The organism is Pseudomonas sp. PDM27 (assembly GCF_019219205.1).
Classification (GTDB): Bacteria; Pseudomonadota; Gammaproteobacteria; order Pseudomonadales; family Pseudomonadaceae; genus Aquipseudomonas; species Aquipseudomonas laurylsulfatiphila.
The window spans coordinates 113,534-202,103 of sequence record NZ_JAHUWF010000013.1; the positions used below are offsets into that span (position 1 = coordinate 113,534).

The 88,570-nt window shown below is 59.9% G+C and carries 80 protein-coding genes; 49 read left to right on the forward strand and 31 right to left on the reverse strand.

Features of this window, described 5'->3' with window-relative positions:
- Positions 1 to 358: 358 nt before the first annotated feature.
- The 21 genes from rpmH (at position 359) to glmS (ending at position 20,630) form a co-directional block, all read left to right on the forward strand.
- Positions 359 to 493 carry a 50S ribosomal protein L34 gene (rpmH, locus tag KW838_RS23930; RefSeq protein WP_003213577.1) on the forward strand — a complete coding sequence of 45 codons (135 nt, stop codon included), beginning with the start codon at positions 359 to 361 and terminating at the stop codon, positions 491 to 493.
- 16 nt (positions 494 to 509) lie between these two features.
- On the forward strand, positions 510 to 911 hold the full coding sequence (gene rnpA / locus KW838_RS23935; RefSeq protein ID WP_015097448.1) for a ribonuclease P protein component: 402 nt from the start codon (positions 510 to 512) through the stop codon (positions 909 to 911).
- Entirely contained in the window at positions 904 to 1,149 is a 246-nt protein-coding gene (gene yidD / locus KW838_RS23940; RefSeq protein WP_010207715.1) for a membrane protein insertion efficiency factor YidD, read from the forward strand. Before rnpA ends, yidD begins: the two co-directional genes overlap by 8 nt.
- 2 nt (positions 1,150 to 1,151) lie before the next feature.
- Positions 1,152 to 2,831 (forward strand): membrane protein insertase YidC, encoded by a 1,680-nt coding sequence (yidC, locus tag KW838_RS23945; protein WP_102700986.1) that lies wholly within the window; start codon positions 1,152 to 1,154, stop codon positions 2,829 to 2,831.
- A 79-nt stretch (positions 2,832 to 2,910) separates the two neighbouring features.
- Positions 2,911 to 4,281: a tRNA uridine-5-carboxymethylaminomethyl(34) synthesis GTPase MnmE gene (gene mnmE, locus KW838_RS23950; RefSeq protein WP_218503766.1), complete on the forward strand. Its 1,371-nt coding sequence runs from the start codon at positions 2,911 to 2,913 to the stop codon at positions 4,279 to 4,281.
- Positions 4,282 to 4,831: 550 nt separating this feature from the next.
- A complete protein-coding gene (gene mnmG, locus KW838_RS23955) occupies positions 4,832 to 6,730 on the forward strand; it encodes a tRNA uridine-5-carboxymethylaminomethyl(34) synthesis enzyme MnmG (RefSeq protein WP_218503767.1) in 1,899 nt (632 codons plus the stop codon).
- Positions 6,727 to 7,371 (forward strand): 16S rRNA (guanine(527)-N(7))-methyltransferase RsmG, encoded by a 645-nt coding sequence (gene rsmG / locus KW838_RS23960; RefSeq protein WP_007969895.1) that lies wholly within the window; start codon positions 6,727 to 6,729, stop codon positions 7,369 to 7,371. The genes mnmG and rsmG overlap by 4 nt, the downstream gene beginning before the upstream one ends.
- An 18-nt stretch (positions 7,372 to 7,389) precedes the next feature.
- Positions 7,390 to 8,187: a ParA family protein gene (locus KW838_RS23965; protein WP_008002319.1), complete on the forward strand. Its 798-nt coding sequence runs from the start codon at positions 7,390 to 7,392 to the stop codon at positions 8,185 to 8,187.
- A gap of 9 nt (positions 8,188 to 8,196) precedes the next feature.
- Entirely contained in the window at positions 8,197 to 9,069 is an 873-nt protein-coding gene (locus KW838_RS23970; protein ID WP_102700984.1) for a ParB/RepB/Spo0J family partition protein, read from the forward strand.
- A gap of 148 nt (positions 9,070 to 9,217) precedes the next feature.
- The gene (locus KW838_RS23975; RefSeq protein ID WP_007969901.1) at positions 9,218 to 9,625 is read left to right on the forward strand and encodes a F0F1 ATP synthase subunit I; all 408 of its coding nucleotides are present in this window, start codon (positions 9,218 to 9,220) and stop codon (positions 9,623 to 9,625) included.
- A gap of 16 nt (positions 9,626 to 9,641) precedes the next feature.
- On the forward strand, positions 9,642 to 10,511 hold the full coding sequence (gene atpB, locus KW838_RS23980; RefSeq protein ID WP_015097443.1) for a F0F1 ATP synthase subunit A: 870 nt from the start codon (positions 9,642 to 9,644) through the stop codon (positions 10,509 to 10,511).
- 134 nt (positions 10,512 to 10,645) lie between these two features.
- Positions 10,646 to 10,903, forward strand: coding sequence for a F0F1 ATP synthase subunit C (gene atpE, locus KW838_RS23985; protein ID WP_003097235.1), 258 nt, complete (start codon positions 10,646 to 10,648; stop codon positions 10,901 to 10,903).
- A 58-nt stretch (positions 10,904 to 10,961) separates the two neighbouring features.
- Positions 10,962 to 11,432 carry a F0F1 ATP synthase subunit B gene (locus KW838_RS23990; protein WP_102700983.1) on the forward strand — a complete coding sequence of 157 codons (471 nt, stop codon included), beginning with the start codon at positions 10,962 to 10,964 and terminating at the stop codon, positions 11,430 to 11,432.
- A 12-nt stretch (positions 11,433 to 11,444) separates the two neighbouring features.
- Positions 11,445 to 11,981, forward strand: a complete 537-nt coding sequence (locus KW838_RS23995; RefSeq protein WP_008045680.1) for a F0F1 ATP synthase subunit delta — start codon at positions 11,445 to 11,447, stop codon at positions 11,979 to 11,981.
- 21 nt (positions 11,982 to 12,002) lie between these two features.
- Positions 12,003 to 13,547 (forward strand): F0F1 ATP synthase subunit alpha, encoded by a 1,545-nt coding sequence (gene atpA, locus KW838_RS24000; RefSeq protein WP_008045678.1) that lies wholly within the window; start codon positions 12,003 to 12,005, stop codon positions 13,545 to 13,547.
- Positions 13,548 to 13,597: 50 nt separating this feature from the next.
- Positions 13,598 to 14,458 carry a F0F1 ATP synthase subunit gamma gene (atpG, locus tag KW838_RS24005; protein ID WP_008045673.1) on the forward strand — a complete coding sequence of 287 codons (861 nt, stop codon included), beginning with the start codon at positions 13,598 to 13,600 and terminating at the stop codon, positions 14,456 to 14,458.
- Between the two features lie 27 nt (positions 14,459 to 14,485).
- Entirely contained in the window at positions 14,486 to 15,865 is a 1,380-nt protein-coding gene (atpD, locus tag KW838_RS24010; protein WP_008045671.1) for a F0F1 ATP synthase subunit beta, read from the forward strand.
- A gap of 45 nt (positions 15,866 to 15,910) precedes the next feature.
- Complete coding sequence (locus tag KW838_RS24015) at positions 15,911 to 16,336, forward strand: F0F1 ATP synthase subunit epsilon (RefSeq protein ID WP_007969909.1); 426 nt, start codon at positions 15,911 to 15,913, stop codon at positions 16,334 to 16,336.
- A 113-nt stretch (positions 16,337 to 16,449) separates the two neighbouring features.
- The gene (glmU, locus tag KW838_RS24020) at positions 16,450 to 17,817 is read left to right on the forward strand and encodes a bifunctional UDP-N-acetylglucosamine diphosphorylase/glucosamine-1-phosphate N-acetyltransferase GlmU (RefSeq protein WP_218503768.1); all 1,368 of its coding nucleotides are present in this window, start codon (positions 16,450 to 16,452) and stop codon (positions 17,815 to 17,817) included.
- A 202-nt stretch (positions 17,818 to 18,019) separates the two neighbouring features.
- A complete protein-coding gene (locus KW838_RS24025) occupies positions 18,020 to 18,796 on the forward strand; it encodes a DeoR family transcriptional regulator (protein WP_007969913.1) in 777 nt (258 codons plus the stop codon).
- Position 18,797: 1 nt separating this feature from the next.
- Positions 18,798 to 20,630 (forward strand): glutamine--fructose-6-phosphate transaminase (isomerizing), encoded by a 1,833-nt coding sequence (glmS, locus tag KW838_RS24030; protein WP_218503769.1) that lies wholly within the window; start codon positions 18,798 to 18,800, stop codon positions 20,628 to 20,630.
- Between the two features lie 45 nt (positions 20,631 to 20,675).
- Here the strand turns inward: glmS and KW838_RS24035 are convergent, their stop codons facing one another.
- Genes KW838_RS24035 through KW838_RS24050 form a run of 4 tightly spaced genes read right to left on the reverse strand, consistent with a single transcriptional unit; the run spans position 20,676 to position 25,485 of the window.
- Positions 20,676 to 21,701, reverse strand: a complete 1,026-nt coding sequence (locus KW838_RS24035) for a DUF2955 domain-containing protein (RefSeq protein WP_218503770.1) — start codon at positions 21,699 to 21,701, stop codon at positions 20,676 to 20,678.
- Positions 21,691 to 22,809 (reverse strand): HlyD family secretion protein, encoded by a 1,119-nt coding sequence (locus KW838_RS24040; RefSeq protein ID WP_102700973.1) that lies wholly within the window; start codon positions 22,807 to 22,809, stop codon positions 21,691 to 21,693. Before KW838_RS24040 ends, KW838_RS24035 begins: the two co-directional genes overlap by 11 nt.
- Positions 22,802 to 24,313, reverse strand: a complete 1,512-nt coding sequence (locus KW838_RS24045; protein WP_218503771.1) for an efflux transporter outer membrane subunit — start codon at positions 24,311 to 24,313, stop codon at positions 22,802 to 22,804. The genes KW838_RS24040 and KW838_RS24045 overlap by 8 nt, the downstream gene beginning before the upstream one ends.
- Before the next feature lie 14 nt (positions 24,314 to 24,327).
- Positions 24,328 to 25,485, reverse strand: a complete 1,158-nt coding sequence (locus KW838_RS24050) for an AI-2E family transporter (protein ID WP_218503772.1) — start codon at positions 25,483 to 25,485, stop codon at positions 24,328 to 24,330.
- A gap of 575 nt (positions 25,486 to 26,060) precedes the next feature.
- Between KW838_RS24050 and KW838_RS24055 the strand changes: the two genes are divergently transcribed.
- From KW838_RS24055 to KW838_RS24075, 5 genes are all read left to right on the forward strand, one after another.
- Positions 26,061 to 26,963 carry a LysR family transcriptional regulator gene (locus tag KW838_RS24055; protein ID WP_218503773.1) on the forward strand — a complete coding sequence of 301 codons (903 nt, stop codon included), beginning with the start codon at positions 26,061 to 26,063 and terminating at the stop codon, positions 26,961 to 26,963.
- 126 nt (positions 26,964 to 27,089) lie between these two features.
- Positions 27,090 to 27,716, forward strand: a complete 627-nt coding sequence (locus KW838_RS24060) for a glutathione S-transferase family protein (RefSeq protein WP_218503774.1) — start codon at positions 27,090 to 27,092, stop codon at positions 27,714 to 27,716.
- A 63-nt stretch (positions 27,717 to 27,779) separates the two neighbouring features.
- Positions 27,780 to 29,810, forward strand: a complete 2,031-nt coding sequence (locus tag KW838_RS24065; RefSeq protein ID WP_218503775.1) for a pyridoxamine 5'-phosphate oxidase family protein — start codon at positions 27,780 to 27,782, stop codon at positions 29,808 to 29,810.
- A gap of 237 nt (positions 29,811 to 30,047) precedes the next feature.
- Positions 30,048 to 31,244 carry a DUF3142 domain-containing protein gene (locus KW838_RS24070; RefSeq protein ID WP_218503776.1) on the forward strand — a complete coding sequence of 399 codons (1,197 nt, stop codon included), beginning with the start codon at positions 30,048 to 30,050 and terminating at the stop codon, positions 31,242 to 31,244.
- Positions 31,231 to 33,348, forward strand: coding sequence for a hypothetical protein (locus tag KW838_RS24075; protein ID WP_218503777.1), 2,118 nt, complete (start codon positions 31,231 to 31,233; stop codon positions 33,346 to 33,348). Before KW838_RS24070 ends, KW838_RS24075 begins: the two co-directional genes overlap by 14 nt.
- Positions 33,349 to 33,351: 3 nt before the next feature.
- Here KW838_RS24075 and KW838_RS24080 read toward each other — a convergent pair whose 3' ends face one another.
- Complete coding sequence (locus KW838_RS24080; protein WP_126048389.1) at positions 33,352 to 33,981, reverse strand: LysE family translocator; 630 nt, start codon at positions 33,979 to 33,981, stop codon at positions 33,352 to 33,354.
- Positions 33,982 to 34,126: 145 nt separating this feature from the next.
- Here KW838_RS24080 and KW838_RS24085 point away from each other — a divergent pair, with 145 nt between their 5' ends.
- Positions 34,127 to 34,600 carry an Lrp/AsnC family transcriptional regulator gene (locus tag KW838_RS24085; protein WP_007969928.1) on the forward strand — a complete coding sequence of 158 codons (474 nt, stop codon included), beginning with the start codon at positions 34,127 to 34,129 and terminating at the stop codon, positions 34,598 to 34,600.
- Between the two features lie 123 nt (positions 34,601 to 34,723).
- On the opposite strand, the gene lpdA is transcribed toward KW838_RS24085, so the two are convergent.
- Complete coding sequence (lpdA, locus tag KW838_RS24090; RefSeq protein ID WP_218503778.1) at positions 34,724 to 36,124, reverse strand: dihydrolipoyl dehydrogenase; 1,401 nt, start codon at positions 36,122 to 36,124, stop codon at positions 34,724 to 34,726.
- Positions 36,125 to 36,338: 214 nt separating this feature from the next.
- Between lpdA and hflK (KW838_RS24095) the strand changes: the two genes are divergently transcribed.
- The 5 genes from hflK (KW838_RS24095) to cfaB all read left to right on the forward strand — a co-directional run bounded on the left by hflK (KW838_RS24095) (position 36,339) and on the right by cfaB (position 43,703).
- Positions 36,339 to 38,297, forward strand: coding sequence for a protease modulator HflK (hflK, locus tag KW838_RS24095; protein ID WP_218503779.1), 1,959 nt, complete (start codon positions 36,339 to 36,341; stop codon positions 38,295 to 38,297).
- Positions 38,294 to 39,337 carry a protease modulator HflC gene (gene hflC / locus KW838_RS24100; protein ID WP_218503780.1) on the forward strand — a complete coding sequence of 348 codons (1,044 nt, stop codon included), beginning with the start codon at positions 38,294 to 38,296 and terminating at the stop codon, positions 39,335 to 39,337. The genes hflK (KW838_RS24095) and hflC overlap by 4 nt, the downstream gene beginning before the upstream one ends.
- The gene (hflK, locus tag KW838_RS24105) at positions 39,334 to 40,392 is read left to right on the forward strand and encodes a protease modulator HflK (RefSeq protein WP_218503781.1); all 1,059 of its coding nucleotides are present in this window, start codon (positions 39,334 to 39,336) and stop codon (positions 40,390 to 40,392) included. Before hflC ends, hflK (KW838_RS24105) begins: the two co-directional genes overlap by 4 nt.
- Positions 40,389 to 42,299, forward strand: coding sequence for a cation-translocating P-type ATPase (locus tag KW838_RS24110; RefSeq protein ID WP_218503782.1), 1,911 nt, complete (start codon positions 40,389 to 40,391; stop codon positions 42,297 to 42,299). The genes hflK (KW838_RS24105) and KW838_RS24110 overlap by 4 nt, the downstream gene beginning before the upstream one ends.
- Positions 42,300 to 42,518: 219 nt before the next feature.
- On the forward strand, positions 42,519 to 43,703 hold the full coding sequence (gene cfaB, locus KW838_RS24115) for a C17 cyclopropane fatty acid synthase CfaB (protein WP_102701947.1): 1,185 nt from the start codon (positions 42,519 to 42,521) through the stop codon (positions 43,701 to 43,703).
- Here cfaB and cls read toward each other — a convergent pair.
- A complete protein-coding gene (gene cls / locus KW838_RS24120; protein ID WP_102701946.1) occupies positions 43,700 to 45,139 on the reverse strand; it encodes a cardiolipin synthase in 1,440 nt (479 codons plus the stop codon). The genes cfaB and cls overlap by 4 nt on opposite strands.
- A 133-nt stretch (positions 45,140 to 45,272) precedes the next feature.
- On the opposite strand from cls, the gene KW838_RS24125 reads away from it, so the two are divergent.
- Positions 45,273 to 45,794, forward strand: coding sequence for a DUF3617 domain-containing protein (locus tag KW838_RS24125; RefSeq protein ID WP_218503783.1), 522 nt, complete (start codon positions 45,273 to 45,275; stop codon positions 45,792 to 45,794).
- Between the two features lie 97 nt (positions 45,795 to 45,891).
- Here the strand turns inward: KW838_RS24125 and KW838_RS24130 are convergent, their stop codons facing one another.
- The 4 genes from KW838_RS24130 to KW838_RS24145 form a co-directional block, all read right to left on the reverse strand.
- Positions 45,892 to 46,770, reverse strand: a complete 879-nt coding sequence (locus tag KW838_RS24130) for a His/Gly/Thr/Pro-type tRNA ligase C-terminal domain-containing protein (RefSeq protein ID WP_218503784.1) — start codon at positions 46,768 to 46,770, stop codon at positions 45,892 to 45,894.
- Positions 46,771 to 46,919: 149 nt separating this feature from the next.
- Positions 46,920 to 47,480, reverse strand: a complete 561-nt coding sequence (locus tag KW838_RS24135; RefSeq protein WP_102701943.1) for a carbonate dehydratase — start codon at positions 47,478 to 47,480, stop codon at positions 46,920 to 46,922.
- Positions 47,477 to 48,403, reverse strand: coding sequence for a GTP cyclohydrolase FolE2 (folE2, locus tag KW838_RS24140; protein WP_218503785.1), 927 nt, complete (start codon positions 48,401 to 48,403; stop codon positions 47,477 to 47,479). Before folE2 ends, KW838_RS24135 begins: the two co-directional genes overlap by 4 nt.
- Positions 48,404 to 48,584: 181 nt before the next feature.
- The gene (locus KW838_RS24145; protein WP_218503786.1) at positions 48,585 to 48,962 is read right to left on the reverse strand and encodes a glutamine synthetase; all 378 of its coding nucleotides are present in this window, start codon (positions 48,960 to 48,962) and stop codon (positions 48,585 to 48,587) included.
- A gap of 142 nt (positions 48,963 to 49,104) precedes the next feature.
- Here KW838_RS24145 and zigA point away from each other — a divergent pair, with 142 nt between their 5' ends.
- Entirely contained in the window at positions 49,105 to 50,310 is a 1,206-nt protein-coding gene (gene zigA, locus KW838_RS24150) for a zinc metallochaperone GTPase ZigA (protein ID WP_218503787.1), read from the forward strand.
- A 15-nt stretch (positions 50,311 to 50,325) separates the two neighbouring features.
- Here zigA and KW838_RS24155 read toward each other — a convergent pair whose 3' ends face one another.
- Positions 50,326 to 50,682, reverse strand: a complete 357-nt coding sequence (locus KW838_RS24155) for an NADH:ubiquinone oxidoreductase (protein ID WP_218503788.1) — start codon at positions 50,680 to 50,682, stop codon at positions 50,326 to 50,328.
- Between the two features lie 27 nt (positions 50,683 to 50,709).
- Between KW838_RS24155 and KW838_RS24160 the strand changes: the two genes are divergently transcribed.
- Complete coding sequence (locus tag KW838_RS24160; protein ID WP_218503789.1) at positions 50,710 to 51,681, forward strand: GTP-binding protein; 972 nt, start codon at positions 50,710 to 50,712, stop codon at positions 51,679 to 51,681.
- Positions 51,682 to 51,685: 4 nt separating this feature from the next.
- On the opposite strand, the gene KW838_RS24165 is transcribed toward KW838_RS24160, so the two are convergent.
- On the reverse strand, positions 51,686 to 52,099 hold the full coding sequence (locus tag KW838_RS24165) for a DUF3301 domain-containing protein (protein ID WP_007971681.1): 414 nt from the start codon (positions 52,097 to 52,099) through the stop codon (positions 51,686 to 51,688).
- Positions 52,100 to 52,218: 119 nt separating this feature from the next.
- Here KW838_RS24165 and pdxY point away from each other — a divergent pair, with 119 nt between their 5' ends.
- Entirely contained in the window at positions 52,219 to 53,091 is an 873-nt protein-coding gene (gene pdxY / locus KW838_RS24170; RefSeq protein WP_218503790.1) for a pyridoxal kinase PdxY, read from the forward strand.
- 145 nt (positions 53,092 to 53,236) lie between these two features.
- Here the strand turns inward: pdxY and KW838_RS24175 are convergent, their stop codons facing one another.
- Complete coding sequence (locus KW838_RS24175; protein WP_007971685.1) at positions 53,237 to 53,719, reverse strand: acyl-CoA thioesterase; 483 nt, start codon at positions 53,717 to 53,719, stop codon at positions 53,237 to 53,239.
- A 286-nt stretch (positions 53,720 to 54,005) separates the two neighbouring features.
- Here KW838_RS24175 and KW838_RS24180 point away from each other — a divergent pair, with 286 nt between their 5' ends.
- Complete coding sequence (locus KW838_RS24180) at positions 54,006 to 55,769, forward strand: cation:proton antiporter (RefSeq protein ID WP_095964378.1); 1,764 nt, start codon at positions 54,006 to 54,008, stop codon at positions 55,767 to 55,769.
- Between the two features lie 22 nt (positions 55,770 to 55,791).
- Here the strand turns inward: KW838_RS24180 and KW838_RS24185 are convergent, their stop codons facing one another.
- The 4 genes from KW838_RS24185 to uvrD form a co-directional block, all read right to left on the reverse strand.
- Positions 55,792 to 56,199, reverse strand: a complete 408-nt coding sequence (locus tag KW838_RS24185; RefSeq protein WP_003187120.1) for an SMI1/KNR4 family protein — start codon at positions 56,197 to 56,199, stop codon at positions 55,792 to 55,794.
- 138 nt (positions 56,200 to 56,337) lie between these two features.
- Positions 56,338 to 57,216 carry a Tim44 domain-containing protein gene (locus tag KW838_RS24190; RefSeq protein WP_095943446.1) on the reverse strand — a complete coding sequence of 293 codons (879 nt, stop codon included), beginning with the start codon at positions 57,214 to 57,216 and terminating at the stop codon, positions 56,338 to 56,340.
- Positions 57,217 to 57,395: 179 nt separating this feature from the next.
- A complete protein-coding gene (locus tag KW838_RS24195; protein ID WP_102701937.1) occupies positions 57,396 to 57,836 on the reverse strand; it encodes an EamA family transporter in 441 nt (146 codons plus the stop codon).
- Between the two features lie 146 nt (positions 57,837 to 57,982).
- Positions 57,983 to 60,166 (reverse strand): DNA helicase II, encoded by a 2,184-nt coding sequence (gene uvrD, locus KW838_RS24200; protein ID WP_007971693.1) that lies wholly within the window; start codon positions 60,164 to 60,166, stop codon positions 57,983 to 57,985.
- A 257-nt stretch (positions 60,167 to 60,423) separates the two neighbouring features.
- Between uvrD and KW838_RS24205 the strand changes: the two genes are divergently transcribed.
- Entirely contained in the window at positions 60,424 to 63,294 is a 2,871-nt protein-coding gene (locus tag KW838_RS24205) for an EAL domain-containing protein (protein ID WP_102701935.1), read from the forward strand.
- A gap of 60 nt (positions 63,295 to 63,354) precedes the next feature.
- Here the strand turns inward: KW838_RS24205 and KW838_RS24210 are convergent, their stop codons facing one another.
- Positions 63,355 to 63,669 (reverse strand): hypothetical protein, encoded by a 315-nt coding sequence (locus KW838_RS24210; RefSeq protein WP_218503791.1) that lies wholly within the window; start codon positions 63,667 to 63,669, stop codon positions 63,355 to 63,357.
- A gap of 351 nt (positions 63,670 to 64,020) precedes the next feature.
- Here KW838_RS24210 and hexR point away from each other — a divergent pair, with 351 nt between their 5' ends.
- Both hexR and KW838_RS24220 read left to right on the forward strand, forming a co-directional pair.
- Positions 64,021 to 64,887 (forward strand): transcriptional regulator HexR, encoded by an 867-nt coding sequence (gene hexR / locus KW838_RS24215; RefSeq protein ID WP_007954250.1) that lies wholly within the window; start codon positions 64,021 to 64,023, stop codon positions 64,885 to 64,887.
- Positions 64,888 to 65,088: 201 nt separating this feature from the next.
- Complete coding sequence (locus KW838_RS24220) at positions 65,089 to 65,298, forward strand: PA3496 family putative envelope integrity protein (protein WP_007971698.1); 210 nt, start codon at positions 65,089 to 65,091, stop codon at positions 65,296 to 65,298.
- Here the strand turns inward: KW838_RS24220 and KW838_RS24225 are convergent.
- Entirely contained in the window at positions 65,240 to 66,202 is a 963-nt protein-coding gene (locus KW838_RS24225; RefSeq protein ID WP_007971700.1) for a LysR family transcriptional regulator, read from the reverse strand. The two genes, KW838_RS24220 and KW838_RS24225, sit on opposite strands and share 59 nt — an antisense overlap.
- A gap of 192 nt (positions 66,203 to 66,394) precedes the next feature.
- Here KW838_RS24225 and KW838_RS24230 point away from each other — a divergent pair, with 192 nt between their 5' ends.
- Positions 66,395 to 67,810, forward strand: coding sequence for an acetyl-CoA carboxylase biotin carboxylase subunit (locus KW838_RS24230; RefSeq protein WP_007971702.1), 1,416 nt, complete (start codon positions 66,395 to 66,397; stop codon positions 67,808 to 67,810).
- An 11-nt stretch (positions 67,811 to 67,821) separates the two neighbouring features.
- Positions 67,822 to 69,630, forward strand: a complete 1,809-nt coding sequence (oadA, locus tag KW838_RS24235) for a sodium-extruding oxaloacetate decarboxylase subunit alpha (RefSeq protein ID WP_218503792.1) — start codon at positions 67,822 to 67,824, stop codon at positions 69,628 to 69,630.
- 200 nt (positions 69,631 to 69,830) lie between these two features.
- Here the strand turns inward: oadA and KW838_RS24240 are convergent, their stop codons facing one another.
- Genes KW838_RS24240 through KW838_RS24250 form a run of 3 tightly spaced genes read right to left on the reverse strand, consistent with a single transcriptional unit; the run spans position 69,831 to position 71,600 of the window.
- Positions 69,831 to 70,502: a GNAT family N-acetyltransferase gene (locus KW838_RS24240; RefSeq protein WP_015097409.1), complete on the reverse strand. Its 672-nt coding sequence runs from the start codon at positions 70,500 to 70,502 to the stop codon at positions 69,831 to 69,833.
- A 17-nt stretch (positions 70,503 to 70,519) separates the two neighbouring features.
- Positions 70,520 to 70,966: a GNAT family N-acetyltransferase gene (locus tag KW838_RS24245; RefSeq protein ID WP_218503793.1), complete on the reverse strand. Its 447-nt coding sequence runs from the start codon at positions 70,964 to 70,966 to the stop codon at positions 70,520 to 70,522.
- 10 nt (positions 70,967 to 70,976) lie between these two features.
- Positions 70,977 to 71,600 (reverse strand): FMN-binding negative transcriptional regulator, encoded by a 624-nt coding sequence (locus KW838_RS24250; protein ID WP_007971713.1) that lies wholly within the window; start codon positions 71,598 to 71,600, stop codon positions 70,977 to 70,979.
- 92 nt (positions 71,601 to 71,692) lie between these two features.
- Between KW838_RS24250 and KW838_RS24255 the strand changes: the two genes are divergently transcribed.
- Complete coding sequence (locus KW838_RS24255; RefSeq protein ID WP_218503794.1) at positions 71,693 to 73,246, forward strand: PLP-dependent aminotransferase family protein; 1,554 nt, start codon at positions 71,693 to 71,695, stop codon at positions 73,244 to 73,246.
- 63 nt (positions 73,247 to 73,309) lie between these two features.
- Here the strand turns inward: KW838_RS24255 and KW838_RS24260 are convergent, their stop codons facing one another.
- The 6 genes from KW838_RS24260 to aspA all read right to left on the reverse strand — a co-directional run bounded on the left by KW838_RS24260 (position 73,310) and on the right by aspA (position 81,217).
- On the reverse strand, positions 73,310 to 74,410 hold the full coding sequence (locus KW838_RS24260; RefSeq protein WP_102701928.1) for a polyamine ABC transporter substrate-binding protein: 1,101 nt from the start codon (positions 74,408 to 74,410) through the stop codon (positions 73,310 to 73,312).
- Between the two features lie 11 nt (positions 74,411 to 74,421).
- Positions 74,422 to 75,453: a histone deacetylase family protein gene (locus KW838_RS24265; RefSeq protein ID WP_218503795.1), complete on the reverse strand. Its 1,032-nt coding sequence runs from the start codon at positions 75,451 to 75,453 to the stop codon at positions 74,422 to 74,424.
- A gap of 173 nt (positions 75,454 to 75,626) precedes the next feature.
- Entirely contained in the window at positions 75,627 to 76,619 is a 993-nt protein-coding gene (locus KW838_RS24270; protein WP_102701926.1) for an AraC family transcriptional regulator, read from the reverse strand.
- A 162-nt stretch (positions 76,620 to 76,781) separates the two neighbouring features.
- Positions 76,782 to 77,786 (reverse strand): asparaginase, encoded by a 1,005-nt coding sequence (locus KW838_RS24275; RefSeq protein WP_218503796.1) that lies wholly within the window; start codon positions 77,784 to 77,786, stop codon positions 76,782 to 76,784.
- Positions 77,787 to 77,925: 139 nt separating this feature from the next.
- Entirely contained in the window at positions 77,926 to 79,374 is a 1,449-nt protein-coding gene (locus KW838_RS24280; RefSeq protein ID WP_218503797.1) for a sodium:alanine symporter family protein, read from the reverse strand.
- Positions 79,375 to 79,792: 418 nt separating this feature from the next.
- Positions 79,793 to 81,217 carry an aspartate ammonia-lyase gene (aspA, locus tag KW838_RS24285; protein WP_003229645.1) on the reverse strand — a complete coding sequence of 475 codons (1,425 nt, stop codon included), beginning with the start codon at positions 81,215 to 81,217 and terminating at the stop codon, positions 79,793 to 79,795.
- Positions 81,218 to 81,397: 180 nt separating this feature from the next.
- On the opposite strand from aspA, the gene KW838_RS24290 reads away from it, so the two are divergent.
- The 5 genes from KW838_RS24290 to KW838_RS24310 all read left to right on the forward strand — a co-directional run bounded on the left by KW838_RS24290 (position 81,398) and on the right by KW838_RS24310 (position 85,209).
- Positions 81,398 to 82,315 carry a LysR substrate-binding domain-containing protein gene (locus KW838_RS24290; RefSeq protein ID WP_102673733.1) on the forward strand — a complete coding sequence of 306 codons (918 nt, stop codon included), beginning with the start codon at positions 81,398 to 81,400 and terminating at the stop codon, positions 82,313 to 82,315.
- A 332-nt stretch (positions 82,316 to 82,647) separates the two neighbouring features.
- Positions 82,648 to 83,139: a 5-(carboxyamino)imidazole ribonucleotide mutase gene (purE, locus tag KW838_RS24295; protein ID WP_007971731.1), complete on the forward strand. Its 492-nt coding sequence runs from the start codon at positions 82,648 to 82,650 to the stop codon at positions 83,137 to 83,139.
- An 11-nt stretch (positions 83,140 to 83,150) separates the two neighbouring features.
- Positions 83,151 to 84,233: a 5-(carboxyamino)imidazole ribonucleotide synthase gene (locus KW838_RS24300; protein WP_102700126.1), complete on the forward strand. Its 1,083-nt coding sequence runs from the start codon at positions 83,151 to 83,153 to the stop codon at positions 84,231 to 84,233.
- Positions 84,234 to 84,339: 106 nt separating this feature from the next.
- On the forward strand, positions 84,340 to 84,585 hold the full coding sequence (locus tag KW838_RS24305; RefSeq protein ID WP_104450305.1) for a GlsB/YeaQ/YmgE family stress response membrane protein: 246 nt from the start codon (positions 84,340 to 84,342) through the stop codon (positions 84,583 to 84,585).
- 87 nt (positions 84,586 to 84,672) lie between these two features.
- The gene (locus KW838_RS24310; RefSeq protein ID WP_218503798.1) at positions 84,673 to 85,209 is read left to right on the forward strand and encodes a DUF3299 domain-containing protein; all 537 of its coding nucleotides are present in this window, start codon (positions 84,673 to 84,675) and stop codon (positions 85,207 to 85,209) included.
- Between the two features lie 120 nt (positions 85,210 to 85,329).
- Here the strand turns inward: KW838_RS24310 and KW838_RS24315 are convergent, their stop codons facing one another.
- Complete coding sequence (locus KW838_RS24315) at positions 85,330 to 86,229, reverse strand: D-hexose-6-phosphate mutarotase (protein ID WP_102700125.1); 900 nt, start codon at positions 86,227 to 86,229, stop codon at positions 85,330 to 85,332.
- Between the two features lie 68 nt (positions 86,230 to 86,297).
- On the reverse strand, positions 86,298 to 86,702 hold the full coding sequence (locus KW838_RS24320) for an acyl-CoA thioesterase (RefSeq protein WP_007942704.1): 405 nt from the start codon (positions 86,700 to 86,702) through the stop codon (positions 86,298 to 86,300).
- Between the two features lie 364 nt (positions 86,703 to 87,066).
- Between KW838_RS24320 and KW838_RS24325 the strand changes: the two genes are divergently transcribed.
- Positions 87,067 to 88,365, forward strand: a complete 1,299-nt coding sequence (locus KW838_RS24325) for an MFS transporter (protein ID WP_102700124.1) — start codon at positions 87,067 to 87,069, stop codon at positions 88,363 to 88,365.
- Positions 88,366 to 88,570 lie beyond the last annotated feature (205 nt).

An 88,570-nucleotide genomic window follows, 5' to 3' on the forward strand; every position in this document is an offset into this window, starting at 1 on the left:
CCGGCCTGTGGATAAACCGGCATTCCACGCACAGGTTATCCGACAGCGCAGCACAGGCTGAACACGGTTTTCCACCGTAGTTGTCATTCTCTGTACAGCAGGTAAAACAAGGGCTAAAGGTACTTATCCACAGAAGGATGCGAGCCTAGCTTTTATAAGCTTTACAGAAAAGCTTTAAATACTTTCCTTTCTTATTTTTATATTTACCGGCGGTTCGTTCAGCGCAAAACGCCTGGAGATCTATTTATAAGGAAACGCTGGTTGGAAATTGACCTGAAGGCTTGCTTTCTCTAGAATCCCCGGTCTCTTAAAACGGGGGCCATTCCGGCCCGTTGTGGACGAACCAGGTAACACGACAATGAAACGTACTTTCCAACCAAGCACTATCAAACGCGCTCGTACCCACGGTTTCCGTGCTCGCATGGCTACCAAGAACGGTCGTGCCGTACTGTCGCGTCGTCGCGCCAAAGGTCGTGCGCGTCTGGCAGTTTGATAAGCCGGCACTGGAGGTGAGTCAGGACTTCAGTCGGGAAAAGCGTCTGCTTACTCCCCGGCATTTCAAGGCAGTCTTTGACTCCCCTACCGGCAAGGTTCCGGGGAAAAATCTCCTGCTCCTTGCGCGCAACAACGATCTTGATCACCCCCGTCTCGGGTTGGTTATCGGGAAAAAGAGCGTAAAGCTCTCCGTCGAGCGCAATCGCCTCAAACGTCTGATGCGCGAATCGTTTCGCCTGAACCAGGATTCACTGGTCGGTTGGGACATTGTTATCGTCGCGCGCAAAGGTTTGGGTGACGTAGAAAACCCCGAATTGATTCAGCATTTCGGCAAACTCTGGAAACGCCTGGCTCGCAGTTCGCCGGTACCAGCAGTCAAAACCGAAACTGTAGGGGTAGACAGTCCAGATGCGTAAACTGGCACTCGTTCCGATCCAGTTTTATCGCTATGCCATTAGTCCCCTGATGGCCAGTCACTGTCGTTTCTACCCCAGTTGTTCCTGCTACGCGTTAGAAGCCATCGAAAATCATGGCCTTCTTCGCGGTGGCTGGCTGACCTTTCGTCGTTTAGGTCGCTGTCATCCGTGGAATCCCGGTGGTTATGACCCGGTTCCACCTATCCCTACCTCCCGTTCTTCTTCGATGGCCGAGTAATCATGGATATCAAACGCACGATCCTGATCGTCGCCCTGGCAATCGTGTCCTACGTTATGGTTCTTAAATGGAACCAGGACTATGGCCAGGCTGCCCTGCCGACTCAGAATGTTGCCACCAATACGACTGCATCGGGCCTGCCGGATACGGCATCTGGCTCCAACGCTTCCGCCAGTGACGACATTCCACGTGCTGCTAGCGACACCAGCGCACCTGCCGAAACACCGGTGGCTGTGAGCAAGGACCTCATCCAGATCAAAACGGATGTACTGGACCTGGCTATCGACCCACAAGGTGGTGATGTTGCCCAGCTGACCCTGCCGCTGTATCCGCGTCGTCAGGATCACCCGGAAATTCCGTTCCAGCTGTTCGATAACGGCGGCGAACGTACTTATCTGGCCCAAAGCGGTCTGATCGGCACCAACGGTCCGGATGCAAATCCGGCCGGTCGTCCGGTTTATTCCTCGGAGAAGAAGGTTTATCAACTGGCTGACGGTCAGGACCAATTGGTCGTGGACCTGAAGTTCAGCAAGGACGGCGTCAACTACATCAAGCGTTTCACCCTGAAACGCGGCCAGTATGACGTAACCGTTTCCTACCTGATCGACAACCAGAGCGCCCAGCCCTGGACCGGCGCGATGTTCGCCCAGTTGAAGCGTGACGCCAGCGCCGATCCTTCGTCGACCACGGCCACCGGCACCGCGACTTACCTGGGCGCCGCCCTGTGGACAAGTTCGGAGCCGTACAAGAAAGTGTCCATGAAAGATATGGACAAGGCTCCGGTGAAAGAAACCGTCACTGGCGGTTGGGTTGCCTGGTTGCAACACTACTTCGTGACCGCGTGGATTCCGGCCAAGGGCGAAAACAACGTCGTCCAGACCCGTAAAGACAGCAAAGGCAACTACATCATCGGCTACACCGGCCCATCGATGAGTGTTGCCCCGGGCGCCAAGGCCGAGACCAGCGCTGTGCTGTACGCCGGCCCGAAAAGCCAGGCCGTGCTGAAAGAGTTGTCCCCAGGCCTGGAACTGACCGTCGACTACGGCATTCTGTGGTTCATCGCCCAACCGATCTTCTGGTTGCTGCAACACATCCACGCCATTGTGGGTAACTGGGGCTGGTCGATCATATTCCTGACCATGCTGATCAAAGGGATCTTCTTCCCGCTGTCGGCTGCCAGCTACAAATCCATGGCGCGCATGCGTGCAGTGGCACCGAAACTGGCCGCGCTGAAAGAGCAACATGGCGATGACCGGCAGAAAATGTCGCAAGCCATGATGGAGCTGTACAAGAAAGAGAAGATCAATCCGCTGGGTGGTTGCTTGCCAATCCTCGTGCAGATGCCGGTTTTCCTCTCGCTGTACTGGGTTCTGCTGGAAAGCGTTGAAATGCGCCAGGCACCGTTCATGCTGTGGATTACTGACCTGTCAATCAAGGATCCGTTCTTCATTCTGCCGATCATCATGGGTGCAACCATGTTCATCCAGCAGCAGCTGAACCCGACGCCTCCGGATCCGATGCAGGCCAAGGTGATGAAGCTGATGCCAATCATCTTCACCTTCTTCTTCCTGTGGTTCCCGGCGGGTCTGGTGCTGTACTGGGTAGTGAACAACTGCCTGTCGATCGCCCAACAGTGGTACATCACACGTAAGATCGAAGCGGCCGCCAAAGCAGCTGCCTGATTTACACTGTGGATAACCACTCAAGACGCCCCCTAGTGGGGCGTTTTGCTATCTGTCACTTTTGTCTGGATTCCGGTTTATGAGCGTTCCTCGTGAAACCATCGCCGCCGTCGCCACCGCTCAAGGTCGTGGCGGTGTAGGCATCGTGCGTATTTCCGGGCCGTTGGCCAGTGTTGCGGCCAAGGCTTTCAGTGGTCGCGAGCTCAAGCCGCGATTTGCCCACTACGGTCCGTTTTTTGGTGAACACGACGAGGTGCTGGACCAGGGCATCGCGCTGTATTTTCCGGGGCCAAACTCGTTTACCGGCGAGGATGTGCTGGAACTCCAGGGGCATGGTGGCCCGATCGTTCTGGATATGTTGCTCAAGCGCTGCCTGGAACTGGGTTGCCGGCTCGCCCGGCCGGGGGAATTCAGCGAGCGCGCGTTTCTCAACGACAAGCTTGACCTGGCCCAGGCCGAGGCCATTGCCGACCTGATTGAAGCCAGTTCTGCCCAGGCTGCGCGAAACGCGTTGCGCTCCCTGCAGGGTGCTTTCTCGTCACGTGTGCATAATCTCACCGAGCAACTGATCGGCCTGCGCATCTATGTCGAGGCGGCCATCGATTTCCCGGAAGAGGAAATCGACTTCCTCGCCGATGGCCATGTCCTGAGCATGCTCGACAAAGTCCGCGACGAGTTATCCACTGTCATGCGCGAAGCCGGGAAGGGTGCCTTGCTGCGTGACGGCATGACCGTGGTCATTGCCGGTCGTCCGAATGCCGGTAAATCCAGCCTGCTCAATGCACTGGCCGGGCGCGAAGCGGCGATCGTGACCGAAATTGCCGGCACTACCCGTGACGTACTGCGTGAACATATCCACATTGATGGCATGCCGCTGCATGTGGTGGATACCGCCGGTCTGCGCGATACCGATGACCATGTGGAAAAAATCGGCGTCGAACGTGCCCTGAAAGCCATCGGTGAAGCGGATCGGGTACTGCTGGTGGTCGATGCCACGGCACCGGAAGCCCTCGATCCGTTCGCACTATGGCCGGAATTTCTCGAAACCCGTCCCGATCCCGCGAAAGTAACCCTGATCCGCAACAAGGCCGACCTTACGGGCGAAGCCATTGCCCTGGAGATCAGCGACGACGGCCACGTCACCATCAGCCTGAGCGCCAGGTCCGGAGGTGTCGGTCTGGAGCTGCTGCGTGATCACCTCAAGGCCTGCATGGGCTACGAGCAAACGTCCGAAAGCAGCTTCAGTGCTCGCCGGCGCCACTTGGAGGCGCTACGTCATGCCAGTACTGCCCTCGAGCATGGTCGTGCCCAATTGACCCTGGCTGGCGCTGGCGAGTTGTTGGCCGAGGATCTGCGCCAGGCTCAGCAGTCGCTGGGAGAAATCACCGGCGCCTTCAGCTCTGACGACCTGTTGGGGCGAATTTTCTCCAGCTTCTGTATCGGCAAGTAGCCCTCCTGTTATTCACAGACAGGCCGTTCGTGCCTGTCTGCTCTCTCTTTTCCTGAATAAACCCTCCAGTGCCGAGCGGACTTTGTCTGCTTGAGCGAAATTCTCGTGCCTGAATTTCGGGCAAACAACGATTTTCTGTGGATTAAGCCCTGTGAATAACCGCCGCTAAGGTCAGTTGATAACAGGGCCCGAAAACTGAACATAACCGCCTCTGTGGATAACCACCCCTTTCATCCACAGGCTTACACCGGTTATCCAAGGGCCTCATTGGCACATGAACACAGGGTTTTGAATCGCTGTACATATTGAAAATTAAGGGCTGTAGAGATCTATCCACAGAAAGGCAGGTGCATAGAAATAAACATAAAAACAAAGATTTAATAAATTTCTCTCTTTTTAATTTCTATAACTCCGACTTTTCCACAGCTGGTTAAATTTTGTGCAAAGGGTTCTTTAGGAAGGGCGAAGTCCCTATACTTGTCGACCAGGTCCGAAAACCTGAGCTCAAACTATTCCTGAATTACCTACTTAAGCAGGCACGAGGTGCGTGGTGGATTTCCCTTCCCGTTTTGAAGTGATCGTCATCGGCGGCGGTCATGCCGGTACCGAGGCAGCACTGGCCTCAGCACGTATGGGGGTGAAAACCCTGTTGCTGACGCATAACGTGGAAACCCTCGGTGCCATGAGTTGCAACCCGGCCATTGGCGGGATCGGCAAAAGCCACCTGGTCAAGGAAATCGACGCCCTCGGCGGCGCGATGGCCATGGCCACCGATAAAGGCGGCATCCAGTTTCGCGTGTTGAACAGCCGCAAAGGCCCGGCCGTGCGTGCAACCCGTGCACAGGCCGACCGGATTCTGTACAAGGCCGCTGTCCGCGAAATCCTGGAAAACCAGCCGAACCTGTGGATATTTCAACAGGCCGCTGATGACCTGATCGTCGAGCAGGAACAAGTGCGCGGCGTAGTGACCCAGATGGGCCTGCGTTTCCTCGCCGACTCGGTGGTTTTGACCACTGGCACCTTCCTCGGTGGACTTATCCACATTGGATTGCAGAATTTCTCCGGCGGCCGTGCCGGTGATCCACCGTCGATTGCTTTGGCTCACCGTCTACGTGAATTGCCTTTGCGGGTCGGTCGCCTGAAGACCGGTACGCCGCCGCGTATCGACGCCCGTTCCGTGGATTTCTCGGTGATGACCGAGCAGGCCGGCGATACGCCGATCCCGGTGATGTCGTTCATGGGTTCCAAAGAGCAGCATCCACGTCAGATCAGTTGCTGGATTACCCACACCAACGCCCGTACCCACGAAATCATCGCGGCCAACCTCGACCGTTCGCCGATGTATTCCGATGCAGGCGAGATCGAAGGCATCGGCCCGCGTTACTGCCCGTCGATCGAAGACAAGATTCATCGCTTTGCCGACAAGGAAAGCCACCAGGTCTTCATCGAACCGGAAGGTTTGACCACGAACGAGCTGTACCCGAACGGGATATCCACATCCTTGCCGTTCGATGTGCAATTGCAGATCGTGCAATCGATCCGCGGCATGGAAAGCGCACACATCGTGCGCCCGGGCTACGCCATCGAGTACGACTACTTCGATCCGCGCGACCTGAAGTACAGCCTGGAAACCAAAGTGATCGGCGGCCTGTTCTTCGCCGGGCAAATCAACGGCACGACCGGTTACGAAGAAGCCGGCGCCCAGGGTTTGCTCGCCGGAACCAACGCCGCACTGCGCGCGCAAGGCAAAGACGCCTGGTGCCCGCGTCGCGACGAGGCCTATATCGGTGTGTTGGTCGACGACCTGATTACCCTCGGCACCCAAGAGCCGTACCGGATGTTCACCTCCCGCGCCGAATACCGTTTGATCCTGCGCGAAGACAACGCTGACCTGCGCCTGACCGAAAAAGGTCGCGAACTGGGCCTGGTGGACGACGCGCGTTGGGCGGCTTTCTGCAAGAAACGCGAAAGCATCGAACTGGAAGAGCAGCGCCTGAAAAGCACCTGGGTTCGCCCGGGCACTGAACAGGGCGATGCGATTGCCGAAAAATTCGGCACGCCGCTGACCCACGAATACAACCTGCTGAATCTCTTGAGCCGTCCGGAAATCGACTACGCTGGTCTGATCGCCGTGACCGGAGGCGGTGCAGAAGATCCACAAGTCGCCGAACAGGTCGAAATCAAGACCAAGTACGCTGGCTACATCGATCGTCAACAGGATGAAATCGCCCGCCTGCGCGCCAGCGAAGACACCAAACTGCCTGTGGATATCGATTACACGAATATTTCCGGTCTCTCCAAAGAGATCCAGAGCAAGCTCGGTGCGACCCGCCCTGAAACCTTGGGCCAGGCCTCGCGTATCCCGGGCGTAACGCCGGCAGCCATTTCGCTGTTGATGATTCATTTGAAAAAACGCGGCGCGGGCCGTCAGTTGGAGCAAAGCGCTTGAGTTCGTTGGTCACTTCGCAACATGCAGAAGAGTTATCCACAGGTGCCCGCCAGCTTGGCGTCACGCTGACAGAAACCCAGCACGCGCAACTGCTGGGTTATCTGGCCCTGTTGATCAAATGGAACAAGGCTTACAACCTCACCGCCGTGCGTGATCCGGACGAAATGGTCTCCCGTCACCTGCTCGACAGTCTGAGCGTGATGTCATTCATCGAAAACGGACGCTGGCTCGACGTCGGCAGTGGCGGCGGCATGCCCGGCATTCCGCTGGCTATCCTGTTTCCCGAGTCCCAGGTGACTTGCCTGGACAGCAACGGCAAGAAAACCCGCTTCCTGACCCAGGTCAAACTCGAACTCAAACTGGATAACCTGCAAGTTATCCACAGTCGCGTCGAAGCGTTCCAGCCTGCCCAACCCTTCAACGGGATCATTTCCCGGGCGTTCAGCAGCATGGAAAACTTCAGCAACTGGACTCGCCACCTCGGCGATAGCGAAACACGCTGGCTGGCAATGAAGGGCGTTCATCCGGCCGATGAGCTGGTAGCATTGCCGGCAGACTTCCACCTCGATAGCGAACACGCCCTGGCCGTACCTGGTTGCCAAGGCCAACGCCATCTGCTGATACTGCGCCGCACGGCATGATTGGGAACACAAGCAAGAATGGCTAAGGTATTCGCGATAGCGAACCAAAAAGGTGGCGTGGGCAAAACCACCACCTGCATCAACCTCGCAGCATCCCTGGTCGCGACCAAGCGCCGGGTGCTGTTGATCGATCTCGATCCACAGGGCAACGCCACCATGGGTAGCGGTGTGGATAAACATGGCCTGGAAAACTCGGTCTACGACCTGTTGATCGGTGAGTGCGACCTGGCCCAGGCCATGCACTTCTCCGAACACGGTGGTTACCAGCTGTTGCCGGCCAACCGCGACCTGACCGCGGCCGAAGTGGTGCTGCTGGAAATGCAGATGAAGGAAAGCCGTCTGCGCAGTGCGCTGGCGCCGATCCGGGAAAACTACGATTACATCCTGATCGACTGCCCGCCGTCGCTGTCGATGCTGACCTTGAACGCACTGGTTGCCGCCGATGGGGTCATTATCCCCATGCAGTGCGAGTACTTCGCACTCGAAGGCTTGAGCGACCTTGTGGATAACATCAAGCGCATCGCTGAACTGCTCAATCCGAACCTCAAGGTCGAAGGCCTGCTGCGGACGATGTACGACCCGCGCCTGAGCCTGATGAACGATGTCTCCGCGCAGCTCAAGGAACACTTCGGCGAACAGCTCTACGACACCGTCATTCCACGCAACATCCGTCTGGCCGAAGCGCCAAGCTACGGCATGCCGGCGCTGGCGTACGACAAATCGTCGCGAGGCGCCGTTGCCTATCTGGCATTGGCGGGCGAAATGGTTCGTCGTCAACGCAAAAACTCACGCATCGCCGCCGCTCAGGCAACTTAAGGAATCCCCATGGCCGTCAAGAAACGAGGTCTCGGACGTGGACTGGATGCTCTGTTGAGTGGTCCGACTGTCAGCTCGCTGGAAGAACAAGCGGCGCAAGCCGACCAGCGTGAGCTGCAGCACCTTCCCCTGGATCTGCTCCAGCGCGGCAAATACCAGCCGCGTCGTGATATGGACCCGCAGGCGCTGGAAGAATTGGCACAGTCGATCAGGGCCCAGGGCGTCATGCAGCCCATCGTGGTTCGCCCGATCGGCAGCGGTCGTTTTGAAATCATTGCGGGCGAACGTCGCTGGCGCGCCAGCCAGCAGGCCGGGCAGGAAACCATCCCGGCGATGGTTCGCGATGTACCCGATGAAACCGCGATCGCCATCGCCCTGATCGAGAACATCCAGCGCGAAGACCTGAACCCGATTGAAGAGGCGGTGGCCCTGCAGCGTTTGCAGCAGGAGTTCCAGCTGACCCAGCAACAGGTGGCCGAAGCCGTGGGCAAGTCCCGGGTGACCGTGGCCAACTTGTTGCGCCTGATTTCCTTGCCGGAAGTCATCAAGACCATGCTGTCCCACGGCGACCTGGAAATGGGTCATGCCCGTGCTTTGCTCGGTTTGCCTGAAAATCAACAGGTTGAAGGGGCGCGACATGTTGTCGCACGCGGGCTGACCGTGCGCCAGACTGAGGCACTGGTTCGCCAGTGGTTGAGTGGCAAACCGGAGCCTGTGGAACCTGCAAAACCGGACCCGGATATCGCCCGCCTCGAACAGCGCCTGGCCGAGCGCCTAGGCTCTGCGGTGCAGATCCGCCACGGCAAGAAGGGTAAAGGGCAATTGGTGATCGGCTACAACTCCCTGGATGAACTCCAAGGTGTGCTTGCACATATTCGCTGAAACATTTCCTCATGTAGCGCGCAGTCGGAAATCACTACCTGACAGTTGAATAGGGGCAGAACCGCCCCTATACTCTGCGCGCATTTTGTCGGCACAAATTATGCCAAGTTATTGAATTCTGGCAGCCGACCATTGGAGAGCAAAAGTGATGGAAACCCGCACGCCAAACCGCTTGCCCTTCCATCGCCTGGCAGTTTTTCCGGTGTTAATGGCTCAATTTGTCGTTTTGCTCATCGCTGCTTTGGCGCTCTGGCAATGGCGGGGAGTCGTTGCCGGGTACTCGGGACTTTGCGGAGGCCTGATAGCCTTGCTGCCCAATGTTTATTTCGCTCACAGGGCATTTCGGTTTTCCGGCGCCCGAGCAGCCCAGTCCATCGTCCGGTCTTTTTATGCCGGCGAGGCAGGCAAACTGATTTTGACGGCAGTGCTGTTTGCACTGGTGTTTGCAGGTGTGAAGCCATTGGCGCCGATTGCAGTATTCGGTGTCTTCGTGCTGACTCAGTCAGTCAGCTGGTTCGCTCCCCTGCTGATGAGAACAAGACTTTCGAGACCTTAGGGCGTTTGAGGCAACCATGGCAGAAACAACCGCTTCGGGCTATATCCAGCACCACTTGCAGAACCTGACCTTCGGTCAGCACCCAACCGGCGGCTGGGGCTTTGCCCACACCGCAGCAGAAGCCAAGGAAATGGGCTTCTGGGCTTTCCACGTCGATACCCTCGGCTGGTCGGTCGCATTGGGTCTGATCTTCGTTCTTCTTTTCCGCATGGCGGCAAAGAAGGCGACTTCCGGTCAGCCAGGTGCTTTGCAGAACTTCGTTGAAGTATTGGTCGAATTCGTCGATGGCAGCGTGAAAGACAGCTTCCATGGCCGTAGCCCGGTGATTGCACCGCTGGCACTGACCATCTTCGTCTGGGTGTTCCTGATGAACGCCGTCGACTTGGTACCGGTCGACTGGATTCCTCAACTGGCCATCCTGATCTCCGGCGACGCTCACATCCCGTTCCGTGCCGTGTCGACCACTGACCCGAACGCGACCCTGGGCATGGCGTTCTCGGTTTTCGCACTGATCATTTTCTACAGCATCAAGGTCAAGGGCCTCGGCGGCTTCATCGGCGAGCTGACCCTGCACCCGTTCGGCAGCAAGAACATCTTCGTTCAAGCCCTGCTGATCCCGGTGAACTTCCTGCTGGAATTCGTGACCCTGATCGCCAAGCCGATCTCCCTGGCTCTGCGTCTGTTCGGCAACATGTATGCCGGCGAACTGGTCTTCATTCTGATTGCTGTGATGTTCGGCAGCGGTCTGCTCTGGCTCAGCGGCCTGGGCGTCGTTCTGCAGTGGGCGTGGGCTGTGTTCCACATCCTGATCATCACCCTGCAGGCGTTCATCTTCATGATGTTGACCATCGTCTACCTGTCGATGGCGCACGAAGAAAACCATTAAGACCAGTCTCGACTAGTCTGATGTCCTTCCCGGTCAAACGGGAAGGGGCTCTTCACGGGGCCTCTGAAACGATTTGTTTTACCGCTTTAAATTAAAAAAACCTAAACCATACGACGTAAAAGTCGGGAGGAAAGATGGAAACTGTAGTTGGTCTAACCGCTATCGCTGTTGCACTGTTGATCGGCCTGGGCGCACTGGGTACCGCAATTGGTTTCGGCCTGCTGGGCGGCAAGTTCCTGGAAGGCGCAGCGCGTCAGCCAGAAATGGTTCCAATGCTGCAAGTTAAAATGTTCATCGTTGCCGGTCTGCTCGACGCCGTAACCATGATCGGTGTTGGTATCGCTCTGTTCTTCACCTTTGCGAACCCGTTCGTTGGTCAGATCGCTGGCTAATTACTCGGATCTTCCGGGTAATTTGGTGTGATGGACAACGTAACTGCGAGGTGTTGGCGTGAACATTAATGCGACCCTGATTGGCCAGTCCGTTGCGTTCCTAATTTTTGTACTGTTCTGCATGAAGTTCGTATGGCCTCCGGTCATTGCGGCTCTGCACGAACGTCAAAAGAAGATCGCTGATGGTCTGGACGCTGCCAGCCGTGCAGCTCGCGACCTGGAGTTGGCCCAAGAAAAAGCGGGTCACCAACTGCGCGAAGCGAAAGCTCAGGCAGCTGAAATCATCGAGCAAGCCAAGAAACGCGGTAACCAGATTGTTGAAGAGGCTGTTGAAAAAGCCCGTATCGACGCTGACCGTGTGAAGGTTCAGGCTCAGGCCGAGATCGAACAGGAACTGAACAGTGTCAAAGACGCGCTGCGTGCCCAAGTGGGCTTGCTGGCAGTCGGCGGCGCCGAGAAGATCCTGGGTGCCACAATCGATCAAAACGCGCACGCAGAGCTGGTTAACCAACTGGCTGCTGAAATCTAAGCGAGGGCGATCATGGCAGAACTGACCACGTTGGCCCGACCTTACGCTAAGGCGGCCTTCGAGCACGCTCAGGCCCACCAGCAACTGGCCAATTGGTCAGCCATGCTCGGCCTGGCTGCAGCGGTGTCGGAAGACGACACCATGCAGCGCGTGCTCAAGGCCCCGCGACTGACGAGCGCAGAAAAGGCCGCCACGTTCATTGACGTGTGCGGCGACAAGTTTGATGCCAAGGCACAGAACTTCATCCACGTCGTTGCCGAAAACGACCGTCTCCCGCTGTTGCCGGAGATCGCCGCTCTGTTCGACCTGTACAAGGCCGAACAAGAGAAGTCGGTAGACGTTGAAGTGACCAGTGCTTTCGCATTGAACCAAGAACAGCAAGACAAACTCGCCAAGGTTCTCAGTGCACGACTCAACCGGGAAGTGCGCCTGCAAGTTGCGGAGGACGCTGCCCTTATTGGTGGTGTCGTCATCCGCGCCGGCGACCTGGTTATCGATGGCTCGATTCGCGGCAAAATCGCGAAACTTGCCGAAGCATTGAAATCTTGAGTTTGAAGGGGCAGCAGAGCAATGCAGCAACTCAATCCTTCCGAAATAAGTGAAATTATCAAGGGCCGCATCGACAAGCTCGATGTGACCTCCCAAGCCCGTAACGAAGGCACTGTCGTCAGCGTATCTGACGGTATCGTGCGGATTCACGGTCTGGCCGACGTAATGTACGGCGAGATGATCGAGTTTCCGGGCGGCGTCTTCGGTATGGCACTCAACCTGGAGCAAGACTCCGTAGGTGCCGTTGTATTGGGCGCATACCAGTCTCTGGCTGAAGGCATGAGCGCCAAGTGCACCGGCCGTATCCTGGAAGTTCCGGTTGGTAAGGAACTGCTGGGTCGCGTAGTCGACGCACTGGGTAACCCTGTTGACGGCAAAGGTCCACTGGGCAACACCGAGACCGACGCGGTCGAGAAAGTTGCTCCAGGCGTGATCTGGCGTAAGTCGGTAGACCAGCCTGTACAGACTGGCTACAAGGCTGTCGATGCCATGATTCCTGTCGGCCGTGGCCAGCGTGAGCTGATCATCGGTGACCGTCAGATCGGTAAAACCGCTCTGGCGATCGACGCGATCATCAACCAGAAGAACAGCGGCATCTACTGCGTCTACGTAGCGATCGGTCAGAAGCAATCGACCATCGCCAACGTGGTTCGCAAGCTGGAAGAAAACGGCGCCCTGGCCAACACGATCATCGTGGCTGCCAGTGCTTCGGAATCTCCTGCGCTGCAATTCCTGGCACCGTACTCCGGTTGCACCATGGGTGAATTCTTCCGCGACCGCGGTGAAGACGCGCTGATCGTTTATGACGATCTGTCCAAGCAAGCAGTGGCTTATCGCCAGATTTCCCTGCTGCTGCGCCGTCCACCAGGCCGTGAAGCTTACCCAGGCGACGTGTTCTATCTCCACTCCCGTCTGCTGGAGCGCGCATCCCGCGTTTCGGAAGAATACGTAGAGAAGTTCACCAACGGCGCAGTGACCGGCAAAACCGGTTCCCTGACCGCACTGCCGATCATCGAAACCCAGGCTGGCGACGTTTCCGCGTTCGTTCCGACCAACGTGATTTCCATCACCGACGGTCAGATCTTCCTGGAATCGGCCATGTTCAACTCGGGCATCCGCCCTGCAGTGAACGCCGGTGTTTCGGTATCCCGTGTGGGTGGTGCCGCTCAGACCAAGATCATCAAGAAGCTGTCCGGTGGTATCCGTACCGCTCTGGCTCAGTACCGTGAACTGGCGGCATTCGCCCAGTTCGCTTCTGACCTGGACGAAGCGACCCGTAAGCAACTTGAGCATGGTCAGCGCGTTACCGAGCTGATGAAGCAGAAGCAATACGCACCGATGTCGATCGCTGACATGGCGCTGTCGCTGTATGCCGCTGAGCGTGGGTTCCTGACTGACGTTGAAATCGCCAAGATCGGCAGCTTCGAGCAAGCGCTGATTGCTTTCTTCAACCGCGATCACGCCGATTTGATGGCGAAGATCAACGTGAAAGGTGACTTCAATGACGAAATCGACGCTGGCATGAAAGCCGGTATCGAGAAGTTCAAGGCCACCCAAACCTGGTAAGCCGCAGCGGGAGCCGCAAGGCTCCCGCTTGCTAACCTGATAGGTGTTACATGGCAGGCGCAAAAGAGATTCGCAGTAAGATTGCGAGCATCAAAAGCACGCAAAAGATTACCAGCGCCATGGAAAAAGTGGCGGTCAGCAAAATGCGCAAGGCACAAATGCGCATGGCTGCTAGCCGTCCTTATGCGGAGCGTATCCGCCAGGTAATTGGGCATCTGGCCAACGCCAACCCGGAATACCGCCACCCGTTCATGATCGACCGCGAAATCAAGCGTGTCGGTTATGTCGTAGTGAGCAGTGACCGTGGTCTGTGCGGCGGCTTGAACACCAACCTGTTCAAGGCCCTGGTCAAGGACATGGCGGTAAACCGCGAAAACGGCGTCGAGATCGATCTGTGTGTAGTTGGTAGCAAGGGTGCGGCCTTTTTCCGCAACTTCGGCGGTAACGTCGTTGCAGCTATCAGCCACCTGGGTGAAGAGCCGTCGATCAATGATCTGATCGGCAGCGTCAAGGTGATGCTGGATGCCTACCTGGACGGCCGTATTGACCGCCTGTCCGTGGTGTCCAACAAGTTCATCAACACCATGACGCAACAGCCTACCGTGGAGCAGTTGATTCCACTGGTGGCAACCCCGGATCAAGACCTCAAGCACCACTGGGACTATCTCTACGAACCGGATGCCAAGGAGCTGCTGGACGGCTTGATGGTCCGTTACGTGGAGTCGCAGGTCTACCAGGCGGTGGTCGAGAACAACGCGGCTGAACAAGCTGCGCGGATGATCGCGATGAAGAACGCTACCGACAACGCCGGTGATTTGATCAGCGATTTGCAGCTGGTCTACAACAAGGCGCGTCAGGCTGCGATCACCCAAGAGATCTCGGAAATCGTCGGCGGCGCTGCCGCGGTTTAACGGTTCAAATATTCAGAGGATCCAGCTATGAGTAGCGGACGTATCGTTCAAATCATCGGCGCCGTTATCGACGTGGAATTTCCACGCGACAGCGTACCGAGCATCTACAACGCGCTGACTGTACAAAGCGCGGCCGGGACCACCCTGGAAGTTCAGCAGCAGCTGGGCGACGGCGTGGTTCGTACCATTGCGATGGGTTCCACCGAAGGCTTGAAGCGCGGTCTGGACGTTGTCGACTCTGGCGCAGCCATCTCCGTACCGGTCGGTAAAGCGACTCTGGGCCGGATCATGGACGTTCTGGGCAACCCGATCGACGAAGCTGGTCCTATCGCCACCGAAGAGCGTTGGGGCATTCACCGTCCAGCGCCTTCGTTCGCTGAACAGGCAGGCGGCAACGACCTGCTGGAAACCGGCATCAAGGTTATCGACCTGGTTTGCCCGTTCGCCAAAGGCGGTAAAGTCGGTCTGTTCGGTGGTGCCGGTGTAGGCAAGACCGTAAACATGATGGAACTGATCCGTAACATCGCCATCGAGCACAGCGGTTATTCCGTGTTCGCCGGTGTGGGTGAGCGTACTCGTGAGGGTAACGACTTCTACCACGAGATGAAGGACTCCAACGTTCTGGACAAAGTGGCACTGGTTTACGGTCAGATGAACGAGCCGCCGGGAAACCGTCTGCGCGTAGCTCTGACCGGCCTGACCATGGCCGAGAAGTTCCGTGACGAAGGTAACGACGTTCTGCTGTTCGTCGACAACATCTATCGTTACACCCTGGCCGGTACTGAAGTATCCGCACTGCTGGGCCGTATGCCTTCGGCAGTAGGTTACCAGCCGACCCTGGCTGAAGAGATGGGCGTTCTGCAAGAACGTATCACTTCGACCAAGGAAGGTTCGATCACTTCGATCCAAGCGGTATACGTACCTGCGGATGACTTGACCGACCCGTCGCCAGCGACCACCTTCGCCCACTTGGACGCTACCGTCGTTCTGTCCCGTGACATCGCTTCCCTGGGTATCTACCCAGCGGTCGATCCACTCGACTCGACTTCGCGCCAGCTGGACCCGAACGTAATCGGCCAGGACCACTACGACACCGCTCGCGGCGTTCAGTACGTGCTGCAGCGTTACAAAGAACTGAAGGACATCATTGCGATCCTGGGTATGGACGAGCTGTCGGAAGCCGACAAGCAGTTGGTAAACCGTGCTCGTAAGATCCAGCGCTTCTTGTCGCAGCCGTTCTTCGTGGCTGAAGTCTTCACCGGTGCATCGGGTAAATACGTTTCCCTGAAAGACACCATTGCTGGCTTCAAAGGCATCCTCAACGGTGACTACGACCACCTGCCAGAACAAGCGTTCTACATGGTTGGCGGCATCGAAGAAGCGATCGAGAAAGCCAAGAAACTGTAATCCCGGCGCCCGGCAACGGGCGCTAATTTAGGTTGAGGCAATCAGATGGCTATGACAGTCCATTGCGATATCGTCAGCGCGGAAGGGGAAATCTTTTCCGGTCTGGTCGAGATGGTGATTGCGCACGGTGCACTGGGTGATCTTGGTATCGCCCTGGGTCACGCGCCGCTGATCACTAATCTGAAGCCAGGTCCGATCCGCCTGGTCAAGCAGGGCGGGGAAGAGGAGGTGTATTACATCTCCGGTGGTTTCCTCGAGGTTCAGCCGAACATGGTCAAGGTACTTGCCGACACCGTGCAACGTGCTGCCGATCTGGATGAAGCCTCCGCTCAGGAAGCCGTGAAGGCTGCCGAGAAGGCCTTGCATGAACGTGGCGCTGAATTCGATTACGGTTCTGCTGCCGCACGTCTGGCCGAGGCTGCAGCTCAGCTGCGCACCGTCCAGCAGATCCGCAAGAAGTTCGGCCACTAAGGTTGCGCTTGTTGTGCGATTGATTAAAAAGGGTAGCCTCGGCTACCCTTTTTTCTTTTCCGATTTTTACAACCTGGTCGCAGCCGCTGACCACCCAGGATTGGTAGCCAGTCATGTCTCTTGAAATCGTTATTCTCGCTGCTGGCCAAGGCACGCGCATGCGTTCCGCTTTGCCGAAAGTTTTGCACCCGATTGCCGGCAACTCCATGCTCGGCCATGTTATCCACAGCGCCCGGCAACTTGATCCACAGCGCATTCACGTGGTGATCGGCCATGGCGCCGATGCCGTGCGCGAACGCCTGGCGGCGGATGATCTGAACTTCGTCCTGCAGGATAAACAGCTGGGTACCGGTCACGCCGTTGCTCAAGCCGTGCCGTTCATTCAGTCCGACACCGTGCTGGTGCTTTATGGCGATGTGCCGTTGATCGAAGTCGATACCCTGCAACGTCTGCTCAAGCAGGTGGGGCCAGAGCAATTGGGCTTGCTGACTGTCGAGCTGGATGACCCGACCGGTTACGGCCGCATTGTTCGTGATGTGCAGGGCAAGGTCACGGCCATTGTCGAGCAGAAAGATGCCAATGAAGCCGAGCGCAAAATCACCGAAGGCAATACCGGCATTCTGGCGCTGCCTTTTGCCCGTCTCGGCGACTGGATGAGCCGCCTCTCCAATAACAACGCCCAGGGCGAGTACTACCTGACCGACATCATTGCCATGGCCGTGAGCGATGGTCTGGTGGTGGCCACCGAGCAACCCCACGACGCCATGGAAGTGCAGGGCGCCAACGATCGCAAGCAGCTGTCCGAACTGGAACGGCATTATCAATTGCGCGCCGGTCGTCGTTTGATGGCTCAAGGCGTGACGCTGCGCGATCCGGCTCGTTTTGACATTCGCGGTGAAGTCACGGTTGGCCGCGACGTGCTGATCGACATCAACGTGATCCTCGAAGGCAAGGTCGTCATTGAAGACAACGTGGTGATCGGCCCGAACTGCGTGATCAAGGACAGCACCCTGCGCAAAGGCGTGGTCATCAAGGCCAACAGCCATATCGAAGGTGCCATCCTGGGTGAAGGCAGCGATGCCGGTCCGTTCGCTCGTCTGCGTCCAGGTACTGTGCTGGAAGCCCGCGCGCATGTGGGTAACTTCGTCGAGTTGAAAAACGCGCACCTGGGCGAAGGCGCCAAGGCCGGTCACCTGACTTATCTGGGCGATGCCGAGATCGGCGCGCGCACCAATATTGGTGCCGGCACCATCACCTGCAACTACGATGGTGTGAACAAGTGGAAAACCGTGTTGGGTGAAGATGTGTTCATTGGCTCCAACAACTCGTTGGTGGCGCCTGTGGATATCCTCGATGGCGCGACCACAGCGGCTGGTTCGACCATTACGTCGACTGTGGATAAATCCCAGTTGGCCATCGGACGTGCTCGCCAGAAGAACATCGATGGCTGGAAGCGACCGGAAAAGGTCAAGAAGGGCTGAGTTATCCACAGATCGTGGAAATCAAAAGATCGCAGCCTTCGGCAGCTCCTACATGGGGTTTATGTTTTCCCTGTAGGAGCTGCCGCAGGCTGCGATCTTTTTTCATTTATCCACAGATCTTTTCATCACTCCGCGCTTGACGAAGTTTCGCCGATAGGTTTTTATTGCTTCCGTTATCTTTCGAATCGAAACTTACCAAGTCATGTCGAAGCGCAACACACCTCAACGCCGTCACAACATTCTCGCCTTGCTCACCGAGCAGGGCGAAGTCAGTGTGGATGAGTTGGCCAAGCGCTTCGAAACGTCGGAAGTTACGATTCGCAAGGATTTGGCGGCACTTGAAAGCAATGGTCTGTTGCTACGTCGTTACGGCGGGGCGATCACCATGCCTCAGGAACTGGTGGCCGACCTTGGTCAACCGGTTTCCAAGTACAAACAAGCCATCGCTCGCGCCGCCGTCGCGCGGATTCGCGAGCATGCGCGCATCATTATCGACAGTGGCAGTACCACCGCCTCCATGATCCCGGAACTCGGCCAGCAACCCGGCCTGGTGGTGATGACCAACTCGCTGCATGTTGCCAATGCCTTGAGCGAACTCGAGCACGAACCGGTGCTGCTGATGACCGGTGGCACCTGGGACCCGCACTCCGAGTCTTTCCAGGGGCAGGTTGCCGAGCAGGTACTACGCTCCTACGATTTCGACCAGCTGTTTATCGGCGCCGATGGCATCGATCTGGTTCGCGGTACAACCACCTTCAACGAACTGCTCGGACTGAGCCGGGTCATGGCCGAAGTCGCCCGTGAAGTCGTCGTGATGGTGGAGGCCGACAAGATCGGCCGCAAGATTCCCAACCTGGAGCTGCCCTGGAGCAGCGTCCATACCCTTATTACCGATGAACGCCTGCCGCTTGAGGCTCGCGATCAGATTCAGGCCCGCGGCATCAATTTGATATGCGCGGCTGTCAGTCAGGAGAAATAGCATGTGTGGAATTGTCGGCGCAGTCGCAGAACGTAATATCACCGCCATCCTCGTCGAAGGCCTGAAACGCCTCGAATACCGTGGGTATGACAGCGCTGGCGTGGCGGTCTACACCAATGAAGAAAAACTCGAGCGCCTGCGTCGTCCGGGCAAGGTCAGTGAGCTGGAGCAGGCATTGACCACCGAGCCGCTGGTGGGTCGCCTGGGCATCGCCCACACCCGCTGGGCTACCCACGGCGCACCGTGCGAGCGTAATGCCCACCCGCATTTCTCCGGTGACCTGGCGGTGGTGCACAACGGCATCATCGAAAACCACGAAGCCCTGCGCGAACAACTCAAGGCCCTGGGTTATGTGTTCACCTCGGACACCGACACCGAAGTCATCGCCCACCTGCTGAACCACAAACTCAAGGATCTGAGCGACCTGACCGTGGCCCTCAAGGCAACTGTCAAAGAGCTGCACGGTGCTTACGGCCTGGCAGTGATCAGCGCCAAGCAACCTGATCGCCTGGTCGCAGCCCGCAGCGGCAGCCCGCTGGTGATCGGCCTGGGCCTGGGGGAAAACTTCCTGGCGTCCGACCAGTTGGCCCTGCGTCAGGTCACTGACCGCTTCATGTACCTGGAAGAAGGCGATATCGCCGAAATCCGCCGCGACAGCGTGCAGATCTGGGACGTAGACGGCCAGGCTGTCGAGCGCGAAGCCGTGCAGTATCGCGACGGTGCCGAAGCCGCTGAAAAGGGCGAGTTCCGCCACTTCATGCTCAAGGAAATCCACGAGCAACCGTCCGTGGTGCAGCGCACCCTGGAAGGTCGCCTGAGCCAGAACCAGGTACTGGTACAGGCATTCGGCCCACAGGCGGCCGAGCTGTTCGCCAAAGTGCGTAACGTACAGATCGTCGCGTGTGGCACCAGTTACCACGCCGGCATGGTTGCGCGTTACTGGCTCGAAGAGCTGGCCGGCATTCCTTGCCAGGTCGAAGTCGCCAGCGAATTCCGCTACCGCAAGGTGGTGGTGCAGCCGGACACCTTGTTCGTGACCATTTCCCAGTCCGGCGAAACCGCCGACACCCTGGCCGCTCTGCGCAATGCCAAGGAACTGGGCTTCCTCGCCAGCCTGGCGATCTGCAACGTCGGCATCAGCTCGCTGGTGCGTGAGTCCGACCTGACCCTGTTGACCCAGGCCGGCCGCGAAATCGGTGTGGCCTCGACCAAAGCCTTCACCACGCAATTGGTCGGCCTGTTGTTGCTGACGCTTTCCCTGGGTCAGGTTCGTGGCACCTTGGCCAAAGACGTAGAAGCGACCCTGGTCGAAGAACTGCGTCGTTTGCCAACCCGCCTGGGCGAGGCGCTGGCCATGGACAGCACTGTGGAAAAAATCTCCGAGCTGTTCGCCGAGAAAAACCACACGCTGTTCCTCGGTCGCGGCGCGCAGTTCCCGGTAGCGATGGAAGGCGCACTCAAGCTCAAGGAAATCTCCTACATCCACGCCGAAGCCTACCCGGCCGGCGAGCTGAAACACGGCCCGTTGGCGCTTGTGGATAACGACATGCCCGTAGTGACCGTGGCGCCGAACAACGAGCTGCTGGAGAAGTTGAAGTCCAACCTCCAGGAAGTCCGCGCCCGCGGTGGCCAGTTGATCGTCTTCGCTGACGAGAAGGCCGGCATGACCAACGGTGAAGGCACCCACGTGGTGCACATGCCGCACATCCACGACATCCTGTCGCCGATCCTCTACACCATCCCGCTGCAGCTGCTGTCGTACTACGTTGCCGTACTCAAAGGCACCGACGTTGACCAGCCGCGCAACCTGGCGAAGTCGGTGACTGTGGAATAAGTTATCCACAGCGAAAAACCCCCTCTTCAGGGGGTTTTTCTGTTTCTAGGAGAGCGTAATTCGCCGTTGCCGCCGCGTGTCCAGCAAATACACCATCAAACAGGCATACAAAGTCACCAGAATGAACAGCCCCATGCGGATGGCGAAGGCGGTGTAGACGTCCTTGCCCGCTGCGCTGTCCTGTACCGATTGGCCGAGCAGAATGATCAGGGTTGCCATGCTGTTGAGCCAGAAACTCGGTGGTTGTCGGGTTTTGGCCAGGCCGTAGAGTTTTCTGGCCACCAGCAAACCGAACAACAGCATCCACAGAAAGAACATCCACAGATTCACGAACAGGCTCAGCGCGCACCAGAAGAGGATCGCCATCAGGCCGCCGAGCAGGGTCGAGCCGAGCAATTCCTGGCCGGCGTTGCGGGCGCTGGTTGCGCAGCTCTGTTGGCCGAGACTGACGGCTTTCATGATGATCGGCAGATAGCTGGCCGGGTCGATCATGGCCAGCAGGAACGTCGGCAGCACCACCAACGTGGCCCGTAGCGCCAGCCAGCTGCTTTCGGTGGGCGTAAGGTTCGGGCCGGGCTTGGCCGGTGGGGCGCTGGCGGGGTCGGGAAACAGCCAATGGCTGATGGTCAGTGTCGTGACGGCCAGGAACAGTCCCTTGACCAGGGCCACGATCACCTCGAGCGCCAGGGCGAATTCAGCGGTTCCGGCGGCACTGATCAAGGTCAGGCCCACCACCAGGAACGTCGCCACCAGCGGGTTGCCACCGCGCAGGCCGTAACCGAAAGCCAGGAACAGGCACAGTCCGACCAGCAGCACACCGCTGAACGGGTAGTAACGCAGCAGGGGGATCAGCAGCAGGCCGGTCCCGGTGGTCAACATCAGGATCAGGATCAGGCCCAGGCTGGCCTTGAACGGCAACGGCCGGTTCATCGCTGCCAGCATCATCAGCGCCAGCATCGGCGCGAGGAACGGGATGGGCAGGGCCAGGCCGAAGCTCGCCGCCAGGCACAGCGCCGTACCGAAGCCCAGGCGCAGCGCGCGCTGGACCCGGGCCGGGCGCTCAATACGCATAGGACATCCAGCTCATCAGGCGCAGAAACACGCGCCCAAGAACATTCAACGGGTTGCCTTCGCTCGGAAAGGCCATGACTTCGGCCTGTCCGCCGGAGCGGATGCCTTGTGGACCGGTCAACTCACCAGGTTCGAACTCGATGATGACCGGAAAGCGCTGGGCCGGGCGGAGCCAGTCGCGGCTGTTCTCCACTTTCGGCAGGCTGCCCGGCTGGGTGGTCTGGCCGATATCGACGCCATAGCCGACGCTGCGCACATGGCCTTTGTAGATTTTCCCTGGCAGGGCGTCGAGGACGATGGACACCGGCGTCCCGGGCTGGACACTGCCGAGGTTGTTTTCGGTCATGTCGGCGCTGATCCACACGTCGTGGATGGCGATCAGGGTCATCACCGGCGCACCGGCGGCGGCAAACTGGCCGACATCGGTGCGCAGATCGGTGATCAGGCCGGCCGAGCGCGCGTGGACTTTGGTATTGCTCAAGTCCAGCTCGGCTTTTTCGAGGTTACTGGCGGCGCTGAGCAACTGGGCGTTTTCGTCTTCGTTACCGCCCTGTTGTTCCCGCGCCCGTTGCACTTCGGCCTTGGCCGCGGCGACCTGGCTGATGGACTCTTCCAGGGTGGCGCGGGAGATCTCGAGGCGACGCAGCGAGATGGTGCCCGGGTCTTCGCGATACAGCCGCTCAAGCCGCTGGCTATCCTGGCGAGCCTTGAGCTCATTGGCCTGGGACGCGCGCAGGGACGCTAGCTTGGAATCGACGCCAGCGGTGTTGGCGCCCACCTGGCGACGGGTCGACTCAAGGTCGGCGCGGGCGCGATCGACGGCAATCTGGTACTGCTCCGGATTGACTTCAAACAGCAATTCGCCAGCCTTGACGTCCTGGTTGTTGCGTACGTGCACCTTGGTCACCCGGCCGGATACCTCGGCCGCCACCGGCACAATGAAGGCCTGTACCCGTGCCTGTTGCGTGTAGGGCGTGTAACGGTCGGCCATCAGGTACCAGACCAGGCTCAGGATGATCAGCAGTACTACCCAGTTGATGGCTTTTCTGGCCGGGTCGGCGGCGGGTGCCGGGGTGTTCTCGGCGGCCGGTTGTGGGCTGTCATTCATGGGCATTTTCCTTCGGTTCGTCGAGCAGGTCGCCCCAATCGGTCCGTTGTTGCATCTGTTGGCGGGTGGCCGGGTCGATCATCGGCTGGTCGCTGTACCAGCCACCGCCCAGCGCCTTGTACAGGGCGATCAGGCTGTTGACGGCGGTGCCACGGTTGACCAGGTAGATATCCTGCTGGGCAAACAGGGCGCGCTGGGCATCCAGCACGCGCTGGAAATCCGAATAGCCTTCGCGGTACTGGGCATTGGCCAGGGTCACCGAACGTTCGGCGGCCACCGATGCATCGCTGAGGATCCGGTCGCGCTCCAGCGCCTTGATCAAACCGGTCGCGGCATCGTCTGCCTCGCGTGCAGCCTGGCGTACGCTGTCCTGGTAGATAACGATCAACTGCTGCAAGCGCGCATCCTGCACGCGGACGTTGTTGGTGATCCGGCCATGGTCGAAGATGTCCCAGCGCAGGCTGGGGCCGGCCACCATGTCGAGGGTATTGGATGCACCGTTGAGCGAGCTGGCAGACCAGACGATGCTGCCCAGCAGGCTGATGGAGGGGTACAAGTCAGTCTCGGCCACACCGATCAACGCCGACTGCGCCGCCACTTGCAGTTCGGCAGCACGAACATCGGGACGCCGCACCAGCAGATTCGCCGGTACATCCTGCAGCACAGCCGTATCGAGCAATGGCACCACCCCGGTGTAGCGATCCAGGTCAGGGATGGAGCCGGGTGGCTGGCCGATCAGGGTGGACAATGCATTTCGCAAGCTCGCCACCTGGCTCTCGAAATCCGGAATGGTACTCAGGGTGCCCAGGTACTGGGTCTTGGCCTGTTGCAGGTCGAGTTCAGCCTCGGCCCCGCTTTTGAACAGGCGCTCGGTGATCTCGTAGCTGCGTTTTTGCAAGGCGGCGTTACTGCGGGCGATGGCCAGGCGTGCCTCGGCGGTGCGCAAGGCGTAGTAGTTTTGCGCAAGCTGCGCGTGCAACAGCACCAGGGCATTTTCATAGTTGGCTTGAGCGGCAAACCAGGACGCGTCGGCTGACTCGATGGCTCGGCTGAAACGCCCCCAGAAATCCAGCTCCCAGCCGATATCGAAGCCGACACTGTGCTGCCAGAAATGCGTGTCCTGTGGGTTGGCGCCGCCCGATTGTCGACGGTTCAGGTACAGGCTGTCGGCGCTGGCCTGCTGCAATTGCGGGTAGCGTCCACTCAGGGCGATGCCCAATTGCGCTCTCGACTCCATGACCCGCAGGCCAGCGACGTGCAGGTCGGGGTTGTGGGCATCGGCTTCGGCCATCAAGTGGTCCAGCACCGGGTCGTTAAACACGCGCCACCATTGGCGGCTGTCAGGTTGCGCGTGTTGTTGGCCGGCGAGCTCCAGGGCCGGGCTGTTCCAGTGATCGACCCAGGGCTGGGCTGGCGACTGGAAATCCGGGCCCAGTTGCACGCAGCCACCCAGAAAGGCAGTCCCGCAGAGCAGCAGCCGGCTGATGCGAGCAGGACATGGCATCAAGCGCAAACTCCTCAGAGGGGACGCTGATCGTTCATGGCCTCGATGTGCGGTGTCTCGTTCAACGCCTCGATCTCTGGTGTTTCGCTCAGTAGCTCGGCAGACGGTTGGTCCTGGACCCATTGCCAGAACAGTTGGTAGCCCACCGCCAGCGCAACCGGGCCGATGAACAAACCAATGAAACCGCCACTGACCATGCCGCCCAGGGCGCCAATCAGAATCACCGGCATGGGGACATCGACGCCGCGGCCAAGCATCAAGGGTTTGAGGACGTTGTCGGCCATCCCGGCGATAAGGCTATAGATGCCAAACACAACAGTGGCCAGGCTCGTCCCTTCGGTGGCGAAGACATAAGCGATCACCGGAAGGGTCACCAGCAGCACCGGCAATTGCATGATCCCCATCAGCAGCGCAACCATCGCCAGCAGCCCGGCACCGGGGACACCCATGAGCACGAAACCCACACCAACCAGCAACATCTGAATGAACGCGATGCCGACCACGCCCTGGGCCACCGCGCGGATGGTTGCGGTGCAGAGCTCGGTGATACGTGGGCCACGCTCCGGGCCGGAAAGGCGCGAGGTGATGGCCAACGCGCTTCTTTCGCCGTTTTCACCATAGGCCATGAACACGCCGGCAATAATCAGGGCGCCGATGAACAACAGAAAACCCACACCGACGTCGGCCATTTTGCCCAGCAAGGTCAGGCCGATGGACTTGATATAGGGCATCAGCTTCATGAGCACGCTGCTCATGTTGGTGGCGGCCTGCATCCAGTAGTCGTAGAGCGGCTGGCCAATAAGCGGCAGGGACGCGATTTTTTCGCTGGGTAGCGGAATCTGCAGCGAATCGGACTTGAGGATCGCCAGGGTGCCCTGGACCGATTCACTGATCGAGGTGCCCAGCAGGTAGATCGGCACCATCAGCAAGGCCAGGGCGACCACCACGATCAGGGTGGCGGCACGACCGTCCTTGTTGACCACCTTGCGCTTGATCAGCGCATGCAGGGGATACAGGGTGATTGCCAGAATCAGTGCCCAGAGCATGAGGTTGAGGAAGGGGTGGAAGATCTGGAAGCAGAACAGTACCAGCACCGTAATCAGCCCGGCGCGTATCAGTACATCGAGCAAACCACCGGACAGTGCTCTAGCGGAAATGTTAGTGCGCAACATTTTCGAACTCCTTGCGGTGTCACCAGGTTAGCCAGCCAGTTGAAGTTCACTCTTCCCTACCCGTGAATCTTGAACGCAGGATCGATGGTCCGTCGTCCAGGCGTTTACAACTAACGCCTTCTTTCAGGTAGGGAAAATTCAACGAGGTACCTACTAAAACTCAATAGGTAACAGGGTGGCTTGTAGTATAGGAGCAGTCGAATATTCCGCCTGATGACGCAGGCTGGAATTCTGCCGCTGTGGATAGTGTCCGCTGACGAACCCATGCCGGAAGCGAGTGGGGAGTGGGGCCGAAGGCGCTTGTTCCCGGTCTGGCATTAGCCGCTTCAGCGGGCGGGGCCGGATCATTGCGGACAGTCGCATCCGTCGCAAGAAAATAACCCTCATTAATTATCAATAATCCCGGGTCCGCTCTTTGAGGTGTGTGCCACGCTTCGTTTTTACGGTGGAGGCGCTAGAGTGCAGTAGCCCGTTGATTTAGTTGATGGTCGGGTGCCCAACTATGTTGTTGGGCGTTCGCGCTTAACATCCCGGTCTTCGGTTGCGATTTATCTATTTGAAATGAGGACATGCCCATGGACCGCTTCCAGGAAATGCAGGTCTTCGCTGCCGTCGCCCAGGAACAGGGTTTTTCGGCGGCGGCGCGGCGTTTGGGTCTGTCGGCGGCCAGCGTCACCCGAGCGGTGGCGGCGCTGGAGCAGCGTATTGGCACGCAATTGCTCACGCGTACGACGCGCAGCGTGTATTTGAGTGAGGCCGGTCAGCGATATCTGGAGGACTGTCGGAGAATTCTCGCCGAGGTGCAGGAAGCCGAGGACTCGGCGGCGGGCAGCCATATCCATCCACGTGGGCAACTGACCATCACCGCACCGGTCTTGTTTGGTGAGCTGTTTGTCACGCCACTGATGGTGAGCTACCTGACGCAGTTTCCCGAGGTCTGCATCAACGCACTACTGGTGGACCGGGTGGTAAGCGTGGTCGAGGAGGGCGTCGATGTGGCCATCCGCATCGGCGAGCTACCCGACAGCAATCAGCATGCAATCCGCGTGGGAGAGGTGCGGCGGGTGATCTGCGCCTCACCACAGTTTCTGGCCAGCCATGGTCGGCCCAGGCATCCACAGGAACTGGCTCAGGCGCCGATCATTGCGACATCGGCCATTGGCCAACTCAGGAGTTGGCCTTTCATTGAAGACGGCGAAACCCTGAGTGTGCGGGCTGAGCCGCGACTGGTGGTGACAGCGAATCAGGCAGCCATCACGGCAGCCAGTCTGGGGTTGGGATTCACGCGGGTGCTGTCTTATCAAGTGGCGAGCAAGGTGGCCGCCGGTGAGCTGGAGATTGTTCTGGCTGACTTCGAACTGCCGCCATTGCCCATCCACGTGCTCTATCAGGGCGGGCGCAAAGCCCCGGCCCGGGTGCGCAGTTTTGTGGATTTCGCGGTCAAGACCCTGCGCGAGCATCCGGCGCTCGAGCGTTGAGTTATTTCACTCAGTGAAATAATGGATTGCGTTTGCTGGTGATTCTGTTGTTTTGCTTGTGAGTGGAAGATACGACCCACCGGCGCTGGCCTTCCTGAACAGCACCACTGACCCGAGGTGTCGACCATGCAAGCGATCAAACTCTACAACTTCCCACGTTCCGGCCATGCGCATCGTGTCGAGTTGATGCTGTCCCTGCTGAAATTGCCGACCGAATTGATCTTCGTTGACCTCGCCAAGGGCGAGCACAAGCAACCGGCGTTCCTGGCGCTCAATGCATTCGGTCAGGTGCCGGTGATTGATGACGAGGGTGTGGTATTGGCCGACTCCAACGCGATTCTGGTGTATCTGGCGCAAAAGTACGGCAACGGCCGTTGGCTGCCGGCTGATCCGGTGGGGGCGGCCAACGTCCAGCGCTGGTTGTCGGTGGCCGCCGGCCCGATTGCCTTCGGTCCGGCCCGGGCCCGATTGATCACTGTATTTGGTGCACCTTACAACGCTGAAGAAGTGATTGCCTACGCCCATACCGTGCTCCAGGTGATCGATCACGAACTGGCCGATACAGCGTATCTGGTCGGCACTGAACCGACGATTGCCGACGTCGCCGCCTACAGCTACATCGCCCATGCGCCGGAGGGCAATGTGTCGCTGGACGAGTACCCCAATATTCGCGCGTGGTTGGCCCGTGTCGAAGCCTTGCCAGGTTTTGTCGGCATGCCGCGCACCGTCGCCGGCCTGCAAAAAACTGCCTGATGCTCGCGGCCCGGTGTTGCCGGGCCGCCCCGATCTGCGCCATTGGCGCAAGGGAGAAGCCGTATGGACCGTTCACCCTGGCATGCCGGCGAGAAGCAATTGCAGGCGCATGTAGGCGTTGCCGAACGAATGGAGATTTTCGGTCGTAAGGTGATTCGCAGCGAGATGCCGGACCAGCACCGCACCTTCTATCAGCAATTGCCGTTCATGCTGTACGGAGCGGTGGATGCCGACGGTCATCCCTGGGCCAGCATCCTTGAAGGCCAGCCCGGATTCGCACACTCGCCAGCACCTGGCTTGTTGCAGTTCAGCAGCCTGCCTGCCTTTGATGATCCCGCGCAGTTGAGTGACGGCGCGGCCATCGGCCTGTTGGGTATCGAGTTGCATACCCGCCGGCGCAACCGCATCAATGGACATGTCCGTGCCATGACGACTGGCGGTTTCGCGGTGACGGTGGATCAGTCCTTCGGCAATTGCCCACAGTACATTCAGTTGCGCCAGTTTCGTTCGGTGCCGCTGGCCGACCCTGCGACGCGAGTCGCGCAACACTTCAACGCACTGGATGACGCGGCCAAGGCCATGATCGCCGAGGCGGACACGTTCTTCGTTGCCAGCTATGTGGAGGTTGATGGCGAGCGCTCGGTGGATGTATCGCACCGTGGTGGTCAGACTGGTTTCGTACACGTGGAAGGCAATCGCCTGACCATTCCGGACTTCGCCGGCAACCTGCATTTCAACACCTTGGGTAACCTGCTGCTCAATCCCCGGGCCGGGGTGTTGTTCATCGATTTCAATACCGGTGACTTGCTGCAGCTCAGCGGGCGCACCGAAATCATCCTCGAGGGCCCGCAGGTCGAGGCGTTCCAGGGCGCCGAGCGTCTGTGGACAATCGATGTCGAACACGTCGTACGTCGCCCCGCCGCCCTGGCGTTACGCTGGCGCTTCGACGGCGTATCACCCACCAGTTTGCTCACCGGTACCTGGGAGCAGGCCGCGGCGCGTTTGCAGGCCAAAGCCCTGGGGGATCAATGGCGGCCGTTGCGGGTGACGCGCATTGAAGCGCAAAGCCACAGCATTCGCTCGATTTACCTGGAGCCCGCCGACGGAGTCGGATTACCGCTTTTCCAGGCCGGGCAGCATTTGCCCCTGCGCTTCAACATTGACGGTGAAGTGCACATCCGCACGTACAGTTTATCGAGCGCCCCGTCCGATGACTTTTTCCGCATCAGCGTGAAGCGCGACGGGCGGGTCTCTACCCATTTGCATGAGCGGATTCGGGTCGGCGACCTGTTGGAGGCGCGGGCGCCGCAAGGGCATTTCACCGTGGCGCCCCATGAGCGTCGGCCACTGGTGTTGCTGGCGGCCGGGGTGGGCATCACGCCGCTGTTGTCGATGCTGCGCGAGGTGGTTTACCAGGGGTTGCGCACCCGGCGTATCCGCCCGACGTGGTTTATCCAGGGTTCGCGTACGCTGGCCGACCAGCCGTTCCGCCGTGAACTGGATCGCTTGCTCGAAGACGCCGGTGACGCGGTGCGGGTGGTGCGAGTGCTCAGCCAACCGGAAGCCGAGGCGGTGCAAGGCGCGGACTTCGACCTCAGTGGGCGGATCGACGTCGCGCTGCTCAAGGAGCTGCTGACAGTCGAAGACTACGATCAGCCGGACTTTGTTGTCTGTGGCCCCGGAAGTTTTACCCAGGCGCTGTACGACGGCTTGCGCGAGCTGGACATTCGCGACTCGCGGATTCACGCCGAAACCTTCGGCCCGTCCACCTTGCGCCGGCGTCCGGACCCCGATGCGGTGGTCATCGAGCAACCACCTGCTGCCACCACGTCGGTGCCCGTGGTGTTCCAGCGCTCGGCCAAGGAAGCGCGGTGGCAGCCGGAGGGCGGCAGTTTGCTGGAGTTGGCGGAAAGCCGTGGCCTGCGCCCGGAATTCAGCTGTCGCGGCGGCTCCTGCGGCACCTGCAAGACGCGCCTGGTCAGCGGTCAGGTGCATTACCCACTGCCGCCGGCGGAGGTGCCGGATGACGGGCAGGTGCTGATTTGCTGTGCGATTCCGGCGCAGGGGGCGCAACCGTTGGTGCTCGATATCTGAAGGAAGATTACCGCTGAACATTGCCCGCCGGTCGCTGGCTGGGTAGGGTAGGGGCAGAACGAAAAAGGGCCGCAGAGGCTAAGACCATTCGGTCAGGCCCCTGACATTGTGGGAGCGGGCTTGCTCGCGAAGGCGTCGTGTCAGTCAACATCAACGTTGCTGACCCACTGCCTTCGCGAGCAAGCCCGCTCCCACAAGGTTTGCGGCCCTTTCTGCATTTCAGGAACAGGCGTTTCAATGGTTTTTTTCACTCGCTCGATCGCCTTGCTGCTGGCGCTGGTGTTGACCGCCGGATGCGAAAGGCACGACGCGCCGCCGCTGGATCAGCAACTCTACGTCTGGCAGCGACAGTGGACGCCGGCCCACGACGCCGCCCTCAGAGACAGCCGTGCCGACTTTTCAACGTTGCGGGTGCTGGCCTTGCAGGCCTTCCCCGAGGCCGGCTGGAGCCGTGCCCGCATTGATCCGGTATTGCTCAGGCGCGATGGTCGGCCGGTGATTGCGGTGGTGCGCCTGGACGGGCAGCTCAAGGCACTCAATCAGCAAGAGGTCACCGCACAGATCCATCAGGTGATCAGCGACTGGCAGGGGCAAGGGTTGAACCTCGCTGGCGTAGAAATCGACCACGATGCCGGTAATACCCGGCTACCTTCGTACCGCGAATTTCTCGCGCATCTGCGTGAAGCATTGCCGACTTCGCTGCCGCTGAGCATCACGGCGCTGCCGTCCTGGCTCGACAGTCATGAACTGCCGGCGTTGTTATCCACAGTCGACAGCAGCGTGTTGCAGGTGCACGCGGTGAGCGATCCGCGTCGTGGCTTGTTTGATGCCGATCAGGCCCGGCAATGGGCGAAGGCCTGGAGCCGCGTCACGACCAAACCGTTCTATCTGGCGCTGCCAGCCTACGGCGTGGCGTTGCTGCCGTCGGCGGACGGCGCACCGGTTGTGGAGAGCGAAGTGACGCTGGAGCGCGAAGGCCTGCGCCGGGAATTACTCGCCGATCCGCAGTCACTGCGCACCCTTGGCACCGAACTGCGTGATGATCCACCCGAGCATCTGGCGGGCTTGATCTGGTTTCGCCTGCCATTGGCCAACGACCGCCGGGCCTGGAGCTTGACCACCTTGCGCGCCGTGGCGCGTGCTGATGTCCTCGACAGTCAGTTGACGCTGCAACTCTCGGCCGACAATGGGCTCTATGACATCGGCATCAGCAATCAGGGCAACCTCGACAGCGCCTGGCCCGAACGCCTGACACTCGCGGTCAGCGGCTGTGACGGGGCCGATGCCTTGGCCGGTTACGCGTTGCAACAGCGACCGGATCTGCTTACCTTCACCCGCCTGCGCGATGGCCGAATTCCGGCCGGCGGACAGCGTGCCATCGGTTGGGCTCGCTGCGCACACATTGATCAAGGAGGTTCGAATGTTCACCCGTAACTGGCCGCGTCATTTGCTTTGCCTGAGCCTCAGCATGCCGCTGGGTTCGGCGCTGGCCTGCGGCCCGGACTTCCCCATGCGCCTGCTGGATAACCGTGGCCAGTCGCTGGCGGAACTGCCCGAAGGCAACTTCAGCTTTGAAATCAGCCGCCTCGGCCACGCCATCAACGGCTTGAAGAACGTCACCGCTGGCGCCGACTATAGCGATCAACCTGACGCGGTAGCGCTACGGGATCAGGCCGAACAGGCGGGACTTTCCGCAGAGCAACAAGTGTTGGTTAAACACCTGCGCGGCCTGACGGATGCCCGTCAGGTTGAAACCGAAGGCGCGCAACTGCCGCCCGAACTCAGGTGGTACCTGGCGGGCGCTGTGGCATTTGGCGCGGGTGATAATGCCTTGGCCGCCGGGTATTTCAAGAAAGTCCTGGCCTTGCCCGCCGAGCAACGGGCTTCGCGCAGCACCTGGGCGGCTTACTCGCTGGGGCGCGCGTTGTTCGCCATGAGTGCCGAAGCCAATGCGGCGCCGGATCTGCTCGAACAATCGGCAAAGGCCTTCGAGCAAACCCGGCAACTGAGCATCGACGGCTTCAGCGATCTGCTGGAACTGGGTGTCGCCAGCCTCGGCGAAGAAGCCCGGGTCGTGCGCACTGCCGGTGACTGGAACCGAGCCATCGAGCTGTACGCCACGCAGAATCTGCACGGCTCCGCGGTGGGCTATTCCTCGTTGAAGCTGTTGATGGCGGACCTGATGACGCTGCCGGATGATCAAGTGGCCGAGTTGCTCAAGGGCCAGCCCGTGCAGCAGTTGGTGACAGCGTCCCTGATCAGCCGCTTGGGCTGGTCGTTTGGCGAGCAACCACCGAACGAACAGAAAATGATCAAGCTGTTGCAAAACAGCACGCGCGGAAGTCTCGAAAACGCCGACCGCCTGGCGGCGATGAATTATCAACAGGGCGATTACGCCAGCGCCAAGGCGTTCCTCGAGCATGCCGGCGATGGCGGGTTGGCCTGGTGGCTACGGGCAAAACTGGCGGTGCGCGACGGCGACAAAACCGCGGCCGCCGCAGCCTATGCCAAAGCGGCCCAGGCCTTCCCGAAGAATGAATCCTGGGGCGAGCGACGCACTCCGGACTACGACTACGAAACGCTTCAGCCCAAATGCCGGGTCGAGGGTGAAAGTGCGATCCTCGCCCTGCAACGCGGGGATTACCTGCAAGCCTTCGATCAGCTGTATCGCAGCCAAAGCATTTACTGGTTCGACGCCGCCACTGTTGCCGAGCGCGTGTTGACCCTCGAAGAACTCAAGCACTACGTCGACACGCAAGTGCCGGCCCCGCCACCGCTCACCCAGCAGGAACGTGACAACTACGTGCCCTTGCCAGTGGCAGCGAGCCTGCGCAATTTGCTGGGGCGGCGTTTGTTGCGCGAAGGCCATTACGAGCAAGCGCTGGCGTACTTCGATAATGACGGCTTGCGGCACAAGGCCAGGTTGTACGGCGAGCAACGCCAGGCGGCAGATTCAGCCTGGTGGCCGACCCATCGCGCCGCTGCACTGTTCAATGCCGCCTGGACGGCGCGCGAGTGGGGCATGGATATCCTGGGCTACGAAATGGCGCCGGATTACGCCACGTTCGGCGGCAATTACATCCTCGAAAACGCCGAACTCAAGGTCGGCCCATTGATGGCCGAGGACGAAGTGAAGCGTCAGCAGGCCAGCGCCGCCCAGCCCGATCAGCGTTATCACTATCGCTTCGTGGCCACGGCGCTGGCGAGCAGGGCGGCGGATAACTTGCCTCACACCAGTCAGGCGTTTGCGGCGGTGCTGTGCGAGGCCTCGGGGTGGAACAGCAGCCTTGAGGAGCAAAGTGCGATTTATCAGCGTTATGTCAAAGAAGGGCCTTACGTGGAATGGGCCGCCGACTTCGGCCACCAGTGCCCGTACCCCGACTTCGAGAACGCCGACAAGCGCTACGTGACTCAAGTCACCGACGCGGCGCGTTCGACCTTGCGCCCGTACAAGACGCCGTTGCAGGTCGGTAGCGTACTGGCGTTCGCGGCAGTCGCGCTGTTGCTGTTCAAGCGTCGCCGCCGCAAGGCGCCATGAGGTTCAAGCCTGTTGCACAAAGGTCAGCCGCACGGCGAAACCGATCAACAGGCTGCCGAACAACCATTGTTGCAGGCGCTGGGCTGAAGGGCTGCGTTGCAGCCAACGGCCGAGTGCCGCGCCGATCAGGGCGTAAGCGCTGTCGAACAGCAGACCGACACCGACCAGCACCACGCCCAGGGTCGCAAATTGTCCGAGCACCGGCCCTGCCTGTGGGTTGATGAATTGCGGCAGCAGCACCGAGCAGAACAACAGTGCCTTGGGGTTGAGCAGGTTGGTCAGCAATCCGCGCCGGATGGCTATGCTCCAGCGCGGTTTTTCGCCGGTTGTGTCGGCGCTTCCGAGGTTCGGCAGCATCGTCGTTCGCAGGCACTGAATACCGATCCACAGCAGGTACGCGGCGCCAGCCAGGCGCACCACATCGAAGGTCCAGGGCGCCGCCTTGAACAGCGCTGCCAGCCCCAGCGCCGCCAGTCCCACATGACAACCCCGGGCGATGCCCAAACCCACGGCGGTGGCCAGCGCGGCGCCTTTGCCCTGGCGAGCACCCGTCTGCAACAGCAGGATCATGTCAGGCCCCGGCAACAGATAGACCACCGCCAGCGCCATGAAAAACATCCAGAGTCCGTCCACGTTCACCCCCATTCGTTGTCGATTCGGTCGTGCCAGTCTAGGGCCGGAGGGCAGGGCAGGTGCTTGCGTTGTCAGCTACTATCGGGGGCTGTATTGGCATAATCTGCCACTGTCTTTCACATGCACCATCGGAATCTGCCAAGCCATGAAACTCGACGCCTATGACCGCAAGATTCTCGCCGCACTGCAACGGGACGGCCGCCTGAGCAATGTGCAACTGGCAGACGAGATCGGCCTGTCGGCATCGCCGTGCTTGCGCCGGGTACGGATGCTTGAAGAAGCGGGGGTGATTCGCGGCTATCAGGCCAATCTGGATCGCGACGAAGTGGGGTTGGGGCTGACGGTGTTTGTCGGGGTCAAGGTCGAGCGCCATAACGACGAACAGGCCGAAGCCTTTCGCCTGGCGGTGACAGCATTGCCCGAGGTGATTTCGGCGTTTCTGGTATCAGGGGAGTCGGACTTTCTGCTGCAGGTGGTGGTGCCGGACCTGCGTGCCTATGACCGGTTTCTCACCGGGCGTTTGTTGAAGCTGCCGGGTGTGAGCGACATCCGCAGCAATTTTGCGATTCATACGGTGAAGGCGCCGGGGGCGTTGCCGCTGGAACATTTGCCGCTTTAGACCGAGTCGTCTGCCTTCGCGAGCAAGCCCGCTCCCACATTTGATTTGTGTGCGCCACAAAACCAATGTGGGAGCGGGCTTGCTCGCGAAGGCGATAGAACAGTCACTGCAACGCTTAAAGCTCTACATCTGCGTCGCCATCCCCTCCACATTCATCGCCGCCTGGCGCAACGCCTCGGAGCGGGTCGGGTGTGGGTGGCAGGTCAGGGCGATGTCTTCGGCCGAGGCGCTGAATTCCATGGCCACGCAATACTCGCCGATCATTTCACTGACACTCGGGCCAACCAGATGCACGCCGAGGATTTCGTCCGTGCGCTCATCGGCCAGCACTTTGGCGAAGCCTTCGGTTTCATGGTTGATCTTCGCCCGGCTGTTGGCAGTGAACGGAAATTTGCCCACCTTATACGCCCGGCCTTCGGCCTTGAGCTGCTCCTCGGTCTTGCCGACGCTGGCCAGCTCCGGCCGGGTGTAGACCACGCTGGGAATCAGGTTGTAGTTGACCTCGCCAGCCTTGCCGACGATCTGTTCGACACAGGCCATGGCTTCGTCCTCGGCCTTGTGCGCGAGCATGGGGCCGGAGGTCACGTCACCAATCACCCAGACTCCGGCGGCTTGGGTGCGATGCCCCTTGTTGGCGAGCATGCCGCGCTTGTCCGTGGCGAGGCCGACGTTCTCCAGGCCCAGGCCCTGTGTATAAGGTCGGCGCCCAATGGCCACCAACACATAATCCGCTTCAAGCAACTCGGCAGTGCCGCCTGCGGCAGGCTCGATGCTGAGTTGTACACCGGTGGCGGAGGTGGTGGCACTGGTCACTTTCGAACTCAACTTGAAGCTCAAGCCTTGCTTGCTCAGGGAGCGTTGCAGGGTTTTGCCGGCTTCGATGTCTACGCCGGGGCAGATCCGGTCAAGAAACTCGACCACCGTCACCTGCGCCCCCAGGCGCCGCCAGACCGAACCCAGCTCCAGGCCGATCACGCCAGCGCCGATCACCACCAGATGCTTGGGCACCTCGGTCAGCGCCAGGGCGCCGGTGGAGTCGAGGATGCGCTTGTTATCGATGTCCACGCCGGGGAGGGGTGTGGGTTCGGAACCGGTGGCGATGATGATGTCCCTGGCGCTCAGTTCGGTCTTGCCGCCGGCGCTGTCGGTCACCGTGACTTTGCCCGGCCCGTCGATGCGGCCCCAGCCCTTGATCCAGTCGACTTTGTTCTTGCGGAAAAGAAACTCGATGCCCTTGGTCAGCCCGGTAACGCTTTCATCCTTTTGCTTCATCATCTGGGCGAGGTTGAGGCTGGGCTTGACGTCGATCCCCAGGTTGGCGAATTCCGCGCCCATGGCCGCGTCGTACAGTTCGGAGGCATGCAGCAATGCCTTGGATGGCATGCAACCGACATTCAGGCAGGTGCCACCGAGTGTGGCGCGCCCTTCCACGCAGGCCGCCTTCAGACCCAGTTGTCCGGCGCGGATCGCCGCGTTGTAACCGCCGGGGCCACCGCCGAGTATCACGACGTCATAAGTGCTCATGGATGTACTCCTGGATCGAAAGGGGAAGGGATGGGTAAAAGTAGTTCCTGGATAAAATTACGAACGTAATATGTGCGCGCCGCAGCCTTTCGGTCAAGGCTTCAGCCAAGCGACAGGTTGGGCATCTTTAGATAGCGCGCTTGAATACGGAAATTTCACTATTTTCGTTATATCGTAACGAATTGTCCTGTAAGCGAAGACGCTCTGGGGTGGTATGCAAGTCGATCTCGATGTTGATGAAACGCCACTGGCCGGGTTGCCGCGCTTTCAGCAGGCGTTCATTCAAGGGCGAGGATTGCGCCAATTCGCCATCGGTGCGGGCGTACTCGCCACCGTGGGTGCGTTGCTGGCATTTTTTGCCGGGCTGTTCGCCTCGAAAACGCTGTGGCCAGCGTTGTTGTTGAATTCGAGCGCTGCGTTTGTGGTGCTGATAGCGGGTTTGCAATCGACCTGGTGGGTCGCCCAATGGCGTGCCCGCGCCATGAATCCCGTGACGCCGGTGGTTGTAGTGGAGGAATCCGCCGAGCCTTTGGGCTGGTATGAACGTTTGCTGGACCGGATCAGTCGGCAATCGCAAAACCTGCTCGGGCAAATTGGCGCGCCGACGCTGTGGCTTGGCGGTTGGGCATTGTTGGCAGTATTGGGCGTCGAACAGGCCTGGGACCTTTCTTTACCCCCGGCAGGGCTGGGGTTGGCAGCCACTGTCGGGGCGGCGTGCTCATTGCTGTTGGCCTTCGGCCTGTTGGTGATGGAGCGCCATCTGGCGCAGGAAAACACCGCGCAATGGCCTGAAGCCGCCGCGTTGGCGCAATTGACCCGTGTGCTGATCATCAGCCTGTTACTCGCTGCATTTTGTCTGTTGTTTGCCGATGAAACCTCGGTATGGCCCGTACGCCTGGCGGTGTTGTCCGGACTGTTGCCGGGGCTGGTGGCGGCAGAGCTGTTGCTGCGTGCGGTGTTGTCATTGTTCAGTCCGCGCCGCGAACGCCTTGAGCCGGAGCTACTGGCGCGTAGCTTTGTCGCCGACATGCTGCGCTGGCCACCACAGCCATTGCTGGCGTTACAGCACGAATTACACAACCGCTTCGGTATAGATCTGCGGCAGATCTGGGCTTTCACTTACATGCGTCGGGCGTTACTGCCGGTTTTGGGGGTGGTTACGCTGGTTGGCTGGTCGCTGACGGGCATCCATGAAATTGCGCTGCAAGGGCGTGGCATTTATGAGCGATTCGGCAAGCCGGTGGAGGTGTTTGGCCCGGGTTTGCATCTAGGTCTGCCTTGGCCATTGGGCCGGGTGTTGAGCGTCGAGAATGGCGTAGTTCACGAGTTGGCCACCAGTGTTGGCGAAACCACGTCCCCTGATCAGGCCGACCCTGCCGAAGGCCCGGCTCCGGCAATTGCCAATCGCCTGTGGGACGCCAGCCATGTGAACGACAAATCCCAAGTGATCGCCAGCAGCCGAGCCGACAAGCAGAGCTTTCAGATCGTCAACATGGATGTGCGTTTCGTCTATCGCATCGGACTGAGCGATGAGGCGGCATTGGCCGCGACCTATAACAGTGCCGATGTGCCGATGTTGATTCGCAGCACGGCCAGCCGAATTCTGGTTCACGATTTTGCCTCGCGCACCCTCGACGGTTTACTGGGTGAGGACAGGGTAGGGCTGGCGGAAGAAATCGGCCGCGCCGTACAGGCGGACCTGGAAAAACTCGACAGCGGCGTGGAAATTCTCGCCACGGTGGTCGAGGCGATTCACCCGCCGGCCGGTGCCGCCAACGCCTATCACGGCGTGCAAGCGGCGCAGATTGGGGCGCAAGCCTTGATTGCCCGTGAACGCGGTGCCGCCGCCGAAGCCACTAACCAGGCGCAGTTGCAGGCCAGCATCGCCCGTGATGAGGCGACGGCCAGCGCCCGTGAAATCAATGCGGGCGCCCAGGCTGCGGACCTGAAATTCAACGCTGAGCAGAAAGCCTATGCCAGCGCTGGCCAGGCCTTCGTGCTGGAGCAGTATTTCAGTCAGTTGTCCCAGGGTTTGGCCAACGCCAGATTGCTGGTGCTCGATCATCGTCTGGGTGGCAGCAGCAATGCGCCGACCATCGACCTCCGTACTTTCACGCTGCCGGTAGACCCCGCGCCGTCGCGTAAAACCGTTCAGCCAGGAGCTGCCAATTGAGCCAGTCCCAGACGCACGATCACGATGACCACGGCGGCCACGATCACGGCCATGGCGGGCATCACCATCACGGCCATCACCATCATCACCACGGCGATCCGCAGGAGGCCGGTCCGTTCCCGTGGCGCCGCATGGGCTGGGCGGCATTGCTGGTGGCGTTTGCAGTCGCCGCCGCGAGCCTGGTGCAGGTGCGTTCGGGGGAGGCCACAGTGATCACGCGCTTCGGCAACCCTTCACGAGTCTTGCTGGAGCCGGGGCTGGGCTGGCGCTGGCCGGCGCCGTTCGAGGCGGCGATTCCGGTGGATCTGCGGCTGCGCACCACGTCCAGCGGTTTGCAGGATGTCGGCACCCGGGACGGTTTGCGCATCATCGTCCAGGCCTATGTGGCGTGGCAGGTGCAGGGCGATCCGGACAATGTGCAACGTTTCATGCGGGCGGTGCAGAACCAGCCTGATGAGGCTGCGCGGCAGATTCGTACCTTTGTCGGCTCTGCACTGGAGACCACCGCCAGCAGTTTTGATCTGGCGAACCTGGTCAATACCGATGCCAGCCAGGTACGCATCGCCGATTTCGAAACGCAACTGCGCAAGCAAATCGATCAGCAGTTGCTCACCACTTATGGCGTGCGCGTGCTGCAAGTCGGTATCGAACGACTGACGCTGCCTTCGGTAACGCTCACCGCGACCGTCGACCGGATGCGCGCCGAGCGTGAAACCATCGCCACTGAACGCACGGCTATCGGTAAGCGTGAAGCCGCACAAATTCGTTCTACCGCCGAACGTGATGCGCGAATTGTGCAGGCTGATGCCACAGTGAAAGCGGCAGATATCGAAGCGCAATCGCGGGTCGAAGCGGCGCAGATTTATGGTCGCGCCTATGCGGCATCGCCGCAGCTCTACAACCTGCTGCGCTCGCTCGACACCTTGGGCACGGTGGTGACCCCGGGCACCAAGCTGATTCTGCGCACCGACGCGGCACCGTTCCGGGTGTTGGTAGACGGTCCGCCGAGTCTCGATAACAAGTCCGGATCGCAGCCATGAGTTTGGTTCCACGTGGAACAAATGAGTTGAGCAGCCCGTGGATTCAGGCCGGGCGCCTGGCGTTTATTGCGCTGTATGCGGTGACGGTGTTGGCGGCATTGGCCTGGGCGTTTTCCAATGTGCGGCAGATCGATCCACAAAATCGCGCCGTGGTTTTGCATTTCGGCGCGCTGGATCGCATTCAGAATGCCGGGCTGCTTCTGGCTTGGCCGCAACCCTTCGAGCAGGTGGTTTTGTTGCCGGCGGCGGATCGGGTGATTGAGCGTCGAGTGGAAAGCCTGTTGCGCAGTGATGCCGCGACGCAGGCTGATCGCGTGGCCAGTTTTGCCACGCCTATCAGCGATGCCCTCGCAGGCTCCGGCTATCTGTTAACGGGTGACGCCGGCGTGGTGCAACTCGATGTGCGGGTTTTCTACAAGGTCACCGAGCCCTATGCGTTTGTGCTTCAGGGCGAACATGTGTTGCCGGCTCTGGATCGGCTGGTGACCCGCAGCGCACTGGCACTCACGGCCGCACGGGATCTGGACACCATTCTGGTCGCTCGTCCGGAACTGATCGGCGCCGATAGCCAGGCGGCGGAACGACGCGAGCGTTTGCGCGGTGATCTGGTGCAGGGCATCAATGAACGGCTGGCCGAACTTGCTGCAACAGGGCAAGGCTTGGGCATCGAAGTGGCACGGGTCGATGTGCAATCGAGTTTGCCCAGTCCTGCGGTGAACGCTTTCAACGCGGTTCTGACCGCCAGCCAGCAAGCCGACAAGGCCGTCGCCAATGCACGCACCGAAGCCGAGAAGCTGACGCAAACCGCCAACGAGCAAGCCGACCGTACGCTGCAAGTGGCCCATGCCCAAGCGAGTGAGCGGCTGGCCAAAGCGTCTGCCGATACGGCTACCGTGTTGAGCCTGGCCAAGGCCCGGCAGCAAGGTGTCGACCCGCAGATGCTGTTGCGCATTTATCGCGAGCGCATGCCGAAAATTCTCGGCCAGGCCGCTTCAGTCACCACGGTCGATCCCAAAGACGATTCCCGCCTGATCATTCAGGGAGCTGCACAATGACCGCTCAAACCGCCGCCGCACCGAGCCTGTTGTCTTCGGCCGAACAGCGCCGCGCCGCACGCCAGTTGACCCTGGCCATGCTCGCATTGGGCCTGCTTGCACTGGGCCTGATCTGGCGTTGGCTGGCGCCGGAGCAGACCGGTGTCAGTCAGTTGCTGTTGGGGTTTGCTTCGTTGCTGGTTGCTGTACCGGTCATGCGTTCGGCCTGGTACAGCCTGCGTTATCCAAGCCTGCACGGCATCACTGATCAATTGATTGCCCTGGCCATGCTGGGTGCCTGGGCCACCGGGGATCTGCTGACAGCGGCCCTGTTGCCGATCATCATGATCTTCGGTCACGTGCTGGAGGAGCGCAGCGTGATCGGTTCCCAGGAGGCGATTCACGCCCTCGGCAAACTGACCCGCAGCCACGCGCGAAAGATTCAGGCGGACGGCTCCATCATCGAAGTCGACAACGGCACGCTCAAGGCCGGTGATCGAGTCGAGGTGCGCGCCGGGGACCGGGTACCGGCGGATGGCCGGGTGTTGTCCGGCCAGGCCAGTCTGGACACTGCCTCCATTACCGGCGAATCGGTACCGATGGAGGCCGGTGCCGGCATGTCGGTGTTCGGTGGCGCGATCAACCTCGATGGTCTGTTGCGAATCGAAGTGACCCGCACCGGCCATGAGTCGACCCTCGGCAAAGTGATTGCCCTGATGCAAAACGCCGAACGTTCGAAGCCGCCCATTACCCGCTTGCTGGAGCGCTACGCCGGCAGCTACATGGTGCTGGTGTTGCTGCTGGCGGCCGTGACCTGGTTCATCACCAACAACGCCCAGGCAATGCTCGCGGTGTTGGTGGCGGCCTGTCCTTGTGCGCTGGTGTTGTCGGCGCCGGCCACGGCGATTGCGGGTGTGGCGGTGGCGGCACGCCACGGGATTCTGATCCGCAGTTCCGCGTTCCTTGAAGAGTTGGCGGACCTGACCTCGCTGGTGGTCGACAAGACCGGGACGCTGACCTTCGGCACCTTGCGCCTGCAATCCATCGACAGCCCGCTGGAGGATCGCAGCCATGTCCTGACGCTGGCGGCGAGCCTCGGCTCGGCTAGCAGTCATCCGGTCAGCCGCGCCCTCGCGGGGTTGGTGGCCCAGGAAGATTTTCTGCTGCTGACCGACATTCATGAGCGCCAGGGCCTGGGCGTGGTGGCGATGACCGGGCAGGGCGAAGCGGCACTCGGCCGGCCGGAGTTGTTCGCGCAGCTGGGCATCAGTACAACGGCGGTTCCCGATCACGATGGTCCGATTGCCGGGCTGGCGCTCAATGGGGCGTTTCTAGCCTGGCTGTTGCTGGCCGACAGCGTCAAACCCGAGGCGCAGTTTGCCTTGGGTGAGTTGCGTGAACTGGGTCTGGGTCGTCAGTTGTTGCTCACGGGTGACCGCCATAGTGTTGCGCAAACGCTCGCCCGGGATGTCGGGATCAGTGACGTCGAAGCGCAAGCCCTGCCCGAAGACAAACTCAACCGCGTGCTCAAGGAAATCGACAGCGGCTTCCGGCCGATGGTGGTCGGCGATGGCATCAATGATTCACTGGCCCTCAAGGCGGGTGTGGTCGGTGTAGCCATGGGCGCAGGCGGTGCAGACATCGCCCTGGCATCGGCTGACATCGTGCTGATCGGCAGTGACCTGCGTCGCCTCGGCACCTGCGTGCGCCTGAGTCGTCAGTGCCGCCAGACATTGCAGGTCAATGTGATCATCGGGCTCGGCTGGACCCTGGCCATTGTGGCCTTCGCCGCGTTCGGCTGGCTCGGCGCTGCCGGGGCGATGATTGCGGCGTTGTTGCATAACCTCAGCACCTTGCTGGTCTTGGGCAATGCCGGTCGATTGCTGCGATTTCAGGAGCCATTGCTCAAGCTCAAGGACGAAGTCTGAAGGCGAATGCTCTAAACCGGGTGATTACGCGTCTTCAAATTTTTAGAACTGTGGGCGTGGTGTGTAGTCATTGGAAGTGAGGGCACATCATTTTTTTGCGTTCGCGGCGGCAGGTGTCGGCGTCGCGAATCATTGAAAATGGCTATTAATTCGATAGCCAGCTATTTTTCAAGGATGGTCTACCCTCTGATCAGACGTCTGAAACAAGGGGGATTCTCCATGCTCGCGCAACTTCCACCGGCCTTACAGAATCTGCAGTTACCGCTTCGCCTGAGACTCTGGGACGGCCATGAATTCAATCTGGGGCCGACGCCCAGCGTCACGATTGTGGTCAAGGACCCGCAAATGGTTTCCCAGTTTACCCATCCAAGCCTTGATGCCCTCGGCGCTGCTTATGTCGAAGGCAAACTGGAACTCGAAGGCTCCATCAGCGATGTGATCCGCGTCTGTGATGAATGGAGCCAGGCGTTGCTGGACGAAGATGATGACAATCAGCCTGTCCGTACGGTCCACGACAAAGAGACGGATGCCAAGGCGATTTCCTACCACTACGACCTTTCCAACGCGTTCTATCAGCTGTGGCTCGACAGCGACATGGCGTATTCCTGCGCGTACTTCGAGACCGGCAGCGAAAGCCTCGAGCAGGCCCAGCAAGCCAAGTTCCGTCATCTGTGCCGCAAGCTGCGCCTGCAACCCGGCGAATATCTGCTGGATGTGGGGTGTGGTTGGGGCGGATTGGCGCGTTTTGCTGCGCGAGAGTTTGGCGCGAAAGTGTTTGGTATCACCCTCAGCAAGGAGCAGTTGGCTCTGGCCCGGGAGCGCGTAAAAGCGGAGGGCCTGGAAGATCTGGTCGAACTGCAACTGCTCGACTATCGTGATTTGCCGCAGGATGGCCGCTTCGACAAGGTTGTCAGCGTCGGCATGTTCGAACACGTCGGCCACGCCAATCTTGCCGAGTATTGCAATACTTTGTTCGGCGCGGTGAAAGAGGGCGGGCTGGTGATGAACCACGGGATCACCGCCAAATACACCGATGGCCGTCCGGTGGGGCGCGGTGCCGGTGACTTCATCGGGAAATATGTGTTCCCCAACGGCGAGCTGCCGCACCTGTCGATGATCTCTGCGCAGATCAGTGAGGCCGGGCTGGAAATCGTCGACGTCGAAAGCTTGCGCCTGCACTACGCCCGCACGCTTGATCACTGGAGCGAACGCCTCGAAGACAATCTCGAAGCGGCTTCCAAACTGGTACCGGAACAAGCCTTGCGCATCTGGCGGCTGTACCTGGCCGGTTGCGCCTACGCGTTCGCCCGCGGTTGGATCAACCTGCACCAGATTCTCGCCGTGAAGGCCCACGCCGATGGCAGTCATGAACTGCCATGGACCCGGGACGATATCTACCTTTAAAGAACCGGCGAAATAAGCCGGGCGACCCGCATGCCGAGCTGCTGCAGGCGGTGGGTCTCCCGGCCCTCTCCTTTGGCGATTTCGTGGGCGTTGGCGAAGTCATCGTTGAGCATCTGTTCCACCTCGGCGGCAAAGGCGCTGTCGACGGTCAGCAACATCACTTCGAAATTCAGCCGGAACGAACGGTTGTCCAGGTTGGCGCTGCCGATGGCGCTGATTTCGCTGTCGATCAACACCACTTTCTGATGCAGGAATCCGGGTTCGTAACGGAATACCCGCACACCCGCGCGCACTGCTTCGAAGGCGTAGAGGCTGGAGGCGGCGTAGACGATTCGATGGTCGGGTCGAGACGGCAACAGCAGACGCACATCCACACCGCGCAGGACCGCCAGACGCAATGCTGCGAACACGGCTTCATCGGGGATGAAATACGGGCTGGTGATCCAGACCCGTTCCGTCGCCGCATGGATCGCTTCGACAAAGAACAGAGAACAGGTTTCGTAGGCGTCTGCCGGCCCACTGGCAAGCAACTGGCACAGCACGCCGTCTTCCGGATAAACCTCGGGCAGGATCAGTGGCGGCAGGGCATGAGCCACCCAGAACCAGTCTTCAGCGAAAGACTCCTGCATGCACGCCACCACTGGCCCGCGCACTTGCACGTGGGTATCGCGCCAAGGGGCCAGGGGCGGTTTCTCGCCCATGTATTCATCACCCACGTTGTGCCCGCCAACAAAGCCGAGAATGCCGTCCACCACCACGATCTTGCGATGGTTGCGGAAGTTCACCTGAAAGCGATTGAACCAGCCACTACGGGGGCCAAAAGCCTTGACCTCGACCCCGCCATCACGCAAGGCCTGCACGTAGCCGTTGGGTAGGGAATGGCTGCCGATTCGGTCATACAACAGATAGATCGCCACGCCTTCGGCGGCTTTTTTCAATAGCAAAGTGTGCAGGCGTTGGCCGAGGCGGTCGTCGTGGACGATGAAAAACTGGATCAGCACGGCCTCTTTCGCCTGGCTGATGGCATCGAAAATGGCCTCGAACGTCGACTGACCGTTGATCAACAACCGCGTCTCGTTATTGGCCAGGCACGGCATGTGTCCCAGCTTCGGCATCGCTCTGAGTGAGGCATACGCCGAGGAAGCACGGGCGGTGAGGGCTTCTTCTACCCAGGGTCGCCAGTTGAGTTCGGAAACAGCCTTGCGCATCTCCTCGTTGGCCTGCCGCCGGGCCTTGATGTAGCCATCAAAGGTGCTGCGGCCGAACATCAGGTACGGGATCAGCGTGAGGTAAGGGATGAAAAACAGCGACAGGGCCCAGGCGATCGAGCCTTGGGCGGTACGGACGGTCAACACGGCGTGGATGGCCGCGATCATGCCCAGCGAGTGCAGCAGGGCGATGGTGTAACCGAAAATATGCGGTCCGAAGTAATCCATGGGGGGCTGCCTTGCTCCTGAAGATTCAGTGCTTAACAGACCATGTTCCGTGCAGAATGTCGCTAATTAATTGGCCCATGAACCGAAGCCTGCGGCTGACGTCTAACGGCCACTACTGATCAGGAGTTACTCGATGAACGTTCGTCTGCTGGGTTTGGCCATGGCACTGGGTTTGGCACTTCCTGTGGCGGCTCACGCGCAAATGCTGCAACCAGGTTTGTGGGAGCTGACCACGAGCAACATGAAGGTCGATGAGCAGAATATGCCGGACCTGCAGTTGATCCTCGGTCAGATCCAGAGCCAGATGACCCCTGAGCAGCGTGCGCAGCTGGAAAAACAGGGGATCACCATGGGGGGTAAAGGGATCCGGGCGTGCCTGACGCCGGAGCAGGTCAAGAGCGATGACATTCCGCTGACCGATCCGCAGTCGGGCTGCAAGCAGGAAATCACCGACCGCACAGGCAACCAGTGGAAATTCCGCTTCAGCTGCCCGAGAGCCCAGGGTGCCGGCGTGGCGACATTCCTCAGCGACCGCGAATTCACCACCAAGGTCAACGGGACGTTCAACGCCACCGGCATTCAGCAGAAGGGCAGCCTCGAATCCCGCGCTGTCTGGTTGGGGCAGGATTGCGGCACTGTAAAACCAAGAGCTTAAAAGCTTCGCGAGCAAGCCCGCTCCCACACTGGATTTGTGAACGACACAGATCCAGTGTGGGAGCGGGCTTGCTCGCGAAGGCGTCCATCCAGTCTCCCTAGATCCCCGGCTGACTCAACCACTCACACGCCACCTCGACAGCCATCCGGCCAAAATCCTCCCCCGTGCGGCTGCGCACACTGACAAACCCCCCGGCCTGTTCTTTTTCGCCGACCACCACCAGGTACGGCACGCTCCGGCTGTGCTGGCGAATCTTGAAGTGGACTTTTTCGTTGCGCAGGTCAGCCCTTGCGCGCACCCCCCTTTGGCGCAAGGATTCGGTCACCGCTTGTGCATAAGTCGTCTGGCGGTCATCCATGCTGACGACGACCACATGGGGTGGATGGCTCCAGTGCTGCAGTTCCTGATGGCTGGACCAGCATGTGCCGTAGATCCGTTGTTGCAATGTGCCGCTGATGTGATCGAGGGCGAACGCCTGCAAGACTTTGGTGGTGGGGACGTGCGGTCCATGGCTCTGGTATTCGGTGTCCCCCAGACGGTACATCGATACCTCCTTGCGCGGTGGACGACGACGGATCGAATGATTGGTCGCTGCCAGTGACTGCATGCGCGCTTCGATGAGAGGCAGGTCTGCCGGAGTCAGCGGTCGCTCGACGACAAACTCGTAAAAGAAGCCATCGCCCAACTCCCGGCCCGCGCGCATTTGTGCATGCGGGTGGAGTTGCTTGACCGCCATGGCCAGCATCAGGGCACAGGAGCGGCGCAGGATCTCCAGTCCGTCCGGCTCGCGGGGGGTGACAATGCTGACCCGGGCATCCGCCTCGATCATGTATTCGCAGTCCACCAGTACACCATCGACCCGGCCCGCTACCGCCGCGCTGGCCAGTTCGGGGCCGATGCTGGCGGCCAACTCGTGCACGGACAGCGGTTGGTCGTATTCACGCAATGAACCATCGGACAGAGTGATCTGGATCATGGTCGGCGTACTCAGGTGCTGCTAACGAGCGTTATCGCATAAACCTAGTGCTAATTCCTGGCCGCTGTCATTAAGACCTTTGTCGTGCCAGGCAATTTGTATCGGCGCGTTCACCAGTCGGGCATTGCGAATCAGCACGCTGCTCATGGTCAGAATTCGTTTTGCAGGGCTTTGTAGCCGCGCACCAGATCGACGTTTGTGCGCGCCACGTCTTCGGAAAACTCCGAAGCGCTGACGCTCACCGGCGGGTATTGCGAGAGGTCGGTGTTGGGGCCGATCCGCGTGGTGGAGGGCACGTAGAAGGCTGCAGGCAGGTCACGCCCGTCGACCACCGAGTTGTGCCGTACCACGCAACCGTCACCGACCACGCAGTTGAACAGCACGCTGTTGAAGCCGATGAACACCCGATTACCCACGGTGCAGGGGCCATGCACGATCGAGCGGTGGGCGATGGAACTGAACTCGCCAATGGTCACCGCCGCACCGGATTTGGAGTGGATCACCACGCCGTCCTGAATGTTCGAATTGGCGCCTATGGTGATCGGCTGCATGTCGCCCGACTCGTCGACTTCGTCAGCGCGGATCACGGCGTAGGGCCCGACGAATACGTTCTCGCCGATCACCACTTTGCCGCAAATGATTGCCGTCTTGTCGACATAGGCCGACTCGGCAATCAGCGGTAAATCTCCGGAAGGATTCTTGCGGATCATGGCTTGTTCAACGCGTTGTACAGGGTGTTGAGGTTGTCCCAGTTGAAACGGCTTTCGGCAACGGCGTCATGGGCGTGCAGGCTTTCGGCGTGGATCACACGAATGTGGGCGGCATTGATGCCTGTGGAACGTTTCAGGGCCAGATTCAAACGGCGTGCGGCGTCCTCGCAGAACATCAGGTTCTGACCATTGGCCAGGGCGAAGGCCTGTTCGTCGGCGCGTTTTACCGCAGTTTGAACGGCTGTGCCGAGTGCGGCTTCGGCGTCGTTGATGATGGCAATCAACGGCAACTCATCCAGGAAATCAGCCAGCCGTACGCGCAACTTTGCGCTGCTGCGCTGGCTGTGAGGTGTGGCGACGATGCCGTTTGTGGAGCCGAGCCACGCTAAAACGTCGGCGTGTTGCAATGACTTGTTGGCGAAATCATCGACGAATTGCTGCTGTATCAACTGTCGAGATAGGGCCGCGGAGCACGGACAGGTTGAGGAATAAGGCACATCGATTTTTAGTTCCACGTGGAACATCGCGTTTTTCAAACGCGCTTCGATGCTCACCGGATAGCTTTTCCAGCCTGCCAATGGGCTGATCAGCGCCGGTCTTTTCAGCAGCACTTCGGCGTGAATGGTTAAGTGCGCACTGCTGGACAGGCCCTCGTGAGTCTCAAGAAAACGTTGTAAAACCCGCCGCAATAAAGCCGGTGAAAGGCTTTCCTGCTCCAGCAATTCAAGCGCCAGATAGAGCCGTGACATATGAATGCCGCGCGCATTGCCATCGTCGAGGCTCACGCCGGCATCGGCCGTTGCATTCAAGCGTTGGCCATCAAACAAAACAGGAAGAGCAATGCCGCACATGCCCACCCACTCCAGTGGCAGGGCTTGGCGTGAGGCCTGCGCGGCGATATCCGGCAGAGTCAGCGCATTCATGAGCAGGTCCGTCGTGGGAGTTGATTTGACATGTTATAGTATAACAATCAAATCGACGATGCCTTTTTCATGAACAGGTCTTCATCATGCCCGGGTGCCATGTGCTTAACCTGATTTTGGCCGGTGCGGCCTTAGCCCATTGGTGCGTCGGCTACGCAAATTCGAAGAAAAACCGGCAGGCCTAACAGCCCGTGATCCGGTTGCAGGTGAACTTCGCACTGCTGCCACCGGAACTGGAAAACCGGTTGATCGTGGTCCAGCCGATGCGCTGGTTGTAGCCGACCCAGGCCTCGCCATCGGAAGCGATGCCGGTGAAAAACACCAGCTGACCGTAGCGGCTGTTGGTCTGCACCCAATGGCGCTTTCCAGCCATTTCGAAACCCCGCAGATAGATTGTGTTTCCGGCGGTGTTGACGCTGTAGGCGTTGCCATCCGCATCCACGCAGGCCAGCAGGTTGGCGCTGCGGGTGCACCTGGCCAGGCTCGGGACTTGGGCCATCGCGTCGGCAGCCACCAGCAGGGAAAGCATGATCAAGGCAGTTTTCAGGGTGTTGCGCATGGGCTTTCTCACGTCGGTAGCGGCATTCAGCGTCCTGCCCTTTACCCGGCCGGGCAAGAGGGGATGGTTTATTTGTGTTGTTACAGTATAACATTACGTAAGCCCGACACAGCGACCGGGCATCCCTGTGAGGAATATGCAGATGTCCAATCGACTCCCCGTGACCGTTCTCTCCGGCTTTCTTGGTGCCGGAAAAAGTACACTTCTTAATTACATACTACGTAATCGCGGTGGTTTGCGGGTTGCGGTCATCGTCAACGATATGAGCGAAATCAACGTAGATGGTACCGAAGTCCAGCGTGATGTCAGCCTTAATCGGGCTGAAGAACGGTTGGTGGAAATGAGCAGCGGGTGTATTTGCTGTACGTTACGTGAAGACTTGCTCGAGGAAGTGAGCCAACTCGCCAGGGAGGGTCGCTTCGACTATCTGCTGATCGAATCCACCGGCATTTCCGAACCGCTGCCGGTGGCGGAAACCTTCACCTTTCGCGATGAAAACGGCCAGAGCCTCAACGACATCGCACGTCTCGACACCATGGTCACGGTGGTCGACGGCATGAACTTCCTGCTCGATTATCAGGCTGCCGAAAGCCTGGCTTCCCGGGGAGAAACACTTGGCGAAGAAGACGAACGTTCAATTACCGATCTGTTGATTGAGCAGGTCGAGTTCGCCGATGTGATTCTGCTCAGCAAGATCGACTTGATCAGCAGCCACCAACGCGAGGAATTGATCGCCATACTCGAGCGGCTCAACGCCCGGGCGGAAATCATCCCGATGACGATGGGCGAAATCCCCTTGGATAAAATCCTCAACACCGGTCGTTTTGACTTCGAAAAGGCTGCCCAGGCGCCGGGATGGTTGCAGGAGCTGCGCGGGGAGCACGTGCCGGAAACCGAAGAATACGGCATTGCTTCCAGCGCTTACCGGGCACGTCGGCCGTTCCATCCACAGCGTTTCTTCGACTTCATCGACGGCCCCTGGGACAACGGCAAGCTGTTGCGTTCCAAGGGCTTTTTCTGGCTGGCGAGCAAGCATATGGACGCCGGCAGCTGGTCCCAGGCCGGTGGATTGATGCGCTATGGATTTGCCGGACGCTGGTGGCGTTTCGTACCGAAAAACCAATGGCCGCAAGACGAAGAAAGTACCACCGGGATCATGAAGAACTGGACCGCCGACAGCGGGGATTGTCGTCAGGAACTGGTGTTCATCGGCCAGAACATCGACTTCACGCAGCTCACCGCCGAACTGGACGCCTGCCTGCTGACCGATGAGGAATTGGCGTTGGGCGTAGAGGGCTGGCGTTTGCTGCCTGATCCATTCGGTCCTTGGTACGAAGAAGCGGCCTGATCCTCTGGTGGCGCTTCAAGGCTTGAGCCAGGTGCCCTGGCTCTGGGCCTCGCAGTACGGCTGCAAATATGCCGCGTCGGAGGCAACGCCGTAATAGTGAATATCCTGGCGGTAGGGCATATTGGCGACTTGGGCGTTGCTGCATATGCCAAATGCGCCGCCGGGGCATTGATCGACATACTGCACATCGACTTTCTGCCCCGCCAGGTTCGGCTGGCAGAAACCATCGGCGAAGAGTTTTGGCGGGATGTTGCGGTTCTGCTGGCAAACCTGGACATCAAGCCGCTCGGCCTGGCTGTGCACCACACAGGCCTGGGCCAGCGCCTCGCCTGAAACGAGTGCCAGGAGCAACGACAAGCCAATCAACCGCATCCATCACCTCCTCAGAAATCATCGACCATGCTGCAGAATATCCCCACCCATGTCATTGCCGGTCCGTTGGGCGCCGGCAAGACCAGCCTGATCAAGCACCTGTTGGCACAGCGCCCGGCAGGCGAGCGGTGGGCGGTGTTGATCAACGAGTTTGGCCAGATCGGTCTCGATGCTGCGCTACTGACCCGGGATGCCGATGGTATCGCACTGGGTGAAGTGGCCGGGGGCTGCCTGTGTTGCGTCAACGGTGCACCCTTTCAGATTGGCCTTGGACGTTTGTTGCGCAAGGCGCAACCGGATCGGCTGTTCATCGAACCCTCGGGCTTGGGGCATCCGGCGCAGTTGCTCAGGCAATTGAGCGAGGCGCCGTGGCAAGGCGTGTTGGCTGTCCAGCCTTGTGTGCTGGTGCTGGACGCCCAGGCGCTCGCCGCGGGCAAACCGTTGCCGGATGCGCAACAGCAAGCCCTGAGCCATGCGGGATTGTTACTGCTGAACAAGTCCGAAGGTCTTGAGGAAGATAGTCGCCAGCGAGTCGCCGCACTATTGCCGCCGACCCCCCTGTGCTGGACGCAACAGGCGGTTCTACCCTTGAGCGAACTGCCGGGGCTGAACGCCAAAGCGTGGGCAGGTGTGGATAACTTCGTCGTGCCCAAGGGATTGGCGCAGCTGCCGGCGGTCTGGAGCGATCCTGCATTGCCCATTTGCTTGAATCAGGAACAGGATGGAGGCTGGAGCATCGGTTGGCGTTGGCACCCAAGCCAGGTATTTGATACCGCGCTGGTTGGCCGGTGGCTTGAAAGCCTTGGCTGGAGGCGAGCGAAGCTGGTTATCCACAGTGTCGATGGATGGATCTCGGCGAACGCGGTGGATAACTCGGTGCTGGACTGGCAGCCCAGCGAGTGGCGGCAGGATTCACGCATCGAGCTGATTTTCAGTGAACCCCAGGATGCGCAGCGGTTGCAGAGCGAACTGGCAGCGTGCCGAGGTGAATCGGCTTAACGGCTCACGGCCGCCACTTGGTATGTTCCTGACGCCACTGGCTCAGCTCGATCACTTCTGCGCGTGGCTTTACCACATCGACCACCGGTTCGGTTTCGTCGAACGGGACCGGGTAGGGCGCCAGTTCAATCTGTGCGCTGTGCGCGCCGAATTGGGTGATGGTGCCGTTGTGGCGGGTTTCGCCGGTCACGGTGAATTCGAAGTTATACACACGGGCCAGGCGTCGCCGACCACTGGCATCCCTGATGAATGCGATTCTTTTCAACGCCACGTTGCCGTCCAGCAATTCGATCCCCAGCTTGGTGCAATGCTGCTTGACCCGCTCCAGCGCGCGCTCGCGCAAGCCGTGGTTGTGCCATAGCCATGCGCCGGCAGTGGCGAACAGCATCAGCACGAATATATTTCCAAGGGTCAGCATCAACAGGGTGCTCCAACAAGATAGTGTCAGCTTAACTGCGTCGCTGGTCTGTCGTACAGGCTGCGTTTAGTCGCATACTGCGCGGCTAGAATTTCAATCGTTTTACGGAAATCCACCGCATGAAACGTACACCGCATTTGCTCGCTATCCAGTCCCACGTGGTATTCGGTCACGCCGGCAACAGTGCCGCGGTTTTCCCGATGCAACGGGTCGGGGTGAATGTCTGGCCGCTCAACACCGTGCAGTTCTCCAATCACACGCAGTACGGTCAGTGGGCCGGTGAAGTGCTGGCGCCGCACCAGATACCTGAGCTGGTCGAGGGTATAGCGGCGATTGGCGAGCTGGGCAACTGCGATGCGGTGCTCTCCGGTTACCTCGGCAGTGCGGCCCAGGGCCGGGCGATCCTGACGGGGGTGGCGCGGATCAAGTCGATGAATCCCAAGGCGCTGTACCTGTGTGACCCGGTCATGGGGCATCCAGAGAAGGGCTGCAGTGTTCCGGCGGAAGTCAGTGATTTTCTGCTGGAGGAGGCCGCCGCCGTCGCGGACTTCATGTGCCCGAACCAGCTGGAGCTGGACAGTTTCTCGGGGCGCAAGCCGCAATCGCTGTTCGATTGCCTGGCCATGGCGCGTGCATTGCTGGCGCGCGGCCCGAAAGCGGTGCTGGTCAAGCATCTGGACTACCCAGGCAAGTCGGCAGAGGTCTTCGAGATGCTGCTGGTGACAGCCGAATGCAGCTGGCATTTGCAGCGCCCGTTGCTGGCGTTCCCGCGTCAGCCGGTGGGCGTGGGCGATCTGACGTCCGGGCTGTTCCTGGCACGTGTGCTGTTGGGTGACAGCCTGGTGGCCGCGTTCGAGTTCGCAGCGTCGGCGGTGCATGAAGTGCTGCTGGAAACCCAGGCCTGTGCCAGCTACGAATTGGAACTGGTTCGGGCTCAGGACCGGATTGCCCATCCGCGGGTGCGGTTCGAGGCGACCTCGATCAGCCTCTGATTGAGCGTTGAGCCCATTCGCGAGCAAGTCGGATCGCCGCACCGCCGCTCCCACACTGGATCTATGCAACACCGAAGATCAAATGTGGGAGCGGGCTTGCTCGCGAAGGCTATCTAGAGAACACCGTCAACCAGACTGAACAAACTCAGGCGTCGCCCTTGATCTCCTGATAACGCTTTTCCAGTTCCTGACGAATCTGCCGGCGCTGCTGGGCCTGGATGAAGCGGCGTTTGCTCTCGCTATTGTCCGGTTGCAGCGGCGGTACCTGGGCAGGTTTACGCTGGTCATCCACCGCGACCATGGTGAAGAAGCAGCTGTTGGTGTGACGCACCGATCGCTCGCGAATGTTCTCGGTCACCACTTTGATGCCCACCTCCATGGAGGTGTTGCCGGTGTAGTTGACCGAGGCGAGAAAGGTCACCAGTTCGCCGACATGGATCGGCTCACGGAAAATGACCTGGTCCACCGACAGGGTCACCACATAACGGCCGGCATAACGGCTGGCGCAGGCGTAGGCCACCTCGTCGAGGTACTTGAGCAGGGTGCCACCGTGAACATTGCCAGAGAAGTTGGCCATGTCAGGGGTCATCAATACCGTCATCGACAGCTGGGCGTTTCCGGGTTCCATAGCATTCTCACGGGTCAAGGCCAGGTTTGAGGGATGCACCTCTGCGGGTGCCTCGGCGGTTTTTTCAAACCAACAGTTATCGGGACGCCGGGCGCAGAGTCGCCGTCACGCCGGATCGATCTGTTTCCATATATTGCACCGCCTTTCTGCCAGAAGTCGCGGTGTTACCCTGCAAAAGCCCAGACATAAGGGCATTTCCTACGCGCAAAGCAGACTTTTGCTCGGCTCGACCAGACGATTCCTACGGTCTGTGAATGGGGCAACTTCAATCAGGGAGCCGCTTGCCATGCATGCCATCAGTTTCATTCAGGATCTGGCAGTGATCATGTTGATCGCAGGTGTGGTGACGGTGGTTTTTCATCGCCTGAAACAACCGGTGGTGCTGGGCTATATCGTGGCCGGTTTCATCATCGGCCCGCACACCCCGCCATTCGGCCTGATCCATGACGAAGAAACCATCAAGACCCTGGCCGAACTCGGAGTGATATTCCTGATGTTCTGCCTGGGCCTGGAGTTCAGCCTGCGCAAGTTGTTCAAGGTTGGTGCCACGGCCTTCATCGCGGCATTCCTGGAAATCGTGCTGATGATCTGGATCGGCTACGAGATCGGTCGCTGGTTTGACTGGAACACCATGGACTCACTGTTCCTCGGCGCGATTCTGGCGATTTCCTCAACCACCATCATCGTCAAGGCACTCAACGATCTGAAGTTGAAGAACGAGCGGTTTGCGCAGTTGATATTCGGTGTGCTGATCGTCGAAGACATTCTGGGCATCGGCATCATCGCGCTTCTGTCCAGCATCGCCGTCAGTGGTACGGTCAGCTCGGGCGAAGTGTTTTCTACAGTGGGCAAACTGTCGCTGTTCATGATCGTCGCATTGGTCATCGGCATTCTGTTGGTGCCGCGGTTGCTGGCATACGTGGCGAGGTTCGAGAGCAACGAAATGCTGCTGATTACCGTGCTGGGCCTGTGTTTTGGCTTCTGCCTGCTGGTGGTCAGGCTTGAATACAGCATGGTCCTCGGCGCGTTCCTGATCGGCGCGATCATGGCTGAATCCCGGCAACTGCTGAAAATCGAGCGCTTGATTGAACCGGTTCGAGATCTTTTCAGCGCGATTTTCTTTGTGGCCATCGGGCTGATGCTCGATCCGGCGATCCTGCTTCAATACGCCTGGCCAATTGCCGTAATCACCGTAGCCGTGGTGCTCGGCAAGATGCTGTCCTGTGGCCTTGGTGCATTTATCGCCGGTAATGACGGACGCACCTCGCTGCGGGTCGGGATGGGTCTTTCACAGATTGGCGAATTCTCTTTCATCATTGCTGCACTGGGCATGACGTTGCAGGTCACCAGTAACTTTTTATACCCGGTGGCTGTGGCGGTGTCGGTGATCACGACCTTGCTGACGCCTTATCTGATTCGCGCGGCTGATCCATTGTCGATCAAGCTCGCGGGCGTCATGCCGGAACGCCTGGGGCGGGTGTTGGGGATGTACGGCGAATGGCTGCGCAGCATCCAGCCTCAGGGTGAGGGGGCGTTGCTGGCGTCGATGATCAGAAGGATTTTGCTGCAGGTCGGGGTCAACCTGGCATTGGTGATCGCGATTTTCTTTTCGGGCGCGTACTTCGCTGAACGCATGTCGGCTTACGTGCAAGGCTGGATCAGCGACCCGAGCTGGCAGAAGGCATTGATCTGGGGTGGAGCGCTATTGTTGTCGCTGCCTTTTTTGATTGCGGCGTACCGCAAGCTCAAAGCCCTGTCGATGTTGCTGGCGGAAATGGGCGTCAAGCCAGAGATGGCCGGGCGCCACACGCAGCGAGTGCGCAGGGTGATCGCCGAAGTGATCCCGATCCTGTCGCTGCTGGTGATCTTTTTGCTGTTGGCAGCCTTGTCGGCCAGTATTCTGCCGACCAACAAGTTGCTGGTACTGATCGCCGTGGTCGCGGCCGCCGTGGCGGCGCTGCTGTGGCGCTGGTTCATTCGTGTGCATACGCGGATGCAGGTGGCGTTGCTGGAAACCCTCGACAATCACAAGGAGTCGTCCGGGCATTGACCACCCAGCGGCGTTGACTGGATCAGCTTTCCAGCCAGACGTCCCGTGCCCAGTGCCACACCGACTCCCAGGTTTCTTCGGCGATCAGCTCTTCTTCGGCCTGCCAAAGCACCACGGTGCCGTCTTCTTCGACGCAGTAGTAGTCGTCACCGTCCTGGCAGATCGGGATCAGGCTGCGATCGACGCCGGCGTCCCAGGCGTTGGCGGCAACGTCGGGCAGGTAGGTGTGGGATTGCGGGTCAGTCACGGTGACCGGTTCCAGGCTACCGTAGACCACGTCGCTGACGGTCAGCAGAAACTCTCTGAAGACAAACGGAATGTCGATGAACAGTTGTTCTTCGATTTCGACCAGCAGGTCTTCGTCAGGCAATTCCAAGGGGACCGGTACCGGTTCGTTGGCTTCACGCAGTTGTTCGATGATTTCTTCCACGTCCGGGATCCTCTTGCTTGTATGGCGCGGTTTATATGGGGCGGTTTATACAGTAGCTTGCTATAGATGCAACCGCGAAATAGAAAACCCCGGCCGAGGCCGGGGTTTTCTTTACAGCAAGTGAAGCGCGGTGCGTGATCAGCCGTTCTGGCGGATACCGGCCACCAGCCAAGGCTGGTTTTCGCCCTGTGCACGTTCCATGTTCCAGCTTTCGCTGAAGACTTCGCCCTGGTCGAAACGCGAGGTTTTCGACACGCCGGTGAAGGTCAGGGTGGCAATGGTCTTGTCGGCGCGATCATCCACACCGTCCAGCTGTACATTGAGGTTATCAATGTAGGTGGACTGGAAACCGTCGCCCAGGTCGGCACGCTCACGCTTGAGGAACTCCAGCATTTGCGGGGTCACGAACTCGGCGATCTTGTCCATTTCATTGGCGTCCCAGTGCTGTTGCAGGGACTGGAAGTGATTGCGCGCCGCTTCGACGAAGTTTCTTTCGTTGAACCAGGCTGGAGCGTTGATCACTGGACGAGCGGCAACAGGCGCTGCGGAACCTCCGAAGATCGAACCACCGGCAGGCTTTTGTTCGAACGCTTCACGTTGCATCGGCGCGTGGCCGGCCGGCGCGTATTGCTCCTGCTGCTTGCGACGACGGGCGGCGATAAAGCGGAAGACCAGGAATGCAATGACAGCCATGATCAGGATGTCGAAGATCTGCATGCCCTGGAAGCCGTCGCCCATGAACATGGATGCCAGCAGGCCGCCGGCCGCGATACCGGCCAGAGGGCCGAGCCAGCGCGAAGCGCCACCGGCCTTGGCAGCGGCGCCAGCGGCACCGGCAGCACCAGCGGTCGCCGCAGCGCCGCCCATGCCTGGAGAAGAAGGAGCCATCTGGCTGGTCTGGTGCGTCGGCGCAGCGCCTGCGCTTTTGCCACCACCGAAGCGCTTGGCGGCATTGACGTCGAGACTCATCGTCAGGCCGATGCACAACGCCATGGCGATGCTAAGAAAACGTTTCATAAAGGGAATTCCCATTTGTGGAAGGCACGCGCGCCATGTTGCACAGCTGAAGTGTTACTGGCTAGCGGCAGAGTGTTTCGGGCTTTTGCCTGACAGGTTTCATTCAGCTTCAGTCAGTGCAATAGGGCCTTTTAAATTTGATCGGTCAGATGAGTGGATAACCTTTGTAGGACGCTCGCCTAGCGACGAAATGCCAGCATGACGACTCCGGCCGTGATCAGACCGATTCCGCCCCATTGGCGCAGGTCGAGTTTTTCACCCAGCAGGACGACGCCAAGAACGGCCACCAGCACCACGCTGAGTTTGTCCACCGGGGCAACCAGTGACGCCGGGCCGACCTTGAGTGCACGGAAATAGCAGATCCACGACGCACCGGTGGCCAGGCCCGACAACAGCAGGAACAGGTAGCTCTTTGCGGAGATCGATCCTAAAGACTGATATTGGCCCGTGGCGTACAAAATCAAGGCCAGGCTGACCAATACCACGATCGTCCGCAGCAGGGTGGCGAAGTCGGAATTGACGTTTTCGATGCCGACTTTCGCGAAAATGGCGGTCATCGCCGCGAACGCCGCCGATAACAGGGCCCAGAATGTCCAAGATGAAAAAAAGCCAGTGCCCATGTCCATCGCACCTTTAAATTCAGATATAGGCCTGGAACCTACCTACAACCTGTGGGAGCGAGCTTGCTCGCGATGACGGACTGACAACCAGAAATAATGTCGACTGATCTACCGCTATCGCGAGCAAGCTCGCTCCCACAGAAAAGCTAGATCGCTTCCAGCTTGGCATAACCCAACATCAACCACTTGCTGCCTTCGCTGAAGTTCACCTGCACCCGGGCCTGGGCACCGGCGCCCTCGAAGTTGAGGATCACGCCGTCACCGAAGATCGAATGGCGTACGGTCTGACCCAGACTGAAGCCGGTTTCCGGAATTTCGCTGCCGCTGAACAGGTTGCTGCCACTCATCGACTGGTTGCCACCAAACGGCCGGCTGACGCTGTTGGACAACCGCACTTCCTGAATCAGGCCTTTCGGTACTTCGCGTACGAAGCGCGACACCTTGTTGTAGGTCTCGCTGCCATAAAGGCGTCGGGTTTCAGCGTAGGTCATCACCAGGTTCTGCATCGCCCGGGTAATGCCGACGTAGGCCAGACGACGTTCTTCCTCAAGGCGGCCGGGTTCTTCCAGGCTCATCTTGTGCGGGAACAGGCCTTCTTCCATGCCCACCAGGAACACGTAAGGGAATTCCAGGCCTTTGGCGCTGTGCAGGGTCATCAGTTGAATGCTGTCTTCGTGCTCGTCGGCCTGGGTATCGCCGGCCTCCAGCGACGCGTGACCGAGGAACGCTGCCAATGGCGTCAGGTCTTCGTCTTCTTCGCTGTTTTCGAAGTTGCGTGCGGCGCTGACCAGTTCCTCAAGGTTTTCCACCCGGGCCTGGCCTTTCTCGCCTTTTTCCGCTTCGTGATAGGCGATCAGCCCCGATTGCTCGATGACGGTCTGGGTCATCAGGTGCAGCGGCATTTCCATGCACTTGGCGGCGAGGTTCTCGATCAACTCGATAAACGCGCCAAGGGCGCCGGCCGCACGACCGGTCAGGCCTTTGTTGGCCACCAGTTGGCGCATCGCTTCCCACATCGACACATCGCTGTGGCGCGCATGGTCGCGGATCGCTTCGACGGTTTTCTCGCCGATGCCGCGGGCCGGCACGTTGATCACCCGTTCCAGCGCGGCGTCGTTGCCCCGACCTTCGAGCAATCGCAGGTAAGCCATGGCGTTCTTGATTTCGGCGCGCTCGAAGAAGCGCTGGCCGCCATAGATGCGGTACGGAATGCGTTCACGCAGCAGCGCTTCTTCCAAAACCCGCGATTGGGCGTTGGAGCGGTACAGAATCGCGATATCGCTGCGAGACAGGCCGGTTTTCAGCGCGCTTTCGATGGTTTCGACAACGTAGCGTGCTTCGTCGTGTTCGTTGAAGGCGGCATACAGATTGATTGCCTCGCCGTCGCCACCGTCGGTCCACAGCTCTTTGCCCAGGCGTCCGGTGTTGTTGGCGATCAAGGCGTTGGCTGCCTTCAGGATGCCGGCGGTGGAGCGGTAGTTCTGCTCCAGGCGAATGGTTTCGGCGTCCGGGAAGTCTTCGGAATACTGGTAGATGTTCTCGATTTTCGCGCCACGCCAGCCGTAGATCGACTGGTCGTCATCGCCCACCACCATCAGGCTGTCGCCACCCTTGGCCAGCAGGCGCAACCAGGCGTACTGCACGGCGTTGGTGTCCTGGAACTCGTCCACCAGGATGTGCCGGAAGCGCTTTTGATAGTGAGCGAGCAGGCCTGGGTGATCGCGCCACAGATCGAGTGCGCGCAGCAACAGTTCGGAGAAGTCGATGACACCGGCGCGCAGGCACGCGGCCTCGTAGGCCTCATAGATGCCGCGCATGGTCGCCAGGAACAGATCGCCACTGGCTTGAATGTGTTGCGGGCGCAGACCTTCGTCTTTCTGCCCGTTGATGAACCATTGGGCCTGACGGGCCGGCCAGCGTTGCTCGTCCAGGCCGAGTTCGCGGATCACTCGCTTGACCAGCCGTTGCTGGTCATCGCTGTCGAGAATCTGGAAAGTCTGGCTCAAGCCTGCTTCCTGCCAGTGCGCCCGCAGCAAGCGGTGCGCCAGGCCGTGGAAGGTGCCGACCCACATGCCGGCCGGGTTGATACCCATCAGTTGCTCGATGCGCTGGCGCATCTCGGCAGCCGCCTTGTTGGTGAAGGTCACCGACAGGATGGAGTGGGGCGAGGCGTTTTCAACCTGGATCAGCCAGGCGATACGGTGCACCAGCACTCGGGTTTTACCGGAACCAGCACCGGCCAGGACCAACTGACGACCCACGGGGGCCGCTACGGCCTGGCGTTGGGCATCGTTGAGGGAGTTCAGCAGAAGGGAGAGATCATCGCGCATCGGGGCATTCTAGGGGGCCGCGACACACCGGGCAAACTCCGCTTCGCATTAACCGATGAAAGTTACGCGAGGGACGACCGGTCGGTCATCGGCTGCAGGCGTTGGCGGGGCGTGCCTTTAGCGTTTTCAGGGAGGGGCGGCGGCTGAAAAATTTGGCGATTTATTGATCAGCAGCAGTTTGGTCCGGGCAATTGCTTGTGTATGCTCCGAGCAGTTTCGGGCCCATGCTCATCATTATAAGAACAAGAACATCGCCTATGACCCTCAGCTTCGACCTGTCGGGCCCCACTGTGGAGCCCCGGGTTATCAGAAAGCAATTCGCCATGGAAATGGCGGTCGAACGCACGCGCCTGTTGTATCAGGGCTCGCTGCTGCCCACGTTGTTCATGCTGATCAATGGCCTGGTCTGTGCCGGGTTGCTCTGGAGCCCGCAGCGCTATTTCCTGGTCAGTGTCTGGCTGGTGTGGTTATTGTCTTTGGTGGCATTGCGGGTGATTCAGGTCGCAGCCTTCGATTCGGCCATCCCCAATCGTCAAGCCCAGCCCATTTGGCGACGGATGTTTTTGCTGGGTTCCGGCCTCACCGGCCTGACCCTGGCCGGTGCCGGCATTGCTTTGGTTCCCGCCGATAACTTCATTCAGCAAGCCTGGGTCTTCGGCCTCATCGGTGCCGCAGCGCTCTCGGCCAGCGTGGCGTATGCAGTCAGTTTGCCGGCATTTCTGTCTTTCACCTTGCCCTGCCTGCTACCGGCCATTGCCTATATGTTTTGGGGTGGTGACGAACAGCAGCAGGGCTGGGGCTGGTTCGGGCTGATTCTGCTCGGTGCATTGAGTGTGGTTGCCTGGCAGGTCAATCGATTGATCGATCGGGGCTTGATGCGACGCTTTCAGAACCAGGCATTGATCGAACATCTACAGCAGGCGCAAAGCAGCAGTGATCAGCTCAATCAAAAGCTGGCCAAGGAGATCGAACAGCGTCGACGCGCCGAGAACGAATTGCGAGAGATCCAGGTCGACCTGGAAAACCGCGTCGCTCAGCGCAGCCTGGAGCTGGACGCCGCCAACCAGGCGCTGAGCAAGAGCGAAGCACGCCTGGCGCTGGCATTGAAGGCCAGCGAGTTGGGGTTGTGGGACTGGAATCTGCAAACCGACGAAGTCCATCACACGCAGATTCAGGAATTGTTCGGCCTGGAGCCGGACCAGGTCACGGCAATCCTGCGTCACCTCAAGCCGCGCCTTCACCCCGAGGACCTTCCAGCGCTGAGAAGGGCGCTGGTCGAGCATCTGAAGGGCCGCACCGAGGACTATCAAATCGAGTATCGCGTGCGCCATGGCGATGGCCACTGGGTCTGGATCGAGGACCGTGGGCGGGCGGTGGAGCGTGCCGAGAACGGACGGGTTTTGCGCATGGTCGGCACTCGGCGCGACATCAGCGTCAGCAAAAACCTGGAAGAGCAGCGGCAACTGGCGGCGACCGTATTCGAGGCGGCCAGCGAAGGGATTGTGATTTTCGACCCGAACTATGCCCTGATCGCAATCAATCAAGCCTTCAGTCGGGTGACCGGCTATGCCATCGAAGACATGATCGGACGCAAAGTCGTTGAGTTGCCATGCAGTCGCGATGCGCGTCGGCATTACGCCGCGATCCATCAGGCGTTGGAGCAGCAAGGCAGCTGGCAGGGTGAATTGGTGGAAACCCGCAAGAACGGCGAGATGTATCCGCAATGGCTGCAATTGAATGCCGTGCGCGATAGCCGGGGAAATGTCAGCCATATCGTGGGCTTCTTCGCGGATCTTTCTGCCCGCCGGGAATCCGAAGAGCGTATGCGCTATCTGACCCATTACGACGAACTCACCGGTCTGGCCAACCGCGCGATGTTCCGCGAGCGTCTCAGCGAGGCTCATCAACGAGTACGACAGGGCGGTTATCGCAGCCTGGCCTTGCTGCACATCAATCTCGACCGGTTCAAGCAACTCAACGACAGCCTGGGGCATGAAGTCGCCGACCAGTTGTTGCAGAAAATGGCCCGGCGACTGGTGAATGCATTGCCTGAAGCAGACACCATCGCGCGCCTGTCCGGTGATGAGTTTGCCGTGCTGTTCAACACCTACGGCAACCTTTCGAGCCTGGCCCGGGTGGCGACTCGTCTGGCGACCAAGTTGCGCGTGCCGGTGACCATTGAGGGTCATGAACTGGTGGTCAGCGCGTCCATGGGCATCAGCCTGCTCCCGGATAACGCCCGGGAAATTTCCGCGTTGGTCAGTCAATCGAACATGGCCATGCAGCACGCAAAGCATTTGGGCGGCAACAACTTCCAGTTCTACACCGACAGCCTGCAAGCCAGCACGCTGGAGCGTTTGCAACTGGAAAACCAGTTGCGCAAAGCCATCGAAGAAAAGCAGTTGAAGGTGTTCTACCAACCCAAGCTGTGCCTCGCCACGGGCAAGCTGAATGCTGCCGAGGCGCTGGTGCGTTGGGATCACCCGACCATGGGCCGCGTGCCGCCGGGGGATTTCATCGGTCTGGCGGAAGAAACCGGATTGATCGGCCCGATCGGTGAGTTCGTGCTGCGTCAGGCCTGCTGGCAAGCCTGTGAGTGGCAGCGGCAGGGGCTCGATGCGATTCGGGTGTCGGTCAATCTGTCGGTGCATCAATTGCGCCAGGGCAAGCTCGTCAGTCTGGTGCGCCAGGTGCTGGAGGAAACCGGGCTGGAGCCACGCTACCTGGAGCTGGAGCTCACCGAAAGCCAGTTGCTGGACAGCGTCGAACACATCATCGCAACCTTCCAGCAGCTGCGTGATCTCGGGGTGAAACTGGCGATCGATGATTTTGGCACCGGGTATTCGTCTTTGAGTTATCTCAAACGCATTCCGGTGGACTACGTGAAGATCGATCAGGCGTTTATCCGCGGACTGGGTGAGGGCAGCGGAGATGCCGCGATCACACGGGCGATCATTGCCATGGCCCATGGCTTGTCGTTGAAGGTTGTCGCGGAAGGGGTGGAACACCAGGAGCAGCTTGAGTTTCTCAAGGCTGAGCGCTGCGATGAGGTGCAAGGTTATCTGATCAGTCGGCCGGTCGAGGCGCAGGTCCTGGCCGTTCTGCTGCGAGAGAATGGTGTGGATTGACCGAAATGGCTTCCCGTCAAGCCGTGGCGGCCTGACGGGAAGTTTGCGGCGGGTAATTCTTTAATCGGTGATCAGTACGTCATCAATATGGTGCAGTAACTTTCCTTCGAAAAAAATACTGACGCCTGTGACGTTGGAGGGCCCCATCTTCTTATATTCGACAAACTTGTCTGTCAGGACTTGCAGTGCAGGTTCGTGGGTAGTTTCAAGTTCCAGGTTAAGTCGTAAGTCAAAAGACTTGTCCTGAGTATCGTTCAGTACCAGCTTTGGCGTAATGCCGGAGTGGGCAACGGTTACCGTGCCAAAGGCACGGAAGGAAAGTGCGCCGGGCATGCGGTCAATTTGAGCGGTCCAATTTTTAGTTGTAATGGTCATTGTGTGTAACTCCTGTAATTAAGATAATTGCGTCCTGCCTGTTTAATATATCCCTCTGTGTTTGATTGGTGGATGGCGATACTTAACTTGTTTGTAAGTTAATGTGGGTTATACGTTGTTGGTGAGTTAACCAGTGTTGATGTTTGTAAGAGGGGCTCATTTTTGCCGCAACGCCAAGAGGCGGGCATTGATGAGCAACGGGAAAGCTCGGAATGAGCGCTACATGGAGCGTGCATGCCTGAATGCCGAGGGATGTGGTTACGCATTGAGGAGGCAAAAAGCCGATTCATGTAGTATAACTACAAGCGTGCTACATCCCCGGCACCTGCCAATAACAAAGAGTCCAGCCCTTTGAATCTGCTGCAACACATCGCCCAGTCTCGCCACCTGTTACGCAAGTCGGAGCTCAAGGTCGCCGACCACGTGCTGCTTGATCCTGCGGCCGTGATGCACAGCTCCATGGCCGACCTGGCCCACAGCGTGGGCATCAGTGAACCGACCATCGTGCGTTTTTGCCGTGCCATCGGTTGTTCCGGCTTTCAAGACCTGAAGCTGAAGCTGGCCCAGAGCCTGGCGGCCGGTGCGAGTTTTGGCCAGTTTGCGATCCACGAAGACGATTCGGTCGCTGACTACAGCCTGAAAATCTTCGACACCACCCTGCATACCCTGATGGAGGTTCGCGAGAAACTCGATCCGCTGGAGTTGCAGAGGGCCGTGACGCTGATGTCCCAGGCCCAGCGTGTCGAGTTCTATGGTTTTGGTGCCTCGGGTGCGGTCGCGGCGGATGCGCAGCACAAATTCTTCCGCTTGCTGCTCACCGCAGCGGCGTACTCCGACCCGCACATGCAGGCGATGTCGGCCGTGACATTGAAGCCGACTGACGTGGCCATCTGCATTTCCCAGTCGGGTCGTTCCAAGGACCTGCTGATTACCGCCAACCTGGTGCGCGAAAGCGGCGCTTCGTTGATCACGTTGTGCCCAAGCCAGACGCCATTGGCCGAGTTGTCGACGGTCAACCTGGCGATCGATGTGCACGAGGACACTGAAATCTATACGCCGCTGACCTCGCGTATCGCCCACCTGGTGGTGATCGATGTGCTGGCGATGGGCGTGGCCATGGCCCGCGGCCCGAGCCTGGTCAATCACCTCAAGAGCGTTAAACGCAGTTTGCGCAGTTTGCGGTTGTCACCCAAGTCGGTGAAAGCGCTGGACGACTGACGTCGTCGTAAGGTCGTTCCGACCTTAATCGCGAGCAGGCTCGCTCCCACAGGAGATCGTGGTCAAAGGTGGGAGCGAGCCTGCTCGCGATGGCGTCCTCGAATACGCCGCAATTTTCATCAGTCTGTAACACCCGAGCCGCCAAATCGTCATCCCTCGCGCCTATCTTGAAACTCCCGTACTCGCCTTGGGAGACTCGAAATGGCCATGCCCTACGAAGAACGCAACAGCGCTGTCAAAACCCGTCGTCAGCAGGAAGACCAGCGCCGCATGGAATTCCGTCGCGCCATCGAAGATCGCTGCGAACGCCGTCAGCTTCTGGCCGAGATTGGCGACTTTCCGGAGTTGGAACTCAACTTCTGGCAGGCATCTCCCTCGACTTCCCGTCGAAACGCTCAACCAGCGCGCTGATCTGGATCCGTTCGCTGCGGATAAACGCCAGGAAGGCGTGAGCCACCGGTGACAGGCGTTTCGCCTTGGCCTGCACCAGGCACCAGCTGCGAAACAGTGGCAGCTCTTCGATGGGTAGCTCGATCAACCCGCCGGTTGCCAGCTCAAGGTTCAGGGCGTGGCGCGTCAACAGCGCAACGCCCAGGCCTGCCAGTACACATTCACGCTGAGCTTCAGCAGACGAGACCTCCTGGGTCTGGTTGAAGTGCACGCGCTTCTCTTTGAAGTATTCCTCGCACGCCAGCCGCGTCCCGGAGCCTGGCTCACGCAGCAACAGTGTGTAAGGCTCGAGATCCTGCAGGCGCAGCGGCCCCATGTGACACAGCGGGTGATCCGGTGGCGCCACGGCAACGATCGGGTTGTTCAGGAACGGTAGGAACTCCAGGCCCATGTCCTGAGGCACCATGGACATGATCACCAGGTCGTCGCGGTTGTCCGACAGCCGCCGAATGACCTGGCCGCGATTGACCACCGTCAGTTGCAGGTTCACCTCCGGGTGCTGGCGTTTGAATGCGGCAAACAGATGCGGCACGAAATATTTGGCGCTGGATTCCACCGCCAGTTTCAGTTGCCCCTGCAACGAGCCCTGCATGTCCGACAGCTGCATATCGAGGTTTTCCAGGCGCCCGAAGATGTCCCGGCTGGCTCGCTGTAACGCTTCAGCGGCTTCGGTCATGTAGAGCTTTTTGCCGACATAATCGAACAACGGCTGGCCAATCAGCTCTTCAAGCTGACGAATCTGCAGGCTGACGGCAGGTTGTGTGAGCGACATTTCGTCGGCCGCGCGGCTGTAAGATCGCAAATCACAGACCTCATTGAAGATCTGCAATTGCCGCAAAGTCATACGCATCAATGACTTACGCATTATCCGGTCACTCTCGTCGCTGGCTGGTGAATCAACTATAAGTCTTTACTTATGCACGACCCAATTTTTATTCATTTTTGTTAATCCCTTGTGGGCGCTAGTGTGGGCCTGCGACCAAAATGAAACATTTGGTCACGCGTCGACCTGGGTCTAGCAGGTCGTGGGTACCACCGGCCTCAAGGGAAACTCCAAGTGATAACAAAGATCCTGATCGCCAACCGTGGTGAGATTGCCGTACGAATCGTACGTGCCTGTGCCGAAATGGGCATTCGCTCGGTCGCGATCTATTCCGACGCAGACCGTCATGCCTTGCATGTGAAGCGTGCGGATGAGGCCCACAGCATTGGTGCCGAACCGCTGGCTGGTTACCTGAACCCGCGCAAGCTGGTGAACCTGGCTGTGGAAACCGGTTGCGATGCACTGCACCCCGGTTATGGCTTCCTTTCGGAAAACGCCGAACTGGCGGAAATCTGCGCTGAGCGCGGGATCAAATTCATTGGTCCATCGGCTGAAGTCATTCGCCGGATGGGCGACAAGACCGAAGCCCGCCGCAGCATGATCAAGGCTGGCGTACCGGTTACCCCGGGCACCGAAGGCAACGTGTCGGGCATCGAAGAAGCCCTGACCGAAGGCGATCGCATTGGCTACCCGGTGATGCTCAAGGCCACATCCGGTGGCGGTGGTCGCGGTATTCGTCGCTGCAACAGCCGTGAAGAACTCGAACAGGCTTTCCCGCGGGTCATTTCCGAAGCCACCAAGGCTTTTGGTTCGGCGGAAGTGTTCCTGGAAAAATGCATCGTCAATCCCAAGCACATTGAAGCGCAGATCCTTGGCGACAGCTTCGGCAACGTGGTGCACCTGTTCGAGCGTGACTGCTCGATCCAGCGTCGCAACCAGAAGCTGATCGAGATCGCCCCGAGCCCGCAACTGACCCCGGAACAGCGCGCCTACATCGGCGACCTGTCGGTGCGTGCAGCCAAGGCCGTGGGCTACGAGAACGCCGGCACCGTGGAGTTCCTGCTCGCCGAGGGCGAGGTGTACTTCATGGAGATGAACACCCGGGTGCAGGTGGAACACACCATCACCGAAGAAATCACCGGCATCGACATTGTCCGCGAGCAGATTCGCATTGCCTCCGGCCTGCCGCTGTCGGTGAAACAGGAAGACATCCAGCACCGTGGTTTCGCCCTGCAATTCCGGATCAACGCCGAAGACCCGAAGAACAACTTCCTGCCGAGCTTCGGCAAGATCACCCGTTACTACGCCCCCGGCGGCCCCGGCGTGCGTACCGACACGGCGATCTACACCGGCTACACCATTCCGCCGTTCTACGACTCCATGTGTCTGAAACTGGTGGTGTGGGCGCTGACCTGGGAAGAGGCGATGGACCGTGGTCTGCGCGCCCTCGATGACATGCGTCTGCAAGGGGTCAAGACCACTGCCGCGTACTACCAGGAAATCCTGCGTAACCCGGAATTCCGTAGCGGCCAGTTCAATACCAGCTTCGTTGAAAGCCACCCTGAACTGACCAACTACTCGATCAAGCGCAAACCCGAAGAGCTGGCCCTGGCCATCGCCGCCGCCATCGCCGCCCACGCAGGCCTGTGAGGAATAGAACAATGAGCAAGCAAATCCACGTTACCGACACGATCCTGCGCGACGCCCACCAATCGCTGCTCGCCACCCGCATGCGCACCGAAGACATGCTGCCGATCTGCGACAAGCTCGACAAAGTCGGCTACTGGTCGCTGGAGTGCTGGGGCGGCGCGACGTTCGACGCCTGCGTACGTTTCCTGAAGGAAGACCCGTGGGAGCGTCTGCGCCAACTGCGCGCCGCGCTGCCTAACACCCGCCTGCAAATGCTGTTGCGCGGCCAGAACCTGCTGGGCTACCGCCACTACAGCGACGACGTGGTCAAAGCCTTCGTCGCCAAGGCCGCGGTCAACGGCATCGACGTGTTCCGCATCTTCGACGCCATGAACGACGTGCGTAACCTGCGCGTGGCCATCGAAGCGGTGAAAGCCGCCGGCAAACACGCCCAGGGCACCATCGCCTACACCACCAGCCCGGTGCACACCATCGAGGCCTTCGTGAACCAGGCCAAGCAAATGGAAGCCATGGGTTGCGACTCGGTGGCGATCAAGGACATGGCCGGTTTGCTGACCCCGTACGCCACTGGCGAACTGGTCAAGGCACTGAAAGCCGAGCAATCGCTGCCCGTGTTCATCCACTCGCACGACACCGCCGGCCTGGCCGCAATGTGCCAGATGAAGGCTATCGAAAACGGCGCGGACCACATCGACACCGCGATCTCCAGCTTCGCCTGGGGCACCAGCCACCCGGGCACCGAGTCGATGGTCGCCGCCCTTAAAGGCAGCGAGTTCGATACCGGCCTGAACCTGGAGCTGCTGCAAGAGATTGGTCTGTACTTCTACGCCGTGCGCAAGAAGTACCACCAGTTCGAAAGTGAATTCACCGCCGTCGACACCCGTGTGCAAGTCAACCAGGTACCGGGCGGGATGATTTCCAACCTGGCCAACCAGTTGAAAGAGCAGGGCGCGCTGAACCGCATGAGCGAAGTGCTGGCCGAAATCCCGCGCGTTCGCGAAGACCTCGGCTTCCCGCCGCTGGTGACCCCGACCTCGCAGATCGTCGGCACCCAGGCGTTCTTCAACGTGCTGGCCGGCGAGCGCTACAAGACCATCACCAACGAAGTGAAGTTGTACCTGCAAGGCGGCTACGGCAAGGCGCCGGGCACCGTCAACGAACAACTGCGTCGCCAGGCCATCGGCAGCGAAGAAGTGATCGACGTGCGTCCAGCCGATCTGCTCAAGCCGGAAATGGCCAAGCTGCGCGCCGATATCGGTGCTCTGGCCAAGTCTGAAGAAGACGTGCTGACCTTCGCCATGTTCCCGGACATCGGTCGCAAGTTCCTCGAAGAGCGCGCGGCCGGAACCCTGACTCCTGAAGTGCTGTTGCCGATTCCGGAAGTCGGCACAGTGGCTTCGGCGGGCGGTGAAGGCGTGCCGACCGAGTTCGTCATCGACGTTCACGGCGAAACCTACCGCGTCGACATCACCGGTGTTGGCGTCAAGGCTGAAGGCAAGCGTCACTTCTACCTGTCCATCGACGGCATGCCGGAAGAAGTGGTGTTCGAACCGCTCAACGAATTCGTCAGCGGCGGCAGCAGCAAGCGCAAGCAAGCCACTGCACCGGGCCATGTCAGCACCACCATGCCGGGCAACATCGTCGATGTGCTGGTCAAGGAGGGCGACACCGTCAAGGCGGGCCAGGCCGTGCTGATCACCGAAGCGATGAAGATGGAAACCGAAGTCCAGGCAGCCATCGCCGGTAAAGTCACCGCCATTCACGTGGCCAAGGGCGACCGGGTGAACCCGGGCGAGATCCTGATCGAGATCGAAGGCTGATTTAACAGCCTCGATACAACGCTTTAAACCTCGGGGGGGCATGTGCTCCCCTTTTTTTATCCATGGCAAAGCAAAGAGCTTGTGGGCGTCAGCGCGCCTTGGATGCGTTGGGCTGGAGGCTTTTGAAGATCAAAAGATCGCAGCCTTCGGCAGCTCCTGTAGGAGCTGCCGAAGGCTGCGATCTTTTGCTTTTGGTTTTTTTAGCCGCGGCACTCAACGAGGCTTTTCAACTGCCCCGACCCCGTCTGGTTCTCATCACTCAACCACTTCTCAAACCCGGCCCCAATCGCCGGCCATTCCGAATCCAGAATCGAGTACCACGCCGTATCGCGGTTCTGCCCCTTGACCACCATGTGCTGGCGAAACACACCCTCAAAACTGAAACCCAAGCGTTCGGCCGCATATTTGGAGCGGGCGTTGGCGTTGTTGCATTTCCATTCCAGGCGACGGTAGCCGAGGGCGAAGGATTCCTTGGCCAGCAGGTATACCGCCTCGGTGCTTTTCGGTGAGCGCTGCATCGGCGCGCCGAAGGTGACGTGGCCGATTTCGATGCGGCCCTGGGCCGGGACGATGGACATCAGGCTGAGGATGCCCTGGACCTCGCCGCTGGCGCGATCGATCACGCTGAAGAAGTACGGGTCGCTATTGGCCGCGTGGTTGTTCAGCCAGTCGTTGAAGGCGCTGCGCTCCGGGAAGGGGCCGTATGGCAGATAGTCCCAAAGCTTCGGGTCGGCGCCCGGGCCTTGCAGCGCTTTGAACAGGTCGTCGCCGTGGCGCGCCGGGTCGAGTTTTTCCAGGCGGATGAAGCGTCCTTCGATCAGTTGCGTCGTGGGGGCCGGGACGCCTTTCCAGTTGGCGAGTGAAGTCGACATGTTGTTCTCCTTGAACCTTAAATGGCTTTGCGAAACTGGATGAAACCGGGGCGTTCTGCAATGCGCTCGTAGAGCTGGATCGCGGTGGCGTTGGTTTCGTGGGTCAGCCAGTGCACCTTGTTACAGCCATCGGCCTTGGCCGTGGCGTAGACGAACTCGATCAGTTGCCGGCCGACGCCAGTGCCTCGGGTTTCCGGAACCACCAGCAAGTCTTGCAGGTAGCAGGCGTTTTCGATGGCCCAGTTCGAACGATGGTAGATGAAATGCACCATGCCCACGGCTTTGTTGTCAGCCCAGGCGAGGGCGGCGTGGGTCGGTTCGTTCGGGTCGAGCATGCGCTGCCAGGTGCTGTGAGTGACGGCCTCCGGCAATTCGGTATTGTAGAAGCGCAGGTAGGCCTGCCAAAGCGGCAGCCACGCCGCGTGATCACCGGCGGTGACTTGGCGAATGTCGATTTGACTCATGGTGATTTCCTTAGCGCATCAATTGGGCGAGGGTCTGGTCGTTGACGTCGGGGCTGGCGGCCAGGCCTTCGCGTACGCCGGCGATGTCGGCGGGGCTGCGGTTCTGGCTGAGCTTGCGCTTGCCTTCCAGACGGTCGATGGGAATGGCGAAACCGACGATGGCCTTGAGCATGCCGTCGATGTAATCGGCGGGGGCATCGGCCACGGACCACGGTTGGGCGCGGCCCGCTTCATGACGGTCGGTGAGGGTGCTGACGATGTCGAGCAGCCGCCCGCCATCGCTAAAGGTTTCGGCTCGGCCATAGGCGTGTACGGCGACGTAGTTCCAGGTTGGCACGACTTTGCCGTGTTCGGCCTTGCTCGGGTAGAAGCCGGGGCTGACGTAGGCGTCGGCACCGGCAAAAATCAGCAGGGCTTCGGCACCGTCGCGCAGGTCTTTCCACTGTGGATTGGCTTTGGCCAGATGCCCGTACAACGTGCCGTTCAAGCCTTGTTCGCAATGCAGCAGCACCGGCACATGACTGGCTTGCAGGCCGCTTTCGCCGTGGGTCACCAATATGGCGAGACGGGTGGCGAGGATCAGTTCATGCAGTTGGGACAACTCGTCGATGGCAAAAGCGCGTGGCGTGTACATGGAGATATTTTCCTTGGCGAATGTCTTCATCCTAGGCAGGCTATTGGTCTGTTGTAAGAGCCATTAATGACCAATTTCATGGGTCCATTGTCATGACGGATGCGCCGCTTTCCCTGTCGTTCAACCCGGCCGGTATCGAACTCGACCGTCGCCAGGGGTTGAGTCGTCAGCTCTATCAGGCCTTGCGCCTGCGCGTCCTCGACGGACGATTGGCCAGTGGAACGCGTCTGCCGGCCAGTCGTGACCTGGCCGCAGCGCTGGCTATTTCCCGCAACAGCGTGGTGCGTGCCTACGATCAGTTGTACGCCGAAGGTTTCATTGAGGGGCGAGTCGGGGACGGCACTTATGTCGCGCAACTGCCTCAGGCGGCGTTGCCGGCAAAAAAACTATCCACAAAAGTATCCACAGGCTTTTCAACAGGGTTATCAACAGCCTTATCCACAAATTGGCTCGATTTACCTGTGGATCCATCCAGCAAAGTTATCCACAACGATCCGTTGGCCCGGGTGAAGAACAACCATTTACCCAGTCCGCCGAGCGGTCCGCCACGGGCATTTCGGGTCGGTGTTCCGGCGTTCGATCTGTTTCCATTCGAGGTCTGGGCCAAGCTGAATGCGGCTTTCTGGCGCAAACCGGATTTGCAGCAGCTGTGCTACGGCGACCCGGCTGGCGATGTGCGCTTGCGCGGGATGATTGCTGCGTATTTGCGCAGTTCCCGTGGCATGCAGTGCACGGCTGAACAAATTGTGATCACCAGTGGCGCGCAGCAGGGGATCAGCCTTTGTGCACAGCTGCTGGTGGAGCCCGGTGACGGGGTGGCTATTGAAAATCCCGGGTATCGGGCGGCCGGTCATGCGTTCGCCGTGGCAGGTGCGAAGTTGCATGGGGTGGCGGTGGATGGCGAGGGCATCGACTGCGCTGAACTGGCGCAGCTGCGCGATTGCCGTTTGACCTACGTCACCCCGTCCCATCAGTACCCGACCGGGGTGGTGATGAGCCTGGCTCGCCGTCTGGAGCTGCTGGCCTGGGCCGAACGCACCCAGGGCTGGATCGTCGAGGATGACTACGACGGCGAGTACCGCTACAGCGGTGCGCCGCTGGCGCCTTTGGCGGCACTGGATCGGCAAGGCCGGGTGCTCTACGTCGGCACGTTCGGAAAAGTGGCGTTTCCGGCGTTGCGTCTGGGTTACCTGGTGCTGCCGACGGGGCTGGTGCAGGCCTTTGCCCAACGCCGTGCCGTGGACGTACGTCATTCCGAGGTCAGTACCCAGGCGGTGATGGCCGAGTTCATGGCGGCCGGGCATTTCCAGCGGCATATCCGCCGCATGCGCCGTGCGGCGTTGAGTCGCCGTAATGCATTGCTCAATGGCTGGCCGGCGGAGATTCCCGGCGTCGGACCATTACCCACCGTCGCCGCCGGGCTGCACATGACCGTACCGGTCGAGAGCGTGGCGCGTGAACGTGAATTGATCGAGTTGGCGCAAAGTGTCGATGTCGAGATCAACGGCTTGAGCAGCTATTGGTTGCCCGACTCCACGACACCGATGGATCAGCGAGCGGGGCTGGTGCTGGGTTTCGCCGCCGTGCCCGAAACAGCGATTGAGTCAGCGCTGGAGCGGTTGCGGGCGGTGTGGTGTGCCGGCTGAAGCGCGGGCAAAAAAAGACCTGCGTAAACGCAGGTCTTGAGGATGACGGGAACGACGTGGTTGTCAGGTACCGGACTTGATCTTGGTCCAGGCCCGGGTCCGCGCACGTTCGGCATCGCGCGGCAACGGTTGCAGGGTGTAGAGCGTGCTCATTGCCGTGTCGGTCGGGTACAGGTTCGGGTTGTTGCGGATCGCCGGGTCGACCAGTTCCGTGGCGTCCTTGTTCGGGTTCGGGTAGCCGACGAAGTCACTGACCGGCGCAATCACCTGGGGTTGCAGCAGGTAGTTGATGAAGGTGTAGGCGTCTTCCGGATTCTTCGCGCCCTTGGGTATTGCGAGCATATCGAACCAGATCGGCGCGCCTTCCTTCGGCAAGCGCATGTCGACGATCACACCGTTCTTGGCTTCCTTGGCGCGGTTGGCGGCTTGCGAGAAGCTGCCGGAATAACCGACCGCGACGCAGATGTCACCGTTGGCGATATCGGCCATGTACTTCGATGAGTGGAAGTAGGTGATGTACGGGCGGATCTTCATCAGCAGCGCTTCAGCCTTGTCGTAGTCCGCCGGCTTTTTGCTGTTGGGGTCGAGGCCGAGGTGTTGCAGGGCCAGCGGCAAGATCTCCGAGGGCGAGTCGAGCAGGGCGACGCCGCACTGCTTGAGCTTGCTGATGTTCTCTTCCTTGAAGATCAGGTCCCAGCTGTCCACTGGCGCGTTGTCGCCGAGCACGGCCTTGACCTTGTCCGGGTTGAAGCCGATCAGGATGGTCCCGTACATGTAAGGCACGGCGAATTTGTTGCCCGGGTCGTTGGCTTCGATCAGCTTCATCAGCTTGGGATCGAGGTGGTTCCAGTTCGGCAACTTGCTGCGGTCCAGTGGCTGGAACACGCCGGCTTCGATCTGCTTGGCGAGGAACACGTTGGACGGCACCACCACGTCGTAGCCGGAGTTGCCGGTCAGCAACTTGGCTTCCAGTGCTTCGTTGGTGTCGAAAATGTCGTAGACCAGCTTGGTCTGGCTGTTCTGGGCCTTGAAGTCTTCCAGGGCCTTGGGGGTGATGTAGTCGAACCAGTTGTAGACACGCAACGTTCGTTCTTCAGCATGGGCAACGCCACTGAGCACCAGGGCGCCCAGTGCTGGAACGATCAAACGCTTGAGTCTTGTCATTGTTCTAATCCTCATTGGGCGTTTTCGAAACCTTCGAGAACGTTCACGGCGTTGATGCCGATTTCTTCTACCGCGTAGCCGCCTTCCATCACGAACAGCGTCGGTTTGCCGAGAGCCGCAATGCGCTTGCCCATGGCCAGGTAATCCGGGCTGTCGAGTTTGAATTGCGAAATGGGGTCGTCCTTGAACGTGTCGACTCCCAGGGAGACCACGACGATGTCGGCGCCGTAGCTTTCGATCTCTTTACAGGCCTGTTCCAGCGCCGCGCTCCAGGTGTCCCAGCCCGAACCCGCGGCCAGAGGATAGTTGAAGTTGAAGCCCTCGCCGGGGCCTTCGCCCAATTCGTCTTCATAGCCGAGGAAGAACGGAAATTCGGCTTCCGGGTGGCCATGGATCGAGGTGAACAGCACGTCGCTGCGTTCGTAGAAGATCGACTGCGTGCCGTTGCCGTGGTGGTAGTCGACGTCGAGGATCGCGACCTTCTTGTGGCCCTGATCAAGGAAAGCCTGGGCGGCGATGGCCGCGTTGTTCAAGTAGCAATAACCCCCCATCAAATCGCTGGCGGCGTGGTGTCCCGGTGGACGGCACAGGGCGAAGGCCGAACGGGCGCCGCGCTGGATTTCCGCTTGGGCGGTGAGGGCGACTTGCGCTGCGCTGTACGCCGCTTGCCAGGTGCCGGCGGTGATCGGGGCGCCGCCATCGAAGCTGTAGTAACCGAGTTCGCCGTGCAGGCTGGCGGGTTTTATCCGGCGCAGGGTGCGGGCCGGCCAGGTGTAGGGCAGCAAGTCACCGTCGGTATTGAACTCGGTCCAGCGTGCCCAGGCGCCTTTGAAGAAGTCGAGGTAGTCGCGGCTGTGAATGCGTTCGATCGGTCCGAGGCCGAAATCCTTCGGCGCTTCGACAGGGCCGAGATTTTGATTTTGCACCCGTGCCAGCACGTGATCGGCACGTGAAGGCATTTCGAAGCAGGGCTTGAGTTGCCCGTCTATCAATTCACAACGGCCGTGGTGCAGGTGGTGATCGTTCGAGTAGATCGTCAGCATTTTGTTGTTCTCCGCAGGCTGATTCGGTTGAACACAGTCTTGCGGTGCAAACAGTTTAGGAGAACGGCAGGAAAGGCCAAAAGGGGATCGATATGGCCAAAACATTTGACCGAAATTCGCCCCTTTGAAGATCAAAAGATCGCAGCCTTCGGCAGCTCCTACAAAGGCTGCGATCAAGGCCGGAACTGGCTCGGCGCCACACCGCTCCAGCGCACGAACGCATGGCGAAAACTCGCGGTCTCGCTGAAGCCCAGCGCCTCGGCAATCTGGTAGATCGGCAATTGATCCTCACACAGCATTTGCTTGGCCTGCTCGAAGCGCAGTTCGTCGAGCAATTCCTGATAGCTGCAGCCCATGTCCTTGAGATGCCGACGCAAGGTTCGCGCCGAGCAATTCATCTGCTCGGCCAGGCCCTCCAGCCCCGGCGCTGCATTCAATTGCGCGCTGAGCAATTGGCGGATCCGTCCGAGCCATGCCTGACGCCCGGTGAACTCGATGTTCTGTTTGCGGCAGCGCTCGGCCATGGCTTGATGGGTGATGACATCGGCCAGCGGCAATGGCTGGTCGAGCCAGCGCTTGTCGAAGGCGAAGGCATTGTTGCGCGCGCCGAAATCCAGCGGGCAGTTGAAATGTTCGGCGTAGCTCGGTTCGTAGTCGGGTGCGGCATGTTCGAAGCGCGCTCCGAGCAAGGGCAGGGGATGGCCAAGCAGGTCGTCGCAGGTGACTTTCAGCGATACGAGGCAGAACTCGGCGTTGAATACCGCCATGGCCGGGCTCTCGCGGTAATCGGCGGCGGCGAACCAGATGCGCTCGCCGTCGTCCTCCAGGCTCAGCTCGAAAAGTGTTCCCAGCAGCGCCGGATAGCGTATCGCCAGCCGCAATGCGTCACCGAAGGTGGCACTGGTGAGCAGTGCGTAACCGAGCATGCCGTAGCAGGAAACGTGCATCCGTCGACCCAGTTCCAGGCCGATGTCGCGCTTGAGGGCAACGGCGTTGGCACAGACCTGCATCTCTTGATTGGTGGTGATGCGCGTGTCGGCCCGGTTCAGATCCGCCGCACTGATGCCGCTGCCGGCCAGCAGCGCTTCGCTGGACAGGCCTTGTGCCTTGAAGGCATCGAGTACCAGGGAGACCGCATTGAGGGTGGTGAGGTGGGAGTGGAGCATAAGGACTTCCAGCCTTGGGGATGGCTGGAAGGCAGCAAGTTACATGCCGGGTGAAGGACCTGTGGGAGCGAGCCTGCTCGCGATGACGGCGGGTCAGTCACATCAATGTGAATGGAAGACCGATATCGCGAGCAGGCTCGCTCCCACAGGGAGGACGAGGTGTCAGCTCAACTCGCCGCAAAGGTCGAGTTCGACAAGCCGACGGACTTCGTCCGTTTCAAGCCCTGCGCCCAGCAGTGCATGCAACTTGCCGAACGCCGCTTCACGGGTCATGCCGCCACCGGACAGCACACCGACACCGCGCAAGCGACTGCCTGCCTCATAGACGTCCAGCTCAACCCCGCCTTCGTGGCATTGCGTCACCGCCACCACTACCACGCCGTTATCCCGAGCACGGCCGAGGCTGGCGAGGAAATCCGGGTTGTCGCTCGGCCCGGTGCCGCTGCCGTAGCACTCCAGCACCAGACCTTGAATGCCGCTGTCGAGCAGGCCATCGAGGATCTCGGCAGCGATGCCAGGGAACAGCGGCAACACGGCAACCTTCGCCAGTTGTTTTGCCTGGTTGTAGTTCAACGCTGTTGGCAGTGAAGAGGCTTTCACACCACCGCCCTGACGCTCCAGCCGCTTGAACGGATGACGGCCAAAACTGCGGACCTTGGCGCAACGGGTCGGGTCCAGCAGTTCGCCGTGGAAGTACAGATGCACACCCGGCGCGAGGCCTTGACCCAGTGCAACCAGCGCGCCGCCGAGGTTCTCCCAGGCGTCGCTGTCGGCGACGCCGGCCGGCAGCATGGAGCCGGTAAAACACACGCGGGCCTGCAGGCCGAGCAACTGGAAGCTCATGGCGGCGGCACTGTAGGCCAGCGTGTCGGTGCCGTGCAGGATCAGCACGCTGTCGCAGCCCTGAACATCCACCGCATCGACCACCGCTTCACGCAACTGCTGCCAGTACGTCGGGGTCATGTTGGCGCTGTCGATCAGCGGCGACATCTCGCGAAAACGCCACTGCGGCACGACAAGTTCGGGCTGGCTGTGCAGGTATTCGCGCATCCGCGCTTCAAAACCGGACGCTGGTGCCAGGCCGTGGGCGCTGGCCTGCATGCCGATGGTGCCACCGGTGTAGAGCACCATGACGTGCTGGGCGGCAGGGTAGGTCGACGAATTCATGGAGGTGCTCCGAGAACGGTGAGTTCCTGTGGGAGCGAGCCTGCTCGCGAAAGCGGTGTGTCAGTCGACATCAATTTCGAATGTCAGTCCGCATTCGCGAGCAGGCTCGCTCCCACAAGGGATTGTGCACTTTAACCGATCAGCGTTGCGCTGCGGTCACGCCTTGCGGCTCAGCCTGATACTGAACGGCGGCTGGCGGGTTGGCCGGCCATGCCTGGCGATCCAGATCCAGGTCCGGGAACTTCGCGGAATCGAACACCGGGGTCTTGATGCCGGCGGCGCGCTGGTCATCGTAGTCACGCAGGATGCGCATGCCGACCTTGAACAGCAGGAACAGCGCGATCAGGTTGACGAACGCGAGCATGGTCATGGTGATGTCGGCGAAGGCAAATACGGTACCGAGGTTTTCGATGGCGCCCCAGAAGATCAGCACCAGTACCAGCGCGCGATAGCCCATCAGCGCCTTGCGGTTTTCACCGATCAGAAAACGCAGGTTGCTCTCGCCCAGGTAGTAGTTGTAGAGGATCGAGGTGAACACGAACAACGCCAGGGCCACGGAGATGAACATCCGCCCCCAGTCACCGACCACGGCGGCCAGGGAGTTCTGGGTCAGGGCAATGCCGTCGCCTTCGAAGCCTGGGGTGTAGAAGCCCGAAAGCAGGATCAGCAATGCGGTGCAGGTGCAGATCACGAAGGTATCGAGGAACACGCTGAACGCTTGAACCACGCCTTGCGCCACCGGGTGCTCGACCGCCGCCACCGCCGCCACGTTCGGCGCGCTGCCCAGGCCTGCTTCGTTGGCGAACACGCCACGTTTCACGCCCATGACGATAGCGCTGCCGATCAGGCCGCCGAAGGCCTGGTCCAGACCGAAGGCGCTCTTGGCGATGGTCATCAGCATGCCCGGCACCTGGTCGAACTGCAGCACGATCACGTAGATGGTCACGCCGATATACACCAGGGTTTTCACCGGTACCAACAGGTCGGCAACCTTGGCGATGCGCTTGATCCCGCCGATGAATACCAGGCCCAGCAGCACGGCCAGACCGATGCCGGTGTAAGTGGTGTCGAGGCCGAACGCGTTGTTCAGCGAGTGCGTCACGGCGTGGGCTTGCAGGCCGTTGAAGGCGAAGCCGAACGTCACCAGCAACAGGAACGCCATGAGCATGCCCAGCCAGCGTTTCTGCAGACCGTGCTGGATGTAGTAGGACGGGCCGCCCCGGAAGGTGCCGTCGGAGTCAGTGCGTTTGTACAGCTGACCGAGGGAGCATTCGAAGAAGCTGCTGGACATGCCGACCAGTGCGGTCACCCACATCCAGAACACCGCGCCAGGCCCACCGAGTGTCACGGCGATGCCGACCCCGGCAATGTTGCCCGCACCGACGCGGCCGGCGAGGCTGAGCATCAGGGCCTGGAACGAACTGAGTTGCCCGGCGCTGCTTTTGAGGCTGTCGCGGAACACCGCGAACATGTGGAAGAAGTGACGCAGTTGAACGAAACGCGAGCGGATCGTGAAGTAGCTACCGAGCCCGACAATGAGCACGATCAGTACTTTCCCTGAGAGGAAGTCGTTAATGACTTCGAGCATGGATTATTCCTCGCTGTTTTTTGTGTTGGCAAATGCTTGCCGGGCAGACACATCGAGTTACACCGGTGGGCGCACGGCACAACGGGCGGTTCGAAGTTCGTCCCGGTTTCATATCGCGGGTTTGTTATTAGTTCGGGTTTCGCATGGGTTGTGGTCTCGCTACCGACGACCGCTCACGCGAAGAGGGGCGGCACTATACCGATGCTTTCCTGTGGGAGCGAGCTTGCTCGCGATGGCGGTTGCTCATTCAGCCTATGTGTCGACTGACTGGACGCAATCGCTAGCAAGCTCGCTCCCACAGGTTTTGCTGTTGCTGCGGTTAAAAAAAAGGGCCTGGAGAATGATCTCCAAGCCCTCAAAAGGTGAGAGGTGTCTAGTCCCTCGACCTGGTGAGCGGTGCTACAGGTAACGCGTCGGGTTAGGCCTTCAGGGGCACCAGACGCGGAGCAATCATGTTTTCCGGGCGCAGGATGTCGGCGAGCATGGCTTCGTCGAGCAGACCTTCTTCGCGCACCAGTTCCAGCACGCCGCGGCCGCTTTCGAGGGCGATACGGGCGATGCGGGTGGCGTTTTTGTAGCCGATGTACGGGTTCAGTGCGGTAACCAGACCGATCGAGTGTTCGACCAGTTCACGGCAGCGGGCTTCGTTGGCGGTGATACCGACGATGCAGTGCTCGCGCAGCATGTCCATGGCGCGTTGCAGCAGGCGGATCGAATCGAGGATCTTGAAAGCGATCAGCGGTTCCATCACGTTCAGTTGCAGCTGGCCGCCTTCGGCCGCCATGGTCAGCGCCAGATCGTTACCGATGACCTGGAAGGCCACCTGGTTAACGGCTTCCGGAATAACCGGGTTGACCTTGCCTGGCATGATCGAGCTGCCTGGCTGACGCGCTGGCAGGTTGATTTCGTTGATGCCGGTGCGTGGGCCGCTGGACAGCAGGCGCAGGTCGTTGCAGATCTTCGACAGCTTGACCGCAGTACGCTTGAGCATGCCGGAGAACAGCACGAAGGCGCCCATGTCGGAGGTCGCTTCGATCAGGTCGGCTGCCGGAACCAGCGGCTGACCGCTGATCAGGGCCAGGCGCTGTACAGCCAAGGCCTGATAGCGCGGGTCGGCGTTGATGCCGGTGCCGATCGCGGTGCCGCCCAGGTTCACTTCAGTCAGCAGTTCCGGGGCCAGCGTCTTCAGACGGGCCAGGTCTTCGCCCATGGTGGTGGCGAACGCACGGAACTCTTGACCCAGGGTCATCGGCACGGCGTCTTGCAGCTGGGTACGACCCATCTTCAGGACGTGGTTGAATTCTTCACCCTTGGCCGCGAACGCCTGAATCAGGCTGTCGAGGCTGGCGAGCAGGGCGTCGTGACCGAGCAACAGACCCAGGCGGATCGCCGTCGGGTAGGCGTCGTTGGTCGACTGCGCCATGTTCACGTCGTCGTTCGGGTGCAGGTACTGGTATTCGCCTTTCTGGTGACCCATGGCCTCCAGCGCGATGTTGGCGATCACTTCGTTGGCATTCATGTTGGTCGAAGTGCCAGCGCCGCCTTGAATCATGTCCACCACGAACTCTTCGTGGAAGTCGCCGCGGATCAGACGTGCACAGGCTTCGCTGATGGCAGCGTGCTTGGCTTCGCTCAGGTGACCCAGCTCACGGTTGGCGTCAGCAGCGGCCTGTTTGACCATGGCCAGACCGACAACCAGTTTCGGGTAGTGCGAAATCGGAACGCCCGAAAGGCGGAAGTTGTTCACCGCTCGCAGGGTCTGGATACCGTAATACGCTTGAGCCGGTACTTCGAGGGCGCCAAGCAGGTCATTTTCTGTGCGGAATGATGCAGCGGAGGACATGATAGAAATCATCTCAATATGGACCCGGGCTGTGCCGGAACGCTGTGAATGCTAGGCTTGTGCAGAATTTTGGGCCAATGCTGTTAAACACTAGCCTATGCACATTCGGCATAATGCCCGTGTGACGCCGGCTTGACGGCGAGCGTGTGACCTAAATTGGTGCGTGTCCGGGAGGACGTGATGAATCTGGAAAGCAAATGGCTGGAGGACTTTAGTGCCCTGGCTGCCACCCGCAGCTTCTCCCAGGCAGCCGAACGGCGCTTCGTGACGCAACCGGCGTTCAGCCGGCGAATCCGCAGCCTGGAGGCGGCGCTGGGGCTGACCCTGGTCAACCGCTCGCGCACGCCGATCGAACTGACGGCGGCGGGACAATTGTTTCTGGTCACGGCACGCACCGTGGTCGAGCAGCTCGGCGAAGTATTGCGCCATCTGCATCACCTGGAAGGCGGGCAGGGCGAAGTGATGCAGGTAGCGGCCGCACACTCCCTGGCGCTCGGTTTCTTTCCGCGGTGGATTGCGCAGTTGCGCAACGAAGGCTTGAACATCGCCACGCGACTGGTGGCGACCAACGTCGGCGACGCGGTGCATGCCTTGCGCGAAGGCGGTTGCGATCTGATGCTGGCCTTCTACGATCCGGACGCTGCGATGCAGATGGACCCGGAAATCTTCCCTTCCCTGCACCTTGGCCACACCGAAATGCTGCCGGTCTGCGCGGCGGACGCCGACGGCAAACCGCTGTTCGATCTGGAGGGCGAGGCCAGCGTACCGCTGCTGGCGTATAGCGCCGGGGCATTTCTCGGCCGCTCGGTGAACATGCTGCTGCGCCAACGGGCACTGCGCTTCACCACGATCTACGAAACCGCCATGGCCGACAGCCTGAAAAGCATGGCCCTGGAAGGCCTGGGCATTGCCTGGGTGCCGCAGCTCAGCGTGCGCGCGGAACTGGCGCGCGGTGAACTGGTGGTCTGCGGCGGCCCGCAATGGCATGTGCCGTTGGAGATTCGTCTGTATCGCTGCGCACTGGTACGCAAGGCCAACGTGCGGTTGTTGTGGCGCAAGTTGGAAGGCGGTGCGGCACAGGGCACGACGGGTTCCTGAATACCATGAAACCCCAATGTGGGAGCGGGCTTGCTCGCGAAGAGGCCGGTACATTCAACATCGATGTTGATTGATCCACCGCTTTCGCGAGCAAGCCCGCTCCCACAGGAAATTCGAGGTGTATTCCATTGACCTTCAAGTCAATAAAATCGGGGCTTTGCGGCAGATGACAGATGGTCGCAACAGGGGCTGTTTATTGGCTTCATTGAGGTATACTGCGCGGCCTTCGGCCGGTTACGACTGGCCATAATTCGTACAATCAAGCCACGCATCCTGCGTGGCTTGTTGTTTTTTGATGCGCCTGCGGGCGCCCAGAGAGAAGAGGCACGACGATGAGTGCACTGGTTGGCGTGATCATGGGCTCCAAGTCCGATTGGTCCACCCTTAGCCACACCGCCGATATGCTGGAAAAGCTCGGCATCCCTTACGAGGTGAAAGTGGTTTCTGCCCACCGCACCCCGGACCTGCTGTTCCAGTACGCCGAAGAGGCCGAAGCACGGGGCATCGAGGTGATCATCGCCGGTGCCGGTGGCGCGGCCCACTTGCCAGGCATGTGTGCAGCCAAGACCCACTTGCCGGTGCTGGGCGTACCCGTTCAGTCCGCCATGCTGTCGGGCGTTGATTCGCTGCTGTCCATTGTGCAGATGCCAGCAGGCATTCCGGTTGCCACCCTGGCCATCGGCAAGGCGGGTGCGATCAACGCAGCGCTGCTGTCGGCGAGTATCCTTGGCGCCAAGCACCCGCAGTTCCATGCGGTGCTGAAAACCTTCCGTGCTGAGCAGACAGACAGCGTCCTGGAAAATCCAGACCCACGCATCGCCTGAGGTTGTTGACGATGAAGATCGGTGTAATCGGTGGCGGCCAGTTGGGTCGCATGTTGGCGTTGGCGGGCACTCCGCTGGGCATGAACTTCGCTTTTCTGGACCCGGCGCCGGATGCTTGCGCAGCCGCGTTGGGCGAACACCTGCGAGCCGACTACGGCGATCAGGATCACCTGCGCCAGCTGGCCGATGAAGTCGATCTGGTGACCTTCGAGTTCGAAAGCGTTCCGGCGGAAACCGTCGCGTTCCTCTCGCAATTCGTCCCGGTCTACCCGAGCGCCGAAGCCTTGCGCATCGCCCGTGACCGCTGGTTCGAGAAGAGCATGTTCAAGGACCTGGGGATTCCTACCCCGGCGTTCGCTGACATCCAGTCCCAGGCCGACCTGGACGCCGCCGTGGCCTCCATCGGCCTGCCGGCGGTGCTCAAGACCCGTACCCTGGGTTACGACGGCAAGGGCCAGAAAGTCCTGCGTACCCCTGAAGATGTAGTCGGCACCTTCGCCGAGCTGGGTAGCGTGGCCTGCCTGCTGGAAGGCTTCGTGCCGTTCACCGGTGAAGTCTCGCTGATCGCCGTGCGTGCCCGCGACGGTGAAACCCGCTTCTACCCGTTGGTGCACAACACCCACGAAAGCGGCATCCTCAAGCTGTCCGTGGCCAGCACCGATCACCCGTTGCAAGCCCTGGCCGAAGACTACTCCAGCCGTGTGCTCAAGCAGCTGGATTACGTCGGCGTGATGGCGTTCGAGTTCTTCGAAGTCGACGGTGGTCTCAAGGCCAACGAAATCGCCCCGCGCGTGCACAACTCCGGGCACTGGACCACCGAAGGCGCCGAGTGCAGCCAGTTCGAAAACCACCTGCGGGCCGTTGCCGGTCTGCCGTTGGGTTCGACGGCCAAGGTCGGCGAAAGCGCGATGCTCAACTTCATCGGCACAGTGCCAGAGACCGAGAAGGTCCTGACCATCGCTGACTGCCATCTGCATCACTATGGCAAGGCGTTCAAGGTCGGCCGCAAGGTCGGTCACGCGAACCTGCGTTGTGCAGACCGCGAGACGCTGGCGGCCCAGATTCTCAAGGTTCAAGCACTGATCGCCGAATAGTTTTCTCTGGCAATGGCGGAACCTTCGGGTTGCGCCGTTCTCTCATGGCAGGTTGCGAAAGTCTGACTAGGCTTTCGGATAGCTACTTCATTGAGAGGAGAATGCCATGGGAATTATCGGAACCATCTTTATCGGCCTGATCGTCGGTCTGCTGGCCCGGTTCCTGAAACCGGGCGATGACAGCATGGGCTGGATCTTGACGATCCTGCTCGGTATCGGCGGTTCGCTGGCGGCCACCTATGGCGGTCAGGCCCTGGGTATCTATCAGGCAGGCCAAGGTGCAGGCTTCATCGGGGCGCTGGTGGGCGCCGTTGTATTGCTGGTGATCTACGGACTGATCAAAAAGAACTGATCCAGGCGACAAAGCCCTCTCCGCCAAGCCGGTCGGGAGGGCTAGAATGTTCGGCGTTTCCTGTTCTTCCCATTGCCGAGCACCTTCATGCGCCGTCTTTTGCTGACTCTTGTTTTACTGGGTACGGGTCTTGCCCATGCCGGCGAACTGCCGGAGACCGACTGGCTCGAACTGATGCCCAAGTCGGACCAGAAGGCCCTCGAGGCCATGCCCGAAATCGACCACGACTCCCCTGAAGCCAATGGCACCTTCACCGACAAAGGCGGGATGAAGCAGGCCAAAGGCTTGCCGGCGGTGATGTACTCGACCAGGACCGTTGCGTCGATGAACGACAGAAACATCCGCCTTGGCGGTTATCCAGTGCCGCTGGAGTCCGACGCCAAGGGCCGCAGTACGTTGTTCTTCCTCGTGCCGTACCCGGGTGCCTGCATTCATGTGCCGCCACCGCCACCCAATCAACTGGTGCTGGTGCGTTATCCCAAGGGCTTGAAGCTGGATGATATCTACACGCCGCTGTGGGTCACCGGCACGCTGAAGATCGAGAAGGTCAGCAATGACCTGGCGGATGCGGCTTATGCGCTGGATGCGCAGAAGGTGAGGGTGGTGGAAGAGTCGGATTTGTAAGGACAGCACCAAACCAATGTGGGAGCGAGCTTGCTCGCGATGAGGCCATAACATTCAACTTAGAGGTTGCCTGTTACTCCGCCATCGCGAGCAAGCTCGCTCCCACAGTGATTTATGGTGTTAGAGAGATTTGCTGCCTACGCTCACGCCCAAGGTGTGACTGGCCCCAGGCACCAGGCTCACCACATCACCCATCACGTTCGCCGTCTCGATGCACAGCATGCGCTGCCAGCCGTCGTCGGCCATGTCGCTGAACGCAGCGGCGCGGTCGATCCACGGGTTCCAGATCACCGCCGTACGCGATCCGCTGCTGGTCAGTACGATGCGCCGTTCCCAGGCTGGATCGACGATGCTCAACTGTGGCGGGGCGTCGAGGTAGATGCGGTCGGTCTCGCCGGTAAAATGCAGATCACCGGTCTGGGTGACGGTTTTCCAGTTGTCCAGGGTTTCGATATAGTTGAGGCCGTCCACACCTTCGACGTGCACCTCGCGCACATCGCTGACGGCAAAGTAACTGTGCAGCGCCTGGCTGATGCTGACGGTATCAGTGCCCCGGTTGTGGCTGGTCAACTGGATGTGCAATTGCTCGTCGAGGCGAATGGTCAGGGTCAAGTCCACCTGGTGCGGCCAGCCGGGAAAGCCGCCTTCGGGGTAGGGCAGGAGGAATTCGACCTTCAGGCTTTCGCCTTCGGCTTCGATGCCACCCAGTTCCCAATCCATCGCTCGCACGAAGCCGTGAGCCGACGGCGCGTCATTGCTGACACGCATCGCCTTGACACTTTGCGGGTTGCGGTCGAAGACACCGAACCACGGCCAGCACACCGGCACGCCGGCACGGATGCTCTTGCCGGTCTTGAAGACGGCCTCGTCGTTGAGCCAGATCAGCGGCGGCTGGCCGGCCAGCTGATAGCTGAGGATGTGCGCACCTTGCTGGGCCACCAGTAATTCGGCCTGACCGTGGCGGATGCGCCAGCAGTTCAGTTCATCCAGTTTTACGGCTTCAACATTGGGCGTGCTCATGGGACAGCTCTCGATCAGTAACGTGGACGACTATCGACCGCAAAACGGCTTCCAGGTTTAGAAACTCTTTATCGAGCCCTGGGCGGAACCGAGCGGGTACGACCGCTGCCGTCGATGGCAACGAACACAAACACCGCTTCGGTTACTTTACGCCACTCGCTGGACAGTGGATCGTCGCTCCAGACCTCGACCATCATCTTGATCGAGCTGCGGCCGATTTCCAGGGCCTGGGTATAAAAGGAAAGCTGAGCGCCCACCGCCACCGGAACCAGAAATGCCATGCGGTCGATTGCAACGGTGGCAACGCGTCCGCCGGCGACCTTGCTGGCCATCGCAGTGCCTGCCAAATCCATCTGCGCCACCAGCCAGCCGCCGAAAATGTCGCCAAAGCCGTTGGTTTCGCGAGGGAGTGCGGTGATTTGCAGGGCCAGGTCGCCTTGCGGGATCGGATCTTCTTGTTCGAGCTCTATCATGCCGGGGGTGCCTCTGACCCGTGACTCTTCGTTGGTATCGCTGGTGGTAGCCGTCTTCGGGAAAAACGATTCAGCACCGAACATACTACGTTCGTCACGTTTTCCATAAGGCGCCTAAAGGGAAACTCTGCGAAATCGCCTATGAACCTGAGAGGCGTTTTCGCACAGCAACCCCTTAAAAACCGGAGCAAGGCTGCGAGTATATCGGTCGGTAGACTCCGCGACGACCGTCCGGTTCTCATTTTGACCGTCAAAAACGCACCTCTATGTGCTTTTTCGAACAATTTGCTATCGTGCCGGACCTGCCCAGGCCTCAACCAGCGTTGTTGAGGTTGCAGATCCGACTATAAGAGAAGCCCTTGCCATGACCACAGCGCCCTCGAGCATCGCGCAGCCAGAACAACCCGCACGTCCGCTGACTCGCAGCGACTACAAGACTTTATCGCTGTCTGCCCTGGGTGGCGCGCTGGAGTTCTACGACTTCATCATCTTCGTGTTCTTCGCCACGGTGGTGGGCAAGCTGTTCTTCCCGGCGGACATGCCTGAGTGGCTACGCTTGATGCAGACCTTCGGCATCTTCGCCGCCGGCTACCTGGCACGGCCGCTGGGCGGCATCGTGATGGCGCATTTCGGCGACCTGCTGGGCCGCAAGAAAATGTTCACCCTGAGCATTTTCATGATGGCCGTGCCGACCCTGATCATGGGCTTGTTGCCGACCTATGCGCAGATCGGCATGTGGGCACCGATCCTGTTGCTGCTGATGCGGGTGATCCAGGGCGCGGCCATTGGCGGTGAGGTGCCGGGGGCGTGGGTCTTCGTTTCCGAACACGTGCCGCAGCGTCATATCGGCTATGCCTGTGGCACCCTGACCAGCGGTCTGACGGCGGGCATCCTGCTCGGCTCGCTGGTCGCCACGGCGATCAACAGCCTCTATACCCCGGCGGAAGTGTCGGATTACGCCTGGCGGATCCCGTTCCTGCTGGGCGGCGTGTTTGGACTGTTCTCGGTATACCTGCGTCGCTGGCTGCACGAAACCCCGGTGTTCGCCGAGCTGCAACAGCGCAAGGCCCTGGCCGAAGAGGTGCCGCTGCGCGCGGTGCTGCGTGACCATCGTGGCGCCATCGCCATTTCGATGCTGCTGACCTGGCTGCTGTCGGCCGCCATCGTGGTGTTGATCCTGATGACCCCGACTGTGTTGCAGACGGTCTATCACTTCTCGCCAACCACGTCCTTGCAGGCGAACAGTCTGGCGATCGTGTTCCTGAGCTTTGGCTGCATCATCGCCGGCGCGCTGGCGGATCGCTTCGGTGCAGGGCGAGTCTTCGTCCTTGGCTGCGCTGCGTTGCTGGCGAGCTCCTGGACCTTCTATCACAGCCTGGCTGACCATCCCGACTGGCTGTTTCCGATGTACGCGGTGACCGGTCTGCTGGTCGGCACCATCGGTGCGGTGCCCTACGTGATGGTCAAGGCGTTCCCGCCAGTGGTGCGTTTCAGCGGCCTGTCGTTCTCCTATAACGTGGCCTACGCCATTTTCGGTGGTCTGACGCCGATGATTGTCAGTCTGCTGCTCAAGGAAAGCCCGATGGGGCCGGCCTACTACGTGGCGGTGCTGTGCGGGGTCGGGATTCTGGTGGGGGCGTATCTCTGGAAGAAAGGGCGTTGATCGACCTTTTGTATCGACTGTACTGACGCCTTCGCGAGCAAGCCCGCTCCCACATTGGTTCTGTGTTCGCCGCAGATCCCCCTGTGGGAGCGGGCTTGCTCGGGTAGAAACCGGAGACATCCTTTACGTTTTAAACCGGAGACATCGTTTACAGGTATGAAATACGGTCAGGAGGTGCCTGACCATGCCCTGGAATCGAGAGTCC

What these genes read in the sequence shown, in the direction of transcription:
- rpmH (WP_003213577.1), top strand. Translation starts at nt 359, where the DNA reads ATGAAACGTACTTTCCAACCAAGCACTATCAAACGCGCTCGTACCCAC.
- yidD (WP_010207715.1), top strand. Translation starts at nt 904, where the DNA reads ATGCGTAAACTGGCACTCGTTCCGATCCAGTTTTATCGCTATGCCATT.
- yidC (WP_102700986.1), top strand. Translation starts at nt 1,152, where the DNA reads ATGGATATCAAACGCACGATCCTGATCGTCGCCCTGGCAATCGTGTCC.
- mnmE (WP_218503766.1), top strand. Translation starts at nt 2,911, where the DNA reads ATGAGCGTTCCTCGTGAAACCATCGCCGCCGTCGCCACCGCTCAAGGT.
- KW838_RS23965 (WP_008002319.1), top strand. Translation starts at nt 7,390, where the DNA reads ATGGCTAAGGTATTCGCGATAGCGAACCAAAAAGGTGGCGTGGGCAAA.
- KW838_RS23970 (WP_102700984.1), top strand. Translation starts at nt 8,197, where the DNA reads ATGGCCGTCAAGAAACGAGGTCTCGGACGTGGACTGGATGCTCTGTTG.
- KW838_RS23975 (WP_007969901.1), top strand. Translation starts at nt 9,218, where the DNA reads ATGGAAACCCGCACGCCAAACCGCTTGCCCTTCCATCGCCTGGCAGTT.
- atpB (WP_015097443.1), top strand. Translation starts at nt 9,642, where the DNA reads ATGGCAGAAACAACCGCTTCGGGCTATATCCAGCACCACTTGCAGAAC.
- atpE (WP_003097235.1), top strand. Translation starts at nt 10,646, where the DNA reads ATGGAAACTGTAGTTGGTCTAACCGCTATCGCTGTTGCACTGTTGATC.
- KW838_RS23995 (WP_008045680.1), top strand. Translation starts at nt 11,445, where the DNA reads ATGGCAGAACTGACCACGTTGGCCCGACCTTACGCTAAGGCGGCCTTC.
- atpA (WP_008045678.1), top strand. Translation starts at nt 12,003, where the DNA reads ATGCAGCAACTCAATCCTTCCGAAATAAGTGAAATTATCAAGGGCCGC.
- atpG (WP_008045673.1), top strand. Translation starts at nt 13,598, where the DNA reads ATGGCAGGCGCAAAAGAGATTCGCAGTAAGATTGCGAGCATCAAAAGC.
- atpD (WP_008045671.1), top strand. Translation starts at nt 14,486, where the DNA reads ATGAGTAGCGGACGTATCGTTCAAATCATCGGCGCCGTTATCGACGTG.
- KW838_RS24015 (WP_007969909.1), top strand. Translation starts at nt 15,911, where the DNA reads ATGGCTATGACAGTCCATTGCGATATCGTCAGCGCGGAAGGGGAAATC.
- glmU (WP_218503768.1), top strand. Translation starts at nt 16,450, where the DNA reads ATGTCTCTTGAAATCGTTATTCTCGCTGCTGGCCAAGGCACGCGCATG.
- KW838_RS24025 (WP_007969913.1), top strand. Translation starts at nt 18,020, where the DNA reads ATGTCGAAGCGCAACACACCTCAACGCCGTCACAACATTCTCGCCTTG.
- glmS (WP_218503769.1), top strand. Translation starts at nt 18,798, where the DNA reads ATGTGTGGAATTGTCGGCGCAGTCGCAGAACGTAATATCACCGCCATC.
- KW838_RS24035 (WP_218503770.1), bottom strand. Translation starts at nt 21,701, where the DNA reads ATGCGTATTGAGCGCCCGGCCCGGGTCCAGCGCGCGCTGCGCCTGGGC.
- KW838_RS24040 (WP_102700973.1), bottom strand. Translation starts at nt 22,809, where the DNA reads ATGAATGACAGCCCACAACCGGCCGCCGAGAACACCCCGGCACCCGCC.
- KW838_RS24045 (WP_218503771.1), bottom strand. Translation starts at nt 24,313, where the DNA reads ATGCCATGTCCTGCTCGCATCAGCCGGCTGCTGCTCTGCGGGACTGCC.
- KW838_RS24050 (WP_218503772.1), bottom strand. Translation starts at nt 25,485, where the DNA reads ATGTTGCGCACTAACATTTCCGCTAGAGCACTGTCCGGTGGTTTGCTC.
- KW838_RS24055 (WP_218503773.1), top strand. Translation starts at nt 26,061, where the DNA reads ATGGACCGCTTCCAGGAAATGCAGGTCTTCGCTGCCGTCGCCCAGGAA.
- KW838_RS24060 (WP_218503774.1), top strand. Translation starts at nt 27,090, where the DNA reads ATGCAAGCGATCAAACTCTACAACTTCCCACGTTCCGGCCATGCGCAT.
- KW838_RS24065 (WP_218503775.1), top strand. Translation starts at nt 27,780, where the DNA reads ATGGACCGTTCACCCTGGCATGCCGGCGAGAAGCAATTGCAGGCGCAT.
- KW838_RS24070 (WP_218503776.1), top strand. Translation starts at nt 30,048, where the DNA reads ATGGTTTTTTTCACTCGCTCGATCGCCTTGCTGCTGGCGCTGGTGTTG.
- KW838_RS24075 (WP_218503777.1), top strand. Translation starts at nt 31,231, where the DNA reads ATGTTCACCCGTAACTGGCCGCGTCATTTGCTTTGCCTGAGCCTCAGC.
- KW838_RS24085 (WP_007969928.1), top strand. Translation starts at nt 34,127, where the DNA reads ATGAAACTCGACGCCTATGACCGCAAGATTCTCGCCGCACTGCAACGG.
- lpdA (WP_218503778.1), bottom strand. Translation starts at nt 36,124, where the DNA reads ATGAGCACTTATGACGTCGTGATACTCGGCGGTGGCCCCGGCGGTTAC.
- hflK (WP_218503779.1), top strand. Translation starts at nt 36,339, where the DNA reads ATGCAAGTCGATCTCGATGTTGATGAAACGCCACTGGCCGGGTTGCCG.
- hflK (WP_218503781.1), top strand. Translation starts at nt 39,334, where the DNA reads ATGAGTTTGGTTCCACGTGGAACAAATGAGTTGAGCAGCCCGTGGATT.
- KW838_RS24110 (WP_218503782.1), top strand. Translation starts at nt 40,389, where the DNA reads ATGACCGCTCAAACCGCCGCCGCACCGAGCCTGTTGTCTTCGGCCGAA.
- cfaB (WP_102701947.1), top strand. Translation starts at nt 42,519, where the DNA reads ATGCTCGCGCAACTTCCACCGGCCTTACAGAATCTGCAGTTACCGCTT.
- cls (WP_102701946.1), bottom strand. Translation starts at nt 45,139, where the DNA reads ATGGATTACTTCGGACCGCATATTTTCGGTTACACCATCGCCCTGCTG.
- KW838_RS24125 (WP_218503783.1), top strand. Translation starts at nt 45,273, where the DNA reads ATGAACGTTCGTCTGCTGGGTTTGGCCATGGCACTGGGTTTGGCACTT.
- KW838_RS24130 (WP_218503784.1), bottom strand. Translation starts at nt 46,770, where the DNA reads ATGATCCAGATCACTCTGTCCGATGGTTCATTGCGTGAATACGACCAA.
- KW838_RS24135 (WP_102701943.1), bottom strand. Translation starts at nt 47,480, where the DNA reads ATGATCCGCAAGAATCCTTCCGGAGATTTACCGCTGATTGCCGAGTCG.
- folE2 (WP_218503785.1), bottom strand. Translation starts at nt 48,403, where the DNA reads ATGAATGCGCTGACTCTGCCGGATATCGCCGCGCAGGCCTCACGCCAA.
- KW838_RS24145 (WP_218503786.1), bottom strand. Translation starts at nt 48,962, where the DNA reads ATGCGCAACACCCTGAAAACTGCCTTGATCATGCTTTCCCTGCTGGTG.
- zigA (WP_218503787.1), top strand. Translation starts at nt 49,105, where the DNA reads ATGTCCAATCGACTCCCCGTGACCGTTCTCTCCGGCTTTCTTGGTGCC.
- KW838_RS24155 (WP_218503788.1), bottom strand. Translation starts at nt 50,682, where the DNA reads ATGCGGTTGATTGGCTTGTCGTTGCTCCTGGCACTCGTTTCAGGCGAG.
- KW838_RS24160 (WP_218503789.1), top strand. Translation starts at nt 50,710, where the DNA reads ATGCTGCAGAATATCCCCACCCATGTCATTGCCGGTCCGTTGGGCGCC.
- KW838_RS24165 (WP_007971681.1), bottom strand. Translation starts at nt 52,099, where the DNA reads ATGCTGACCCTTGGAAATATATTCGTGCTGATGCTGTTCGCCACTGCC.
- pdxY (WP_218503790.1), top strand. Translation starts at nt 52,219, where the DNA reads ATGAAACGTACACCGCATTTGCTCGCTATCCAGTCCCACGTGGTATTC.
- KW838_RS24175 (WP_007971685.1), bottom strand. Translation starts at nt 53,719, where the DNA reads ATGGAACCCGGAAACGCCCAGCTGTCGATGACGGTATTGATGACCCCT.
- KW838_RS24180 (WP_095964378.1), top strand. Translation starts at nt 54,006, where the DNA reads ATGCATGCCATCAGTTTCATTCAGGATCTGGCAGTGATCATGTTGATC.
- KW838_RS24190 (WP_095943446.1), bottom strand. Translation starts at nt 57,216, where the DNA reads ATGAAACGTTTTCTTAGCATCGCCATGGCGTTGTGCATCGGCCTGACG.
- KW838_RS24195 (WP_102701937.1), bottom strand. Translation starts at nt 57,836, where the DNA reads ATGGGCACTGGCTTTTTTTCATCTTGGACATTCTGGGCCCTGTTATCG.
- uvrD (WP_007971693.1), bottom strand. Translation starts at nt 60,166, where the DNA reads ATGCGCGATGATCTCTCCCTTCTGCTGAACTCCCTCAACGATGCCCAA.
- KW838_RS24205 (WP_102701935.1), top strand. Translation starts at nt 60,424, where the DNA reads ATGACCCTCAGCTTCGACCTGTCGGGCCCCACTGTGGAGCCCCGGGTT.
- KW838_RS24210 (WP_218503791.1), bottom strand. Translation starts at nt 63,669, where the DNA reads ATGACCATTACAACTAAAAATTGGACCGCTCAAATTGACCGCATGCCC.
- KW838_RS24220 (WP_007971698.1), top strand. Translation starts at nt 65,089, where the DNA reads ATGGCCATGCCCTACGAAGAACGCAACAGCGCTGTCAAAACCCGTCGT.
- KW838_RS24225 (WP_007971700.1), bottom strand. Translation starts at nt 66,202, where the DNA reads ATGCGTAAGTCATTGATGCGTATGACTTTGCGGCAATTGCAGATCTTC.
- oadA (WP_218503792.1), top strand. Translation starts at nt 67,822, where the DNA reads ATGAGCAAGCAAATCCACGTTACCGACACGATCCTGCGCGACGCCCAC.
- KW838_RS24240 (WP_015097409.1), bottom strand. Translation starts at nt 70,502, where the DNA reads ATGTCGACTTCACTCGCCAACTGGAAAGGCGTCCCGGCCCCCACGACG.
- KW838_RS24245 (WP_218503793.1), bottom strand. Translation starts at nt 70,966, where the DNA reads ATGAGTCAAATCGACATTCGCCAAGTCACCGCCGGTGATCACGCGGCG.
- KW838_RS24250 (WP_007971713.1), bottom strand. Translation starts at nt 71,600, where the DNA reads ATGTACACGCCACGCGCTTTTGCCATCGACGAGTTGTCCCAACTGCAT.
- KW838_RS24255 (WP_218503794.1), top strand. Translation starts at nt 71,693, where the DNA reads ATGACGGATGCGCCGCTTTCCCTGTCGTTCAACCCGGCCGGTATCGAA.
- KW838_RS24260 (WP_102701928.1), bottom strand. Translation starts at nt 74,410, where the DNA reads ATGACAAGACTCAAGCGTTTGATCGTTCCAGCACTGGGCGCCCTGGTG.
- KW838_RS24265 (WP_218503795.1), bottom strand. Translation starts at nt 75,453, where the DNA reads ATGCTGACGATCTACTCGAACGATCACCACCTGCACCACGGCCGTTGT.
- KW838_RS24270 (WP_102701926.1), bottom strand. Translation starts at nt 76,619, where the DNA reads ATGCTCCACTCCCACCTCACCACCCTCAATGCGGTCTCCCTGGTACTC.
- KW838_RS24275 (WP_218503796.1), bottom strand. Translation starts at nt 77,786, where the DNA reads ATGAATTCGTCGACCTACCCTGCCGCCCAGCACGTCATGGTGCTCTAC.
- KW838_RS24280 (WP_218503797.1), bottom strand. Translation starts at nt 79,374, where the DNA reads ATGCTCGAAGTCATTAACGACTTCCTCTCAGGGAAAGTACTGATCGTG.
- aspA (WP_003229645.1), bottom strand. Translation starts at nt 81,217, where the DNA reads ATGTCCTCCGCTGCATCATTCCGCACAGAAAATGACCTGCTTGGCGCC.
- KW838_RS24290 (WP_102673733.1), top strand. Translation starts at nt 81,398, where the DNA reads ATGAATCTGGAAAGCAAATGGCTGGAGGACTTTAGTGCCCTGGCTGCC.
- purE (WP_007971731.1), top strand. Translation starts at nt 82,648, where the DNA reads ATGAGTGCACTGGTTGGCGTGATCATGGGCTCCAAGTCCGATTGGTCC.
- KW838_RS24300 (WP_102700126.1), top strand. Translation starts at nt 83,151, where the DNA reads ATGAAGATCGGTGTAATCGGTGGCGGCCAGTTGGGTCGCATGTTGGCG.
- KW838_RS24305 (WP_104450305.1), top strand. Translation starts at nt 84,340, where the DNA reads ATGGGAATTATCGGAACCATCTTTATCGGCCTGATCGTCGGTCTGCTG.
- KW838_RS24310 (WP_218503798.1), top strand. Translation starts at nt 84,673, where the DNA reads ATGCGCCGTCTTTTGCTGACTCTTGTTTTACTGGGTACGGGTCTTGCC.
- KW838_RS24315 (WP_102700125.1), bottom strand. Translation starts at nt 86,229, where the DNA reads ATGAGCACGCCCAATGTTGAAGCCGTAAAACTGGATGAACTGAACTGC.
- KW838_RS24320 (WP_007942704.1), bottom strand. Translation starts at nt 86,702, where the DNA reads ATGATAGAGCTCGAACAAGAAGATCCGATCCCGCAAGGCGACCTGGCC.
- KW838_RS24325 (WP_102700124.1), top strand. Translation starts at nt 87,067, where the DNA reads ATGACCACAGCGCCCTCGAGCATCGCGCAGCCAGAACAACCCGCACGT.